The following is a 111004-nucleotide window of genomic DNA, read 5'->3' on the forward strand; positions in this document are numbered from 1 at the left end:
TTATCCTATGTTAGCAGAAGCGTAATATGTAAACTATCCGGCTAACATCCTGATTTCACCATGGTAAAAACACAAGCTGTGCTCCTCATCGGTGCTATGGTCCTATATGCATATACCCACTTCAAGGCATATCCTACCAGTTTCAGTAAGCCCCCCTCCTACTTCATCTCCTCCAACATCACCCGATACCGTCCAATCTGCTCCGCTGTAGCCTCTTCCCGCAATGATTCCAACAATGCCGTGCACCTTATAAAATACCGATCCATCCCTAGCTTATCCCCTAACCTGATTGCCTGCAAAATGAACTCCACGGCCTCCTGCGCTCTTCCCATCCACCGTTCATACAAAGCCCGCTGATAACAGTAATGGTACATATCATCGTTGTTTGAAGAATTAATTTCTTTGCTATCGCCCAGCATATGATCCTCAAACACATGTAAAACCCGATCAATCTGCCACCTATGCCGCACTGCTGCTTCCGTAATCACTTTCAGACCTGCCAACCATTCCTCCGGATGCTCAAGCAGAAAGTTCACAAACTCCTCCAGCAGTTCCACCTGCCCGGTTTCAATCTCAAGAGCATACCGAATCACCTGTGCCTTATGCCTGAACTCCTGCACCACCTGAATACCTACCTCATCCAGATCCTCCATCCATCCCAGATCTGCATATTGATCGATATATGCCCGCGCCTGAGCGGCTTCCCCCATCTTCTGATGAGCTATCCCCCGCATCAAATGACTGACCCCGTAATAGTAAACCAATGGGCGCTCGGTATGTATATACGGAGCAGGTATTCCCTTTGACTGAAACTCCTGCCGCTCTTCATGGATAGACTGCACACATTGATATAACATATCCGCCCTCTCCATCACCTTGTTCCAACTTTCAAAAGCCACAGCCATCTCCAACATTTCAACAATGATGTCCGGTTTGAGTGATTTTAGGATAGATTTTTGCAAAGAGAAGATCCTCCCTCTATATAGGTTACGTTAGGCTATTAAACCAAGTCATTTATGCCCTGCATAAAGTATCCTATTTATTTTCTTTTAGAAACTACAAAGAAGTAGTACAATAATTCTAATATAGTACTTAATCGCAGTTTTTTCAATATGTTTTACTGCCTTTAAAACCCTGCTAATTACTTCAATACTCTCCTAACCTTTAGGAGAGGTGGTTAATATGACAACATTACGAAATTCGGTAGGAGAACGGATTAGAGCAATTCGTAAGATGAAGGGTTTAACACAGCAGCAACTAGCAGAACTTTCAGGATTGGATGATGCGTATATCGGGTCGGTAGAGCGTGGAGAGAGAAATTTTTCAATTGACACAGTGGAGAAAATTATTATTGCGTTAGAAATTCCGTCTGAAAACTTTTTTATATCTTCAGGAGAAATGACGGAAGAACAACTAGCCAGAATGAAGGCATTAGATGATTATTCTATTTTAATTAGTGATTTAAGCGAAGAAAAGTTAATTAAATTCACAAATGTGGTGAACGAAATCTCAAAACTTCTTGACTAACAATATCAATAACCGTTGCTAACTAACAACGGTTACTGATGAGTTCTAACTCTTATATTCAAATTACCCCATCCATCTCTACAAGAAAATTAATTAAATCTGTTTTACTAATTACTCTTGCACAGACTCCATGAGCATAAGCTTGAAACCAGGCCTGACCTTTATCCGATGTGAATGAGTTAAATATGAATCTACCATAGGAATCACACGGTCTCACACGATATATGCAATCAGTAATAGGTATATATCCACTTTTGACCATGGCTATATTTCCTATACATCTCTTTCCAACTCTTGAGACCAATATATCTCCTGGTTCTGCTAACGTTATGTTTTCAGGGAAATCCTCTTTTGTTGTTACATAATCAACGAAAGAATTATTAGAAGTAAAACTTGTAGTATGGAAATAATCCAGCTCTAATTGATCAAGATATTTTTTGGTTCTATTCCCCCTACAAATAGAGTCTGTAATCTCTCCCAATCTAACATTATTTTTATTTTGAGATTCAAGCCCTAGTGCCCAAAAATGGAAGTCAAAATCCATTCTGTGAACTAAGTCTTCTTTATTCACATACAAACTTTGGATAATATCCCCATCATTATTAGCTTTTGATAGTTCAACTTTAGTATTTGTTTTAATATTTTTTTGTATTATCAGTATATGAGTGCGAGCTTCAGTTTTATTAAAGATATTGTCTGGTAATTGAATTATACATTTGATGTTGTGATTAAATAAGAGATCTTTCCTTAAATCATTATAATAATGATTCGTCATTACACTATCCGGTAAAATTATACCCAACTCTCGTCCATCTCTTAGAAACATTAAGTTACGAGCTAAAAAAACAATATCAGTGGTTATTTGTTTATTATTAAAACAGCTTTCTAATTTGACTTTTTTAAATAATGCTTTATCCTCCTCACTCATTGTATGTTTTAAATATGGTGGATTACAAATTGCTATGTCTATTGAGGAACTTTTAATATTTAGTTGTACATTTATATTATCTTCAAGCCCATTAAAGTTAATGACATCAACAAAAGGTAGATTTTTTTTTATATTTATAATTGAAGTGTCATCTATATCTACACCGTAATATCGGGCTTCATTCCACCTTTCAAAAGCCGCTAGACTTAATGACCCATCACCTATAGCCAACTCTAAAATTTTTTTAGGCCTTTTAATATCAAGTTTATTAATTAGTAGCCTTGATATTTTTTCTTGGGTATAATATCTAGCCAGAGTATCCATTTATACAAAATTCCTCCCATAATATTCTTGCATACTTTTTGTGAATTCTTTATATACCACTTTTTCATTATTATCACATGAAGAATCAACAAATAAACTATAGTATTTTTTGAATGTCTTTTTATCCCTACGAAAATCAAAATACCATTGCTCGGTTCTTGATTTATAAGTTCTTTCTAGTACTTCACAGAACAAATAGTTATTTACCTCTTTAACTAAATTTTCACATACAAGTACCATTTCATTAAGATGCTCAAAGTTTATTTGTAATGGTTTTTCAAGAAACTTCCCATGCTCTGCTAAGCCTAACTCAATAGCATTATTTGATCCTAACAAACCAAAGCGATGAACTACACAGTGTCTAAGTTGACAAATTTTAGAGTACTCTTTAAAAACTGTATTTATAGTTGATATATTGTCGAGCTTTATTCCTGTAAGTTTTTTTATTGTTTCTTTTATGTTATAACCATTGGTAAATGAATATTCCTCAAGCAATGCTTCAGGCAACAAAAATTTATCGTGCGTAATAACCGCCCCGTATTTAAGATGTTGATTCTCACAAATTTTTCTCGATGATTCATCAACTATTATTATTGTTCTTATAATTTTTCTAACATAGCTTTCAACAGCCGATATACAACCAAGCAAAATCATATTCATGAGTTCTCTTGGTACAAGATCAATATTTTCTTCGTATGGTCTAAGCAAAGCAAATAAAGCACTTCTCTTTTCAATGAAATCGTCAATAGCAGACTTACGAGAATGGACAAAAGTATCATCAAATATTCCATTTGTTGTAAAATTACTTGCTGAAGTATTTGAACTTAATAAATAGTTAAATTTAGCCATGACTATGCAAGGAACTCCTCTATAAGTTTATTAACTATATTTATAATTTTCTCTGCCTTTTTACGTCCGAACCCATGAGGTTTTCGTAGTTCATCACCTATATCAGAAATAGATAAAAAATCCTTTACAGTTTTAAGCTGTGTTTCTTCTTTAATTTTACTCTTTTGCCAATCTGTTAGAGGGATATCATCAATAGTTAGTTGCATACATTTTTCAAAAGAAGACTTAGAAATCAATTCAGATCCACATGCATGGCAAAATTTCTGGTTTTCGCTGAGACGATTCGCACCACATTTTGTACAAGGTGGTAAATCTAACTTTAAATTTCTTAGAGCTTCATTATCAAGAATATTATATATATTGTCTTTACGAATCGGGTGTTTACTGTTTTTTCTTTTCAAAAACTGTATAATTTCTGATGAATTGAATCCTTTACTTCTCGAAAAAGCTCTCCTTTGAAATAAGAACATAATATGCGGAATGAATCTTTTGAATTCTCTATTCTCACCATGCTTAACGGGTGATAGCTCATATAGCAGACCAGCTTCTATTAGGAATTTGATCATTCGATCTAGAGATTTGTCGTTGTAACTGCTTAGGCCAACAATAAGTTGTTTTTCATTTAAATTACTATCAACTAATTTTTTATTGATTTGTGTGACCTCATGGACTAATCTATCAAAAAAGTCCCAGCCCGTATCTATAATTGTACTGTATTGGTTTAGTTTTTGTTTAATAGAAATATATTCATCATTAAGGAGTTTACATCTAGCATCTATTATAGTGTTGAATTTTTTCTGTTGGTTTCTCGAATCAGATTGCTCTAAATCTCTTAGAAGAGTTATAAATGCGCGAGGGTTCCCAAATGAGGCAAACCTAAGTAATTCTTTATAATTGCCATCTATTTTTACTTCATTGAATCTTTTTTCACATAATTGATTAATAAACTCCTCATACTCTGCTCCTTCAGGTTCAAACCACACATTAAAAGGATCTCCATCTTGTTTCAAATGAAATCTCGGCCCGTATTCAGTAGTCCCCGGGTATACTGAAGCCTTGGGTGAGATCTGTGTTGTTTTTAAACTTCTGAATACATCAAAAAACTCAACCATATATTCTTTAGTAAGTGTTAGAGCAGCATCATCTAGTAACAGTATAGTTCTTTTTCTGCCACAGCTTGAAGCTGAATCTATAATAAAATTAATTACAAATTGTATTGTTACATTATTTATAACAGTAGTATGCCAGTCTTCTTGAATATTTTTCTCAGATTGTGCTATGAACTTTTTGATTTCTTCTACTGACAATTGACCAATATAATCTATTTTATCTTCTTTTTTCAAACGTTCTAGTGAGTTTATACATCCTAATATAATCTTACATAGTACCCATGTATGAAATACAGTAATAGCTGCAGGGTTTTTAGATAATAGCGGCTCAAGATAGTAATACTTACTAAAAGAAACATATACAGGAAATGGTTTGGTCTTATCCTGTAGACTGCTGTTATAGGCTAACTTCATTTGATGTGTTTTTCCCGTCCCCCTTGGCCCAACTAATACCTTAGCCCCTTTTTCAAGCAACTTCCTTTGAATCGACTCGAAATAAGGTATATCCACATTCCACTTTAAAATATCATCATCTAATATATAATCTGCTCGTTCCTCAAAACCGTTATCTTCATACTCTATTTTATTCCTCAAAATAATCCCCCTATGTAAAAATTTTGTTAAATCGATATCGAAATCTCAATAAAGCTTCTGTATAAATTATACATAATATAAAACAATACAGTATATAGATTTTTTTATGGCGTAAGATATTCGAACAAAGCCCATTTGGAGTTTTTAGGTTAGACCAATCAGGTGCACCCTCATATTACAGAATTCTACCTTCCATTATTGATTTTTGATTAAATACTAGACGAACTGATTCCGCTCAAACTCCGCAAACTCCACTCTGTTCCGTCCATTCTGCTTCGCCTGATACAAAGCCTTATCCACCGCAGCGAATAACTGAGTCAAATACCCCTCCGGATTGTCCGGTACATGCACAACTTCAAAATCCTCAAAGGAAAGAATCCCAATACTAATCGTAATCGACACCTGCATAATCTCGTGATCCACCATAATGTGGTTGGACTCCACAGCTGTTCTTACTCGCTCCGCGATTTGATTCGCCAAATCATGCTCCGTATGCGGAAGGTAGATCATGAACTCTTCCCCGCCATAACGCGTCAGGATATCGGTACTGCGAATCGATTGTTTGACGGCCTCCGCCGTGCGGACGAGCACTTCGTCCCCGATGACATGCCCATAGCGATCATTGATCGCTTTGAAGTAGTCGATATCGAGCAGCAGAAGTGAGAATGGTGTTTTGTATTGAATATTGGTAATGACCTCGTGATTCAGATGTTGGGTCAGATAACGACGGTTGTAACAGTTGGTTAAACTGTCCGTCAGCGCGAGTTCCTCCAGTTTGCGATTGGCCTCGGATAACTCCTGACGTATCAAGTCTAGCGCCTGGTTTCGCTCCTGTAGCGTTACGTTCTGGCGATTCATCTCCTTTACATAGAAGCGCTCCTGCGAGACATCCTGGAACGTAAGGATATGACCGATCGGCACAAGAGCTGAATCCACAATCGGAGACGATTGCAGGATAAAGTGCCGGATATTGTTATCCCGCTCCACGATCACTTCAATGTGAGAGAGGGTATTTTCTTTTTTCTTATAATGATTCACGAACTCCCGACAGCTGCCCACAACATGAACAGACTCCAGAAAGGCTTCCATATCAAAAGAATCCCCCACATGCAGATCCATAAAGGATCGTGAGGCTTTGTTCGCTTCAACAATGACTTCATTCTCATCCAGTACCAGGATGCCATATGGAATGGTATTGATCACATCCTCATGCGCGATAGAGACCAGATCGAACACATTGTATCTTTTGATCACATAGACGAAGAACAGGTCCGACAGAAAGATCCCCAGCGAAGTCATGCCAGGAATAATCGGCAACCAGCGGGCTAGAACGACATTCAGAATCGCATCGATTGTTGCAAAAACAGCCAACACCAAGATGCCCCACAGGGTGATTCTTACCTGTTTTTTGATCATGGCAGACGTCTGCGAAGAATACACCGCCCGGAATAGAACCACGAGAGACGTCACGAAATAGCTCACCAGAATAATCATCACAACCCAGAACCAAGGGCCGTAAGCCCGCTCGATATACCCGCCCTCCAGCGGGATGACGAACTCATTCCATGGATTGGCGACCACACCTATAGCCCCGATCACCGCAGGGACAAATAGCAAGAAGGTTCCTTTTGCACTCAGACGCTCTGAATAGCCGGTAATAAAGATCGTCAGTAGAAGCCATCCGCTCCCAAGCAGGGAGACCGCGACGAATGATAACGTAACGTAGAACAACTGCAGACCGGAATCATTCGTGAGCGTACTCGCAAATTGGCAGAAAGGCCAGAGCATCATCAACCCGTGAAATAAAAAGTACACCTTATGTAAGTTCGTAATTCTAACCGTAGCAAACACATATACACCTACACCGAACAATAGGACAAATAAAAAGAGATCATACCATACTAATGGGTTCACGAATCTTCTCCTTCTTAGATGCGACAATGACAACATGATCATTCATATTTCTGAGTGACACTTATGTAAAACTTCAATAAACACTTATATTCAATACTGCTATACCAATTTTATTGGTTAATTTAACCATATCTTATCACACCACCAAAAGGGTGAGTAGCCCATACACTGGAAGTCCGACCAACCTCTGATCGAAATGCTGATCTATTTCTGATTATTTATGAATGCTTTTGAAGGTTTGGAGTACAAACAGGAGAGGAAAATCATCTGCTCGGGAGTTATTCAGCTATCATCAGGTGGTCGTATTAAGCCATCCGTTTACCGGACGGCTCTTTGTATCATTCGTTTACTACATCCAGAGGGAGATTGTCCGTGAATAGATTGGGGTTATCCTTCAACATCTCCGTGATTACTTCCGCCGTCTTAGCCACATCACACACTCTTACGACCGCATCACCGAGCTTGCCTTTACGCATCGCACCTTCACGAACCAATACCTCATCTACTTTCCAGAAATGCTCCGACCATGGCAATCCACAATGTCTGCGAGACGGTACCGAAATTTGGCTTCCATCTGGTAAAACCGTATACAGCATCTCATGCTCGTCCGTCATTCTGCCCGGGATGTCCACCCACTCTTCGACCCCATGGATAAAAGTATTCCGCTTCAAGTCAACGCCTACTAACAAGATCGTTGCATTCCGATCGAGCAGTTTCCCCCATGCTGAACCTCTCGCACACGGTGTATCGAAGAGATGATCGTCCTTCGTAAATGCCGCTGCGTCCCTTCCTAGTGCCGCTACCGAGTGCGTAGGGTGCCACGAACGAACCACGCTCGGACGTTTACGAAATAGTTCAGGAAGAATACCCACGCAGCATACAGAATTTTCCACGTGGAACACTGGGTTATCCGCATTAATGGTAGACCATGTATGCGTGGGAAGCACTAACAATCCCTCTTTCATATATTCGCTGAAGGCATCCAACACCGTGTCTGCTCCACCTTCAACCTCGCCTATACTTTTCATCGAAGAGTGCATGAGTACCGTACCTTGCCCATCCAAACCAAGTTGCTCTAGTTGCTGCATTAAGCTTTCTTTTGTGTACATATCTATCCTCCTCCATTTCTTATCCCATCTCTATGAAAAAAAGTAAATTTTTGCTCAGCTTCACATCATGCTTCTCAGCATAACAAACAAAGGGCCGAGGGTTAACCCCCGGCCACAGAGAAAGAATGTGTATGAGTTCAGGCAGTAGCTGCCAATCCACTTTTACTTAATAATAACGTACTCCAGATTCACCAGCTTCGCATACGTCACGATCTGATCTGTCGTCAGGTTCAAGGATACAACCGTATGGTGACCACCACCATTTTCGATCCATGCTTTCACTCCATCTTGGAAGTTCGGCTTCACGCTCCATAGAACACGCGCTACCGGCAGATTAGGTGCTGGAACGGTTGGCTCAAATGCAGATACTTCGTTGATCAGCAGTTTGTAATGGGTACCGAAGTCTGCCATGGATACCACAACACCTTCGCCTGCCTTACCGTCGAATACGAGACGTGCAGGATCTTCACGATCGCCAATACCCAGTGGGGACACGATGATTCTCGGTTTTGTGCTGGCAAGTGTCGGATCTACTTCAAGCATATGAGATTGCAGGATCGCTTCCTGTCCAGCGGCCATCTCGTATGTGTAATCTTCCATGAAGCCTGTGTTCTCGTTATGGGCCATGATTTTCAGCAAACGATCCAGCGCAGCTGTTTTCCAGTCACCCTCACCAGCAAATCCGTACCCTTGAGCCATCAGCCGTTGTACTGCCAGACCCGGAAGCTGTTTCATGCCATGCAGATCTTCGAAGTTCGTAGTGAAGGCACTGTAACCACCTTCGTCCAGGAAACGTTTAATCGCAATCTCATAACTCGCTTGCACACGTACACTGGCTTCCCAAGCTTCCTTGCTGTTTGTACCATAATCGAACTCGTAGAGGTCTCCGTACTGAGCGATCAGATCATCAATTTCCTGCTCTGTTACGGCGTTCACGTATTGCACGAGGTCGCCAATACCGAAGTAATCAACGGTCCAGCCGAATTGGATCTGTGCTTCCACTTTATCCCCTTCAGTTACGCCCACGTTGCGCATGTTATCACCGAAACGAGCGACTTTGATGTTAAAGCTTTCATTATAAGCTACCGCTACGTCCATCCAGTCAGCGACCTGCTGTTGCACTTCTGGGCGCTCCCAGTAACCAACAACGATTTTATTTTGTTTTCTCAGACGGGCATTGATGAAGCCATATTCACGGTCACCGTGTGCCGCTTGGTTCAGGTTCATGAAGTCCATATCGATGGTTGCCCATGGAATGCTTTCGTTAAATTGAGTTGCCAAGTGAAGCAAAGGTTTTTGCAGCAATTTCGTACCACGAATCCACATTTTAGCCGGGGAGAACGTATGCATCCATGTGATCACACCTGCTACTTCATCGCGATAGTTCACTTCTTTCATCGTGCTTGTGATTTTATCTGCGCTTACCGCCAGATCCTGCAATACGAGTGGGTACGGCAGTACGCCGCTTGCGTTAAGGGCATCCGTGATTTTCTGTGCGTTGGCTTTTACTTCGCCCAGTGCTTCTTCTCCGTACAAATGCTGTGAACCGACGACAAACCAGAATTCTTTTGCTGCTGACATATAATCATCCTCATTTCATTATTTTATAGTTGAACAAATGGGTTTACACTTACCACTCCGATTGCAGTACCATCTTCCGATCGCTGGTTATCCCCGGATTTTTTGATTCCCTTTTTGCAAAGGGAAAATCCTGTGATAAACGCGAGCGCTTCGCTTCTTCAGATTGGTTCTGCACTCTCCGTTATCGTGTAAAAAGTATAGTTGAACAAATCAATCCCACACTAAACCACTTGTAAGCCAGAACATGCTTCCAGTCACTGTTATAACCTAATTACTTCTGTCCGTAATACGCGTCTTTGCCGTGTTTTCGCAGATAGTGTTTATCCAGAATGCCTTGTGGCAGTTCTTTTGCAAAGTTATTCAACTGCCGCGCGTACAGGTTCATTTTGCATACTTCCTCCAGCACGACACTGTTCACCACCGCAGACTTGGCATCTTTCCCCCACGTAAACGGTGCGTGACCATGGAGCAGTACTGCTGGTACAGCCATAACATCAATTCCACGCTGTTCAAACGTTTCAATAATGACGCGTCCCGTCTCCGCTTCGTATCCGCGATCAACCTCGTCTTGGTTCAGGAAACGTGCACATGGCACTGCTCCATAGAATGTGTCCGCATGTGTGGTTCCCATTACAGGTACGTCCAGTCCGGCTTGCGCCCAGATGGTCGCCCATGTGGAATGTGTGTGCACAATACCGCCAATCTCCGAGTAATGCTTATATAGTACGGCATGTGTTGCGGTATCCGAGGAAGGTTTCATCTCACCCTCCACCACGTTACCGTCCAGATCGACCACAACCATGTCGCTTGCTTTCATCACATCGTAGCTAACGCCACTTGGTTTAATCACGAACAGACCGCTTTCCCGATCAATTGCACTGACGTTACCCCATGTGAATTTTACAAGTCCGTGCTTTGGCAGTTCCAGATTCGCCTGGAATACCTCTTCCTTCAGTTGTTCTAACATGTTATTCCCTCCCGTTCTCTAATAGTGTGTGTTCAAAAAGTCGGTTTTCAGTACCGAGAAGATGGGATGAAGCTAGAAATGGAGTAGCGGAGCGTAGATAGAGCTACGTGAGCAACGGACATTTCGGCTGAATTCCATATTCGATGTTGATGATGCCACTAGGCATCCTTCGTAATCAAAAGCGGTCTTTTTGAACATCCTCTACCAGATGATCTACGGCTGATTGCTCAATTGTGAGTCCACTCCGATAGCGTTCGATAAATGATTCAAATCCTTTTACATCCGATGCATCCGGTGCCACTTCCACTCCCTCAACATCGCTAAAGACCTTCTGCTCCAGGAACACATCCAGGCTCTCCTCTTGATCCTTGTTGATCATGTACGAAGCCAGAAGCGCCATGCCCCATGCGCCGCCTTCACCAGCGGTAGACATTACGGATACCGGTACATTCATCGCAGCGGCTACAATCCGTTGTCCAACTACAGGAGTTTTAAATAGGCCACCATGAGCCAAAATACTGTCAATGGCTACATTCTCTTCCTCCGTCAAAATGTCCATGCCCAGCTTGAGTGCGCCGAAGGCACTGAACAGATGTGTCCGCATGAAGTTTGCCAGATTAAAGTTACTTTCCGGGGAGCGGACGAACAATGGACGGCCTTTCTCAAGTCCCGTAATGTTCTCACCTGAGTAGTATCCATAGCTGAGCAAGCCACCACCATCAGGGTCTGCCTCCAAAGCTTTGTTAAACAACACGCTAAACAACTTGCCGTTATCCACTTCATATCCCATCGCTTGAGAGAATTCGCGGAACAATCCAACCCATGCGTTGATATCACTGGAACAGTTGTTGGCATGCACCATCCCTACTGGGCTACCATCTGGCGTGGTGACCATATCAATCTCGGGATACACTTTGGATAATTCCTTCTCCAGTACAATCATCGCAAATACGGATGTGCCCACAGAGATGTTCCCCGTACGTTTTCGCACGCTATTCGTTGCCACCATACCTGTTCCGGCATCGCCTTCTGGCGGACAGAGCGGAATGCCTGCTTGCAGATCTTGCGAAGGGTCGAGCAACTTGGCTCCCGCTTCCGTCAATGCACCTGCATTCTCACCCGCGAGATATACCTTGGGCAGAAGGTCCTCGACTTTCCACGGATAACCTTTGCCTGCGACCTGTTCGTCGAACTGTTGGATCATGGATGGGTGATAGTTATGTGTAGACTCGTCAATTGGGAAAATGCCTGATGCATCGCCGATCCCAATCGCCTTATTGCCCGTCAGCAACCAGTGGATGTATCCAGCCAAAGTTGTCAGGTGATCGATCTGTGGCACATGTGCCTCTTCGTTCAAAATGGCTTGGTACAAGTGGGCGATGCTCCAGCGTTCCGGAATATTGAATTGCAGAAGTTCCGTTAGCTCCCTTGCAGCTGCTCCCGTCGTAGCATTACGCCAGGTTCGGAAAGGTACCAGCATTTCACCTGCGCTATCCAATGCGATATATCCGTGCATCATGGCCGAGAATCCGATAGAACCGACCGTTCGCAGCGTAATTCCGTATTTCTGTTCCACATCTTGCTTCATCTCACGATAAGCCGTTTGCAGACCTGTGATGATATCCTCCTGGTTGTACGTCCAATATCCATCTTTCAGGAGGTTCTCCCATTCATAACTGCCTGACGCGATGGTTTCAAAACGCTCGTCAATCAACACCGCCTTAATCCGCGTTGATCCAAATTCAATTCCGAGCGAAGTAGCACCCTTGGTAATGGCTTCTTTCAAGTCCAATTGACTCATAATCACGTGTATCCCCTCTCCGGTCGCGATTTGACATCCCATAGGATGCATATATAAGGTGAAACTTCTACTTATGGCAGTGACTAATCACGATTTTGGTATAAAAGGTGGTTCAAAAAATCTGTCTTCTTAAAAGAATGCGCTTTCCTTTTCTGACAGCCTTAGTATATTTTTTGTACGTACATTTGTCAATAATATATAATAGTTATACTTACAAAGGACACATATTGTACTCTAATTGACCATTCAAAGGTCTCAAACAGCTATAAATTGGCTATGCTGTAAGGTACACTTCTATCTAAAAAGGCCGGATATGTACGGTTCATTTCAAAAAATATGCTGTTTTATATGCATTCCAACTGAATCATGCTAAAATATGTACGTACAACTATTTGAACAATAACATTGATATAGATGAGTAACGATGAAAGAAGTGGACTACGTGAAGCCAAAATACCAGGTCATCATTGATGATATAAAGAGTCATATCCTTTCGGGGACATATAGCATAGGCGAACAGATCCCTACGGAGTCGGCATTACAGGATAGCTACAACGTGAGTCGCCAGACGGTGCGGAAGGCTATTTTGGAGTTATCGAACGAAGGGTTTTTACGAAGCGAAAAGGGTTCAGGAACTTACGTTAGCAATCAGTATCGATCACGATCAGGCGGCCATACGTCGAAGAAAACGATCGGTGTGATCACAACATACATCTCGGATTACATCTTTCCGTCCATTATCCGCGGCATTGAGAGTCGTCTGAATGAGGACAACTACTCGTTATTGCTGGCCAGCACCAATAATGATGTAACACAGGAGAAAAAAGCACTTGAAATGATGCTCTCCTACGGCGTGGATGGCCTGATTGTCGAACCGACCAAAAGTAATCTGTACAATCCCAACATCGCATACTACCTTTCGTTCAAAGAGCAGGATGTACCGTTTACGATGATTAATGCGTTTTATGAGGAGCTGGAGGTTCCGTTCTTCTGTCTGGATGACGTGCAGTCCAGTTATCTTGCCACACTTGAATTGATCGCCAAAGGCCATACCCAGATTGGCATTATTGCGAAAATGGATGACCTACAAGGAAAGTATCGGATGAAGGGATACATCAAGGCACTGGGTGAAGCGAAGTTAAGGTTCCATCCTGAGCAAGTGCTTTCCTTTGATACCGCATCGAAACCGGATTTATCTTCTAATGTAGCCACGTATCTGGACGAAAACAGGGATTCGCTCACCGCGATCGTCTGTTATAACGACGAGGTGGGACTAGAGGTCGTGCACGCCTGTAGGCAACTCGGCATCTCGATCCCGGATGAGTTATCCATCATTGGACAGGACAATTCGTACATCGCCAAGAACGCCAACATAAGGCTAACAACACTAACCCATCCCCAAGAGCAAATGGGCCGCGATGCTGCCGACTGGGTGATCAAGAACCTGCAAGGCAAAAAGGATCTGCCAACGAACACCTACTATCAGCCCGTGCTGGTTGAGGGAGAGACCGTGAAGGAGATCGAAGTGGAATAATATTGATGCGGAACTGGGCGATAAGGTGTTACCGAGCGTTCTTTTTCCAACGTATATTAAAGAAGGCCGTCAGAATGATCTGCGGCCTTCTTTGTTATTGTTTAATATTATAATGAGGAATTAAAATTTTTCTTACATACTACATCTTCTCTAATAGAAACTACTTCGTCTGATCCGCTTCATCACTCACCAGACTTACAAGGACGCCTTTCTTCTCCATTTTTCAGTTAAGAACGGATATTAGAATACCTCCCTAACAAATGTAGCCCTAATATGATATGACCCTTTACAATTTTTTCATTGACACTGCCTTTAATAAAAAGATATATTTATTGATGTTGATAATCATTATCATATGTATAAAACGTTTTATATATCTACTTTTTTACATCCCAACGGATGTAATTGTTCAACCAGGATGTTCAGCACTACCAAATACATTTTACGATTCAGGAAGGGGAAACACATGAATACAAAGAGAAAGTTTCCATTAACGGCGTTACTGATATCACTGGTCTTTATCCTGGCATTAGTTGGTTGTGGAAGTAAGACTGCAGAGCCAGCGGCAACTCCTGCTGCAGGTGACACAGCAGCTACCGAAACACCAGCCGCTACAGATGAGAATGCCGGATATCCAATTACAATTAAACATGCTTTGGGCGAAACGGTTATTGAGAAAAAGCCTGAACGTGTAGCTACAGTACAATGGGCGAACCAAGATGTCGTTCTCGCGCTTGGACAAGTTCCTGTAGGTTTCTCGGCAGCTAACTTTGGTGTTCAGGATGACAGCGGACTGCTGCCTTGGACTGCGAAGAAACTCGATGAACTCGGTGTAACCGACCCGAACGTTTTCCAAGATACAGACGGACTTGATTTTGAAGCCATTTCCGATTCCAACCCAGATGTTATTCTTGCAGCATACTCCGGTATCACTCAGGAAGACTACGATCTTCTTAGTGAAATTGCTCCGGTTGTAGCTTACCCAACGGCTCCATGGGCAACGACATGGCGCGAGCAGGTTTCTTTCAATGCGAAGGGTATGGGTATGGAAGCAGAAGGCGAGCAGCTGATCAAAGATACGGAGGCTATGGTTAACGAAAAATTAGCTGCATATCCTCAGATCAAAGACAAAAAAGTAGTTTGGGTTAACTTCTCCGCTGAAGACATGTCCAAACTTCATATCTATACACCTGTAGATTCTCGTGTATCATTCCTGGGTGAGCTAGGATTGGTTATTCCAGAAAGTATCACAAGCCAAATTACAGACCCTAACAGCTACTCGCTGAGCTTAAGTGCAGAGAATGCTGAAGCCCTTAATGATGCTGATATCCTCGTTGGATATGGAAATGCCGAGTTGCTGAAAGCCATTCAGGCTGATCCGTTGCTGGGTAAAATCCCTGCGGTAAAACGTGGTTCTGTAGCGTTCATTGAAGCAGACACACCTTTGGTTGCTGCTGGAACGCCAAACCCACTGTCCATTTCCTACACGATCGATGATTATTTGAAATTAATTAGTGGAGCAATCGACAAAATCAATGAATAGTACATCGGTTCCGAATGAAAACCGAATACGTGCACATGTCCCCAAGAACTTCATCTTGGTGTTAGTGATTTGTTTTATCCTGCTCGGTGCAACTATGATTGCCTCACTGGTCTTTGGCTCTAGACCCGTGAGGTTTCATGAGTTAATCGACGGACTATTTCACCCGGAAGTAGACTCTTATGGGGCAAACATCGTGCGCAAACGGATCTCCCGAACAGTCTTCAGCTTGTTATGCGGGGTAGCACTCGGCGTATCAGGAGCACTTATGCAAGCCGTTACCCGGAATCCACTTGCCGACCCAAGTATATTGGGTGTCAATACAGGGGCATCTCTGTTTGTGGTTATGGGTATTGCATTCCTGAACATCAGCAGCGCCAATCAATATATCTGGCTGGCACTGGCCGGAGCTGCAATAACGGCTGTGTTCGTATTCGGAATCGGCTCAATGGGGCGTGGCGGAGCCACGCCCATTAAGCTTGTTTTGGCCGGAGCGGCCATCAGCGCCGCGCTCTCCTCACTCGTCACCGCCATTATGATCCCTCGTTCTTATGTCATGGACCAGTTCAGGTTCTGGCAAGTGGGCAGCGTAGGATCGGCAACCTGGAGTGGAATCAGTACATTCATCCCGTTCCTGCTCATCGGTATACTCATTGCATTTCTTACAGCACCGGCACTGAACGCCTTAGCTTTGGGTGACGATGTTGCAACAGGACTCGGTGTGCGAACTGGAACACTTCGATTCATCTCGGCTCTTGCAGGGGTTCTATTATGCGGAGCAGCTACTGCACTGGCTGGACCTATTGGTTTCATCGGATTGCTGTCTACCCACGTCATACGCCTTATACTGGGCCCCGACTTACGTTTTGTCATACCCATGTCAGCCATAGCCGGAGCGATCATTCTAACGATATCCGATGTCGGTGGCAGACTCATCAGCAACCCTGGAGAGCTTGAAGTCGGCGTCGTTACCGCATTTATAGGTGCTCCAATATTAATCATCCTCGCGATGCGATCGAAAGTGCGTTCATTATGAGAGATCAATCGATTGAATTTATTATGGCGGGCAGACGTCATCGACGTCGCCGCTGGATACTTGTCACCAGTCTACTTGCTATACTTGCATGTGCTCTTTGCTGCGCCATGCTTTTGCTCGGCAACACAATCTATCCACTTAAAGATGTCATCAGCTCTCTTTCGGGAGAGAAGATCAAAGGTGTCTCTTTTGCCGTAAATACCATACGTTTACCGAGAATGCTCACAGGTCTCTTTGCTGGATTTGCCTTCGGTATTGCAGGTTATACCTTCCAGACTATGTTGCGGAACCCGCTGGCGAATCCTAATGTTATCGGGATCACATCAGGTTCAAGCGCTGCGGCTGTGTTTTGTATCGTCGTGCTTCATGCAAGCGGAGCCATTGTTTCCCTGGCTTCAGTGATTGCAGGTCTGGCTACGGTGTTGTTCATCTATGTACTCTCCAGAGGAAAAATATTCTCCATCGGAAGGTTAATACTGATCGGGATCGGTATTCAAGCCATGCTTGATGCGGTCATCTCCTATCTCCTACTGGTTAGTTCTGAAAAGGATATCCCTGCCGCAATCCGATGGCTCACAGGTAGTCTGAACGGCTCTCAGATGAGTGCACTACCACCTCTCGTGATTACCGTGCTAATCTGCTCACCCATCATCATGATGCTCGGCAAACACCTTAGTATATTGGAACTCGGAGAACAATCGGCGTTTTCACTAGGCGTAGACACGGATAAGACCAGAATTGCGCTTATTGTGAGTGCGGTCTGCATGGTTGCCATTGCTACCGCCACTACAGGCCCGATTGCCTTTGTCTCCTTCCTTGCGGGACCTATTGCGAAGAGACTCGTAGGTGTTGGCTCTTCGAACATTCTCCCGGCAGGTCTGGTTGGCGTCAATCTGGTTCTTGCCTCAGATCTCATCGGACAGTTTGCTTTTGAGTACAGATTCCCCGTAGGCGTCATTACCGGATTACTCGGAGCACCGTATCTGATCTTCCTGTTAATCCGAATGAATCGTAAGGGGGAGTTATAATGAAACCGACACATGTATTTGAAGCGAAACAACTCGTTGCCGGATATGAAAATAAAACCATTATCCACGGTGTGGATATCGTTATACCGAGTAATCAAATAAGCGTGATTATTGGCTCTAATGGTTGCGGTAAGTCTACCCTTTTGAAAACGATGGCCAGGCTCATTAAGCCTACCTCCGGCAGCATTACGCTGGACGGCAAAGCCATCAGCAAGATCCCGCCCAAGCAATTGGCTCGCGTGATCGGACTACTCCCGCAGTCTCCTATTGTTCCGGAAGGTATTTCGGTAGCGGATCTGGTTGGCCGTGGAAGATTTCCACACCAGTCCTTGTTCAGTGGCTGGACCAAGAAAGATTATGAGGCAGTAGCCGAAGCCATGACCATTATGAACATTACCGAGTTTGCCAATCACAATATTGATGAGCTTTCAGGCGGACAACGTCAGCGTGTGTGGATTGCCATGGCGCTGGCGCAACAGACAGATATCCTCTTTCTCGATGAGCCGACGACCTTCTTGGACATCACGTATCAAGTCGAGATTCTGGACCTGCTTACCGAGCTGAACCGCAAGCATGGAACGACTATTGTGATGGTACTGCACGATATCAACTTATCGGCACGGTATGCAGATCATATCTTTGCGCTTCACACCGGAAAACTTGTGGCTGAAGGCACGCCCTCAGAGGTGATAACCGCCCCACAGGTCAAAGACATTTTCGGATTGGAATGTACGGTTATTGAAGACCCCGTTTCGGGATCACCAATGGTGGTGCCTAAAGGGCGATATCATGCAAAATAGACAAATAGCGGCAGTTGCGACAAAGATCCCTTTGTCCTAACTGTCGCTATTTCATTTTGGTCTAATCGGTTTTAGCTAGAAAGCGAATAGTTACCGAGGTCCCCTGACCTTTGGCGCTGTGGTATTCAATCGTTCCCTCATATTTTTCCACGATGTTATAACAGATCATCAATCCCAGCCCTGTCCCATTCGTTTTCAATGAATAAAATGGAGTCCCCAGTGATTTCACCTCTTCCTCTGTCATACCACTTCCCTGATCCGTTATTCGCATCTCCACCCACTGCTTCACTCGCTTCGCTGTTACCTTGACGGTTGTACCCGCCTCCGAAGCTTCCAGTGCATTTTTGATGAGGTTAATCAGTAACTGCTTGAACTCAATCGTATTAATAAGAATTATGCAATCCTCATCCACCTGCACATCCATATGTTTGTCCGACAACATCGCATAGGAGCTGAGCAGACCGGTCACACCCTCAAGAACCTCCTTAACATCCACCTTCTCTGGTCTGAGTTCTCTATTGGGTTTAGCAAGGGTCAGAAATTGAGAGGTCACCTGTTCAACGGTATTTAGCTCATCAATCATCAAAGCAAACTTATTTCTGACCGGTTGTTCAAAAGAGGTATCTTCTCGATACAGCTGCAAAAAACCTCGCACAACCGTCACTGGGTTACGAATCTCATGTGCAACAGCAGCCGTTAAATGGGCAATCATTTTCAACCGCTCCGATTGCTGCAATTGTTCAAAATACAGTTGTTGCTTCCTCATCCGAGAAAAGGTCAGGTGGAAAATAAGAAATAAAATAATTTGGCTCGCCATAATATTGATAAAATTACCGATCACATCCGTATGTATGTATGCATACTCGTTCCCTTGGTTATACAGAAGATTGTAACCAAACGTAATGAGAATTAAAATCCCATTTAGAATCAACGAGCAATAGAATAATTTCAGGTCATAGAACAGGATTGCAAGGGCCGGAAGAAGACAAATAAGGATATAGGTTGTCCACGACTGAGGATACAAAAAAGCAAGCGTATAGAAGTATGCAAACCCGATCAGAATGATGCTTAATCTAAAGGAAAACGTCTCCACCTTTGGATACAGCAATAGACATACGGCCAGAACGGTTACGCATAGGCAATGGATCACATACCCCACCGTAACCCCGTTCAATTCGGTCGTGGACAGGATTAATCCCGATAACATCAGAGCAATAATCGTAAGCATTGAGATGTAATACGTTTTCCGATTGATCTGACTATGCATTTCTTTCATGAATTCACCACTTTTAAATGGATTTAGATGTAGGCCGCTTTCGGCTTTCTACAATACAATATCATTGTATCTTATTTAACGACCTGCATATATGGGCTCTGATTAAACATCCCCTCAGAAAAGAGGATTACACTAAAAAGCCATACGGATAATAGTCCGTACGGCTGAATTAACGGTTTGTTTTAATTATACATAACACATGCGTGAATGATAAATGACGATACGAAGGTTACTTCCAGAGCTCTTCAGCAATTTCCTTAATAAAGGCTAGCTTGCGCCATTGCTGTTCCTCGGTCAGATGGTTGCCTTCTTCCGTGGAAGCGAAGCCGCATTGCGGGCTCAGGCAGATTCGATCCAGATCAACATATTGCTTGGCTTCCTCGATCCGTTTCAGAATATCTTCCTTGTTCTCCAGCTCTCCAAATTTGGAAGAGAAGAGGCCTAGCACCACCTGCTGATTGTCCTTCAGGAAACGAAGTGGCTTGAAGTCACCAGCCCGTTCCGTATCAAACTCCAGGTAGAAACCAGAGTAGTTATCGATGCTCAGAAGTGTTTGTGCAATCGGCTCGTAGCCCCCACCGACTCCTGCAAATGTTGAAACATAATTACCGCGGCAGACATGGGTGGTTACCACGAGGTCTTCTGGCAGGCCAGATACCACTTCTTCGTTCAGTTTTGCAAGTTCGTTTGCATACTCTTCCACATTAACACCAATCTGCTCCATCACTGCGATGAACTGTTGGTCACACAGTGCCCCCCACGTGCAATCATCAATCTGAATGCTGCGGCAGCCGGCTTCATAGAAAGCCAGGATGGATGCTTTGTACGCCCCAGCAATGTCCGAGAGAAGCTCTTGGCGGTTCGGATAGATGGCCTGTGTGCTTTCCTCGTTATCTGCCCGGTCCAATTCAAATAGGAACTGTGCAGCTGCTGGAATAGATTGACGGGCAACGACGTCTTCCCCAGCCGCTTCTTTCAAGAAGGCATAATGCGCTACAAATGGATGACTGCTATAGCTGATTTTACCGGTCAGGCGAGCTGTTTCCGGTCTGGACGTCGCACCGTTGAATCGGTAGCCTTCCTCGATGATCGTCCGCTCTACACCATCCAGTCCCCAGAAGAAGTCCAGATGCCACCAAGAGCGGCGGAATTCGCCGTCGGTTACAGCTTGAAGGCCAACTTCTTTTTGTTTTTGTACGAGTTTCACAATCTCGGCGTTCTCGACTTCATTCAACTGTTCCGCGGTGATTTCGCCGCTCCGGTATTTTAATCTGGCATCTTTCAACGCACTCGGGCGCAGGAAACTACCAACAATATCATATCGAAATGGAGTGACGGTTCGCTGTTTAGGTTCGGTTTGTATGCTCATAGTTTAATCTCCCCGTATATCATTATTTGATTAAATATAACATATCCGATCGGAATAACCGTTCTACGAAAGAGTAATAGCCCGTTATAGTTATTAGCTATAGCTGAAGAGAACAATGGTGTATCCAAATATAAGCTATTTTATTTTATGATACGATGCCCCCATGTTCATTAAGCTACTTGCTGTCTTCATAATAATCCGGGGTCGTTCTTTTCATGAAGAAACTTACCCCTGCGTATGATAGGGTTCCCCCCGCTACCTATAACCGCAAGGTCATGTGCCCGGGCAACCGCACTAACACGATTATGTACCTCAAGTTTCGAGAATATATGTCTTACATGAACCTTGACGGTGCTCAAGCTGATCTGTAGCTGTTCGGCTATTTCTTCGTTAGTTGATCCAGCTGCAATGCCCTGTAACACTTCTCTCTCTCGCGATGTCAGTGGTGCGACCAGCGCCGGTGCTTCCACCACATATGACGTATTAGATATAGTTTCGTCTTCATTGTCTGCATGGTTATCAGTCCATTTCTCAGTTAAGTCATCCGACGAAATACTGTGTTTATTCATTGCTCTTGTGATCGTCTGGGCCAGCCGAATTCTAGAAATTGGCTTGACCATATAGTCTAATGGATAAACGTCATAGGCATTCAGCGCAAATTCTGCGTGGGAGGTAGTAAACACAATATCAAGTTCAGCACGAATCGAGCGCAAGCTGCGAGCCAACTCTAATCCATCGTCCCCAGCGATCATGATGTCCAAAATAGCTAGATCCACGTTGCTGCCCCGGACAAAGTCCAGTGCCTCTGCTGCATCTCGGAAGCTTCCGACAAGCTCAACGCCTTCCATATTCGACAGCATTTGCTTCAAAGCGAGCAGCATCGCGGACTCATCGTCCACGATAAGAACTTTCATCTCCTGTTCCGCCTCTCATGGTGAAGTGAAACACACTTCCTTCGCCTAATTTGCTTTCCGTCCACAAGACTCCGCCGCTTCGCTGGGCGAACTGTCGGCTCACGATCAGCCCAAGTCCCGTACCTTTCTCACCCAAGGTGCCCGGCAATGAACCCAGCTGCATTTCTCCGAATAATTGTCGCACGTACTCCTCTTCCATACCGATCCCATTATCGCGGACGGAAACAGTTACCTTTTCTCCCGATAGATGAGCGGATACATGGATGGAGCCGCCAACCCCAGTAAATTTAATAGCATTGGATAACAGATTGCGAATAATTAATCCAAGTGCTTCTCGATCTACATACACACGAGTGCCTGGAGCAATACTGTAATTCACCCTAATCTGTTTAACCTCACTTTGAATATGCAGCATATGAAAGCATTCCTCCACAACTTCAGTTAACTCCAATAGCTGTGGACGAAGCACCATGTCTTCACTCTGACTGCGGAACCATTCTAACAAATTATTAGTCATTCCCAGTGTAGTCCGAGTCTGGTTCCCCAACTGCTCAATGATTTCCCGATGATCTGGACTGAAGTTTTCTCTGTCTTCTTCCAACAACTCAACGAGTTGAAACTGCACCGCCAAGGGAGTACGAATATCGTGTGATACGATTGTAACCAGTTGATCCTTCAATTGGCTGAGTTGAGCAATTTGATCCAAATGCTGCTGTTTCTCCGTAATATCGAATATCAGAGAGATAACCCCTTGTCTCTGCTTACGCTGCGTATGCAGCGGATATACGTTAATACTGTACATTTTTCTTTCGCCATCCAACCAAACTTCAATCTCGACATTGCCCGGTTGCATAGACTCGCACAACGTGTACCAATTGGGCCATCTTGCAAGCAGTTCCGTAATATTCTGACCAGAAATGGAGGGATGACCCAGCTTCGAGAACCAGTCGGAGGCTTGTTTGTTGTTGTCGATGATCTTGCCCGAAGCATTCGCAATTAGAATGCTCTCCTGTAGTGTATCAAGCACCATATTCCTTGCAAATGGAACGATAGAGAAAAACTTGAATCGCAACACGATCACGAGCATGATCATACCTATAAAACTGCAGTATACCGTAAACGAAAGGAGCCACGGCGACCACGCAGGGTGCACGAATCTAACAATCTCAAAAACAACGGAAAAAGAGGCGAAAAACAGAACCCACATGATCGGTTTACGCAAATCACCGCGAATATTCCGGATATATTGAAATAACAAATAAAAAGATATAACTACAATACTATAACAAATCATCGAGAACATCATGGAATATCCCGTTTTTACTATGGCCAAATGACCATCATGAAGTTCTATTGATCGATAGATCATATGTAACTCTGAATTGAACCACATGAGCAGTGACCAGAGTGCGAATAATATGAAGAGCGCAATCTTCCAGCGGGGTCTAAGAAACCTGTCTCGGCCGATTAATTCGAGGGTGAACAATAAGAAGAAAGGCACCATTAAGTTAAGAGCCGTTTGATGTACATTGCGAAAAATCAGCTTGTCTCCTAATTCATAGCTGCTTTTCTCCAGAACGACACCGATGGAGTAAATAATTCGGCATACAATGACACCGAGAAGATACTTCACACCACGCTCTTTTCTGAAACCGTATACCGAGATAAGAATGATGCAGGTCATCATTACCGAAGCAATCATAACAACAAGCTCTATTGTGGAATTCATGAGGTAGGTCCTTTATGGATGAATTAGAAGAGTAATATATAAAAAAACCTATATAACAGGAGTTTCTCTCCACATTATATAGGTCTCTCTAATACAAGACAACAAGTTGCAGTACGTTCTATTTCTGCTTGAGATTAGTACAGTGACTTCCAGAGTCTCAGCATTACGATAGCCGCTTCCGCTCTGGTTGTCATTCCATCCGGTACGAATTGGTTGTCTCCCCGACCTTGCAGGAGCCCATTCTCGTGTGCAGCTTTCACATAAGATTGTGCCCAAGCTGGAATGCTTGCCTGGTCAGAGAAGGTTAGATCCGGCTCGATATCTATCTCCCACTTTAGTGCTTTTGCAAGCATTACCGCCACTTCTGCACGATCTATCTCCTGCTGGGGGCGAAATGTTCCATCCGGGTAACCGTTGAGAATTCCCTCGACTGCTCCCGTGTGAATGGCCAATTGCGCCCATACGGGTGTACTGTCCTTATCACTGAAAGGATTGGAAGCTGATTGTTGTACGCTTGGAATCTGGAGTGTCCGCAGTAACATGACGGCAAACTCCGCCCGTGTTACCGTTCTATCAGGAGCAAAGCTACTTGTATTCACACCTTCAACGATCTGCAATCTTGCTGCTTCACAAATATCCGTCTTTGCCCAGTGAGCCTGAATGTCTGTAAAAGCACATTCGGGACTCGAAGATGCGTTTTCGTTATCGTCAAGACGTGTAACCGTAATGGTGTAGACCTTACGGGTTCCATTTTCCGCTTGGACGGTAATCTTAATCGTCTGAGTTCCCACGACTAAAGGAATGCTTGTCGTATCAATTACAGGCTCACTCAGCAGCTTAACGACTGCCTTCGAATCAGCGGCAACCCAGTGAAGCACCAGTTGTTCACCAGATGTCTCCATGGTATACTCCGTAATCTCTGGAGCAAATTGAGGCGTTAGTTCTTCTGTGGAACCTCCAACACGAAGAGTTAATTGAGCCAGATTTGCGTTAGGCGATTGCTCTACGCTGGATGATCCCGATCCTCCTGCTCCTGCTCCTGATCCTCCACCGGAGCTTACGACATCTACTGTCCGAAGCACGGACGCGGCTGCATTTCCAGAGCTATCCTGCACTTTGTAAGTAAGTACATAGCTTCCCGCTCGATTCACATTTACCGTTCCGGTCACCTTGATCTGCGAGGTCAACTCGCCATCAACCGCATCTTGCGCTTTTGCGCCAGGATCTGTGTAGGCACTGCCTACCTGCATTTGCATGGACGGACTTCCAATCAACGTAATGATCGGCGGCGTCACATCCACTGTGAACGTATTTATCGCTGAATCCGGGCCCACATTGCCCGCTACGTCGCTTGCCCTCGTCTTCACCATATGCGTGCCTTCTGGCAATGGCGATTCTACCGTCCACGCCCAGCTTCCGTTACTCCCTGCCGTTGCCGTTCCCGCAACAGTTCCGTCCAGTACAACCGTGACCGTAGCTCCCGCTTCCGACGTGCCGCTAACCGTTGGCGTCGCATTGTTCGTCATGTGTCCGTTGCTCGGAATCGTAATAATCGGTGCCGCTGGAGGTGTCTTATCCTCTACCTCAAACGTAAAGGATTGCAACTGTTCGTGCGCTGGAACAGAATCGCTTGCTGTTATGTTAATCGTATAGGTTCCAAGTGTGTAGCTGCTCTCTTCTAGCGTAACCGGAAAGTTAAAGGTCTGATTGCTACTTGTAGCGTTAATTGCATATACATCTTGAGTTACAGTACCATTAGAAGCATCCTTTATCGTATAGCTAACTTCCAAAGGCTCGCCGATGCTACCATCCCGGACATAACCCGAGATCATGAACTGATTATCCCCTGGTTCAGTGGAATACGTCGCTGATGAGAGCGGATCCACCCTCAACACGGGAGAGAAAGATTTCAAGTAGGGGTGGCTCACGTCCTCTTGAATGCCCCAAATCGCGGAATCCCACCCTATATAAGTGGCCCACTCTTTCATCGCGTCCTGACTCACTGCTCCGTCTGTTCCCGATTGGTTGCCAGTCGTTTTGAGCCCGGGATTATCGCTCAAGTTCCAATAGGAGTTGGCGATGGAGATACCGCTGTCGATGATGATAGGGTTGTTATCTCCGACCAAACCACCAGTTAAGCCGCTGTCACCCGTGACAGTCCCCGTTGCATAACTATTCTCAACAGTTCCAGAGTTCCCCGCACCTATTAACCCGCCGATAGCCGCATTACTAACGCCCGTCACATGACCCGTTGCATAACTGTTGAGAACATTGCTACTACCACCAGAATAACCAACCAACCCGCCAGCATTTCTGCTGCTTGACACATCACCTGTTGCGTAACTCTGTTTGATGATACTATTACTGTTAACCCCCACTAATCCTCCTACAGAAGTATTGCCGTTCGAATATGTGCGGACGTGAGCATCGCTATTCACCAGAGCAATTAATGAAGTTTGTCCGACTAGGCCGCCAGTTGAAAAACCATTACTATGTATCTCACCGGTTACTGAAATACGGTCTAACATAAGGTAAGTACTCGAAGCAGAGGCTATACCAACAAGTCCACCGACTTGGCCGTTTGCATTAGAAGATGTAATATTCACATTCTCCAATCGCACATTGTAAATCGTTGCAGGCTCGCGCACATAACCGAACAGACCGATATTATCAGCAGAAGAGGCGATTGTCATTCCACTAATCGTGTAACCAGCTCCATCCAATTGACCTTTAAACGCATTAGCGGATGAGGTGCCGATCGGCTGCCAGTTGCTGTAGGAGGTTAAATCAATGTCAGATTGAAGCTTATAACTTGCCGTCAAGTCATCTCGAACATGATCCAAATCCTCTGCTGTTCGAATGATATACGGATCGGTTGGACTGCCAATTCCCCCTCCGCTGAAAATATGTGCCGCCTGAACAGGCAACGGCCACAATCCCATCCAGGGCCCAATCGCCAGCAAAACAACGATGACAACCATCCATTTTCTTTTCATTATGTATTCCCCACTCCTTTTCTCGCTTTCACAATCCGTCTCTCACCTCAACGCTTTTGTAAGCATCATCGGTCATTCACATTAAAGTCCTACTATACATTTTATTGCCCATCCTATCTATTGACCGAAAGGAGTAGAAGAGGGGAAAAGGAAATGCGACATGGTAATTTGTGTGAATTGCTTGCTCATACCACGAGATGAAAGGGACGAATTACTTCTAACATGGCAAGGCCTTCATTAGCAAACAGTTAAGAGAAATAAACAAGCCAATTCCGGTGACTGGAATTAGCTTGTTTATCTCTCAACCACCAGAGTAGCTACTTAGTTTAAAAAGAGGCAGATGCTAGCTAAGCGCAGCATTTGCCTCTTCCCATCCCATCCAGCATTATGAATGACTTGACCAGAACAGAATCTATAACCTTAAGTCAACGTAAGAACGATCTGATCCCCGGAGCGGGTGATCTTGTATATACCCTCTTGCATGTCGATGCTATAATGCTTTTTCAGCAACCACTTGGCGTTGAGATCCGTCTCGACAACCACCAGATAATCGTAGCCGCTCAGCAGGTTGTCCATATTGTCCTCATAGAACAACACGATCCCGTCCACATGTGGAGCATACAAGAAATACTTCCCTACATATTGCATGTAATAGTTTGTGACCTGCTGGTCCCTGTCTGAGGCGTAGAAGAGATATCTGTTATTATCCTCCTGCCCACCTGAGTACCACCGATCACCGGTAACCGCATGAATCTTGTAAGGGAGCGTTGTATCATAACTTTGGGCGATAGACACGATACCGTTGTATTCGGACAAAAGGATGGTGGCGGCAACCGCCATACAGCCGATAATGCCTTTTTGATAATGACCTTTCGTCTCGACCGTCTTAAAGGATTGATAATCAGGCACTTCACCGATCCGATAATGGAATGAACGCTCCAAGTCGATCGCAGCGCACAACACCAGCCCACCAGCGAACAGCACCACGATACTCGATGCATAACGCTCAAAGCCTGCCAGGACAATTGCTTCATCCAGTGGCATGGAGAAGAGGTACAACGCCAGAATGCCTGCATAGTACAGTAACAGAACAACGTCCAGCGCAATTAGTGCTTTCCATAAGTTCCACTTCTTCTTAAGCACCACGATGGCAAATACTGAAGCTGCGATCGCAATAAGCTGAAAAATAACAATCCCGATCACTGGCCGTGTTGTCAGATCTGTACTGGCCTTCAGGAAAGTCCACAGAATCTCCTGCATCTGCTCCGGCGTTTTGCCGGCCTGAATCCCCGAAGTAGCGACATCGAACTTGTTATCGATGCCTTGGAACACCGTTGCCATTCTCCAGCTCCAGCCGAAGTAGGGAATTAGTGCACCACAGATCGTACCCACTACAGCGAGTGCTGTTTTCCAACTGAACTTTTGCTTATGTTTTAGCCATGTATATACCAGAAAGATCAGGCCGATGGCGGCGAAAATAACACCCGTACTTTTGATGATGGTTAGTAATCCCGCAAGCGGAAGAACGACAATACATGCCTTTTTGATCTCATTCCGATATTGGTAGATCACCGCCAGAATAGCGAGCGCGTAAATTGGAAGCAAGAAGTCTACAAGCAGATTGGTGATCCGAATCGTAAGATTGAAAAATGAAAGTGTAGATAACCCAAGTCCGAGAAAAGCGTACAAAAGAAAACGTTTCTTCTCCGAAACGATGCCGAACATGGCATAAAAACAGGAGAAGATAAGCAGACCTTGTGCCAAGAGCATCACGGACTGGGAGTGCCCCATGAAGCGACAGACATAATAAATAAATGACGAAGTCCCCAGCGGATAGTTTTTAAAATCAATCAGGCTGGAGTCTGGCGTCGGAAAGGCATCTGTACTCAGCATCTGCTTCAATACGATAGCCCAGTGGGAGAAATTATCGTAGTGCGTTAATTGGTTCTGAAAGAGTACCAGCAAGAAAACGAAAGTCCCTGCCAGGAATGAAAATTGGAATATGGAAAAGGACATACGCAATGACGCCCCTTGGCGCAGTCTGAGAAACAACCTCCGCCCATACAAAAGCAAACCTGCAATCAGAATGACAAGGCTGCCCGTAAAGAGCTGCCCTGCCAAACCACTCAGAAAAACAAGGCAGGCAATCGAGGAAAACACGAATACAGGGATAAACTCCCAACGTAGTGAAAGTGTCTTCCGTACAAACTGCATATAACCAAGAAAGGAGAATATCAATAAAACTCCCATCACAAAATGAAGCACAATGAGCATCTTTATCTCTCCTAACCCTCTCTGGTGGCACGATCGGAATGTGGCTGTATCAAATCAGTCAGCAATTGGTCAATCAGGCCCTTCTCCACAATATCATCGATATTCTCCACCGAGAGAAGCACCTCGCGCTCACGGGCTGTCGTTTTTCCCGTATGTTTCAAAATGACTTCAATATCACTCTTCGTATAAAAAGTAACGACCGCTCCTGCCGCAATGTCACCATGGAAACCCGTCGCGGAAAAGAAACGATAATTAAAGCTGCGCAGCGTACAGCCAGCATCATTGGTGAAATGAACTGGAAGCTGAAGAGAAAGCCGCGGCATTTTCCGCTGATCCGATCGGGGTTGAACAATACGTTTTTTCACATTGCGAAGCATATCGTCATAAGCCGTATCCCACAGGTTCATCTGCTCTGGCAACGAGTGTTTACGGTCATAGATGATTTGCATATATTGGCGGTTATCATTCTCATCAATCGGCTGAACCGTTGCGGAGTAACGCCAGCCCTCTCCATCCTGTTTCACATAAACGATGACTGCATCGAGGTTGGCCTCATACCGATCGGTTTTGACGATCAGAGAGATAATCTTTTGTTCAGCCAAGTAAATAGGATAAGGGACATAGAAGGCAATACCTTGTTCGGATACATCAACCGTTTTGGCCTGATATCGCAGATTGTTAGCTTGGTCGTAGATCGTGACATCCTCTTGTGCCCGAATCCGTTCTGTCTCCCGATACGCACGGCGGCCGACCATGAAGAACAGGGCGTAACATAGCGCAATCATGTTATGAATCAGCCAGAAAATAATGATACTGCTGAAGAACAGTGCGATGCCATACTTTCCATTGACATACCGAATCACGGCTGCAATGGAAAGCAACAGCAGGAAGATATGCGGAAGTGCATATAACAGCGCAGACATCCACTGCCGACCATTGGCTCTGCTTTTGTTGGTAACCTTGAATTTTTTCTCACGAATGCCCAGTGTCTCCAGGAGAACCGGCCAGATCAGATAAGGCATAAATATGGTATCGATAACCTGACTCCATCGCTGATTCCGAATATTACTGGACAGATATCGCATGGATACACTGTAGAAGAAATAGGATGGAAGCCAGAAGATTAAGATTTGCCAGAAGGTTGTGTTCACAATCTGGAAGTCGAATAACGCAAATAAAATAGGCGCCAAAATGAAAATCAAACGGTTAAAGAAAGACCACCAGTATAAGAAACTACTCAAGTAGGTCACTCTCGTCCAGAAAGGAAGCTTCCCAGATATGGGTGCACGCGTATTCTGCAGGCTCTGAATAATACCCCTTGCCCAGCGAATCCGCTGCTTAATCATGCTCTTCACTGTTGTTGTCGTCTGACCGGCAGCTTGAACCTCTTGAGTCGCATAGGTAATATAACCTTCCTGCTGCAAGCGGATGCTGGTCTCAAAGTCCTCGGTGATGGTATTCAGCGGAAAACCTCCGATGTCTTCCATGCCTTGCCGGGAAATGATTGTATTACTTCCTGTATAGGCTACCGCATTGGAGGCATTACGCAGGATGTTCACTTCTCTGGAGAAGAAATCCTGTTCATTCGGAATGCCTTGCTCTGCATACAGGTTAAACTGGAAGAGATCTGGATTGTAGAAGCTCTGCGGGGTCTGTACCAGCCCTAGCTTGAAATTAGGGTCCATTTCATCCTGCCTACGAGGACGCCATTCCTCATTCTCCTTAATAAACGTGGAGAGCATGAAATAGGGGACCGTTTTCATCAGAAAGGTATGCTGTGGAATCATATCTGCATCAAACGTTGCAATAAGCGGAGAAGAGCTTTTGCTCAGTGCATTGTTCAGGTTACCAGACTTGGCATCCTTATTTCCCGGGAACCCCAGATATCCCACACCAAACTGTCTGGCAAGCTCCTCCACCTCAGGTCTTGCTCCATCGTCACAGAGATAAATATGAACCTTCTGCTTGTCCGGATAATCCATGAACGTACAGGAATTAACGGTTTTATACAAGAGATCGACAGGCTCATTATGGGTAGCAATAAATACATCCACATCCGGATAATACTCCGGCGGAACGATTGGAAAGTCGAGCTGTGTACGTTCTTTTTGCATCTTTTGAAAGAATAATTCAAAGGTTGTCAGTACGGTGACCGTTTCAGCTACAATCAGAAGCATACCGAAAATGACGTTTAGAACGCCTTCACCCCATGGCAACGTAAAGAACGTACGCCATACCAAATAAATCGACATCAGAATCATCGTGATGATAAAAAAGATATTCTGTCTTTTTTCGTTTTGCACTACAGCTGCTTCCTCCTTGCTGCAAATACCCATCTTCGCTGCAATTGGAAACTGAGCAGGAACAGCAAGGCATCACAGACGAATTTCGCCAATTTCTCATCTACGAAGAGAACGGTATGGAATATATATACGCCGGTACTGGAAAGCAAGATCACCACTCCGCATAACGTCAGATAGCGCCATAGACTTCCCTGGCTATCCTCCTTGCGGAATACAAAGTGTCTGTTCAGTACATAGTTGACTACAATGGAGATAATTCTCGCAATCACGGTTGCCAGCAGAATTCTTAAATAGTGCTGTTCACCCAACACGGGCCGTAACGCGTCAATCAAAAACCATGCGATACCCAAATCGACAACCGAACTAGCCACCGACGATGAAATGAACCGCAGAAAGTTGGAGAACAACACACCCATGACCCGAGCGCTATCCTGGATCGCTTTAAAATGAGTTCCCGCATTACCATTTTCATAAATGACTTGGATTGGCATGGTATGGATCGGTATCCCGGATTGAATACAGGAAATGAGCATCTGCAACTCATATTCAAATCGAGTTCCGCGAACATCCCGCATAAACGCAAGTAGCCCGGGACCGAAAGCACGAAGCCCGGTCTGGGTATCCGATAGTTTCTTTCCATATAACATGGCAAAAATAAAAGAGGTCATCCGATTGCCTAACAGGGACTTTGGCGGTATGTTTCCCTCGCTGAAATTCCTTACGCCGAGCACCAAAGAGTCTGGATGAAGCCTTGCTTCCTGGGCAATCCGATATACATCTTCCGCTGCGTGCTGACCATCTGAATCAGCGGTTATGACAAAGGAAGATACATCAAATTCCTGCGCAATATACTGAAATCCCGTCTTGAGTGCTGCACCCTTCCCCTGATTTTCCTTATGCGTCAGCAGAGCACATCCATTCTCACGAAGCTCCTCAAAAATCGACTGGTAGGCCTCACCAGATCCGTCGTCCACAATAACAATATTCGTCAAGCCATACTCTCGCAATTGCCGTACATAGGCTGGAAGTCTCTCATCCGGTTCAAGCGATGGAATGAGGATGATCGTTTCGCCGTTTTGTTTACCCTTAATCATCCTAATGAGCCTCAATTCGACATATTTTCACAAATTCTTTTGGAATATTGTGAGTATAACATCGAAAGGGGGGGCAGTAAACGAGCAAATTTGTAACCTACTGGTAAAAAAGTTGTATCATTATATGTACTCCTATATAGGTGAAAAATACTAGTCAAACGTTAGTCTAGGACTACTCAAATAACTTCACATTCGGCTCTCGTTTCAGTACATGTACTAGCATGGCATGCAGTTGGCCACAGTGATAATAGAAGTGCGCCTGTGTGTCGAGAAGCCACTCGACGCGTGAATGAACGCCTCTCCAGTATGCAGTCGTTTCTCGTCATAGTTCATCATCCGTCTCCATCGACTGATTGGACATGCTTCGACTTACAAATCTAGACGAATGATCGCTTATGTGGATCACGATTTTGAATTAGAATTACTGTAGACGATTGAAAAAGGCTGTGATTCCAATGTTATTCGAAAGAGACAAATGGTTGCAGTATGGCATTCTGCGCGATGAGCCCTCTCTCGTAGCACGGTTGCCAGAAACACAGTTGCTTGAGAAGGATACGTTAATGAAGATGCTTCTTCAATATCCCAGCGTTGTACTGAAACCTCGCAATGGCAGTTACGGAAGGGATATTCTGTTCATCAAACGAAGCAGTGCAAATGCTTATCGTATTCAAAATGAAAATAACACAATTACCATGAGAGACACCGAGCAGTTACTCGAATGGTTCGAAGAAACAATTAAAAGTGATGAATATATTATCCAAAAGCGTCTGCATCTTGCTCAAATTAAACACAGGCCGTTCGACATTCGGATCATGGTTCAGCGCAAAAAGGGCTCCTCGTCCACTTGGAACGTCACAGGTTCCTATGCTAAAGTCGCAGCACAAGGATACCAAGTCACCAATGTGAATAACCGCCCCATTCCAGTGCTTAAAGCACTGAGACTAGCTCGAATTGGAGATCGGCGCTTACTTGTCAGAGCGGAACAGGTTGCACGATTAGCTGCCAAACGTTTGGGAGAGCATTACCCCATGCTTAGACAAGTCGGGTTCGATATAGCCGTCGACAAGAAACGGCGAATCTGGATTATCGAAGGAAATTATCAACCGGATTTGCGCCCTTTCCGGCTCATGAAAGACTCCTCGATGCACCGCAGAATATTATGGTACAAGGAACATTAAAGTAAAAAAAGACGACCTGCCTTCTATCCCTGGCAAGTCGTCTCTTCATGTTTGATAGCTAATCTCCATATTGATCCACTTGGGTTATTTCCGACATTTTCTAGTCGCGCTTGTAACACGCGTCACTCGGAACTGATTTACCCCTACCTGTATAATGGCGAACTGGCTGTACGACGTACCTGAAGAGGTATACGGCTCGGCTTCAATATTTCCACTCGGTGTTCTAACCGTCGCGGTGATTCTAGTTACCAGGCACACACCACGATCGGAAGATCTCCAAGTCTCGTCACGCTGAACACTATATCTATCGTTGCTACAAAAGATGGATGCATACTCCACTACTCCACTCGCATTAAACGAAGTAGAGTTAAAAATCTGAACGGGGTCGTAACCACCTCTAGGTGCTCCAGGTCTTCTATTTCCCATTCTCAAAACCTCCTTTTTTATTGATAGTCTATTAAATGCAATTAAATAGTTTTGGTGAGGTATAAATGTGGACAAGAAGAAAAAAGTACGTTTGTCCGGTGGTCGAGGGAATAGGGAAGCTTAAGTTGGTCATACCGCAAACACGAAAAAAACCACCCTTTAATGTAAAAGGTGGCTCGGGAATGAATCTAATTTTTCTACCATCATCTGTGTATCTACAAGACTTGTCGAGATTAAGTTGTATGTACGCCTTGCGAGCATCGCAGTAACGCTCCTGATGCCCCTATTCTGCCGACTCCGCCAACCATGCTTGCATAGCCGGAGTTTCCGCCCGATTCAAACGTAAGGCAATTTCAGTATTGTTCTCATCTGGTGGCATGATTTCAACAAGCACACATACGGATTCTCGCATTTGGTTTAAGGCAAATATGCCTTCATCATCGAGCATTTTCATCGCCAGCTCCATAGCTTTCAACCTCACATCTAACTCGCGATTCCAATCATCAATCTCCAAATCCGCAATGAAAGGACGCTCGTTAAACTGTTGTTTGACACCGTCAAAGTTATCATCCCCAAAACAACAATAGGGCGAATCCGCATACGACCATTTGATGAGTTCCGCAATCGTTGATACCGGCGTGTCACTTTCCTCTGCTTGCCTAGTCGACTCCAACGCTAAAGCTTCCCACGACCAAGCAGAGATGCTTGGCGCATGTCCCTCGCCAGTAGTGTATAGCGTACAATAATAGTAACGTTCACCATTTTCAAAAAGAGTGCAAAAAGACATTCTGGCAGCAGCGGCGATCTCTATGGCTAGTGTCTCTATTTCTTGCATTGGCTTCATGATTAGATTTCTCCTTTCCATTTGTCGATCATCGGCCACTTCGATATGAGTTGGCTATCTGGATTAAATACCAGACACTGGCACCCACCAGGGCAGCGAACACCAAATTAATGCAGCCAAACACGATGAGTGACTTCGCTTGGCTTGGACCGATCCGGAAGGCGGTAACGAACTGGAAGACAGCAGGTAGCAGAAATGCCAGCCATGAGATGCTTATAAGCTTTTCTGTTCTGAAGCTCCACCATACTGCGGAACATGAAGCAGCGAATAGTACCCAGGTACAGATAATCTTTAGGGCGAACATCATTTGGTACCCTCCTATTTACCACGAACCACAAGTCCATATTTACTGAATATCCATGATTGGCCCAAGTCGTGCATTGCATCATGGCTTATACGCACAGAGGGCTTCTGTTCCTTCATCGCATCTGTATCATGGGCCGAGAATCGAAGCGGTTTTGTCATTTTTTTGATAGAGTCTCTTATCTCATCGAAAAACGCATAGGTCAGCGGCTTATGGTCCCGGATATCCTCATACATATAGTACTTTCCTTTTTCATCTTCCAAATTAACTTGAAAGCCTTTCGGAAATGAAAGCAGGATACAAGGTAGTTCATCCTCTGCCCATTGTCCGTGATATGGAAAAGAAACAGCTTCATTTCTCACAAAAAATCCTGAACTTTCTTGATCTGACGAAACTATTATCGAGTAAACAAAGAAGGGGTGAACGTCATTTCTCTTTTCTGCAGCCACAAAATACTGATAAAACGTCTGATATGCCTCGTACACTTGATTATAATCATATTCTGTCCGGGCAGCATTGGTACGAAAGAATTGCACTTGCCTCTGCTCCAAAAGCTGTAGAAGGCTTTTAAACTCTTCAGGAGTTATGAAGAATTTTAGTTTATAGAATCCGCTGTTCTTTAATTTGTCCATTTCTTTTCGCTCACCTCACCTCATAGATTTCTGAGACTCATCATGATCTTAGAGATTCTTCGTGCAATAATATCCGTTCTATATATGTATCTTATTTCCATTATAGTGTTTACTTTCGCTGAGTCTACCTACTTTACACCTGAATTTCGATAATGAAAAAAACACATCCTAATTGGGATATGGCATTCTCCTAGATTAAGAAGCACGCTCACTCACCCAATAGGATGTGTTTTACTGTTTAATATAAGGTTTGAATAATTCCTATATTATGAAGCTTTTGCTGCAACAGCTTTCTCAATTAATGCTTTGGCATCGTTATTAGAAAGACCTTGTTTAGGTTGGAGCGATTTTTTATCTGTTCCACCAAGAATACCTTTATCAATCAGTTTTGCCATAGGCTTAATCGCATACTTAGACACCGTTTTGCCATCCTCAAAACCAGCAATGATCGTAGCAGCATCTTTATCAGAAGCTTGATCGTTTACCAATTTAGCAAGAATGGTAGCAGCTTCTTCAAGCGTGATATCCCGTTCAGGATAGAAGTTTCCACCGTAACCTTGAATGAATCCAGCATGCGTAGCTTCAGCAATCGCATCTGCATATGCAGCATTAGCGGCAACATCCTTGAATGCAGGTGCTGTAGCGACTTCGTTTAGTTTCAACATGTCGACCAGCGCACTTACAAATTCAGCACGAGAAATGACTTCTGTCGTTACAGGTGTTTCCGTTTGCTCAGTAGATGCAGCCACATTTGTGATACGTCCTTCATTTGTAGCTTCGATGCTACCGCCTTTATATGTTTTGACAATGTACTCATAGAATACATCCAGATCGATAGGACCTGCCAAGGATGATTTGGCATCCAGCAGAACTTTGTAGCTGTCTCCACCTGCGGCCATGAAGTTGTTAACTACAGCCGTATATGTTTTTGCAGAATCCAATGGTGTTCCATCTTCCAGACTAAGACCGGTAATGCGCTCTGCAACTGGCTTGTTGAAATCTGCAGCATATTTCAAACCAGCAATTTGCAGAGTTTTGGTGTTTGGCGTACCGTCAGCATTAGTTCCCCATTGCTGTTGCAACAAGGTTTTAACCTGTTCACCGGTCAGCTCCAGTTTCACTAATGTATTACCGAACGGTTGAATTTTCGCAAGATCAGCAAAGGTCACATCGCCTTGTGGCAGATCAGCACGAATACCACCTGGATTCATAAATGCAAAGTCAGCAGCACTTGCTTTATCACCAAAGTCTGCTTGGCGCATTGCATCTGCAATCAGGTTACCTAGAGGGGCTTCGTTATTATAAGCATCTGTACGAGTAACGGATCCATCCGTTGTACCTACTGGCTTCGTCAGCTCAGGATGCTTGTCCAATGATTTTTTAATAATAGCCAACGTCTCAGGGTCTTCTTTTACACCTTCTTGGAAAGTCGTTGTAATCGTAGCTGATTTTTCAGTTACATCCCCGGTAGCAGGGTCAATCATCAGCTTGATATCTTCAAATGCAGTACCATAGGAATAAGCTTGCACGATCAACTTTCCATTCACTTCACCGTTAGCCAAAGCATGATTGTCACCTGCAACGATAACGTCGACAGGGGAATCTGCGGGTAGAGCTTTTGCCAAGTCAGCCGCTTCTCCAGTAGTTACGCCTTCTTTGGTAGTTGCCGGATCATGCGCCAACACAATGATCGTTTCTACACCTTTATCTTGCAACTCTTTTGCATATTTATTAACAGCTTCAACTTCTTCTTCTACGCTTAAGAAACGCACACCAGCGGTACCCGATGGGGATACTTTAGCAGGGGTAGACTTCGTCACTAGCCCGATAAATCCGATTTTGACTCCACCCACTTCTTTGATCACATAAGGCTGAATCAATGTTTTTCCAGTGGCAGTTTCAATGACGTTTGCATTGACGTAATCAAATTTTGCACCTGCATGTGTTACCTTACCTTCTTTTGGATCAAGGCCACCAAAGATCTGTGCCTTCAAAGCAGCGACACCTTGGTCGAATTCATGATTACCCAAGGAGCCTACATCAAATCCCATCATATTCATCCATTCCATGGTAGGCTCGTCACGATCAAGTGATGAGACTGGAGCAGATGCACCAACAGAGTCTCCATTATGGAAGAGTAGGGAGTGTTCATATTTGGCTTGAGCTTCTTTTAGATAGGTTGCTAGAATTGGAGCCGTTCCTGCCTTCTTATCACCCACGATTGATGTGGTATCCAACTGACCGTGAAAATCATTGATTCCAATCAAGTGTACTTCTACATCGTTACCTGCGGCAGAGACAGAACCTGCTGCGCCAAATAGTTGCGTGAGTAATAGTGCAGTAGTAGCGATACGTATCGTGCTTTTGCCCAGAACTTTTTTCCAAGACATGAAATACAAAACCCCTCTCCAATTTTAGATCCTGAGATATTTTACCATAGTTCAATTCATAAAAATCATAAAATATATAAAATAGATGTAAAAAATTTGGGAGATTGATAGAGAAGATATAGACGAGGTGTCATATAGCATTGGAGGTATGTGATAGATTCGGAATTTAATAGAAAAATATGGCTTTTATATTTTCTAGTTGCTATAATGGAAAATAAAGTATTTACCCTCACCTGATGATGCAGATCCTCTACTAAAATAAGAACAGATACGTAGCTTCTCTCTCCTAACAAGCACACAGCCCATTACATAATAGGTATCAAAATTTTTCACAATTTCTATTAAAGGAGGTGACCGTTGGGAGCATTGTAGATCTAAGTTCCCGTCTTTCACCAATCGGGACTAGCGTTAACCATTATAAAGAACATAGGAGCGTGTCCAATGATCAAACAACTTTTCCCTAGATCTTTTCGAATTCTTATGGCTTGCTTGTTGATTCTTGCATTTGCCGTACCAGCGACGGCTTCTGCCGGCTATATCGGAGATAAGCTCACGATCGGCCAAAGCATGGCGAAGGGTGACTATCTCACCTCCCAAGATGGTAGATTTTCAGCCATTTGGCAGAACGACGGGAATTTTGTCATCTATCAGAATGGTTCTTCTCTTTGGAGTAGCGGTACCAGTAACAGTGGGGCTCTTTCGTTCAACTTTGAATCACAGTACGGGAAACCTGTCATCTATAAATATGGCATGAAATATCAAGACGTTTACCAATATGGTTATCGTTATGGTTTCAACCCGGCTACAGGTAAATTCGAATATTACACCGGTTGGGGATGGGATAAAGTTTTGATGATTGATACTTCTGTACAGGTAGCTGCTTGGTCTCCCAATACCACCTCATGGATTCCAGGTCATCACGGGAGCAGCTTACCGGCTAACACAACAGGTGATACACTGGTCATGCAAAGTGATGGGAATTTGGTTCTCTATAACACAACCCTGACCAATAGCAATTATCCGAATAGTTGGATTCCTGTCTGGGCTTCGAATACGGGCGGGCGTTAAAAGGGAAACGAACTCGAATGTACAGAAAGACAAAAAAGAGGCGCATGATTTGCGGCTCATTTTTGTGTCTAACGTTTTTGGGTCCACTCACCAATATGTATGTACATAACCAGATCGCAAAAAAATCTGAGGAATCTAATGAGATCCCTCAGATTAGTTTAAGATAGCGTGCACTTACTTATTACTAAGTTTGAGTGTATTCACGATGCAAAATTACCACAGATCTTCCGGGATATACTTGATCATCGTTTCCGAGCCATCTTCATTGATTTTATAGGTATGGGTTCTTGTGGCTTCCTCGACATGTCCATATGACCATTTGTCCAAACGGTTGTCCGGATATGAAGGTTCTGCTCCAGTCAGAGGACCTCTATACAGCATCCCATTAATCATCTTAACGGCTTCCTCTCGGGTAATCTGACTTCCAGGTTGGAAAGAAGCATCCTTATACCCTAATACGATACCGAAACGGAAAACTTCATCGATAGACTGTTCCGCCCAGTTCCCCTCAATATCTGTAAACGAGCTGATTCTCAAGATATGGTCCATCTTGAGCTCTTTGGCAACGCCGAGATAACGCGCAATGGCTGTCGCCAGCTCTGCTCTTGTAATGGGCTGATCCGGTCTGAATGTATGATCCGCATAGCCTTTGAATATCCCTTTATTTGCAACTGCTTCGATATAATCGGCACCCCAGTATTCCGTAGCGACATCGCTGTACAGGTTGACGTGTCGAACCTCATCTTGCAAATGAAGTGTTCGGGCGAAAATAGCTGCAATCTCTGCACGCGTGATGAGCTTTTCAGGTTTCACATGACCGTCTGGGTACCCCATAATATATCGATCATGTTTGTGCTCATAACGGTTAGAGTACACCATCACTTTAATCAAAGACGTATCGTCCTGCGTATTCACAAGCGTAAGCTTATGATCTGAGCCGATCACAGCCGTAACAGAAGCATAGTTCTCGCCCTCGGTCATTTCGTTAACCTTTAGTTTAAATGTCAGTTGGCCACGTGTGTCTCCTGCCAGCTTACCAACATTCCATTTTATTTCTTGGCCTGTAACGACGCCGCCGTTTGCATCAACTAAACTCATTCCAGCCGGGATAGTAGCTTCAACATACAAGCCATCAACCTCAGTCAGTGTTTTATTGGCGTAAATCACCGTGAAGGTTAGAATATCGTCTTCTCTACCCTTCATTTTGTCCACAAGGATAGCTGTGGCAAAGTCAATGGGCTTTGTCGTTATGGTCTTCGGTGGTGCAGGCTCAGTCGTTGTGACTGGTGGCGTTACAGGATCAGTCGTTACAACTGGAGATCCCCCTCCGTTGGATGACGACAGTGGCGTCATGCTAAAGTCGTACAGTACGATCTCCGTACCTACATGAATTAGCGGCTGGTTCGTATCGACAACTCTGCTGTCGAAATTCTTATATCCTGCCTTGGTCGCGGTTAAGTAATAGTCCGTATGCGGAAATACCATGAACGCATACTGCCCAGTCGCATCACTCGTCTGCGGGTTCGCGTTATCCGCTGGCGGGAAGCTGCTCACAGGTGGCAAGTTGACCACCGTTCCGTTGCTGTAATGAAGCGTAACGATTGCACCGGATACTGGATGACCCGTCACGGAATCGGTAATTGTACCGTAGGGGTCAATGAGCACCTCATTAATGCTGATTTGTCCGTCTGAACTAATTTGAATATCAGCATGACCAACAACAACAGGTTGTGTTCCACCGCCCGGGAGCGGAATGTTATAGATGACATCGGCAGTGTAGATGCCCTTAAGTACACTGTCGATATTAAATATTCCATTAGAATCAATTTGGCCTGTATGAGCCCCATTGCCGTCATTGATCAACACCGTGTAACCGCCGCCTACAGTTCCGTTGAGCGCCAGGGAGCCGCCCTGCGATGTTTCTACCAAGACAACACCAGAGACTGTTTTATTTCCCTCAAAGGATCGACCATCCACACTAGCATTGACTGGAACACTCTGATTAAACGTGACGGATTTTTTCTGTCCACCAATCTCTACTTGCTTTGTAATGGATACATCGTATGTCACATTACCCTGCGGTATAGCTAGGGTGTATGCTCCATCGCCCGCTGTAACTGCAACAGCATGAAAATCAGTAATACCATCACCATCAAAATCTTTGCTCACTTTAATCAAAGCGCCTGCTACGGGGTGACCCGCTTGGTCTGTGACGATACCCGTAATAACACCAGGGGTGATCGTAATATGAATCGTATCACTCACGTAGAGATCTCTTGGACTATCAGCAACCGTTGCCGTTAATGGTATAGAGGCAGATTCCGTACCGCCAAGTATAGCCGCCGTGAAGGTTGTAGTTGCGATTCCGTGTGCGTCCGTTAAGACGCTTATCGTATTCAAGTTCCCAGCAAAATGACCGTATGTTGTATCCGGCACTTTAAATACAACTTGGACCCCTGCCTGGGGATGACCCTCTTTATCAGTCACCACCGCCTTAAAGACGGATGTTGACGTGCCGTTACCAAGTATGGACGATGGGTTGGCCGTCAACGTCATTTCAAATTCGACAAGCTCAAAGTCTTGGATGACCACTCCATTCGTATTAACGTTGACCTTGGATACTGAGATTTCTCGATGAGCCAAGCTGTACTTATCGCTACTCACTTCTAGAATATATTTATTGATCACGACATTTTCAAAATTGTATTTACCATTTGAACCTGTCGTGAACCGCTCCTTCTCTTTACCTGCAAGGTCACGTAAAATGACTGTCGCCCCGGATACTGGTTCTCCGGTTTTCTTATCCGTCACCGTTCCAGCAATGCTCGGGTTGGTAATTGTAATCGTCACCGTAGCTAAGTTGGACTGACCTGTTCCGTCAGAAGCTTGATACGTGAACGTCACACTTCCTGATGCTTCCTCTTTTGCCTCAAACGTGAATGAGCCATCCGAGTTGGCGGTCAGCGTACCCTTGCTTGCGTCGCTAACTGAACTAATATTCACTGCTGTGAGCGTATCATTCCCTGCGCTAGTGTCGTTGAGTAAAATTCCTTTTTCCGCCGGGACGGTAAGTTTACCCCCTCTTGCAACCTGATAGCTGTCATTCTCGGCAACTGGCGCCGCTCTGAATTTTGCATAATAGTCTCCGGCTGCCTGAACAGTAAATGTGTATGACGCATCCGTGCTTACTGGAATACCTGTGCCTTCTTCGTTCTCATACCATCCCACGAATGAATAGCCCAGACTTGGGTTAGCCGCAATTGTTGCCGATTCGCCAAGCCCATAAACATCGTCACCATTAGTCGTGCCCCCGACATTTCCAATGACATGTGTATTGATTGGCAACGTAATTGTGATCGTCACCGTAGCTACACTCGAATAAACGGTTCCGTCAAAGGCTTGATAGGTAAACGTAACATTACCGGATGCATTCTCCTCCGCAATGAACGTGAACGATCCGTCAGGGCTCACATTCAACGTGCCCATGCTTGGATCACTGATTGAGCTGACATTCATCGCCGTAAGCGGATGATTCTCATCATCGGTATCGTTCGTGAGTATACCTGCCTCAACTGGAACAGTGAGTGTATCTCCACTCTTAATGCGATAGGTGTCATTCTCCGCAATAGGCTCATGCGTAGAAACTGGTAGAGTAATCGCAATCGTCACCGTAGCTACGTTTGACTGGGCGATGCCATTGTCTGCTTGGTAGGTAAATGTCACGTTACCAGATGCTTCCTCATCTGCCACGAATGTAAATGATCCGTCAGGACTTACATTCAGAGTGCCCTTGCTCGGGTCGCTGACAGAGCTGATAGCCCCCGCCGTAAGTGGACGTCCCTCCGCATCCGTATCGTTCATCAAGATGCCCTCTAGTGCCGAAACGGTGAGCGTATCTCCTCTTAGGACACTATACGTGTCATTCTCCGCGACTGGCAGCATAACATATTTAGCATAATAGTCTACATCCGTCTGAACGGTAAAGGTATATGCTGCACTTGTACTTACTGGAGTACCAGTCCCTGCTTGGTTGTCATACCATCCCACAAATGCATATCCTTGATCTGCGCTTGCCTTAATTGTTGCAGAATCACCAATATTGTAGGTGTTATCCCCTTCAGTCGTACCTCCAATGGCTTCGATGACATGCGTGGTGACTACAGCTGTTGTCACATCCGTTACATTGGTAGTTACTGTATTAGAGCCAAGATTAATCCCCGAAATTACAGCATTGTCGCTGATCACAGTTTGCGGTGTACCTGGTGCCGTTTTCGTGAAGCTCAGCACCTTACTGCTATTCGGGGGTACATCAATTCCCGTTTGTGTTTGGCCCTCACTGGTGACACTAAGACCTGTTTTTGTCGTATCCGTATAGTTATAGATTGTAACTGTGTAGTTTATTGATCCGTTGGTCTGAATCGTTGCGGGACCTGTCTTGTCAATCCCCATCTTCAGATCAAGCTTACCGTTGTTTCCAAGTCTCATCGTCGCTCTTCCATTATTCAGTGACTCCTCGGTTACATAGGTTGCACCAATTCCATCTGTTTTGGAGATCGTCTGCTTACTCGTTAAAGCAAGATAGTAAGGGCTGTCCGTAGGCGGGAAGAAATAAGCCGCTGTCTTGGCCCCATCCATGGAATTACCTGAATTCAGGTAGCGAGATATGTTTCCTACATTATTAGGAGATACCTGAAAAGTGGGTTTTACTTTATAGTTGAGTGCAAATGAACCATCTGTTGGTGCACTATATTCTCCCGACTTTGGGCTTGTCCGGTTCTTGAAGCGATAAATATGCCGTTGCATATCTACTGCGTCGATATACCAATTGAGACTGGTAACGCCTGCGACTGTCTTAATGACGGCTTTACTTCCGTATCCAGCAAATTGATACGCTGTACCACCGTTTATCGTCGTAGTTGCATCCACCGTTGCAACAGCGTCACCGATTTTCAACGTGGACAGATCAACATTAAAGTCCTCGCTAATTTCGTCTGCAACAACAATTGCACTTGCTATATCGGCTGTCTCTGAGCCAAGATCGGTAGTCTCCGGTATATTGAGAAGCGGAAGTATGGTCGTAGTAGCTTCTACATCATTGGCCAACCCCGCAAAAGCTGAACTGACAATGTCATAGGTTGGAGCGAATGTGTAATAATTACTGTAAACAAAAGAATCTGCGTAGTTAAAACCATTTGGTGCCTGAGCAGCATACGTTTTCAGCTTGTCATAGGTATTCTTTGCCGTACCATAGTTATAACTACTGTCTTCCTTATGATCGTTGACTCTTTTCGGGTCAAGACCTGCCCATGCGTAGACTGGCTGGCTACCACTATATGGTCCATTAATTGCCGTTGTGGAACCCAGTCCCACTGTATACACTTTGGCTTTAGTGGATTCTCCTCCATTGTATGCAGTGTACTGATTATCTAAAAGACCCTTCATATATGCGCCCGTCAGTATAGTCAGCGCAGCAATTTCCGGATCACCTGTATTGGCCAGACTGGTACCGGCAGTAGCTGGTACGTATTTGGTACCATCAGTGCCACTTTGATTGTAGTTCACAATCGTTGTAGCTTCGGTTACCGCATTCTGAAAATCAGTTTCAAACGATTTGCCTTTGGGCGAAGTATACCATGCCTTCTTGGCATGAATTGCCGCCCCATCTGAAAGGAGGAACAAGTAAGGCTGGCGCTTAGGTCCCGTACCCTTACTTCCCACACTGCTCATCGTCTTGGAGACGCCATACATGATACCGTCCTGCGTTGGCGTACCTGCCCCTAGCGAGACTGGCGACTTCGTTCCAACGGCCGTACCATCCTTGACTAGATTGCTGTTCAATGTGATGTTTTGGTTCGATGTTGCATATTTCAAATAATCTTCCGTTCCATGTCCTGAACTAAATACGTAGTGTCCTAGTTCCATAAACGTGCCGAGGTGGTTGGAGCTAGCCGATCCTCCAAACCAATAAACCGCAACGCGGTTATTGGGATTGGCGTCCATGACTGTGCGGATTGCATCGTTGGCTGCCTTGGCCATCGCTTCGACACGATAGTACACACCAGGTCCACCTGCTGTTTCTGCTATTTCTCTCCCATTTAGATTTCCCATAGACGAACTCATGTCCAAAATAAAGGTTACGTCCGCCGCAGGACCGTCAGCATTGCCGCTCCCTCCGACACCTGGATTGGTCGAATTTGCCGTCATATATTCTTGTGCTAACGCTGACAATTTGACATTAAAACTGCCGTCACCCTCTGCCGTGACGCTCTTGTCAGTCCAAATACGTCCGTCTGATGCAGCTGTGCCAAAACCGCTAGGTGGCGCATCCGTCACCGGGTCGGCAGTTAACTTGACTTGGTACTGGTCGTAGTTCGTCTCCGCCATAGTCGGAGCGATTGCCGCATTGGCCACTGATCCGTCTAATGGAGCAAGACCACTAACCCCAAATATTAGACAGACCGTAAGCGCAATTGAAATAAATTTTCTAAAGCCATTGTTGTTCATACTTAGTGCCTCCGTACAAAATTGAAATGTAATGATTCTAATACAGCAACGTTCTTGTATATCTTCGTCCACAACCTACCCTGTTCAAAAAAGAACTATCGCAACATTTATTACCTTCTTCCCATCTCCAGATATATTGCGAGTTTTAGTATAATCATTAACTCTAAACAAAAACTGAACAAACTCGTATGACATCATTTCGTTCTGTTTCTCGCAGTTCATTTCTAAAGCTGCTTCTAGGGTAATGTTCATGTGACACTATTGGCACTTGTATGGGATTAAGAATTCAATGATTATTTTAGATTAGTGGAAATAGAGGTCGGATCTGTGGTGGGGACAGTTTTTAGAGTGGTGTTCTTACTGTTTTTTATATTAGACTAATAGTTAACATATAGAGGATGTGATTCTTTGACAGGAATTATAGGTGTTTTAGTCTTAATCATAGGATTAATTATGGCTATTTGGCCTTACTTTGCTTGGTATGTACGACTGGGATGGAAGTTTAAAGATGCGGAGCCAAGTGATTTAGCACTAAGTACCGGACGGATCTCAGGTATTGTGTTTATGATTGTCGGTTTTATACTGATTGTTTCAAGTTGCTCCACAGGAAGCGGAGCGGACAGCAAATGGGCAGAACAATTTAAAGAGAAACTTGATGCAGGGCAAGTACAAGAAATCAGTATCGGCATGAGTAATCCCTCCATATTAAGCGAGGAAGAAAAAAATACGGTTATCCAAATGATACAAGATGCAGAACTTAGACCTTTTGATGCAGGTAATGTGATTGGATCGAACAATGCTGGAAAAATTACATTTACAGACGAAACGAGCCTAGAAATCGTTATTTTCGGACCTTCTGGAGGAATCGAATTGCATCCGATGGCTACTGAAAAGGAATTTGAGATAATGAGTGAAGAGTTAAAAACTTGGATTCATACAAATTATAGTGATTAGTAGTGTCAGTATTATTTTCAAGAACCTCACTCCAGTGCGGTTCTTTTTTGTTTGTCATATGCAGATAATTCGAAGCTAATAGGCGAGGAACCGTGAATCGCAATTTGATACTGTGAAATATGTAGGGCAGCAAAGTAACTACAGAAAATTTTCGTTAACGGTTCTCGTTCAGTCTATCGTGCCTAGCGGAGTTGTTTTATTTATAAATTATGATTTTTAATCACAATAATCAAAATTTACATAATATTCCATGTTATGTTTAGACAATATTTCCTACACAAGATACTATAAATTTATTAATAAAACACTAGTTTTGGAGGTATATCAATGTTTAAAGAAATAAAGGTTACTTTAGGTTTTATAGCTTTACTTATTTTAGTTTCGTCATTTTTCGGTTCAAGTGTATCGGCTGCAACAGTTGGTCAGCAATTATCGGTTGCTGAGCCGGGATGGCAAAGAATAGACGATGCCGACAAAAAAATTTCGTATAACGGCGGTCAGTGGAAGGAAGAAACTGGTCCTAATTTTTTTGGTAATACGTTGCACTTCATCCCAAGTAACCCTACGAATTCTTCTCAAACTGTAACATTCACATTTTATGGCACGCAATTAAGAATAATTGGTACAATGTTTCAGGACTACACAACAAAATTGATTGTTACAATTGATGGAGTCGATTATTCTCCAGCTAATTCTTCTGGAACAGCCACACCAGTTAATAAGGCTCTCGTGTTCGGTGTGGAAAATTTGAAATCCGGTAAACATACTGTTCAAATAAAATCTACTGATACAAAGCGTTGGGTTCTAGATGCTATTGATATTGATCAAACCGGTTATTTGATTAATCAAGGTATCGCTTCACCAACTCTAAATGTACAAGCTGAAGATGCTAAGGTTGATCTTAGCTGGGCTTCGGTAACTAATGCAGTTACATATAAAGTCAAACGTTCACTCACTTCTGGTGGCCCATTTGAAACGATAGCAACTGTAACTTCAACTAGCTATGCAGATGTCAATGTTACCAATGGAACTACGTATTATTACGAGATTACTGCCGTTAATGAAAATGGAGAAGGTGCACCTTCAAACCAAGCTTCTGCTACGCCACAAGCCCCAATAGCGATAGAAAGAGCGATCTTTAAAATCACCTTTAATACAGGTCTAGAAAAAGAGTATGATCTCTCTATGACGGATGTAAATGCCTTTATTAAATGGTATGAAGAAAAGGCAGCTGGTACCGGACCTATCATGTTTGCAATCAATAAACTCCAAAATAACATTGGACAATTCAATAGTAGAAAAGACTATATCATCTTTGATAAAATCATTACATTTGAAGTGAATGAATACACTCCAGTCACAAAATAAATAAATATTAAAAAGCAGTGTGACTAATTATAGTCTCCTGCTTTTTTTCTTATGCGAGAGCATATTGGGCTACCGAAACCTACATAATAATTGCGACAGACGAAAACTTTGTTACGGATTGAACTTTTCATATTGAGGCTTTGAATTCTTATTTTCACATCAAGCCCTAATGAATATATCAGGGGTAACTAATTGTTATTTCGTTTGTTAACTTCAATCGCAATGAACTCCGGCAAATAATTAGGAGTACAGCCCTTTGATACCATTTCATCTTTATAAAGACCTGTATTCTCACCAAGTCTAATACAACGAGCACGATACTCTTGATCATAAATGCCTACCCAGCCTGCAATGAAATTCATAGCCCACTGAACTTCCGGCTCTTCCTGCGTGATATTAGCTTCAATTGTAGATAGTAAGTTCTCGGTGTTATCAGGAGGCGTTTGTCCAGTCCATCTCAATCGCGCTTGATAATACCAGAAAGCTCGCCTTTGAAGAGCAGAAGGGCTATCTTCCCATGACTCCATCAATGCAATGGTCTTCTTGTCTTTGGTGAGCTGATTAGCCATTAACCAATCCATTAAATTATTTCGCTCATCAAAAGTGTGAGTCTGCATATCCTTATCAAGCTTATTAAGCACTTCTTGTGAGAGAAGTTTTTTATCCATAATTAAGATAGCTAATAGTCTGGGCAAAAACGCTTCTGTTGACCAAAGTTCCATAGCTAATTCGTGATCTTTTTTTATGTCCTTCGCGATTTTTCGTAAGTCGCCTAGCTTAGTTTTACTATTGATCTGTTGTAGAATGTTCTCTGCTTTTGAAGAGCATTTCATTTCTGAACTTTTATTATTATTCATTTGATACAACTCCTTTATTAAAGCGCTACTTCATCATAATTAACAAATAAATGTGTTAGTCTACTAAAAGGAGAATTGCCTTGCTATACTAAGAATGCTACACAACTGGATGCAGGCAGCCATTACGATAAACATAGTTAGAAAGGAAACCCCATGAATAGTTCCTTGAAACAACTAATGAAATCACCCACGTTTCCCGGTGGAATTATAACTATTCTTATATTTTATCTGGAATACTTTCAATTCGAACTTGTTGAGAAATTTCTACTGTTTGCGGCTTTCGTCATTGTACCTCTTGTGATTCTACTTTTGAACCATGACGCAAAGAATAAACATCAACGACTGATTTATGCCGCTATGAAATGGCTTCAATTTCCCGCCGCGCTTCTTACCCTGGCCTCGGTAATGAGTAGTAAGATGTGGGGGTTAGAAAGTACGGAAATTCCAGGGATTCTTTCTCTTGGATGGCTACTGTTCACACTGTTGCTCGGCATCTATGGCTTGACCACGATTGTGATTTCTAAAGGAAAAGCAGCGGAAATAGCGATTGGCGCTGGGCTCGTTTACTTTTTTATCGGGGGCATTTGGTTTACCTTATATCAATATCAATTGAACCTTTTCCAAGCTAATCCTGCAACGCACGCATTAAGCTCGGTTCACTTTCATTTTTCATCTGCGATCGTGCCGATTTTTATTGGTGCACTGGGACGCATCATGACGAAGAAAAGCTGGTATCCCTGGGTTGTTGCCATTGATATCATCGGACCAATCTTGATTGCTATTGGTATGATTTTCTCCAAGCCAATTGAATATATTGGTGTCACTCTGTTCGCCTGCAATATTGTGGTTTACACCGCTTATCTCCTGGCTTATTTGAGGAAAAACGCTTTGGATATTAAGGCAGCCTTCTTCTTGGGCCTTTCTTGCCTAGCCTTTTACACGGTTGTTGTCATTTCCATCTTCTATCCGTTACTGAAAAATATGTACTCCTTAACCATACTCAATTTTATTCCCATATATGGATCTTTGCATGCATTTGGTTTTGTCTTATGTGGACTGATTGGTTGGGTGTTTATGGTGGACTTCATTAAGGAAAAGGCTAGCCAATCGGCTTCATAGGAGTAGTTTAGTCAGGTTCGTGCTATAATAGTGATCACATAAATAACATTCATCATTCTGCCGAGATGGCGATGATTAAGGAGATTGAATTTTGACGAACAACCATGATACTGGAGCAGTGAACGAACTACCGGAAAACTTTGAAGAGCTCAAACGAGCGGCTAATCGGACCTCAAGCTGGAGAGACAGACTAAGTGCGGTGAATGAATTGGGGAACTGGGATACAGAACCAACCGTTAAGTTACTGCAGCAAGTTTTGAAAAATGATCAAGTGTTCCAAGTGCGCGAAGCCGCATATCTCAAGCTGAAACAGTTGGATGAAGATGTACAAATGCCTGCCAAAAACAAAGGCGAGCTGTTTAAAGGGACTAACAAAATTTTGCTTCGAATCAAAAAAAGCCTTCCTGAAGGTCACACATTTGAGGAATTTAAGGAAAAACTGCAAAAGACACGTCTGGATCTCTATGATACTTACGAGGGCGACAAAGATGCTGATTTTGACTCCTGGCTCCATGGAATTTGGGAGACACTAGGCAGAAGATAGCCGCCGTTCATCGTATAATAGTTGAATACAAAGCCACTCCAAAAAAAATGGAGTGGCTTCTTTATTTCTTCAGGGCCTACCTTCAATTTCACATGTACATTCCTCGTACGATGTCAAAGTTGTGTGCTATAAGATTTATTCGGGTATATAAGGAAGATCCAATGTCTTCGGAACGTTGATGACATGTTTTTCTGTATACGTGCGGATACCTTCCGCGCCATATTCACGGCCAATACCAGATTGCTTGAAGCCACCGAAAGGAAAGCGAACATCGAGGCCCTGCACAGCAGCTGTATTGATCATGGTCGTTCCAGCTTCGAGTTGACGTGCGACGGAGATGGCATCCTCTTCTTTGCCCCACACAGAACTCGTCAATCCATATATGCTTTCATTGTGTAGATGAATAACCTGCTCTTCATCATCAAATGGCAGAATCGGAACCGTAGGACCAAACTGTTCCTCCACCACAATTGGATCATGAACATCGCAACCCAAAACAAGCGTAGGTTGTAAGTAGTAACCCTGGTCAAACAGCTTCTGATCCAAAATTTGCCCAAGAGGGATGACCTTAGCCCCGCGCTTTTGCGCATCTTCAACCAAACCAAGCACGTAATTCTTCTGCTTTAGGTTATTAACCGGGCCTACCGTCGTATTTGAATCAAAGGGATCACCAATTCGAATCCAGCGATTTGCCGCCTCTATATATTTTTCCACAAACGCATCATAGATAGAACGGTGTACATACACACGTTTGGCGATCATACAGATCTGTCCTGCAGTCAAGAAATTAGAAATGACAATCCGGCGCATTGCTCGCTCATCATGAACATCAAAACTTTCCAAGAAGATAGCCGCATCATTACCACCAAGCTCAAGCGTCATATCCTTAATCGTTTCCGAAGCTGCTTTGATAATATGCTTAGCGGTCGCGGTGCCACCTGTGAAGGTGATCTTTGTGACATGAGGATTCGTAGTCAGTTCAACGCCCACATCCGCATCACCATGGACGACATTGATTACACCAGCCGGGAACTCACTCGCAATAATCTCTGCCACCTTGGCTGCCGCCAGTGGCGCGTATGGGCTTGGTTTGAGCACAATCGTGTTGCCCGCAAGTAAGGCAGGAGCAATCTTAATGGTAGATAAAGCAATGGGATAGTTCCATGGACTAATCGCTGCCACCACACCAATGGGATCATAGGAAAGAATCGTTTTACCATTCTCATGCTCTTTAATCTCTTCCTGTAGAGCCGATGTAACTTCATTACAAGCAAACTCCATCCACATTAACGAAACATAAATTTCACCGTGTGCATCATACAGGGGCTTGCCATGCTCTCTAGACAGCAAATGTACAATTTCATTCTCAGCTGCTCTAATCTTCTCGATCGCCTTACGCATCATCATAATGCGTTCATCAATGGAGGTCTGTTTCCATGTTTTAAAAGCTCCTGCCGCCGCTTCAATGGCTTCAACAGCTTGTTCTTTCGTAGTGACAGGGAAATAGCCTACGATCTCAGTTGGGTTTGTCGGATTCTCTTTTGCTACCTGCGAAAGGGATTTTACATTCTGACCATTAATGAACGCTTCAACTGTAATTGTCTCTTGGTCTGCTTGGATCGTCATTTTGAATCCCCTCCGTTATTTAGATAGATTAATTCCAAACTTCTTCTGCAATTTCCTTCACATAACGAAGTTTACGCCATTGTTGTTCTTCCGTTAAAATATTGCCTTCTTCTGTAGACGAAAAGCCACATTGTGGGCTCAGACAAAGTTGCTCAAGTGGAACATAGGTTGCCGCCTCTGCAATCCGAGCTTTAATCTGTTCTTTATCCTCTAACTCGCCTGTTTTGGATGTAAGTAAACCCAGCACGATTTTCAAATCTTTTCGATTCACATATTGTAATGGCTCGAAACCACCTGAGCGCTCATCATCAAATTCCAGGAATAATCCATCTACGTTTAAACCTCCAAAAATCACTTCAGAAGCGTACTCGTAACCACCTGTTGAGAAATAGTTCGATTTATAGTTACCGCGACATATATGCATCGTCACAACTAAATCTACTGGTTTATGAGACAAGGATTCATTAATCATGCGCTGCATCGTTTTTAACTCTTCTGCCGGTTCCAGACCTTTGGCACGCAGCTTATCGTGACCAGCGTCTGAGAATAGGTCTGCCCAAGCGGTATCATCTAATTGCAGGTATCGACATCCCGCATCATAAAAAGCTTGAATGGCTTTTTGATACGCCGCAATCGTATCCTGAAGGAATTGCTCTCGGTCCGTATAGATATTGGCGCCATTTTCCAATCGATATAAAAGCATGTTGGGACTTGGAATGGTCTGTTTCGCGACTGCATCACCTGCATGCTTTTTCAAAAACTCAAAATCCTGAACAAAGGGATGACTCGAGAAATCGACTTTACCAATAACGCGAATTCCGCCCTTGCGCGTTTGCATATTGTGGAATTTCGGTCCGTCTATTTGCTCATATAGCTCTACGCCATCCAAGCCACCCAGAAAATCAAAATGCCACCAGCTTCTGCGGAATTCACCATCCGTAACTGCCAATACGCCATTTTCCTTTTGCTTTTCAATAATTCGAATGATCTCTTTATCTTCCACAGCTCTTAATTCCTTATATGTGATGTTGCCTGATTTATATTGTTCACGTGCCTGACTTAAATCTGCAGGACGTAGAAAGCTACCTACATGATCATTACGAAATGGTATCATAGTTATTTCTCCCTCTAACATTTTTAGTTCATTGAGTATAGCATGATTGGAAAGATAGCATGATATATCAAAAATGCATGACTAGTCATAGCTTTTAACAATAGCTAACAGACTTTAAGAAGCAAAAATCCACAACCTTATATGGTAGTGGATTTAGGGTGGAGCGAAGTTTAGCGGTCATAATGATAACTTCATTATGTTGATGCTCATCCTCGGATCTCTCAAAGTATTTTATATCATAAATATTACTACTATTTATGGTACGGTTCATTCCGATTTATCTTCACTGCGCGATAAATCTGTTCTACCAACACCAGCCGCATAAGCTGATGCGGCAGGGTCATGCGCCCGAAGCTCAAGCGTTGCTTCGCGCGGCGCAACACCTCATCGGAGAGCCCGTGGCTCCCTCCGATGACAAACACGACATGGCTCGTCCCATATGTGCCGAGCTTGTCGATCTCCATGGCCAGCTCTTCCGAACTCCAGAGCTGGCCATCCAATGCGAGCGCGACCACGTGCGCCTCGCTCTTCACATGCGCAAGGATGCGTTCGCCCTCGCGCTCTTTCACCGCCCGAACCTCAGCTTCGCTCAGGGTATCGGGCGCCTTTTCGTCTGCGACCTCGATCATCTGAAATTTGATGTACGGGGCGAGCCGCTTGGCATATTCCTGAATGCCCAGCGTGAGATATTTTTCCTTCAATTTGCCTACGCCAATAATCTGAATAAACATGAAAATCCATTCCTCCTAAATTGTCTTGCGAGATATTCTATAAGTAAGATGCTTCAGCGCATCGTTCGTTCCAACCGTAGTACACCTACACTACACATTTCTCCAAATTCTAACGAATTCCACACACCTTATTCAGCCTCATTTCGGCTCCTTTAAAATCTAACGAATCTGAAACACGCTATCCCACTAAAACCGAGTCTTCCCCACCTCTTTCGAGACCATTTCAGCAATATAACGTGTCTACGATTCGTTAGATTTCAACCAGGCGGTATTTGCCACGAATAAGGTCTGTCAGGTTCTTTAGAGTTACTCCACCCAACCCAGCCACGCCACCGTCCCTACCGACAACGCCGTTACCCGAATTCTACTTTCCCCCAAGCCCGAGCTTCCATTTCTATTACCTACACACCTTGCACGTCTGCTACAACCTGGCTCATCCCAACTCAGAACTCGGCTCGGCGCCTACCTAGCTTAATCTTCTCCTACTGTCCTACTCCACCGTCCGCCCCTAAAACCCCCGCCCAGCTCCACGCTGCCTAACAACCACTACCAATTCCCTGCACAAACACAAAAAGAGCGCTCATCACGCTCTCCTTGGCTTCTTGCTGTGATGTTCATACCGGATGGAAAGTCAGCCTGAAGCGCCACTTATAGTCACGCCTCCGGCCATCTAAGTCCTACAGTACGCTAAACGACGAGGAATTCCGCGTGCTGTTCGCACTCAGCGCACTTCGCAGGCGGGTCCCAATCGGCAAATTCCGTCTCCTTCAGATCAACGATATCTGGAGCGTCCTCATACTCATCGACAAACATGTCGATGGCAATGTCCACGTGTTCTTTGCATACAACGTACATCCGTTATGCATCCTTTCTGTAACCAGCTATGTTCCCGATTCACAACCGCGTATCCCATTACAGGATAGCCACTTCTCAGTTCTATCACACCTGCCACTGAAAAGAAACCCCTAGCCCTAATTTATCGTACCCAACATCCACCAAACCTCTGCATACGCCGTAAAAGAACACAAAAAGCATCCTTCCCGATACCTTTACGGTACTACGAAAAGAATGCTCCTGTAACATAAACAATCACTTCACATAGCGAATGAATCTTGCTCCGGCGCCTGAATTACGAAAACAGAGTTACTTATTCCCCTGTTCCATTCCATGAATTGTCTGTAATCCAAACTCTTTACTTCAATCCCGACTGCGCCTTCGTCAACAGCTTCCCGCCTTGAAAAGCAATAACCGCATTGGCACCATTGCCGGCTGTGCCTTTATAGTTGTAAACCACCATATTCTCCGCTTCACTCAGCGCTTCACCTTCGCCGCCAAGGATCTCGATGACATCTCCGACCGACATGCCAACCTCAAGCTTCTCATACTGGGCAAACGTAATCAGGACCCCATCGCCTTTCCCGGCCGATCCGTTGTTTCCCGATGCTACAGGCGTTTGACCACCTGTCTCACCTACCGCAATCACATTTGTACTCAGCTCACTCAACTTAGCCTCAAGCTCTGCGATCTTTTGTTCCTGCTCACTGCTCTTGGCTCCCTGCTCCACCAGTTTCTTCTCAAGTCCAGCAATCTTCTCTTGCAGAGCACTTGTATCCACAGCAGCTCCTGTTGTAGCTACCTCAGATCCACAGGCAGACAGCATAAACAGGGACAGCGCCAAGCTCGTTCCCCCCAGCATCTTTTTCCTCAATCGTTTCATTATTAATACCCCTTCCATTCTGAAATAAAATCAGATCGACAAACAGATGTTATTTGCATCAGCGACCGTCTCCAACATATTGACAACAGTTTACCACAGCCCGAGTCTGATGTATCTGCTCCTTTGGCTCCGGGTCTAACTGATCATAGGAACATAAAAATGGTTAATCCACTCATTTAATGTCGAACGAACTAGTCCACCCCTAGCATAATACTGAACCAACAACTAAAAAAGAGTGGTCAGTTGATCTGATCACTCTTCTAGCATTGCCCTATTACAATCCAAACAACAGCATAAGCTCCGTTCGAAACTTCCCTTACTCTGGTTTATCCGTCAACTTCACCGAGACCTTCTCAGCTTTGCCATCCCGGTAGAAGGTCACTTCAATGGTATCCCCAATCTTCTTCTGATCGTACAGATACTTCCGCAGATCCAGCGTGGAGGTAATTTTTTGCCCGTCAAACTCCGTAATAACATCATTCAGTTTCATTCCTGCTTCAGATGCCGGCCCCGATGCTTCCAGCACAACCACGCCACTATCCACGTGAGATGGCAGCTTCAGATCTTTGCGCTGCTCGTCATCCAATGGTGCATAAGGGTTGCTCAGATCCACCGTGTACACGCCCAGGTATGGACGAGATACTTTGCCGTTCAGTAGCAGAGAATCGACTGTTCTCATCACTTCATTCATCGGAATCGCGAAGCCGAGACCTTCAACGCCCGTATCCGAGATCTTCATCGTGTTAATGCCGACCACTTTGCCGTTCAAGTCGACCAAAGCACCGCCGCTATTACCTTCATTAATCGCCGCATCCGTCTGGATCACATTTTGCTCCCAGTCGTACACCCCGTCCTGATTAATCGATACAGGCAGAATACGATCCGTGTAACTGACAATACCGGATGTCAGCGTACCGCCCAGACCGAGCGGATTCCCGATCGCCAGCACCGTTTGACCGCGCTGAAGTTTGCTGGAATCGCCGATCTCCGCCACTGCACCCAGCCCTTTATCTTCTGCGGACAATACAGCAATGTCACTCACACGGTCTTTTCCAACCAGCTTCGCTTTATGTGTCTCCCCATCTACGGTCACAATCTCCAGATCACTCGCACCCTCCACGACGTGGTGGTTGGTCATGATGTAGGCCTTGCCATCTTCCTTCTTGAAAATGACCCCTGAGCCCAGCGCGGAATCTTCCATCGACAGACTGCTACCCGTTTTATGGTTCACAATGCTCACCACCGAAGGACGAACATGGGCCGCCGCCTGAATAATCCGGTCGTATGGATCAGCTGCCTGTGCTGTCGGTGCGCCGCCTCCACCACCGTTGCCTGTAGCATTCGCCAGTGGTAACGATGCAGGCTGTGTAATGAAGCTAAACAGCGTGACGGTCACGATGGAACTGATCACCGAGCTGATCACAGCTACTTTCACTGTGGAACTGATTCCCGTACGCGATCTGCGTGGATTGCTCCAGCGGTCACGTCCACGTGCCCGGCCTCCAGGGCGGATGATCTGAAGTTTGCCTTTCTGTTCAGGTTCGGCGCGTCTTGATACTTTGGTTGAATAAAAATCGTCTCCAAACAATCCCATCGTGATCCTCTCCCCTTCGTTGTCACGCATCAAGACCCTGACTGCCGCCTAAGTTGTCGCATGGTTCAACGATGGAGTTCTCACTTACACCACTCCGCCAACAGACGAACCTTCCGATCGCTGTTACTCACAAATTTTTTTGATCCCCTCTTCCAAGGTGAAAATTTGTTCCTAAAGGCGAACACTTTGTTTCTTCAGGTTTCTTCTGTCGTCTTCGTTACGTGAAGACTCCAACGGTTTCCCATGCTTTTTTGCATTTTTATAAAATGGTCTTGCATATCGCCGTATCCCGGCATCAAATCAAGATACAGCGTCTATGTACAACAGAACGGACACGCCATTCTGTCAGTGACTCTATCAATCATGCTCTCGCATTCTATGACATGCCATTTCACACGCAAAACAGCCAAAATCACAATGCTCCTCATATACTAAACACGCCAAATCCCAAAAAGTTGCATAATTACGAAAATTAACGCACATTTCTGCTATAACGCGCTTAACAATAAAGGTCCATAGTATCTATCACCACAAAATCCGGTTCGCTAAGCGCCGTTTTGGCCATTTTGAAGAACTTTTTTACCCCCGCATGGTCACAGGTTCAGCATACATGCCTTATCAGAGAAATGTTAGCGGCAAAAAGAGGAATGTTTTCCACCCAGCCTGACTACAATAATAGTAAAAGACAATTCAAAGCTTCATAGAGGAGGATATAACATGGATCGCACGCATACACTCACAGCCATGGATGAAGTTCATATGGCGGCCAAGCTGGCCGATCTCAAGGATGAACATTATCGAAATACCCTTGCACTTAGTACCATCATTGAACTGCTTATCGATAAAGGCATCCTGACCCGTGAGGAAGTCGAGCGCAAAGCCGCCGAACTGGACAGCTTTATGGCTCACCCACCCTATCCCATGGTGTAGGACGGTCGTAATACGTATCACAGAGTTTGAACTCATGATCCCGATAAAAACATCCACGGCTCTCCATCGCGTCGCGCACGGTCATTTTCGCCAAGTCCATCATATTATGATCCCGGCTAAGATGTGCCAGATACGTGCGCTTGATGCGTCCGTTCATCAGTTCACTAAGTGCTGCCCCTGCCGCTTCGTTCGACAAATGCCCAATGTCGCTCAAAATCCGGCGCTTGGTGTTCCACGGATAACGTCCCATACGCAGCAATTCGACATCATGATTCGCCTCCAGCACCAGCACATCAGAATCGGAAATCGCATCGCGAACCTTGTCGCTCATGTACCCGAGATCCGTTGCAACGGACAGCTTCTCCGTACCATCATCGAATGTGTACCCTACCGGCTCAGCCGCATCATGCGAGATCCCGAAGGATTCCACGCGCAGTGACCCAAAATCATGCTGTTCACCCGTCTCAAATACCCTCCGGTTTTCCTCTGGAATTGCCCCAACCGACTTCTCCAGTGCTGCCCACGTATTCAAATTCGCATAGATTGGTAAATTATATTTCCGAGACATCGCGCCTAGTCCTTTAATGTGATCAGAATGTTCATGTGTAACCAGAATCCCGTCCAGTTCTGCCCCAGAAATCTCCCTTTCCTGAAACAGTGCGTCCAATCGCTTCGCACTAAGACCCGCATCAATCATGAGAGAGGTGCCCCCATGTTGTATGACCGTCGCATTCCCTGTCGAACCGCTGGATAACACGGTAAAATATATCCCCATAACGCATTACTCCCCTGGTTTGTCTGTCTTGGGACTGAATACATCCCCACTGATGCCCTGCACGTACAACACTTCGCCACTTTCCAGCACGAACCGCCATGCCGGCATCGCTACCTGTATATCTGAATTGAACAACTGGCCGTAATAGCCCAGCTGAATATCTTTGACAATTGCATCATTTGGCAAAAAGTTCTCGATCAGCGTTCCCAGCGCCTTCGACGCCGGAAGCACCTGCTGATCGCTCTCCTCTGCGGTCGTAATCCGCACCGGAGTCTGACGGTAACCCGTTATTTTCTGGTCGCTGTAGAATAGCTCCAGACTCACATTAAAGAGCGGCCATTTGCCATCCACCAGTGGGTGAAGCACAAAAGCCCCATCCTCGGCCATCAGCTGATCCAGTCGATATGTCCCGATCTGTGGAATCTCACGCTGTAATGCATCCTCCAGCTCACTCTGCGAGAAGATCAACTTGCTATCTACAGGCTGTTCCAGTTCCATATCCACGCCAGCCTTGTCCTCTTCAATGAACTCATAGGACAACTTCGGCAACTTCGGCGTTTCATTCGGAATCGGAGCCAGCACCTGAATGCCCTTCTCTTCCATCGCCTGCTGTGTATTATCTGCCAGTGAGGTGAAGTCCAGATTGGCTCCGGCCGTCTCCCGCGCATCCATCCAGATCTGGTATCCCAGCACCAAATTGAGCAGCAGAAAGGCATAGATCAACACATTTTTCGCCCGTCCCCAATCCAAAACTTTCACCTCCCTCAGTTAACTGGCTGAAATACTTTCAATAACTATTAGAAAATTGATCTCTATCCATGTTAGCCTGCTCGCTAACGAACTCCACAAGCCTTATTTGCTCCATTTTCCGCAAGTTTATAATCTAACGAATCTGAGAGAAGTTATTTCTAGCATTTGTAGGCATTCCATCGATTTTCACTCGTTTTCTGCAGGAATAACGTCGCTGAGGTTCGTTAGATTTTGCATTTAAGGCTAATTCGGCATTTAAGGCGTGTCAGATTCGTTAGCCGTTAGCCCTCTGCCAAAGTTAAACTATCAACACTTTTTGGGCAGTTCACATCTATCAATCGAAAGGTTATTCTGCACTCGTAGTGATAAAGTACAGCTACTCTTCAGTTTAATGACTACAACCTATCAAGATACGGTGGTTTCCTCCCCGTTTCCGAATCGGATTACCCATACCGGGATCAGCTTCAGTCCGTCCTCAATCGAAGAAGGACGATAAGCCGGGTAGACGTCCACAACCTGGCGATTCTCACCTGCCACCTTTTTAATCAGAGCCTTCAGCTTGTCTCCGCCAGGTAGTTTGACCGATTTCTTCGCCTCTGCGCCTTCGTTCAGGTATTCCAGCGATCGTTCATAGCTGGATACCGTCTCCTGCTGCATCTCCATACTGATCGTGCCAAAGCGGAACTGCATGGAATCCATAATCGGATAGCTGCCGTAATACTGCTGGAATTCAAGCTGCGTCTTGTTGTCCGTGGTCCCCAGCATCATGCGCGACCGGCCTTTCCAGCCGCCATGCTGGTTCACAAAATCAACCGCAGACAGCGCATCCTTCGCGGGGTCAATCTGCCCCGCAGGCGGTGCCGCCGGATCGGTGTAGCTGATCCAGCGTTGTTCCTGTTTTACCTGTAAGCTACGTTTACTGTCCGTGTAGATCTCCGACCCGTCTTTTTCCCGAATATTCCGGGTCATGCTTGGATCAAAGAACAGGCTGCGTTGCATCTGCTCAACAGTGAACTGCCCTGTCGGCACATCGGCCTCAATCGTCTCCAGAGCTTCCGCCGGGATATAATACCCGCCATCCATCAACGTATATGGCGTCCAGTTTGTACCGAAGTCGACATGCTGCTGCACGTCCTGTACCGTTAAGTCCGCCTGGGTTGCTTCGTATACCACGTCTCCCTTGGCGCTGAAGAACAGCGCATGGGCCTTCGTCTCATTTTTGGCTGTATAGATCGAGATTCGGTTAATCGTCTCCCCTTGGAATAAGGAATCCGTCCCGAGCCTCATCACCCGCTGTAGCAACGCTACCGGAATACCTTCCTTGAAGGATAGCTCAAATCCAGGGTTCTCCTTGCGAATCTGATCCCAGTTCACCGATTGCACACTGCGGCGCTGAAAATCATCGAACGCCCGCCCCTGTAACCGTGAATAGATCAACTGATAGAACGTATTGCCGGGGTAAAACACCGTATGTTTATCCTCGCCCAGATGAATAATCATCTGATCGGGGAAGATTAATTCTTCAATATTACGTTCCTGACCCATATTTTCCGTCTTCACATAATTCGTCTCTGACGTCACAATAGAATCCCCGCCTCCGGGCAAACGGTAGATCAGGAAATAACTCTGCACTAGACTAGCTACGACAAGGGTAGCGAGCACCAGGGATTTAATCCGTTCCTTCACGGTGCTCACCCCCTTCCTCGCGCATCGGCAGTGTGAATGTTACTGTCGTGCCCACGTCCACCTCAGACTCCAGCGAGATGCTCCCATCATGCGCCTTCACAATTTCCCGGGCAATGGAGAGTCCCAGCCCTGTGCCTCCCATACTGCGGGAACGAGCCTTGTCCACCCGATAAAACCGCTCAAAAATACGATCCAGATCGCGCTGTGGAATACCCATTCCGGTATCCGATACCGAGATGGCAAGTGCATGCTCATCACTGCGTCTAGCGGCAATTGTAATCGTGCCACCTTCCAATGTATATTTCAGCGCATTGGATACGACATTATCCAGCACCTGATCAATCTGGTCACGATCCAGCGGAACAGCCGGAATATCATTCTCCACAGACAGCACAGGTTGAATATCCTTCTGATGCATCTGGAACGAGAATCGATCCGTCACTTCCTCCAGCATTTCCAGAATGTCGGTTGGCTGCTTGCGCAGTAAAGCTTCCTTGGAATCCAGCCGAGATAGATGCAGCAGATCGGTAACCAGCCTAATCATTCGCTCCGTCTCGTTCTGAATAACACCAACGAAACGACCAGCAAGCTGTGGATCTTCCAATGCACCGTCATCCAGCGCTTCCGCGTAACTCTTGATCGTGGTCAGAGGTGTCCGCAGCTCATGGGATACATTGGCCACGAATTCACGACGGGATGCCTCAAGCTCTTCCTGCTCGGTAACATCCTGAAGAACGGCAATGGTTCCCGTGATACCCAGCTCACGACGATGAACCGGTGTAAACGTCATGCGAATGACCACAGGCTCTTCTTGTCCCGCAGGTGCAATCTGCAACAGCGTTGAACCTGTAAAACCACTAGCGAGAGCTTCTGCATCCTCCGGATCAATGCCGAGTAATATGGCAAAATGCCTTCCTTCAATATCCGCAGGACGCATGCCCAGAATGCTGCTGGCGCGGCGGTTCACCAGAATGACTTTACCGTACTCGTCCGTGGCTACCACACCATCACTCATATTGGTCAGAATGGAGGTCAACTTCTCCTTCTCCTCTTCATTCTGCGAGAGTGCATCTCGAAGCCTGCTGGTCATATAGTTAAAAGCCCGACTGAGCTGACCAATCTCATCCGTGCCGAATACAGGTGTCTGCTGATCAAAGTTACCTTCGGCGACCGCTGTCGCTCTCCGCGTCACTTCCTTAATCGGCTGCGTGATCGTATGAGACAGGATCACGCCAAGCACCGCCGTTAACACCAAGGCAATCAAAATGCCGGAGATAAAGATTTTGTTGATTCCCTCCATCGTGGAATACAACTCGTTCATGGATGCCGCGATGTAGACCGCGCCAATGATCTTGCCGCCGGACAGCACCGGCTTGGCGACGACCTTTTTGCGAACATTATCCTCGTCCACGATATATTCCTCATTGTCCCGAATGCCTTGTAGCGCACGGCTGACAACGGTCTGGGTGTTTTTGCGCCCGACATAATCCGAATGTGAACTTAGCGAGGTCGTGAGTACCTTGCCGCTGGCATCCAACACCTGAATCTCGGCACCGTTAATGTTGAACAGATTGTTCACCAGCACACGCAGATTTTCCGTTTTGTCCTCGCCAGCCTCTGCTTCTCCACCCGCCATCGTCTCCCCCACGAGAACCGATAGCATCTCCGCACGGGCCTGCAGATCTTCCGTAAAATTGCTCGTCAGTGAGTTCTTCATCGCGCTCACAAAATAAACCCCGATCAATTGCATCGCAATCAGAATCAGCAGTACATAGATAATAATCAATTTCGCCTGAATCGTTCGGAAGAACGAGAATCGCGCGAATCGGCCCATTATATCCCCACGCTTTTGGCACTGCGCACGAGATAACCGAGCCCGCGGCGAGTCAGAATCGTTTCCGGTTTGCTCGGATTCTCCTCAATCTTCTCACGCAGACGACGGATCGTGACATCCACGGTACGTACATCGCCGAAATATTCATATCCCCATACTGCTTGCAGCAGATGTTCCCGTGTCATCACCTTGCCGGAATGCTTCGCCATATAATAGAGAAGTTCATATTCACGGTGGGTCAGATCGAGTGGTTCTCCGCCTTTGTAAGCCGTATACATATCCATATCAAAAGCAAGATCAAACAGCCGCATGACCTGCTTCTCTTCGTCTTCGTGCGCTTCTGCCGTAATGGCAAGCTTTTGCCGTCTGCGCATCTGTGCCTTCACCCGTGCAAGCAGCTCACGCGTACTGAATGGCTTCGTCACGTAATCATCCGCACCCAATTCGAGCCCGAGCACCTTGTCGATCTCGCCATCCTTGGCGGTAAGCATGATGATCGGCATCTCCAGATGAGCGCGCACCTCACGACATACATCCATACCGTCCTTGCCCGGGAGCATCAGATCCAGCAGCATCAGATCCGGTTTCTCGGATAGTGCCAGTTCAACCGCACGAATGCCATCGAATGCACAGATGACCTCGTACCCCTCTTTTTCCAAATTAAACTTCAGAATGTCCGCGATGGGCTGTTCATCGTCCACCACCAAAATCTTCCCCTGCATCGGCTAAGTTCACCCCTATATCCTGCTTAATCCGCGTTAGCGTCTATATCTCTCTTCTATGTTTAGCTTGTACGAAGCCTGCTTGAGTTGTTTCTCTAATATAAGTTGAACTAAAGAATATTTACACTCACACTACGATGACAGAACAACCTTCCAATCGCTGTTACCCCCAGATTTTTTCGATTCCCTTTTCTCAAGGGAAAATCCGGGGATAAAGGCGAACGCTTCGCTTTTTCAGGTTTTTTCTGTCCTCTCCGTTATCGTGAAAATAATTAGTTCAACTTATATAGCTCGTTGTTTATATTCTCTAGTTTAACATACCTGAAGCACCGTCACATCCCGATCCGAGGGTTGGAAGGTCTTTCATCTGAAAATATTTTACAGCAGCAAAAAACAAGGCCAGCATTATAGCCAACCTTGCTCTCAATTTAGCTTATATTAGTTCAAATACGTCATCGGATTCTCCGCTGTGCCGTTCTTCAGGATCTCGAAGTGTAGATGGGTTCCAGTCGAGCGTCCGGTGTTACCCATAACGCCGATGCTCTCCCCTTTTTCAACCACTTGTCCAACCTTCACACCGATGCTGTTCAGATGACCATACAATGTTTCATATCCATTACGATGGTTAATAATGATGACATTACCATAGCCACTCTTCTGTCCTGCAAAAGTAACCACGCCTTCGTCGGATGATTTCACATCCCGGTTACCTACCAGATCGACCCCTTTATGTTGACGACCCCAACGCTGTCCAAAGCTGCTGCTCATCGTTGCATTCGATACCGGCCAAGCAAATTCACCTGAGCCCTCACCAACGACTTTTGTTCCGCTAAGAACCACTTCGGTTACGGCGACTTTAATCACTTCCTGGCCAAGCCACTCTTCCTGAACCACTTCGCCATTTTCTTTCGTTATACGATACTGCATATTTTTCAGACCACTTTGACCTGGACGCACGACTTTGGTTGTGCCTGCTTTCAACTCAGCACTTTTGCGTACTTCCACTTGCGGTTTAATCTCAATCTGCTCAACCACCTGCTCGACCGATTTAACGGTTACTGCTGGTTTAGGCACGGTCAAGGTCAGTTCGTCTCCAATTTGAAGCGATGTTTCCTTGATGCCCGGATTATGCTGGCGAATCTCACTTTGTGTAATTTCATACTTGGAAGCGATCGAAGAGATCGTATCTCCTTCACGAACCACATAAGTTACAGGCGCGTCTTTACCAACGGTTAATGCTTTAACCGCCTCGGACACATCCCATATTTTGTTTGGATCAGCCTTCACCACATCCGTCGCTACATCTTCCTTGATACCTACCGACTTCAATGTTGTACTCGGTCCCTCTTCTTTCTTCGAGGAATTAGCCGATACCGACTTCGTCTTAAGTGAACTGCGCACTGCCGATGCCGATATGTACTTGTTCTGCACTTGTTCCAGGATCGCATCAGCTGTCGCCTGATCCTTCACAATGCCAATGACTTCACCGTCTACCTTGAGCTCCACACCTTTGGCGTAAGCTGTCAGCATGTCACCCAGTTTATCCAGCGTTTCGTCACTGTTCACTTCAGGTTTGTACGCTTTTACCGTTTCGGTTGTGATGCCATCCGTGTTCAGCACCATCTCTGCATCCGGATATTTATTTTGATATTCCTCAGTTTTGTCTGTAAACAGTTGTTGTAGTTGTGCTTCATCCGCAATGGTACCAATCTCGCTACCTTTAACCATGACTTTATAGTACGGGACGGTATTTGCAGTAACATATTGTTTGCCTGCGAATCCGATCGATGCCGCGATGAATACACCGCATGCTGCTGTAATGATCCATTTGCGCGAGGCCAGAACGCGCTTCCTATTCACACTGAAGGTGGACATGCTCATGTTGTTTTTGTCTTCGGCCGTCCGGTGTTCCCCGGATTGTTCGTGTACCCGGTCTTTGCCCGGTTGGCGTATGCCTCTGAAACCTTTCATGATTCTCTCCTTTTCAGCACTTCTCAGTTCGCATTTCTGTCAAGACATCACCCATCGTGTCTGTCCCATGCTAGTTGAATAATATATTTGGGTGTCCGCAAAATCAGGACTTTAGCTGCGCTCGTAAAAGTGTCAAAATTTTAACCTTTTATCACACCCGTATACTTTAACACAGGTTTTACACTCATTTCAACTCTACACATCACACCACAAAGCCGCGCCCCGCTTGGTTTTCCTGAATTATCCATAAGATAGCAAGGCTGGTCCATCCCCCATTATGCCTCAACATCCGCTGTACTATGTACTTTTACTCTTAATTTAAGACTAGGTTCTAAGACCCAGTGAAATATGCTTTCTTTTTCATAAAAATACAAATAAAATCCCCCATCAGATCAGCTCTGATAAGGGATTACGTAAACTATCTATTCATGATTTCTCTTAAACTCGATTTCATCTCATGACTCAATATAAATGAACTTTCACATTTCTATTCTTTAACTGCAAGAATGACAAAGCGCTTCTGCTGAATCAGGCGATACTCGTCTAGGAGCACGCCTGCTTTTCCTGCCTATCTTATTCTGTCTGCAAAACTTCCATTAGGTTGTCGTACTCTTCACTGGTCAGGTACTTCGAGATCACCTGTTCAATCTCGCGCAGTTCCTGTTCTGTTAGGCCGCCTTCCATGGCGCCTGAGATCTGCTGCATTTCTTTCTGCGGTAGCTTGTTCATGAGCAGGCTGAAGATTCTTTCTTTCTCCTCTACAGGCAGCCTATCCTTCGCTCCTGTGATATCATCCGGCGATACGACAATGGCATCATTGTCTGAAGGAGCACTACCGCTGGTCGCTCCGGTTCCGTTCCCCGAAGCTGAGCCACTCCCCTGTGCTGTTCCAGATTCATTACCCGTGCCGCTATCCGTCCCATTGCCTGCATTCACGCCTGAGTTCGAACCTGCGGTCGAATCTGTACCTGAGCCTTCTCCTGCTCCCTCGCCTGAGCTGGCCCCCTGGGACCCACTGTTGCCTTTATCTACGCCAGATTCACCGCCTTCCGACCCGTTTCCCATAACTGAAACAGCATCTTCCGGAACCTGCTCTTCGTCCGCTCCTGTCGGCTGATCTGTTGTGCCATTTCCTGATTTGTTCCCCTCACTGGTTTTACCACCCAATGCACCCTGGAACATGGCGGTTAACCCCATGGGCTGACCTTCCCACTGAATATTGAAACTCGCGAGTAGCGATTTCGCATATGACTGTACAATTAATCCGGTCGTGAGCAGTGTCAGTGAACTGACCAGCAACACCGTTAGCACGATTTTGACAAACCACACAAGCAACTTCATTCCGTTCTCTCCCTCCGATTATCCCACCCGTCTAGCATGCGCATGCTGGGGTCTGTGACTCTACTGTTAACCAGTATTGACGGAAATCTCGGGATTATATCCAAAAAACATACAAAAAAACCTCCAGTCATCGCTATAAAAGCAACAACTGGAGGCTTTACTGCCTGAGTCGGCAGAGTATCCTATTTTATAATTCAAGAAACAATCTATCTATTTCTTTGATTATTCGTAGATTGGCAGAACTTGATTCGTTTGCTCACGGTTACGACCAACGGAGAAGATGGCAATTGGAATGCCTGTCAGTTCGGAAACACGTTTTACATAATTCTGTGTGTTCACTGGCAGGTCTTCAAGTTTCTTAGCTCCAGTGATATCTTCGCTCCAGCCTGGCATCTCTTCGTATACCGCTTCACATTCTGCCAGCATTTTGAGGCTTGCCGGATAGTGTGTGATGACCTCGCCGCGGAATTTGTATCCGGTACAGATTTTCACCGTTTCCAGACCTGTCATTACGTCCAGAGAGTTAAGGGACAGACCTGTGATTCCGCTGACACGACGCGCGTGGCGAACAACAACACTATCGAACCAACCCACACGACGTGGACGTCCAGTTACCGTACCGTACTCATGTCCAGTCTCACGGATTTGGTCGCCGATTGCATCGTGCAATTCCGTAGGGAATGGGCCATCTCCTACACGAGTTGTGTAGGCTTTTGCTACCCCAATGACTTGCTGGATACGAGCCGGGCCTACGCCAGAACCGATACATACGCCGCCTGCGGACGGATTGGATGATGTAACAAATGGATAAGTTCCTTGATCAAGATCCAACATAACGCCTTGTGCGCCTTCAAACAGTACTTTTTTGTCCTCATCAATATATTCGTTTAGAACAACGGATGTATCACGTACGTAAGGACGCAGAATTTCAGCATATCCGAGGTAATCTTGCAGAATCTCTTCCACATCAACAGGCTGGCCGCCGTAGACTTGCTCGATGACGCGGTTCTTTTCTTTGACCAGATGACGCAGTTTCAGTTCAAAATCTTCAGCATCCAGCAGGTCAACCATCCGAATACCAATACGAGCTGATTTGTCCATGTAACATGGGCCAATTCCTTTGCCAGTCGTACCGATTTTGTTCGGGCCTTTGCTCTCTTCTTCGAGTGCATCCAATACCATGTGATATGGCAGGATGATATGTGCGCGCTCACTGATGGACAGGTTCTTCGTTGTGAAATCATTGTCATGAATATAGTTAATTTCTTCGATGAGTGCCTTCGGGTTGATAACCATACCGTTACCAATAACACACGCTTTATCCGTGTAGAAAATCCCTGAAGGAATCATCGTCAGTTTATATTTTTTGTTATCAATTAGAATTGTATGACCCGCATTGTTACCACCTTGATAACGAGCCACCACATCAGCGCTCTCCGCCAAATAATCCGTGATCTTACCTTTACCTTCGTCTCCCCATTGCGTTCCCACTACAACTACCGTTGACATAGTTAACATTCCTCCGTGGGTGCCTTGCGCACCTTTGTATTGGTCTGTCCGTCCTCTATCCCGGCAGGCATGTTACGCAATAAACCGACTGAGAAGCGTGCTAACGGACAGTAAAAATCTCCTTCCGTTACATTCAAGGGAAGGTTTGCGCTGCTTTAACGCAGCAGTATTAGTGTACCAGTACCCTTTTTCAAAGTCAAATCAAATGGCGAACAATTAGATATAGTACAACCGTAATGTTCGGGATTTACCCACTATTTCGACACAAAAAACCGGAGACTACAGTCCAAGCTTGCTTGACTGCTATCACCGGTTCAAGGATTCCCATTTCCATGCGAATCTATATCTGGTATTTATATCACATGTTTAAGTCCAGTTACGCTAATGGTTGATCTTCGGGACAGATGATTTTGCTTCCTGATCGAAGCCGTCAGCATCTGTCCGCTACATCGCGAAGGCGTCATTGTGCGCCCTCTCGTAATTGACGAATTTATTAAAGTTTTTCAGGAAGACCAGTTCCACCGTACCTACCGGACCATTACGCTGTTTCGCGATAATAATCTCGATAATGTTTTTCTTCTCGGTCTCCTGGTTGTAGTAGTCATCCCGGTACAGAAACGCTACGATGTCGGCATCTTGCTCGATCGAACCCGATTCCCGCAAGTCACTCATCATCGGACGTTTATCCTGACGTTGCTCTACACCCCGGCTCAGCTGGGACAACGCAATAACCGGAACTTCCAGTTCCCGGCCAATCTGTTTCAGTGTACGTGAAATCTCGGATACCTCTTGTTGACGGTTCTCCCCTGCTTTACCACGTCCACTAATCAGTTGAAGATAGTCGATGAGGATCATGCCAAGGCCTTTCTCTTTCTTCAGACGACGGCATTTGGCACGAATATCCGCTACCGTAATCCCTGGCGTATCATCTATGAAGATGTTGGCTTCCGACAAAGCTGCAATGCCCATCGTCAGCTTCTGCCAGTCTTCATCACCTTTGAAATCACCCATACGCATTACGCTGGCATCCAGGTTGGCTTCCGCACAGATCATACGTTGCACCAGCTGGGCGGCTGACATCTCCAGACTGAAGATGGCTACCGTCTCCTGAGCCCGAATGGCCACGTTCTGAGCGATATTCAGGGCGAACGCCGTCTTACCTACCGAAGGACGGGCCGCTACAATGATCAAGTCACTGCGCTGGAATCCGGCAGTCATCTTGTCCAGATCAATAAATCCGGACGGAATGCCCGTCGTTGTTCCCTTGTTCTGATGTAGGGTCTCCACACGATCGAATACTTCCATCAGTACGTCCTGAATGGCTATAAAACCACTACTGGAGCGACGGTTGGAGATCTCCAGAATGCGACGCTCCGCTTCTCCGAGCATGGCTGCAACATCTTCGCCGCCTGTATATCCTTCGCTCACGATCTGTGTTGCCGTACGAATCAGGCGACGCAGCATCGATTTCTCTTCGATAATCTGAGCGTAATAGTCTACGTTCGCCGCTGTAGGTACACCATGAGCCAGCTTCGCCAAATAACTAACGCCGCCAATGTCCTCCAGTTCACCTTTATCCTTCAGAAGCGAAGTCAGTGTCACGAGGTCAATCGGTTGATTTCCCTCACCAAGCTGGATCATCGCTTCAAAGATTAATTGATGGGGCTTATCATAGAAATCCTCGGTTTGCACCCGTTCCATCGCTGTAATCAGGGCTTCGCCCTGCAACAGGATTGCACCCAGCACGGCCTGTTCGGCTTCCAGGTTCTGCGGGGGAATCCGGTCGAATAACATTTCGCCGCCCATCTTACTCTTCCGTTACCTGTACCTTCAAGGTTGCCTTCACTTCAGGGTGAACCTTGACAGTTACTTGTGTTACGCCGAGTGTACGAATAGGCTCGTCCAGCTCAATTTTGCGTTTGTCTACTTTCAAACCCTTTTTAGACAAAGCTTCTGCGATCTGTTTGCTGGTAATGGCACCGAACAGACGACCACCTTCACCGGACTTGGCTTTCAGTTCAGTCACTTCTGCTTCCAGCTTCTTCGCGAGTGCTTCCGCTTCTGCTTTCTCTTCTTGTTTGATTCTTTCTTCAGCAGCCTTCTGGTTGTCCAAAGTCTTCATGTTGCCATCTGTTGCTGGACGTGCGATTCCCCGTGGCAGTAGGAAGTTCTGTGCGTAGCCCTCAGATACTTCTTTCACTTGCCCTTTCTTGCCTTGACCCTTCATATCTTTTATAAAAATGACTTTCATTCGAACAGCCCCTCTTCCTTTTCGATTTCAGCCAGTACGTTCGTCAGCCGTTTTTCTGCCTCTCCAAGCGTTCCTTCAAGCTGCACGGCAGCATTGGTTAAATGTCCGCCACCGCCCAGTCGTTCCATGACAACCTGAACATTCATGCGCCCCAGCGATCTCGCGCTGATGCCAATCAGTCCATCCGGACGCTCACTAATCACAAATGAAGCGACCACGTCAGTCATATTCAGCAATGTGTCCGCCACCTGGGCGATCATCATCTGTGGAATCTTGCTGCCAGGGTCCGTGACCGCCAGCGCAATGTTCCCGTATACCATTTTAGCATGCTTTATGATTTCTGCCTTAGCAATATATTCTGACAGATCCTCTTTCATCAACCGTTGGATCATAATGGTGTCTGCACCACTGCGACGCAGGAAGCCTGCCGCTTCAAACGTTCTGGACCCGGTGTGGAGTGCAAAATGCTTCGTATCCACGGTAATCCCGGCAAGTAGAGCCGTAGCTTCCAGCGGAGTGAATTGTACCTTGTCATGAATGTATTGCAAAAGTTCAGTTACCAGTTCCGCAGCAGAGGACGCATAAGGCTCCAGATAGATCAACACCGCGTCATTGATGAACTCTTCACCTCGGCGATGATGGTCCACAACCACGACACGGGTTGCAGACTGTACCAATTTCGGCTCCATGGTCATGGAGGCCTTATGCGTATCCACCACAACCAACAACGTGTGCTCGGTCATCATCTGAGTTGCCTGTTCTGGTGATACGAATGCTTTGGACAACTTCTCGTCCTTGTTCACCTGCTCCATCATGCGTTCAATCGATGGATTAATTCCATCCAAAACAATCCGGGCTTCCACATTGTACAGACTGGCCGCTTTCCACACTCCGATGGATGCGCCGATCGCATCCATATCCGGAATTTTGTGGCCCATGATAAGTACCCGATCACTCTCCTGCATCAAATCACGCAGCGCATGAGCAATAACGCGGGCTCTGACCCGTGTGCGTTTCTCCACTGCATTGGACTTGCCGCCATAGAAAGACAGGCGTTGCCCGGACTTCACAGCAGCCTGATCGCCACCACGTCCGAGTGCCATGTCCAGACTGGACTGTGCCAGTTCTCCCATCTCACTGATGCTATCCGATCCAAATGCCAGTCCTACACTGAGTGTCATTGGCACTTTGAGGTCAGCAGTCATCTCCCGAACTTCATCTAAAATGACAAATCGGCTCTGCTCCAGTTCCTGCAAAGACTTATGGTTCAGCATCAACAGATACCGATCAGAAGATAGACGACGCAGGTACACTTCGTACCGCTTGGCCCATGACGTAATCTCACTGGTCACTCGGGCAATTAGCGCTGTACGCTGCTGGTCGTCCATGCCCTGGGCAGCCTCGTCCAGATTATCCAGAACAAGAATACCCAATGCAAGGCGCTCATTTTCATATTTATCACGAAGAATGGCTAGCTCCGTAATCTCGTATACATATACATACCGCTCCTGCGGGTTATGAATAACTCCATAATGCCGATCATCCAACTGGAATTCGTCATGAAACTCCTTGGATGAATGTTCCTTGGTCCCATCCTTCTTCTCTTTAGGCTGAGGAAGTTTGGGAAACAAATTAAGTAGCGGATTACCCACCATTGTCTTCTCCTGGAACATCTCCGCGACAAAGCGGTTATGCCACTCTACCGTACGATCTTCGCTGTACAGCACAATTCCGAATGGAAGCATGCTGACCGCTTCCCCTTCCATCCGTTTGATCCGAATAGATAGGCCATTAATGTAGTCGTTAAGCTCACGGCGGAACGCGAGCTCCGCCTTAATCATGACGATTCCCAGCGCCGAAGCCAGTATCAGACTAATCAAACCAAGCGTCCAGTTATAGATGGTAACGAACATCACGAGCAACAGCAGCAGTATGAACGCCCATACGGTATAGTAGCCGTGCCAGCGTTTCTTCAGAAATTTAGGCATGACTCATCACCCTATCGTTTTGATTTCGATATTGCCTCACGAAGCGGGAACGCCAGATCGATAATTCCGATAATCCGAAGCGGACCAATGAAGAAGACCGCAACTGCAAGAAAATACGGTATAACCGGATTCCATTTCTTTGTATGTGAGAGAAAGAAGAAGAAGCCGATCGCTTGAATCATGAAGCCCAGATTGATCAATGGCGACAGATTCATGGCAATCATAGTCCAGTACGTTCCATCACTTTGTCTAGAGATGACTTCGATCAACAAGGCGAGGAAATAATACCAGATCAGCGCACGCGGCATACGCCACTCTCTCGCTGGTGGAAGCTTCGATACCATCACACCCATTACGTTCAGGATCGGACGAGCAATAACGTGTGTGATGAAGGCCATTACCATCGATGTAACAACGAGGGCAAAAGGAATCATAAGCTGCGTTTGTTTGGCAACATCCTCGGTCATCTCAGGCGTCCATGCAAACCCGTTAATCATCTGATTGGATGTATTCGTTAACGGTTCAATGGTCAGTCTGACCACATCTTCAATATAGCTGGACAGGTCGAATTGGAAAATGACACTGCCGACCAAGAGCAACAATAAGTATTCTGCTAGCATCGTGACACTTCCCGCCATAAGCGTGAACAGGGCCGATTTACGTGTTTTATACGCGTGACCCATAACGAGCGCAGGCAGGGTAAAGATAAGCAATAGCAGCAGATAGATCGGATGGAATATCACCAAAATAACGGCCACTGGCACGAGATGCCATATAAATGATTTTAAAGATAATGAAGCATACAAAATAACTCCCGGAATCATCATAAAAAATATGGCAAGTACCGATAAAGGAGTTAACAGCGAAAGTAGTAGGAGCAGATAGACTGCACTCCAAACAGCTGATTTAAAGCTAAATTTCAACAAATTCACCTCTTACGCATATGATCTTCTAGCGCGGAAATATCCTGGTACCAGTCTTCAAGCTGGTGACCTTCCTGTTTATGCTTTTTCAACTTCTCAACAAGCAGTGCATCCAGATCCTTGAAAGGAATACCGAGCCTGCGGCCCAATATGTAACTACTCATAATCAAACTGGCAAGACTGTCTCCGATTCGAGTTGTACTGCCTTCCCATAACGCCTTGAATAATCGGGATACTTGATCAAGTACTTCGGTTTTAAGCCATTCAATCACTTTAGCGCGTTTGGCTACATCCAGTTCTTTAGGCATTTGGCGAAAGTCACTCTCCCCCGAAAAAGCTTTATTCTCGATTATAGCATAAAAAGAGGGCCCGCAAAATTACCCCAAAAAGCGGAGAAGTTCTCCGAAACTGATGTCAGGTACTTATGCGGAGTCCTCCGTACATCCAATCGACATATATACTTGTAAACAAACTTCGAATGCGTCCTTGGTTCAGGACTTCTTAAGTTTAACATGATACCGGACGGCTGTGATTATCCCTGCTGTCACAATAATGTTTATATTCGTTACGGCTTACTTGGCCTTAATCGATTCTTTGGCTACAATGCCTTCGCAGTACTCAATAATTTGACTCCGTCTGACAATACCAATGAACCGCTCCATATCATCCACCACAGGAACAAAGTTCTGAACTTTTGCCAGATTAATCAGGTCTTCCATATTGGCGTCAATAGACACGGGCTTAATATCCAGGCGAAGCGGAACGTCTTTGAGCAAGAACTTTGAAGCGTTTTCAAATGAAATCTTTCCCTCGGCATTCTTCATATACCACAATAAGTCGCCTTCGGTAACCGTACCAATATATTTGCCTTCCTTATTCAAAATGGGCACCGCCGTAAACCGATGATACTCCATCCGTTCCAACGTTTGCCGCAGCGTAGAATCCGACGTCACGCATGTAACCTCTTGTTTGGGCAGCAAAAAAAATGCGATGTTCATACCCTTACGTATCCTCCTTGTGAATTTCTTCGTTCAACTTATCTCGCTCAACTTATATTATACGGATCAGAACGCAGGATGTTCCAAAAGGATCATGGATCTCACTACAAAGAAAAAAAACAGCAGCCCGCGAATAAACGTACTGCTGATTGTGGTCTACAACAAACCATCGGTATGGAATTGATTATTCAATCATTTGCCGGTCAGGGATCATTACTTCACCGGCTGGGGTCGATTGATCCATCCAGTTGTTAATCAGCTCTTTGGCATATTGGACATCTTTCTCGTCAGCACGGCCATAATAGATACCGTCTTTACGCATCCCCTCACCCAGAATCGTAAAGCTTGAGATCTGTGGTTTCTCCTGAGTAAGCACCTGTTTAGCCAGATCAATAATGAAAGAAGCTCGCATATCCGTCTGGAAGCTATCTCCCATGATCTGAATCAATTCCGGAATTTTGGCGATTTGATTCAAATTCAACATCTCATTCGCCATCGCGTTCAAGAAAATCTGCTGCCGCTTGGTACGATTAAAATCGCTATCCTCACGGTATCTTACATAATACAGTGCTTCCTGCCCGTCATAGATCGGCTTGCCACCTTCAATTGTGAATTGCACATGATTCGGGTCCTTGTTCACAATGTCCTCATCAATCGGCAGTTTTACACCACCAAGCGCATCAACGACTTTTTTGATCCCGTCGAAGTTGATCGTTGCATAGTAACCTACATCGGCATTAAGGAATTTCTCCACCGTATTGATGGACATATTCTCCCCACCGAACGCATAGGCATGCGCCAGCTTATCATAATCATCTTCGCCGTCCTTGTTCGCATCCCGTCCCACAATCTGCACATACGTGTCACGTGGAATGGACACCAATAGTACACGGGACTCTTTTGGACGAACTACAGCGTAGATCACTGTATCTGAACGTCCACGCGTCTTCTCATAGGCGCGTTTGTCCGAACCCAACAGTAACACCGAGAATGGTTCCTTGCGATATACCGTTGGATCAGGCGTATTGTTACCTTCCTGCGGTACATAAGATCGGGATAGCTGATCTTCTACCGAACCGGCGAGAAACAGATCAAATGCAGCTACAGCCAGCTGTTGACGGAACAGATAACCTCCGATTAACAAAACAACAAGCGAAACGAGCGTTATATATAGGCCTTTTCTTCTTTTCTTCTTCTTATCTTTAGTTCTGCTTTTCATCCATTGATTCCTTCTTCACTATCAAAATGATAATCCATAATACCAATTAAACGTCTGGCATGCCTTGTGACTCGGTGTTCTCTGAAGTTTTCTCTATCTGGAATCAAGACACCGCTTACGCTCGTTCTATTGTAATCATTGCGAGGAGATGAAAAGTTACAATCCGGTTAAATTGAAAAGAACAGCGACTCCTTTTTTAGTTACAAAAGGTACACTGTTCTCTTCATTTCGACACACTATTGAATCAGTTTGTGGATATACTTTCCACATGCTGACTCTTCTCTTTTTGACGCAAACGTCCCGTTATCAGCGCAGCTACCAGCGTAAGCACACTGAATACGACCGCAGACCAGAAGAGGCCATTGTAACCCTGACCTGTCGTTTGATGCACTGCCTGAAGCAAGACATCACGGATACCTTCATCAGGAATTTGGGACAGGCCCGCTGTCAGACTGGACACATCACTCCCGGATGATCCACCCGAGGCATATTGCTCAAGCATCTCAGGCGGCACCTGAATTCCTTTATCAGCAAACCCTGCCTGAATGTTGGACCCCAAATTAATGAAAGAACGTGCCAGGAATCCGGCAAAAATCGTAGGCGCAATAGCCATAGCCATCTGGCGGAATAACGAACTGGTTGCTACCGCGATACCTTTGTTGCTCTCTCCCGCCTGTTCCGTGACAAGTACGTTAACTGGCGCACCAAGCATCATGCCGAAGCCGATACCTACGAGCGTACTCGCGATGACAAATTGCCAGATATGCTCTACCCATAGCGGGAAAAGTAGGAATCCAATAGCGGATAACACACCCGCAACCGATAACGTCCAGATTGGCCCTTTGCGGTCAACGAGGTATCCACCTCCGCCTGCCCCAATGCCGGATGCCAGCGCGAGCGGAGTAAACCAGTACCCGGAGGCTGTATTGGATACGCCAAGATATTGCTCAACAAATCCGGGAATAAAGATCACTGAGGCCAGAATGGCTCCTGAGAAAAAGGCAATCAGCAGCGTCCAGCGAAAGGACGCGATGCCCAGAAGCTGTGTCGATACAACAGGTTCACGTTCAGATCCTTCGAGTCTTTTTTCCATGAAGTAAAAGAGCACCAGAATGATCACACCTGCCAAGAAGAAACCGTAGAACATCGGTGACCCCAGACTTTGAAGCATGTTCACACCGTCCAGATTACTGAAGCTATACATTAAACTGAGTACACCTAGTGTTAGGACAGCGATACCGCTCCAGTCCACTGCTGCACGGTTCAGTTCCTGCTCTTCATGAATAAATCGAATACCCGCAATGAATAGCAAAATGGCGATAGGCACGTTGATCAGGAACAACCAATGCCAGTTGCCCGTAATGTCCAGTATGAAAGCACCAACATTGGGCCCCAAAATGGCGGCAACACCATTCATACCTCCAAGCAGACCCAAAGCAGTACCTTGACGCTCCACTGGGAACTTGCTTAATACGTATGAGCTGGCAATGATAAAGATCCCCCCGCCGCCCAAAGCTTGAATGACACGAGCGATCAGGAAGAAGGTAAACGATGTGCTTAGCGCGACGAGCAAGGACCCGATCCCAAACAACGCCACTTCAATCAAAAATAGTTTCTTGCGACCATAACGGTCCGACAGCTTGCCCGCAATAGGAACACTCACTGCAAGTCCAAGCGTGTAGAGCGTAATTGTCCACGCCCCCCATGTTGGCGACACACCAAACGATGCATTTAAGGTGGTCAGTGAAGAGGTGATGATCCCATTATCCAGCGCAGCCATAAATACCCCTATGGCAAACAGGATTAGCGGCCATTTCATTTGTTTTTGCATCACATGTTACCTCCCGATCAGATCTTAAATTCAGTATCGTACAGTTGGTTTGGCACATATATATTAAACCGAATTGAATAATAATGACTCACTGGTCATTTTAAAGCAAAAGAAATCCATATGTCAATTTAATAATATGGTTATATGGTTCATTTTACCTCTGCTCCGATAAAATAAAGCTGCCCACAGGTTCGGTCGAACCTGTGGGACAGTCCTCAATGTCTAACGTACTATGGCTGCATCAGATGACGATTCAGGAATTTCTCAATCGCACGGTACAGATCAAGCTGATTCTCTACGTTCGCGAAGCCATGACCTTCGTTTGTCTTTAACATATACGGTACATCAACTCCACGCTTACGTAATGCTTCAACGATCTGGTCCGACTCGGCTTGTTTGACACGTGGATCATTAGCGCCCTGAACCACGAATAATGGAGCCTTCATCTGATCGATGTGGAAGAGTGGTGAAATAGCTGTCAACAGTTCCTTGTCCTTCTCTGGATCTCCCACACGTTCATAGAACATACTGCGCTCTGATTCCCAGTAAGGTGGCAGTGAATCCAGAAGGGTAAAGATGTTGGAAGGTCCAACATAGCTAATTCCTGCAGCGTAAACATCTGGTGTGAATGCCAGTCCTGCAAGAGCCGCATAACCTCCGTAGGATCCACCATAGATCGCTACGCGCTTCGCATCAACCGTTCCCTCTGCAACTAGCCAATTCACGCCGTCTGTGAGGTCGTTCTGCATGGCTTTACCCCACTCTTTATTACCAGCATCCAGGAATTCCTTACCGTACCCCGTGGAGCCACGGAAGTTCACCTGTAGAACGGCATAGCCACGACTTGCCAGAAATTGAATCTCAGGATTGAAGCCCCATGAATCACGAGCCCAAGGACCACCATGTGGAACAACCACCAGTGGCAAGTTAGAAGCCTCTGCTCCTTGAGGCAGTGTAAGATAACCATGAAGGGTTAGACCGTCACGTGACTTATACGTAATGGGCTTCATGTCCGACATTTGGCTCTCATCAATCCAAGGTGCGGCATCAGCCAATTTATCGAGTTTGGCTGTTTTGGAATCGTAGAAATAATATGTGCCCATTGTTTTGTCGTTATAGGCTACAAAAAGTACCTGGCCTTCCTCACTTATGCTGGTTAGACTAACTTCCTTGCCTGGCACTTTCGCTTTGATATCCTGCATTAACGTTTTGAACTCTTGATCAAAGAATTCATAGTTCACTTTATCTGTTTCATACACAGCAGCAAGAATAGTTCCTTTTTCTTTGGAAGGGATGAAGCTGCTTACATCCACATCTTTATTTTCATAGATGGTTTTGGTTACCTTCTTGCTGCTTGGACTGTACTCTACAATTGCCGTTTTGTCTCGCTCCAAGTTAGATACGGCATAGATATTTTTATTGTCGTACGTGAACATGACTGGAGCAAAAGTCTCTCCCAGCTTCGTTGTCAGTAGCGGCTCAAATTCTTTATCCTCTGATTCACGATACAGTAACGAAGACACATTACCATCACTGGATACGGCAACACGAATTTTGCCTTCGTGATCCGTTAACCAGCCTGTAATATTGCCCGGATTCTCTGCCGCAAGCACAGCCTCTCCTGTCTTGATGTTAATACGGTATACATCGAAGATGCGTGGATCACGTTTGTTCAGACCTACCAGAATCTCATCCGGAATATTCTCAAGCGGATCTACCAGGATGGCTCTTGTATTAGGATACGGCGTCAGATCCTTGCTGTTTTTACCATCGATATCCGTAATATATAAATGATAATTCTCGTCGCCTGCCTTATCTTGCACGTAGAGCAGCTTGTCATTGGTTGCCCATGCAAATCCTGCGATATTACGTTCTGTTTCACTCGTAATGCGTACAGGCTTATCCTGGCCGTTTGCGGTAACTACGATATTCATGCGGTTGTTCCATGGCTCCAGGTAAGCGAGATGTTTACCGTCAGGCGACATCTGGAACCCTGCCTGAGCAGGCTGTTTGAAGAAGTCCTCCAGAGGTGTGAGACCCTCTGACTTCACATCAAGTCCAAGCGCGAGATACAGGGCATCTGCGAATTCGCCATGAGTCACCGATTGTTTGGCATTAAATGCGCTACCTTCGATAATAAAATGCTGCTTAACCCGTGCAGCGTCATTCGCATGTACAGCTGGAATCTGATCGGCATCGCTGTATACTACCTGGATTCCATTATCCTTCAGTTCGAATGCACGCGTAAACAACGATGCCATTTGTGCACGTGTAAGTGGCGCATCCGGGGCATAGCCTTTTGCCTTCCCTTGAATGAGCCCACCTTGCTTCAGAGCGTAGATGGCAGGCGCAGCTTCATTCTCCGGCGTAACATCTGCAAAACCTGTAAGTGATGCAGGCGCATCCAGTTTAAGTACACGTTGCAGAATGATTGCCGCTTCGGCACGAGTGATCGGAGTTGTTACCTCTGTGATTTCATCTATGTATCCCAGTTGCTGTAGTGTTCGTGTCGCCTTGGAAGCAATGGCCTCCGAGACTGCCGCTGTAGGTTTTACGGCTTCTGCCGCTTGTACAGCTGGTTGAATCAGTGCAACGGACATGGCCATGGTAAGCGTGAGAGCGTATACCTTTTTGCTGATCGCGTTCAAACGATTTCCCCCTTTAAAGTGAATTACAGAATAATATGGTATTATACGTAAGTCATTTTACCATGATTAACCACGAGATAACAGCGAGAAGAGCTCCTATACAATGTCCTTGTTCACAAGTTATTTCGATCCCGAAAATCCATAGTTGAACAACTTCCGTGTCTCCACAAAACGCCCTTCACGAGTATCTGTTCCAAATACAACGGAAATCAGTCTTTTGCCATCACGTTCAGCTGTCCCAACAAAATGATATCCGGAATCTTCATCATACCCGGTCTTCAATCCGTCATTCCCATCGTAAGCATACGGCCCACCAATGGAGGACAACATCCAGTTCGTGTTACTCATATACATTCCTTTTTGATGCATCGATACTTGCATTTGACTGGAGACTCTTAAGATCTCGGGATGGTTATTCAGCAGATATCGCGCAAGCTTACACGCATCTATAGCCGTCATTAAGGTCTGCCCTTGTATTTCCATCGGACGATTAGGACCAAGCAGCTTTTCACTCAGGCCTGTTGAATTCGTGAATTGTGTATCCTCAGACAGCCCAATCTGAGTTGCTTTTTGGTTCATCTGCTGCACAAACTTATGCTCTGTACCACTGATATGTTCAGCCAAAGCAACCGCTGCATCATTCGCTGAATAGACAGCTACAATCTGGAATAAATCCTTTACTGTTAATTGCTCACCCTGTTTCAAGGTCAGTTGACTGCCCCCCACCGAACTGGCATACAGACTCACATTCACAAGATCGTCCCAGCTTATATCACCATTGATCACGGCCTCCATCACAAGCAGTTCTGTCATCAACTTACTCACGCCTGCCGGAGCAATCTCCTCAGAGCCGTTAAAGTCCATTAAGACCTGTTCAGAATTCATATCCATTAAGACAGCAGATTCAGCTTTAATTCCCGGTTTGCCTACCAGCATGTCCGGTTTCACACCCAAATATATAATGAGCAGCAGAGACAGTAGCATACCTGCCCGTTTCCACCATTTTTTCATAAGATAATCACCTCTTACCTATATAGACGAAGTGAAAGGGTATTTTGTCTGCACTTTTTTGAAAAAAAGTTAAATTTTTTTTATTTTTTGGTTACAAAAAAAACATGAACCCCATACACCCATGCCAGAGTGTACAGAATCCATGTTTTTAAAGACACTTTTGTTCATTCTCCCGGGAGAATTTTTTCATTAAAATTTAGCAACCGAGTTCTGAAAGGACCCCAATCCTTACAGCTGCTAATTACTGAATTGTATTACTCAGCTACAACTGCTTTGTCTGCGTTAACTTGCAGGTCACTCAGATAAACGCCTGTTCCATCACCAATCGCATAGTTCATTACACGTTTGTTAACCGGTGCTACAACTGCACGATACAGTGTAGGGAATACAGGAACTTCGTCTACCATGTATTGCTGCCATTGATTGTAGATCTCTTTACGCTTGTCTACATCAAATGCTTCAGCAGAGATACCCTGTGCCAGCAATTTGTCATTCTCTTCGCTAGAGAATCTGGAGAAGTTATACAGTGCATCACGGCCATACAGACCGGATGGATCTACGTCAATACCAACGCCCCATGCCGCTTGATATACATCAATGTTCGGATCATCTTTACCTGTGTTACCTACACGGTCATAGAAGCTGTTGAACTCAACCATTTCCAGGTTAACTTTCAGACCAATAGCTGCCCAAGATTGAACGTAGTAACGTGCCAATGGTTCAGCAGTGTCGCCACCAGTCATGGACACAAAGTTGATTTCGAGTGGTGTTCCATCCGGATTGGTACGGAATTCACCATCCAGTTTGTAACCAGCTTCTTCAAGTAATGCTTTCGCTGCTTCTGGATCATATGCTACACCCGGATTACTGGAATCATGGAATTCTGGGTGAGATGGTGGAATCAGAGTTGTTGCATTCCAGCGCAGGCCGTTGTAGAAACGTTTACCTACTTGGTCATTATCTACAGCCATCCACATTGCTTTACGCAGATTTTTGTCACCCATTTTTGCTTCGGCATTACTTACAACTTTTCCGTTCTCTTCATCCCACGTACCCAGTTTGAAACCGATGTACGTATAAGCACGATCGATTGCGCCCAGGAATTCTACGTTAGACAGGTTTGCATTGTCTTTGTATTGATCTGTCGGGAATGCATCCACAAGGTCTACCCCGCCAGATTTCAGTTCTTGAACAACCGTTGTCGGGTTGATAACTTTCAGAGTCACACTATCCAATTTTGGAGCCCCACGCCAGTAGTCGTCGTTTTTAACAAAAGTTACGGACTCACCTGGAGTGATTACATCCACTTTAAATGGACCAAAACCAATTGGTTTTTCACGTACTTCTTTGGAAGAAGACATTTTCGCTACATCCATATCTCCGAAGATATGTTTAGCCAATGGATATGTCCATACGCCACCTGTCAGCAAGGACGGTGTGGATTCTTTATACGTAATGCTGATTTGTTTGTCGCTCAGCACTTTAATACCAGAGATTGTTTTTGCTGTTCCAGCATGATATTCATCCATACCTACTACACTAGTAAAGTTGGAGTCATAACGAGGGCCGTCATAACCCTTACTACCAATCACTTCATAAGCAAACTGCAGATCTTCAGCCGTTACCGGTTTGCCATCATGCCAGTTTACATTGTCACGAATGGTCAGTGTGAAAGTTTTGCCATCTTCGGAAGTCTCATATGTTGCAGCACCATCATTGGTGTACACATAGTCTTTGTCCCATGTAAGTAATGGCTCATCGAACCATTGTAATACCTGTGCATCCGGGTTACCGGAATAGAAGTTAAAGTTCAGTGTACCTTCAAAAGCAGTATCCGATACAAGTCCGAATGTAATGGATCCACCCTCGATCGCAGTACCTTCATTCGTTTTAACATTGTTGAAGTCTTCAATGGAGTAAACGCCCTCTTCATTAGCAGGTTTTTCCTCTGTTTTTCCTTCTTCTGTGTTGGTAGCAGGAGCTGGAGTAGCTGCTTCTTTCTCAGAGCACGCTGCGAGCACCAATACAAAGACCAGCATCATCGTGAAAAATAGTCCCCGTGAAAATAATCCCTTTTTCATGAACCTTTCCTCCCTTTTTTTAACCTCTTCTTTGTCTTGCATCAGTCGCACGCTTTAGGGCTTGACCGACATTATTTATACTCAACATCAATACCAGGATCAGCACCGATGCGGGTAGCCATATCCACCATCTGGATTCCAGGGTTTGCGGATTACGTGCGTAACTTACGAGTGTTCCAAGACTAGGCGTACTTTCGGGAAAACCAAACCCGAGAAAAGACAGCCCGGATTCGAGGCCAATGTTGGCAGCGAGATTCAATGTCATCGTTACGATGATAATGGAGCTCAGATTCGGAAGAACCTGTGAGAAAATGATCTTAAGATGGGATGATCCCAATGTTTTTGAAGCTTTTACATATTCAAGTTCTCTCTCCTGCAGTGCCTTAGACCGAATTAATCTAGCAATTCCCATCCACAGGAAGGCAGTCATGATTAGCGAGAACGAAACAATATTATATTTGGGTACTGCTGTAACAAACGCGATAACAATCATCATGAACGGAAGAATCATGAAAAAATCCACGATGCGCATGAATACATTGTCAATCAGTCCTCCGAAATAACCAGACAATATACCAATTACGATCCCCAGGAAACCTGTCATTACCGTAACTAGAATGGCAATGGATAACGAGTTCCGAGTTCCGATGATTAGTTGTCCAAATACATCACGACCTCCGTAATCTGTTCCTAACCAGTATTGTGCAGAAGGCGGCTCATATAAAGCGAATAGATCCACTTTAACAATTTCATCCTGATCCAGGATCAGAGCAGTTCCATAGACTATTAATAAAACCAGTCCCAAAAATATGAGCGAGATTAGTGCCACCTTATCTCGGACAAGCTCTCTCCATAAGATACTCAAGCTGGAGGGGCTTTTATCAATCTTCTGTGAAGTTACAACGACATCATTGGCCTTGCTCATCTTATTCACCCCGAAATCTTCAAGTTCTTACTTGATCCGTATACGCGGATCTACTAATCCCAGAATAATGTCAGATAACAGCGACCCCAGGATTGTAGCTATACCAAATAGCAGGACAAGTGCGGTTACAACACTGAAATCACGAAGAGAGATTGAGTTAAGGAACAGCTGTCCCATGCCTGGGTAACTGAATATACTCTCAATGAAAATAGTACCTCCGATAAGTCCTGTAATCTCATAACCGAAGAAAGCGGCAATCGGCAATAGAGAGTTCCTTAAAATATGCCTGTTGTAAACTCGTGATTCCGAAGCACCCTTGGCTCGCGCAGTAAGAACGAATTCTTTATGCTTGATATCGATAATTTCGCTACGTAAGTATTGAACGGTTGATACCGTAGTAATCAGTGCCATGGATAATGCCGGTAATAACAGATGATAGAATTTGCTTGCAATGTAACTGAATGTTCCTGGTGTAAGTCCAGGTGCCACGCTACCCCCCGTCGGGAATAAGCCAAAGTGGAATCCAAAGATCCATAACATAACCAGTGCAAAAATGAACAACGGTGCTGCGAAACCTAGATAGGTGTAACCCGTAATTAAACGGTCAGACCATGTATCATTGTAACGACCACTGATAATACCAAGTGGAATCGCGATTAAATATGTGAATACAAGTGTCGCAAATGCCAGCCAAAATGTATTTGCAATTCTTTGACCTATCAGATCAGAAACTGGCATCTTGAATCGGAAAGATTGTCCAAAGTCGCCTTGCGCGGCATTTCTAATCCAGTCCCAATACTGTACATACCATGGATTGTTAAGTCCAAGTCGCTCCCTCTGTTCATCTAAAGCTTTAGGATCAATGCTTGGATCGAGCAAGCCGGTTAGAGCATCTCCTGGCATCGCTTTGGCCATCAAAAATACCAAAAGACTTAATAAAAAGATTTGAGGGATCATAATCATGATTCTTCGTACTATTATTTTCCACATATGGCCTTCAACCTTTCTGAGGTAGAGCTACTCGGTGAGTATCGGAAATGGATTGGAGCGAGTATGCAAGCCCTTCCTCATCAAAGAAATTTCGGTATGAATGTTCATACTCGGATTTGACCTGTTGACGGAAGGCTACCATTTCCTCTCGTTTGGTTGGGTCCATATCCGGAATGGCTGCAATAAGACGTTTGGTATAGATGTGCTGCGGATTCTCAAAAATATCATCCGTTGTGCCCTGTTCTACATATCGACCTTTATACATAATTCCAATCTCATCACACATATGGCGGATAATGCCTAGATCGTGACTAATGAACAGGTAAGTCAGATTCAACTCTTTTTGAATTTCCTGCATGAAGTTGAGTACCTGAGCCTGTACCGATACATCCAACGCAGATACAGGTTCATCCGCGATAATCAGCTTCGGCTTCAATGCAATGGCCCGTGCAATACCGATCCGTTGACGCTGTCCTCCTGAGAATTCATGTGGATACTTGTAGATTGATTCCGGACTCAGACCAACCTTTTCAAGTAATTCTCTTACTTGTCTTTTCTCCTCGGTAGCTGTCAGACGCTCATAGTTACGAAACGGCTCAGCGATAATATCGATAACCCGCTTCTTGGGATTCAATGATGAATATGGATCTTGAAAGATCATTTGTACATCACGCTGAAGCTGCCTGTCTTTACGCCGTTCTGTAGCCAGGTTTTTCCCGTTAAATAGAATCTTTCCGTCAGTAACATGGTTTAGCCCAATAATGGCTCTGCCTGTTGTTGTTTTACCTGAACCGGATTCGCCAACCAAACCGTAGGTCTGTCCTTGTTCAATGGAGAAGCTAACATCATCAACAGCCTTTACACTGCCAATTTCCCGTTTGAGCAATCCGCCGCGAATCGGAAAGTGTATCTTGAGTCCTTCTACTTCGAGTAATGCCATTATGTTATTCCTCCTCAGCTTGGTCAGGGAAATGAAAGTGCTGGTAACAGGTACACCGTACAAAGTGACCTGGTGCAATTTCATGCATCTGTGGGTTCTCTTCATGAGCCGAATCACTAATCCATGGAATTCGGGCTTTGAATCTGCACCCTTTGCGAGGAAGATTTTTAAGCGAAGGCACAATGCCTTGGATGACATGCAATTTGGATCCTTCTTCAGATAGGGTGGGAATAGAGTTCAACAGTGAACGTGTATACGGATGCTTCGCATCATTCATCAGTGTGAAGATATCTGCGATTTCAACAATTTCTCCTGCATACATAACTGCAACACGATCAGCCATCTCGGCTACGACACCCAGGTCATGTGTAATCAAAATAATGCCTGCGTTAATCTCGTTTTTCAGATCACGGATCAGCTCTAAAATCTGGAGTTGAATCGTAACGTCAAGCGCCGTCGTTGGTTCATCGGCTATGAGTAGTTCTGGCTTGTTGGCAATCGCGATGGCGATGACAATTCTCTGTCTCATACCACCAGATAATTCGTGGGGATACTGCTTGTATATTTGTTCGGGACGTGGAATCCCTACCTGATTCAATAAGTGAATAACCTTTTCTCTCTTCTCTTTGGAAGACAGCTTGGATTGATGAAGTGTGAGAATCTCTTCAATCTGTTCACCAATAATCATTAGAGGATTTAATGCGGACAATGGATCCTGAAAAATCATGCCCATTTCTTTGCCGCGTAGCTTGTTCAACTTACTTGGGGAGATGTTGGCAATATCTTGTCCTTTATAGAGAATCTGGCCTTCGATTTTTGCTTTGTTATGCAAACCCATAAGAGAGAATGCAAAAGCACTTTTGCCTGATCCGGATTCACCTACAATCGCCAACACTTCATTTTTCTTCACCTTAAGGTTAACGTGATCCACTGCTGCGTAATAGTCATCTTCAATTCTGAATGATGTTGTTAGATTTCTGACTTCCAATAGCTCTGTATTCAAATCAATCACCCTAACCCCATAATTTCCGTAGATTGTATCCATGTGTAGAAGAATGCATCTAATGTATATTTCCAAGTTCTTGAAGATAACGAACAATAGCTTATACAAAATACCAAATCTTTAGGAGAAACAAGTTTAAGAGACTTTTATTTAGACCATTGGTCAATTAATGTTGATAAATCCTAGCGGAATTATAACACAAAATAATTAATGTAATCATACGTGTAATTTTAGCTAACGTCAATGCTTATTTTGAGATTTTTGGTATAAATGTTTTTTATACCACAGATTTGGATATTAGTAATATTATAAAGGTATATGGCAAGGGATTTGAGAGGTCATACCATGCTTTTGGCTATGAGGTGTAAATAATTAAAAGGTGATCTCAATATATACATTACATAATAGTTACATGATATGTATATGTATATGTTGTAATGAGTAGATATTCTTGATTTTATGTGAGGTAAATGTTATGTGTGTAAGTGTTAACTAATCTCGAACGATAGCTTAAACCTATTCAATCGGTGTCGTTAACCTTGCATTTGAAATAGTATGAACGTGCGAAGTATAAAATCTAGTTATTATAGTATAGTTTCATTTATTTGCTGATGTAAAGACCAAATTGTCATCTTTTATCATTTATTTTACAAAAGAAAGAAAAAAGCCCTGCAAAATGCAGAGCTTTTCTAATATTTATTCATATATGTGTATATTAAATACCTTTTTTATTCAGAATCTGGAGGTCTTTTACCTCGTTTTAACTCATTGATACTCAAACCAAAATCCATCTGTAAGTGAGGATAGTCCGGAAAGTTAGCCCAGTCGCCACCCCAAGTGAAACCCAACTCTTTCGCGAGATCCACGACTTCCATCCAGTCTGCTTTGCCATTGCCGTTATCATCCCGTTCCATATCCCACACCACATCACCCTCAGGCGTCCTCAATGCAAAATCAATAGCTAATCCATAGTTATGATATGATTCACCACCACGCGCATTAGTAACGATACTGCCTGCACTTGAGCGTCCTTGGTTAAATAGTGCATCTTGCTCCTCGGAACTTCGATAGCCGTGGGTTATAACGATCTCTATTCCACGTCTGGCTGCCTTACGTACCAATAACTCTTCATTCTCTGCCACTACAGGATGTAGACCTGTTATTGGTGTTGCATCTTGGATCGGTGTCCCGGGCCACATGTTATCTATATCACTTTTTTGCTGTAACCACACATATATGATGGAAAGTAAAAGAGTAGCTACAATCCAGGTTTTAAGACTTTTCCTTTTTCTCTGCTTCCCTCTACGCTTTGATGTATTCATATCCACTCCTGGTGTTTATTCTGAAATAAACTGCTACTCATGCTGCTTGAACGTTTTCAGTAGATTAGACTCTATTATAATTCATTTGAGCCTTGAATGCTTCTATCACCACAGTATTGAATTCTTCCATTTGTTAGAGTGGATCTGTTATTTCTGATACTTCTATCGATATATACAAAAAAGCAGCCGGCTATAAGCCGACTGCTTCGTATGCAAGCTGAGTAAAAACTACTCAGTTGTGTATGGCAATAATGCGATTTGACGGGAGCGTTTGATTGCAATCGTCAGCATGCGTTGATATTTAGCGCTAGTACCTGTTACACGGCGTGGCAAAATTTTTCCACGTTCGCTGATAAATTTACGAAGCAAGTCCGTATCTTTATAATCGATGTGAGTAATTTTGTTAGCTGTGAAGAAGCACACTTTACGACGTTTATTACGGCCGCCACGACGTGCCGGTCTTTTATCGTTGTCTCCGCCTTCTCTTTGCTTGAAGCCCATGCTTTTCAGTCCTTTCCTATCATGTAACTCATATCTCCTAAGAGTATCAGCTCATGTTAAAATGGCAAATCATCATCCGATATATCAATCGGTTTTCCGTCATCGGAAAAAGGATCCTGATTGTTGCTACGCGAATTATTGTTATTGTTCGCGCGTCCGCCGCCTCCATAAGAAGGCTCTTCACGCATTGGTTGCCCACCGCCGCCACCGCTATTATCACGGTTAGCTGACTCCAAGAAACGGACATTATCGGCAATAACTTCGGTCACGTATACACGTTTTCCTTCATTATTCTCATAGTTCCGTACTTGAATGCGTCCTTCGACTGCAGCCAGGCGTCCTTTGCGCAAATAGTTTGCACAGGTCTCGGCAAGCTGTCTCCAGGTTACGACCGGAATGAAATCGGCTTCCTTTTCTCCCCCTTGGCTTGTAAACGGTCTGTCCACTGCCAAAGTAAATTGCGTAACTGCTACTCCTGCTGGAGTGTAACGCAACTCAGGATCCCGGGTTAACCGTCCGATCAGAATGACACGGTTCAACAATGTAATCCCCTCCTTCCGAGCGTATTGGTGCGTTAATCACGAGTTGTCTTAAGCAGACTTAACGTCGTTGGTAATGAGATAACGAATTACTTCGTCAGAAATCTTCATGAGACGCTCAAGTTCAGTTACAACTGCTGGTTCAGCAGTGAAATGTACCAGAACATAAAAACCATCACGGAATTTCTTGATCTCATACGCAAGACGGCGTTTACCCATAACGTCGTGAGCTGTAACTTCACCACCGCCGTTGGAGATGATGCCTTGGAATTTATCGACTGTAGCTTGAACAACTTCTTGCTCAATGTCAGGACGAATAATGTACATCACTTCATATTTGCGCATAATTTTCACCTCCTTATGGACTCTGGCCCTCAATCCAGGTTGAGAGCAAGGAACGAGCACAAACTCGAACTATATTAATATAACAAATACCGAGTCAAAGTGCAAGCAAACGTTCCCTGTACATATTGGCACATGATCAGTCCGGCTATGGAGCACACTACAGAAGCAACAGAGTAACATAATCTGCAGAGGAGGTTTTATCATGGGTGAAAAAACCGAGTTTGAACCAGGAGACAAAGCACCAAACGATGGAGAGTACACGGAAGTCGGGGAAAAAAGCTTTGTTACGGAAATTCAGAATCCGAAGCGGGTAACGCTGCAAAAAGGCGAAGCTTTTCCCGAGACAAGCAATCATAATCGCAAGTGGAAGAAGCTGACCAAAGCCCGCGTCCACTAATCGCAATACCTTTTTTTATGATCCATGTATATAAAACGTAATAAAGCACATAATACAATCAGGCGGTGCACGAGAGAGGTGTGGTTCCGTTGGACAACGAAGCCGATCATTCGCTGTTGGAGATTCATCACGTAATTTAAGAGGCAAGTGGTTCTGTGTTGTAAGGCCCTTCGTCTGAAGCACGCATATTGCTACGTGCAGTATACCAAGTTTCTGATTGTTACGACCGATTGTTTCCTAACAAACAAATGCACCGCCGGATAAAGAGCCCTTCGGGGCTCTTTATTTTTCGTTTATCGTTTAGTCATATATAATCCATTATTAATACATGGGCAAAATAACGTTAAACAAAAAAAGAGACTTCCCTTGATGGGAAGCCTTCTTCATTGATCTTTTTATTGAACTCAATGTGCATTGAGTGAATTGTAAATGAAGTGGCGGAAAGGGTGGGATTCGAACCCACGCACGCTGTGACACGCCTAACTGATTTCGAGTCAGCCCCCTTGGGCCTCTTGGGTACCTTTCCGCAGCAATATTGATTATAGCATGATCATTTACAGAACGCAACACTCATACCCAGCCTGCATGTAAACGTTATTTTGAGTACCAAATGTCGATTGCTTTTAAGATCAGGATTCAGTGGAATCTTCCGCTGAGCGCAGTACCTTCTTCATGTTTTTCTCAAATTTTGCTCTTGGAATCAATACACTATGTTTACATCCGACGCACTTAATCCGAATATCCATACCCATTCGAATGATCTCCATTTCATTACTGCCACAGGGATGCTGCTTCTTCATCTGCACAATATCCCCAAGCTGGAAACTTTTACGCTCCACCTGTGCCATCCCCCTCATCTTTCTCCAAAGCTACGGCCTGCTCCAATGCTGCTTGATTATTCATCTCATGGTACTCCAACGTTTTTTTCACATCGCCCTGAATCTGACGTTCCACCGAAGCACGAGAGTTAGGCATACATTCGGCCACAATTCGCACCACATACTCCGACGTAGACATCGACTGTATACCGAGTACATCCGGCACCTTCACAATATTTAGATCACGCTCTTCAATCCCAACCAAAGACTTCTTCACCAGGTGTACAGACTCATCGAGACTCAAGTCCGCCTTCATCGGAATATCCACTACAGCTAGCGAATTTGACATGGAGTAGTTCGTTACACTTGCAATCGCCCCGTTCGGGATAATGTGCACCTCACCTTGCCAGCTGACCAGTTTGGTAGTTCTAAGTCCGATCACCTCAACCGTTCCCTTGTAGGTTCCCGTCTGAATAACATCCCCCACAGCGAATTGATCCTCCAATATAATGAAGAAACCCGTAATAACATCCTTGACCAAACCCTGTGCACCGAAACCAATGGCAAGCCCGAGAACACCAGCACTCGCGAGTAACGGCCCAACTTGGATATTGATCTCAGATAACAGTAGCAGAATCATAATAAAATTACATGTTATGGAGGTCGCATTTTTCAGCAGTTCCCCTACCGTTACGAATCTGCGCGGATTCACGCGAATTTTGCCTTCCTGCTTGCGTTCCATGGAACGATCTATAATTCGATATACCACCTTAATGACAATACGGGTGATGATGAAAATAATGATGATCCGAATTGAGCTGAACATAATGTTAAGCCACATATCGGGATCTGCAATTTTGTTCCAGACTTTATCCGTCCAACGCAGGGCTTCATCCACGGCGGCTACCGGACCGCTAGCTGTAGTCCCTTGAGCAAATTGAAATGGCAACATCCATCATGCCTCCTCTACATCGGTATGTTATCATAGCTGTCTTCTGTTTTGAAATAGAGGCCTCGGATCTCTACGAACTCGTTACGAATGATCTTTTGTACTCGCTCCAAATCCTCTTTTGGAAACTGGATACATAACGCACAACCTGCTGTAATTTCTTTTGGCGTAGGGAATAAATCGATCTCTATCTCGGCAAACTCCAGCAGCATTTCAGCACGCAGTGCCTGCTGGGTTGAATCAAATGCAATCAGCATCCAATCGTTAATCCATTCGTCCATGTCCGGCTCCTTTCGCCATACGTCCAACCCTAGAGAAAAAGCTTGTCCTCGTGAAGTATAAAACGCTCTACCTTTCCATATACTGTTACTACTATTCCAAGGGAAAGGATAGATCCTATGAATCCTACTTCGCGTTCCTTTTCATCACAAGATATGACCAGTTTGAAAATCCCCCATACCGATCCAGGCATTCACTCAGCCATTACCCATCGTTTAATGTTCCATCTCTATAAAGCCCATTCTCTGCAAAATGTAGTGATCGTCTGCATCGGCACAGATCGCTCAACAGGCGACTGTCTTGGTCCTCTGGTCGGATCAGCCCTTTCCAAGTGGGACAGCCCTTTATTCCATTTGTATGGTACCTTGGATGAACCTGTCCATGCCATGAACCTTCAGGATACGCTCCACAACATACAGAAAACACACCATAACCCTTATGTGATTGGCATCGACGCCTGTCTTGGGCAGTCATCCAGTGTAGGATGCATTCAAGTCGTGAATGGTCCACTCAAACCAGGTGCGGGGGTAAATAAAGAATTACCGCCGGTCGGCGATATCCATCTGACAGGTATCGTTAACGTCGGCGGCTTTATGGAATACTTTGTTCTACAGAACACGCGGCTCAGTCTCGTTATGCGCATGTCCGAGATTATATCCAGCAGTCTATACTCGGCCATCCGGGAATGGCATACACGTTCTACTCTGCTTGCTGTGCCAGAGTAATAGCTTCCTTTTCCTCTGGGGACAGAGTGTACGCGGACTCTCCCCCTTTAAGAGGTTTTGCATATACATAAGAACCGTCGCGGTTATATATCCCCGTAAGAATCATGCCATCCTGGCTATCGTTAATCATGGCCATCGAGAAGCTCAGATCACTGCCAAGCTCTCCATAAGCATTGTATCTTTTCACGCCAACTTTACCTTGAATGCGGGTAAGCTTTTGCATGACAACTTGCAGCTGATTCGTTTGCAGTTTGTGTTCATCCTCAATGCTGTCCATCTGAATTTTCAGATTAATGAGTAATGATTCCAGATCCTCTACTCCACTGCCAGCCATCATGGCTTCATATTTACGTTTAAACTTTCGTAACTTTGCCCCCTGAGCAATACTCACAATCAGCAAGATCACCGTAAGTAATGCCATTCCGCCAATAATCCATAACAGCTGTTCCAGAATCAGCTCGTTTAATTCAGCCATGTAATTGCAACTACCCCTCTATATTTTTGATCAGATTAACGTCTGTCTGTAATATTATCATTCATTATAAATCAACCCGATATGCATAAGATTAATCATGCAGCTCTGTGCTAAATGAGTTCATAATTCCGACTCTAATCTAGTCTTAGTCTGCCCGTGTCAACTCCAACACTGCCTTAACGAGCGTATCCACATGTTCTCTAGTTGAATTGTATCCCACACTTGCTCTTACCGCTCCTGTAGCGGTTGTACCCGCAGATTCATGTGCAAGCGGTGTGCAATGAAAACCGGAGCGAACCGCAATTCCATAATTCCGATCTAATCGGAATGCGAGTTGTGCCGAATCATACCCTTCCACAGTAAAGGATACTAATCCGGTACGTGGCTGTCCAATCTCTGGACCGAGCATTCGAATGCCCTTAACGGACGACAGCCCTTCCATCATAAGTTGAGTCAATTCCCACTCATGCTGGTAGATGACCGCTGGTGTCATCTCAAGTACATGCTTCACACCTGCATTCAGCCCTGCGATTCCGACTGTATTCGGCGTCCCCGCTTCATACCGATCAGGACGCACCTTTGGCTGCTCCAAAGCTTCTGACTGACTTCCTGTTCCTCCATGAAGTAAAGGCTCTATATCGAGCTCAGGAGCAATGTACAAGCCCCCTGTACCCTGAGGTCCAAGCAGCCCCTTATGCCCTGGAAAAGCCAACATATCAATGCCCAATTGTTGTACATTCACAGGCATAACCCCAGCACTCTGAGCCGCATCTACCAACAAGATCGCACGATGTTTACGACACAGGAGCGAAATTTCTCCAATAAGAAGAATACTGCCAAGCAGATTGGAACTATGTGTACATACCACTAATCTGGTATTGGAACGAAACATACGTTCCATTTGCATCAGATCAATAGCTCCCGCAGCATTAACAGGTACATAATCAATCTCTACATTTCGGAGTCTGCGCATGTACTCCAGTGGTCGTCTGACTGAGTTATGTTCAGCCATGGTGGCAATCACATGGTCGCCCTCTCTAAGCGAGCCTTGAATAGCTAGATTCAGCGCTTCTGTCGTATTTGATCCGAATGCAATATCATTCGCATTTTTGATTCCAAAGATATCGGATATAGATCTTCTGGCCTCGAACAATACACGACTTGCCTGAACAGCCATACGGTGACTTCCTCTGCCAGGATTAGCTCCGGCAATCTCCAGTGCACTCAGCATCGCATCACCGACAGCAGGTGGTTTGGGCCAAGATGTTGCTGCATGATCTAGATAGATAACTCCCTCCACCTTACAACCACCTCTGTCCCATTAATTAATTATTCGCCTGCATATATTGCACGTATAACCCTGCAAACAAAGAATGACATATCGTTTCTCCATGGTACAGAGGCGATATGTCATGACATGAGTAAGCCCCGCATGTTGTTAATGAATCATCGATCCGACTATTATTGCAACAATTCCAATAGCCGTTCCAGATCCTGTTGACTGTAGTAGTTGAGCTCAATTTTACCTTTATCTTTGTTATGCTTGATTTTCACTGTTGTCTTGAAACGTTCACGCAGCGATTCCTCTAACGTATCAATGAATGGATCTTTCTTCTTCAACTTCGATTTGGCTTTGGCCTCACCCGTCTTGGAACGATCCAGTTGTTGAACAGCTTCCTCCAACTCACGCACACTCCATTGCTGATCAATGGTTTGTTTGGCAAGTTGCTTCACCATAACTTCGTCTTTAACACCCACGATCGCACGTGCATGTCCCATTGATAATGTTCCACGTGAAACATGATCCTTTACTTCTTCTGGTAATGATAACAGACGCAAGAAGTTAGCAATGTGAGAGCGTGATTTACCGACTTTTACAGACAACTCTTCCTGAGTCAACGCGAATTGGTCCATTAACCCCTGATAAGCAACTGCAACTTCCATGGCATTCAGATTCTCCCGTTGCAGGTTCTCAATCAACGCAATCTCCATTACCTGCTGATCACTAAAATTGCGGACTACAGCGGGTACGGTGGCATTACCACAATATTGCGAAGCTCTAAACCGACGTTCTCCGGCAATAATCTCATACCCTCGTAATACAGGACGAACAATAATAGGTTGTATGACACCATGCTGACGGATAGACTCAGCCAGTTCATGTATTGCGCCCTCATCAAAGACCTTACGTGGTTGATAGGGGTTAGCCCGCAGTTGACTAATCGGGATTTCTACGACTTTATCATCGTCATTAATTGAAAGCGAAGGAATGAGGGCATCAAGACCTTTTCCAAGCCGCTTACTCATAAGAAATCACTTCCTTTGCGAGCTCTAAATATACTTCCGCCCCTCTTGAGCGAGGGTCATACGTGATAATCGATTGACCATGAGATGGTGCTTCGCTAAGTCGTACGTTGCGCGGAATAATCGTTTGATATACTTTTTGTTGAAAATACTTTTTCACTTCTTCAATAACCTGTATCCCTAGATTGGTCCGTGCATCAAACATCGTCAGCAATACCCCTTCAATCTGTAGGGATGTATTCAGATGTTTTTGTACCAAACGAACCGTATTAAGCAGCTGGCTTAATCCTTCAAGTGCGTAATACTCACACTGAATCGGAATGATCACCGAATCGGAAGCGGTCAACGAATTGATCGTCAACATACCGAGGGATGGTGGGCAATCGATCAGTATGTAATCATAGTTTTTTTTCACCATGGCGAGTGATTTTTTCAGGCGAACTTCCCGTGATATCGTGGACACCAATTCGATCTCGGCTCCGGCAAGTTGAATCGTTGCAGGTATGATATGAAGGCCTTCAATCTGAGTCTCCACAATTGCTTCTTGAGGAGGAACCTCATTAATAATGACATCATATATGCAATTAGCCACATCTGCTTTATTGATTCCGACTCCGCTGGTTGTATTCCCCTGAGGGTCAATATCGACAAGCAATACTCTTTTCCCGAGTGAAGCCAGTCCTGCACCCAAGTTAACAGATGTCGTCGTTTTCCCCACACCGCCCTTTTGATTTGCTACGGCCATAATCTTAGACAATTACTTCACCTCAAATAAAATAGGAGTCTTTTCTTGTAGGTTGTGAGATATTGTTAACAAAAAGCAGGCGGCTATCGTCCACACAAACAACAACTACCGTTTCCTCAATATACCGTTCTTTGAAAATTTCAAGCCAGACTTGCTTTATAGACATAAAAAGCGGCTCATTGCCGCCATAAGCTTCAATTATTTGCGTTTGGGAATATGAATAACGATCTCGTAATGATCCTCATGGTCGGCTTCTTTTGTTTTGATGTCCAGACCAGAGCCAGTTACCATATCAATGGATTGGCGAATTGTATTAAGTGCAAGTCTTACGTCCTTGGTAAAGGAAACACGTTTGGATTTTTTAATCTTGGAAGATTCCTTGTAGAAAGCAACACGCGCCTCTGTCTGTTTCACATTCAATTCTTTTTCAATAATCTCACCGAGCAACTTCATCTGTAGTTCTTCCGTATCGAGAGAAAGTAAAGCTCTTGCATGCCGTTCAGAAATTTTACGTTCCATCAATGCGGCCTTAATGCCTTCCGGGAGTTGTAACAACCGAATTTTGTTGGCGATGGTTGACTGGCTTTTGCCGAGTCGTTGTGCAAGACTTTCCTGTGTCAGTTGATGTAAGTCAATCAGTTTCTGATAGGCCACGGCTTCTTCTATCGAAGTCAATCCTTCACGTTGCAAGTTCTCAATCAGTGCAATGGATGCGGCCTGAGAATCGTTGAATTCACGCACAATGGCTGGAATCGTATCCAGACCCAGTTTTCGAACTGCACGCCAGCGACGTTCCCCGGCAATAATCTCATATGATCCATTTCGCACGCGAACGACAATAGGCTGAATTACGCCATGTGTTTTAATCGTCTGCAACAACTCATCAATTTTATCATCATCAAAAATAGTACGGGGTTGATATGGGCTGCTCACAATTTCATTAACCGGAATCTGTTTGATCTCATCTCCGTTATTGCGCTCCGCCAAACCAAACAACTTCGAAAATTGTTCTTTCATTCCGCAGATTACCACCTAGTTTCGTAATAGCTCCCACAGTCTTTGCAGGTGCTTCTTATTCAATAAGCGACCCTTCACATGCATCGTTCTTGGAATAAGTTTTGCCTTTCATAACGCTTTCTGTCATACAACATTGAACGCATATCCATCTATCTATACATATACTCTATGATCACTGTAACCCAGGATCGGATACTTCTATTCTATCATCTTTTCTATCATAATCCTATGCTTACCTATTCTTTAAACTCTGCTTATTTTCCTGCTTTTTCTTTGTGAATATTGGGAATATGACGACTTGTACACATATAATTCTTGAAAATGTTTATGAGTTACTACGCGTCGGAATCGATCATTACGCATAATTAAAGAGATATGTAATAGGAAGTATCTGTAATGTTGATCCAGTACTCCATTTCCAGAAAACAAAAAAAGAGAATGTTTCACGTGAAACATCCTCTTTATCTATATCTAAAATTATATTTTGTTTTGACTCACTTCAAAACCATCACACAGCTATATCAGCGGAGTCTTCATTGGAGTACCTGGTTTGCGTGGATACTTATATGGTGTCTTATCAAATTTCTGAATCAAGATGATATGACGCTCTGATTCTTCAACCGGCAGCTGGAATGGATGAACGGCTTTTACCCGTCCTTTCAGCTGATTGAAGCTGAACTCCGCTTCCTTCATTTCTTCACGCGGGTCTCCGCCCTTCATGGCAGCGAATATTCCACTTTTACGAACAAAAGGAAGACAGAATTCATTTAGCACAGCCAGCTTGGCTACTGCACGCGCCGTAACGAGATCGTAGCTGTCACGATACCCTTCTTTGCGTCCAATCTCTTCAGCACGTCCATGGACCAATTCCACATCAGTCAGGCCAAGGATATCTACCACATGCTGTAGGAAGCCAATCCGTTTATTTAATGAGTCAATAATCGTCAGCTTAATGTGCGGGAAACAGATTTTCAGGGGTAACCCAGGAAAACCCGCTCCAGATCCAATGTCAGCAAGCTTATTCACTTTGGTCATGTCTGTATAAAAGGCCAGCGATACCGAATCATAGAAATGCTTGGTATACACTTGCTCCCGATCCGTGATACCGGTCAGATTCATCTTTTCATTCCAGGATACGAGCTCCTGATAATACAGTTCGAATTGCTCCAATTGGAGTTCTCCCAGCTCTAATCCATGTTTCTTTAAGCGCCGCTGCAGTTGCTGTTGAATATCGTCCATTATTGTCCCCTTGCTGCGGTTACACGGTTATAATGCTCCAGGTAGACCAGCAGAATGGAGATGTCGGCAGGAGTAACTCCAGCAATACGAGAAGCCTGACCAATCGAGATTGGACGAATCGTAGCGAGCTTCTGCTTGGCTTCCATAGCCAGACCATGAATCTCATCATATACGATAGTGTCCGGAATTTTCTTTTTCTCCATCTTTTGCAAACGTTCCACGTGGATCAATTGTTTCTCAATATAACCCGCATATTTAATTTGTATTTCGACTTGTTCTTTCATATCTGCTGTCAGTTCTACCTCAGATGGTGAGAGCTGTTCAATCAGTTCATACCCCAGCTCCGGGCGACGAAGCAAGGTAAGCAACGTACTTCCATCCTGAATAGGTGTAGATCCGTACTCTTCCAGTTTCGCGTTCACTTCAACCGGGCGAGCTTTAGCCACTTTCAGACGCGCGACTTCCTGCTCGACTTTCGCCTTTTTATCCAGGAATTTCGCATAACGGTCTTCAGGAATCAGTCCAATGTCATGTCCGATTTCCGTCAAACGCATATCTGCATTATCATGGCGAAGCAACAGACGATACTCGGCACGTGAAGTCAACAGACGATAAGGCTCATTCGTACCCTTCGTTACCAGATCATCAATCAGCACGCCAATATAACCTTGGGAACGATCAAGCACGATCGGCTCTTTGTCTTGTACTTTGCGCGCTGCATTAATGCCGGCCATAACGCCTTGTCCAGCCGCTTCTTCATAACCGGAAGTACCGTTAATCTGACCGGCTGTGAACAGACCTGGCAGACGTTTGGTTTCAAGGGATGGCCACAATTGTGTAGGCACCATCGCATCGTATTCAATCGCATAACCGTTACGCATCATTTCTACTTTTTCCATACCTGGAATCGAGCGCAGAACCGCAAGCTGAACGTCTTCTGGCAGACTCGTAGATAGCCCCTGCACATAATACTCCGATGTATTTTTGCCTTCTGGCTCCAGGAAAATCTGATGTTTCGGTTTGTCGCTAAACCGAACAATTTTATCCTCGATGGATGGACAGTAACGCGGTCCAGTCCCTTCAATCACACCGGAAAACATCGGTGCACGATGCAGATTATCATTAATAATCTGATGTGTTTCCACAGATGTATACGTCAACCAGCAAGGCAGTTGCTCATTATCAGAAGATTCTGTTTCATAGGAAAAGAACTTCGGCTCATCATCGCCAGGCTGAATTTCGGTTTTACTAAAATCAATCGTATCCTTGTGTACACGTGGAGGTGTACCTGTTTTGAAACGAACCAGATCGAAGCCCAGTTCACGCAAATGCTCTGACAATTTAAGAGATGGTTGTTGATTGTTCGGTCCACTCTCGTACATCAACTCACCCATAATTACTTTACCGCGCAAGTAAGTGCCTGTCGTCAGAACGACTGCTTTGGCCCGATACTCAGTTCCGGTCTGAGTCACGACTCCTACACACTTTCCGTCTTCAACGATCAGTCGATCAACCATACCCTGACGCATGGTCAGATTACGTTCATTCTCCATCGTTTCCTTCATCTTATGCTGGTAGGAGAATTTATCCGCCTGAGCACGAAGCGCGTGAACAGCAGGCCCTTTACCCGTGTTAAGCATCCGCATCTGAATAAAGGTCTTATCGATATTCCGTCCCATTTCTCCACCAAGTGCATCGATCTCACGCACAACATGTCCTTTGGCCGGTCCCCCAATGGATGGGTTACAAGGCATAAAGGCTACCATATCGAGATTGATCGTAATCATCAGTGTTTTGGACCCCATACGGGCTGCGGCCAGCGCGGATTCCACCCCAGCATGTCCTGCACCAACGACGATAACATCATAACTGCCGCCATCAAAAGCCATTCCTGTTTACCTCCTTATAATGAAAACGAAATACTTCTAACCGTTCATCGGAACTTGCATTCCTATCTATATGAAACCAACACGTAATGGCTACAATATCATTCCATCCTTTGACAACAGGCAGAAATTGTACCTCTCCATCATACACTACGATTTAAGTCAATCGGCAGTATATTATTTTTACTTTCCTAGGCAGAACTGGGAGAAAATCTGATCAATTAATGCATCATGTGCTGTATCTCCAACAATCTCACCCAAATGCTCCCACGCCAAACGAACATCAATCTGAATCATATCGATTGGAATGAACTGATCTGCCGCTTCATAGGCATCCACCAGGGACTGCTTCGCTTTTTTGAGCAAAGCAATATGACGCACATTACTGACATAAGTCAGGTCTGCGGACTCCAGTTTACCACTGAAGAATAGCGTAGAGATGGCCTCTTCCAGTCGATCCACACCCAGATCATCTTTCACCGACATCGGTACAAGCCGCTCTTCCGGAATGTAACGAAGCAGCACGTCACGTTCTACCTGTGGCGTTAAGTCCATTTTATTCATAATGATTATCGATTGTCTACCGCGGATTTGTTCCAATAATTCAATCTCATCGGGATGAAGTGGCTCCGCAGCATTTACAACCATTAAGATCAGATCGGCTTCACTTACCGCAGAACGAGAGCGTTCTACCCCGATTTTCTCTACGACGTCCATCGTTTCCCGGATTCCTGCCGTATCCAGCAACTTAAGCGGAATATTATTAATCGTAATGAATTCCTCGATCACGTCACGAGTTGTTCCTGGAATGTCCGTGACGATGGCCCGATTGTCTTGGGCAAGTGTATTCATCAATGAGGATTTGCCTACGTTAGGTCGTCCAACAATAGCCGTCGTGATACCTTCTCGCAGGATCTTTCCTTGCTCTGCTGTAGTCAGCAATTTATCAATTTCAGTCATAACCTGACTGGACTTTTCTTTAATAAAATCAGACGTTAACGACTCCACATCATGCTCCGGGTAATCGATATTTACTTCAATATGAGCCAGTGTTTCCACCAGTGTATATCGTAGATCACGCAATTTGGAGGATAGTTTGCCTTCAACCTGTTTCAGTGCAACCGAGAAAGCCCGGTCCGATTTGGAACGAATAAGATCCATGACACCTTCAGCCTGAGACAGGTCAATCCGCCCATTAAGGAAGGCACGCTTCGTGAACTCACCAGGTTCAGCCAGACGAATATCAAGCTGTAACAGCAGGTCCATAACCCGTTTTACAGACACTACACCGCCATGCGCACTGATCTCCACCACATCTTCTGTTGTGAACGACCGAGGTGCTCGCATAACTGTAACCAGCACTTCCTCGATCTTCTCGCCGCTCGCCGGATCTATGATATGACCATAATGAACCGTATGAGATGCTGCTTGAGTTAAAGGCGTTTTGCTGCGAAAAATCTTTTCCGTCTCCGACACTGCTTCCGGGCCGCTGACCCGGATCACGGCGATACCCGCCTCTCCGACAGCCGTTGATATCGCTGTGATCGTATCACTGATCATGGTTATCTCTCCTTGCTCTATTTTAAAATTGCCGCCCCTCAGGGGACGCCATATTCATTTTCAAATCTATTAATGATATATCATATGACATGCCACTTACCTTATTAAGTTCACTGTTTACCTGTGTTACGTACCTGATCAAATTGCTTCTGTACGAAAAAAGCAATGGCTTCTGCACCGGGCAGGAAGCCATTGCGTCTTCAATTTCGTGTTATTTCGTGGTGATAACCACACGCCGATTAGGCTCTTCGCCCTTACTTAACGTCTTAATCTGCGGGTGATTCTGCAGTTTTGCATGGATGACTTTTCGTTCTAGCGGAGGCATTGGCTCCAATACAACTTCCTTGCCGGTACGGATAGCTTGTCCAGCCAACCGTTCAGCCAGATCCTCCAGCGTCTTCCGCCGACGTTGACGGAAATTCTCCGCGTCGAGCACAATTCGAACGAAGCTTTCCGAGTATCGGTTCGCTACAATGTTCGTTAGATACTGAAGCGCATCCAGCGTCTGTCCACGTCTGCCAATAATCATGCCCAGGTCTTCACCGGCAATATTGAAGATATGTCCGTCACGTTGTTTTTTGATATGCACTTCCACATCCAGTCCCATACCTGCTGCGACCTCTTTCAAGAAAGCAGCCGCTTCTTCATAGGGATTTTTAGCTGCAACACCCTCAAGTAATGCATCTACCTCAGGTACGTGTGCGGCTGGCTTGATCGGCTGTTGAACAACTTCGGGTACAGGCAATAGTTTTACTTCAACTTTGGCCGCCTTCACCCCGATCAAACCCAGGAATCCTTTTGACGGCTGCTCTAACACTTGTATCTCGACCTTGTCCCGACTTACGCCAAGCTCGGTCAATCCTTGGTTTACAGCATCTTCAACGGTTTTTCCTGACGTAATGACTTTGGTCATTTCGATTTTTTGGCCCCTTTCGACCCTTTTCCAGAGACGGTCGCTTTGCCACCGTTTTTGCGTTTAGCTCCATTTTTGGAAGAGCTGTTCTGCTTCACGTTGACTTCAGCCACGATTTTATCATTATTCCGGTAAAGGAAATAGTTTTGCACGATCGTGTAGATGTTACTGTAGAACCAGTACAGCGGAAGTGCTGACGGGAACTGATAAGACATCACGAAGATCAAAATCGGGTATACCCATAGCATAAACTGCATCGGACCCACTTGCTGTGCAGGGTTCATACGCATCATCATCCATGTTTGAATGAATGTTGTGATCGCAGCCAGCACCGGCAAAATAAACAGGTGATCCGGTTCCCCGAGCTGGAGCCACAAGAAATCATGTGTTCTCAGACTGGAGTTTCCGTAAATTGAGTTATAAAGTGCGATGTAAATCGGCATCTGAATCAGAAGTGGTAGACAACCCGCCATCGGATTAACTTTGTTCTCCTGAAACAACTTCATTGTTTCTTGCTGAACTTTCTCAGGTGTATCTTTAAACTTGGCTTGAATCTCCTTCAGCTGCGGCTGAATGGCCTGCATAGCTTTGGAGCTACGGACCTGTTTCATTGTTAGTGGTAAAATTAATGTCCGTACAATAAGCACCATCACGAGGACGGCCAGTCCATATTCACCTTTGAACCAGTTAGCGAATGTATCCAGCGCCAGTGAGAACCAGTACACAACATTGGCTTGCCAAAAAGAATCACTATTCTTCAGATCTTCCGTAGTAACCCCGGCTCCTTGTGGAGTACATCCGGCGAGTACAGTGACCATTGCAATGACTGCAATGAGGAGAATCCACTTCCCCTTTGATGTCTTCAATCGCGACACTTCATAACCCCTCTCTTAACCATTCCATTCCACCGTAAATCATACCATAATTAGGAGGACAAATAAACCGAAGCTTACCGCTTGCTCGACTTCAAAAGTGAGCCCTTGCGCATCGCATGGAGCAGGCTTTTTTCCATCTCCTTATAGGGCATGTCCAGTGCACCTTTTCTGACGATAAAAATCAGATCCATCTGCGTGACAATCTCATGCTCATGATGACGAACAATTTCCTTAATCATGCGTCTCATCCGGTTGCGTACGACAGCGTTTCCGATTTTCTTGCTGCATGATACGCCGACCCGGAATTGTTCCGTATCTTTACGGCGGCAGCCATACACCACGAATTGATGATTGGCAAACGATTTCCCATACCGGTATACGCGGCTAAAGTCCGCCCGGTTTCGTAGACGCAGTCTTTTATACACGGCGCTTCTCCTTGCTGTTCTCCACCATTGTTATTGACGGAGGCCTCATTACTGATTTAGTATAGGCTTTCTTGAATAACGGTAAACCGTCTTAACGAGAACTTCATTTGGGATGATTGTTGATCGGTAATTAAAACCGAGCACACAATCATCCGTGATGATTGCAGATTGGCTACTTTAACCGAACCAACATTCATCCTTATATAAGGTAAGTTTTCGAAAATGGAAAACTCACTCGACATACATAGATGTGTATTCAGCACTTTTCCGCAGACCATTCAGACCTGATCTGTACCAGCATCCAGTCTGAAATGATCCAAATTAAGAAAAAAAAGACCACCTCGGTGGTCTTCAATGCATTAAGCACTCAGGTTTTTACGGCCTTTAAGGCGACGTGCGGCCAAAATTTTACGGCCGTTGCTCGTGCTCATTCTTTTCCGGAAACCATGAACTTTTTTACGTTTGCTAACGTTCGGTTTGAATGTAGGTCTCAATGTATTGCACCTCCTCACAAGGAAATACTTATGTGATGAATCACTTTCATCTTCACAGAAAACACCTTTATATATTTAACCATGATCACCTGGAAAAGTCAACTGCAAGGCTCAAGGCTTCTCCCTCTTTTATATACGCTCTCTATCCCGCCAAAAATGATAACCACAGTCCGTTCACTTGATTATCCTTAACTAGCCCTGCAGAGAGTCATAAAAAGTTATCCCCAGACCCTGATCAGACCACGATATTGCATTATTTACAGTTATCCACACCCTCCAATACCTTCTATCTCCTTTATTATATTCTGTTTAAAGTTATTCACATGTGGATAATGATTATAGGTCACCAATATCGTTAATTCTAATCAGGTTGTATCCGCTTCAATTAAGGTTTACAAGCTTTTGAGAAAGGTGTAGGATAAAAATCACATCTTGTATACAAGTAGTCCTTTGAAAAAAACATTAGCCGTTATCTTGCAGACTACAGACTATGGATTGAGCTGAAATATCCAGTCCGCAGAGTAGGTATGCTATGATCAGTAATGAACTGATTACTTATTAATAGGAGCGTTAGCCATATGCTATTTCCTTCTTCCTGGCTTCAAGGGGCTTCCCGTGGTGAAGCTATTGCCTGCGAATTAAGGCTGCGGATCATTAGCGGTACCCTTCGTCCTGGAGAGATTTTGTCGGAAAATCGAATTGCGGCTGATTTTGACAGCAGTCGGTCACCTGTCCGTGAAGCGTTAAGAACATTGTCTAATGAAGGTCTTATTCGGCTTGAACGTATGGGTGTCGTTGTTCTGGGATTACGGATTAAGGATGTCGAAGAATTGTATGATGTCCGTTTCCTGATTGAAAGTTTTGTTCAGCAGCGGCTCGCTGGTGATGTTCCAGAGTCATTAATCACCCAGCTACGCAACGTGATCGACAAAATGCAACTCGCTGGAAGGCATCAGGACGCTGTCGAATTCGCCTACCAGGATCTCGTTTTCCACGAGACCATTATTGAAGCAGCCCAGCATTCCCGTATTTCACATCTATGGAAGAGTATTCGATATGTTGTGATGACCGTTATGCTGCTCACGACGCGAAGAGTATTTGTTCAAGGTGAGCAGAAAGTAAGCGCTGTAATCGAGAAGCACCGTTTACTGGTTGAAGCACTCGAATCCGGTGACAAAATACTCATTCAGGCTGGAGTCCGCACATATTTCCAAGATTCCGGTAAAACCCTGCACGAAAGCTTTGATTCCTAAAAGGAGCAAAGCGTTTGCAATCATATCTTCTGTGAGTGATTGCGGCTTAACTTGTCGACAAGTATACAAAATGCGATTTTGTTTTCAATTTGGGCATGATAAAACTACATTTCTAGCCAACACCTCTTCTATTTAGTAGCACACGAAAAATTGTTGACGATGACTTCACTTGTAAGCGTTCTATATCAGAATTAAAGGAGCACACCACATCATGAGCACTCTTTTTGGACTATCCCATAATGCAACATTATTGGTCTGGACGTTAATTGCGATCGTTTTTCTGATCGTTTTAATCTCCAAATATAAATGGAATCCCTTTATCACCCTTTTGTTATCTGCATTAATGCTCGGTTTGCTTACAGGCATGAAGCCTGCCGATGTGATTTCTTCCATTACCGGGGGACTCGGTGGCACACTCGGAACCATTGCAATTGTTATTGCTCTTGGTACGATGCTCGGTAAGATGATGGCCGAATCCGGCGGTGCCGAGCGCATTGCAACTACTTTGGTAGATCGATTCGGTGTGAAACGTGTGCATTGGGCCATGATGATCGTTGGATTCATCGTCGGTATCCCTGTTTTCTTCGAAGTCGGCGTTATTCTGATGATCCCCATCATTTTCACCGTCGCGCGTAAAACCAATATGTCATTATTGCAGATCGGTATTCCCATTTTGGCAGGTCTGTCGACTGTACACGGTTTGGTTCCACCACACCCAGCACCAATGATTGCAATTGAAGCCTTCAGCGCGGATCTGGGTAAAACTATTTTGTACTCCCTTATTGTTGGTATTCCTACAGCGATTATTGCAGGTCCCTTGTTTGGTAAATTTATTGGTAAAAGAATACACACCGAACCGCCAGCTGAACTAGCTGAACAATTCGCAACCAAAACAAACAGCAACATGCCAGGGTTTGGTATTACCCTGTTTACCATATTGCTGCCGGTTATTCTGATGCTGATTGGTTCCATAGCCAGCATCATTGACCCAAATGCCACAAGCGGCTTCACCGTTTTCAGTGAATTTATCGGTCATGAGATCATTGCTCTGCTGATTTCAGTTGTATTTGCCCTCTTTTCACTCGGCTTTGCACGTGGATTCACCAAACACGATATTTCTCGCTTCACCAGTGAATGTCTGGCGCCTACGGCGACCATCATTCTCATTATTGGCGGAGGCGGTGCCTTCAAACAGGTATTGATCAATAGTGGTGTGGGCAACGCCATTGCTGAAGTCGCTACCCATGCCAACATCAACGTGATCCTGTTTGCCTGGCTTGTCGCTGCGCTCATTCGTGTAGCTACCGGTTCAGCCACCGTAGCCATGACAACAGCTGCCGGTATCGTCGCTCCAGTCCTCGCACTCACACCAGGTGCCAATATTGAGCTGGTTGTACTCGCCACAGGCGCGGGGTCACTCATCTTGTCCCATGTGAACGACGCAGGATTCTGGATGATCAAAGAATTCTTTAATATGAGCGTCGCCCAAACATTGAAAACGTGGACCGTTATGGAAACACTATTATCCGTAGTCGGACTGATCTTTATTTTACTGCTAAGTACAGTCGTTTAAATGGAGTATCTATAGTAGAAAGAAAATTAAAATCTTATCGCTTTCTGGAGAAAGAAGGATTAAATACATGAACAACTACATGATTGGGATCGATATCGGTACCACCAGTACCAAATCCGTGCTATTTACCGAGCAGGGCTCCGTCGTCAGTACCTCAACGCAGGAATATCCTTTGTATACCCCGGCACCCGATGTTGCCGAGCAGGACCCCGAGGAGATTGTACAGGCGGCCCTCCGCTCTGTACGAGGAGTCATGGATCAGAGTGGTGTTGCTGCCGAGCAGATCCTGTTCGTATCCTGTAGCTCGGCCATGCACAGTGTCATTGCCATGGATCAGGACGACAAACCCTTAACTCGGTGCATCACCTGGGCGGATAATCGAAGTGCAGCATGGTCTGCCCAACTGCAAGAGAATGGATTGGGCCATCGCATCTACCTGCGCACAGGTACACCGATCCATCCCATGTCACCGCTGACCAAATTAATGTGGCTGCGCCACGATGAACCTGAACTTTTCAAGCGCACAGCCAAATTTATTTCTATTAAAGAGTATCTGTTCTTCCGTCTATTCGGACAATATGTCGTCGACCATTCCATCGCTTCCTGCACAGGCTTGCTCAACCTGGAACAACTGGACTGGGACGCAGAAGCCCTTGAGATTGCAGGCATTACACCCGACCATCTGTCGAAGCTCGTACCCACAACACATATATTAGAAGGAATGAATCACGAATCGGCTGAAAAAATGGCTCTCTCCCCCTCCACGTCCTTCGTTATTGGCGCAAGTGACGGGGTTTTGTCCAATCTCGGCGTGAACGCCATTGAACCTGGTGTTGTCGCAGCAACCATCGGAACCAGCGGGGCCATTCGCACTGTCGTGGACCGTCCAGTTACCGACCCCAAAGGCCGGACCTTCTGTTACGCCCTCACAGAGAATCTTTGGGTCATTGGTGGACCTGTGAATAATGGTGGCATGTTATTTCGCTGGGTGCGGGATGAATTCGCAGCGTCTGAAGTGGAGACAGCGAAACGACTCGGCATCAACTCCTATGATGTGCTGACCAAAATTGCCGAACGTGTCCGGCCTGGCTCGGAAGGACTTCTGTTTCATCCGTACCTTTCGGGCGAACGTGCCCCTTTGTGGAATCCGGATGCCCGTGGCTCCTTTTTCGGCTTAACACTCCATCATCAAAAAGAGCATATGATCCGCGCTGTTTTGGAAGGGGTCATTTTCAACCTATATACGGTACTGCTCGCCATGGAAGAACAGATTGGGCAACCTACCTCCATTCAAGCCACCGGTGGGTTTGCACGCTCTCCTCTCTGGCGCCAAATGATGTCCGATATCTTCAATCAGGAGGTCGTTGTGCCCGAGAGCTATGAAAGCTCCTGTCTGGGTGCCGTCGTGCTTGGGTTGTACGCTACCGGAAGAATTGACTCGCTTCATGCCGTTTCTTCCATGGTGGGTACAACACATCGTCATACACCTGTCAAAGAGAATGCTGCACTCTATCAGGAGCTGCTGCCCATCTTTATTCGGATCTCTCGCAAACTGGAAGAGGAATACGCAGATATTGCTGAATTTCAACGCAAGATGTCCATTGACCGTCCTTAAATTATCAATCCATGCGTAGTCTCCACAAAAAAAAGGGTGTCCCTGAAACCAAAAATCGGTTTCAGGGACACCCTTTTTTGATATAAATTCATAAAATGTCGTTTGGACTCATATCATATCTTCATGCACTTCTACCTCAATATTTGAGTTTCGGCTTACCTCTACATTCCGGATAATTCATATTTCACTTGTCTTAAAATGAATTCCTCTATGTTCATTATCCATCTTACATCGATGTTCACAGATCGCCATCTCCTCAGAAACCAGATCGCATTTCTTGTTAAACGATACGCCAATTTGGCTCTTTTCCGCCTTCCAGCCTTACCCTGAATTCATGGATTTCAACATCGCCTAATTGGCAAAAAAACACGAGGGTACGAGGTCACTCTTATTTCGATCTCGATCATGCTCCATTTTCACTTTGCGGTTATCCACAGACAGGTTATTCACAAACGAAGAATACTTTTACACACAATTTGGCATCATTTGACGGATAACCTGTGTATAAAACATTTTTGGTTTTTAGGCCATCTTGTCGAAAATTAAACAGTTTATAAACAATATATTGTGTTGTGACTAAAAATTATACACAAGTTATTGAATTTGTGGATAAAATCACGCGATACGTTGAAATGCGGGGTTTCTTTTGCTATGATTGTATTACTTTTGGATGTGAATATGTGATCTGACCCATAATATTATCAACAGCCTGTGGATAAAGTTGTGAACAATTTTCCGTTGTTCATACTTTTTTTGTTTTCGACCTGCGGGGGTTTGGGGATAAATTCAACAATATATCTCGTATTTCGACACTGCATCATGGCTTAAGCCACACTTGGAACATGTAAAAGGAGTGACAGTCT

The 111004-nt window shown here is 45.0% G+C and carries 90 protein-coding genes and 1 tRNA gene; 18 read left to right on the forward strand and 73 right to left on the reverse strand.

All coding sequences use genetic code 11. The features are described 5' to 3' along the window. Positions 1-158: 158 nt before the first annotated feature. On the reverse strand, positions 159-962 hold the full coding sequence (locus tag MKX75_RS28875; protein WP_339167818.1) for a DNA-binding protein: 804 nt from the start codon (positions 960-962) through the stop codon (positions 159-161). 220 nt (positions 963-1182) lie between these two features. On the opposite strand from MKX75_RS28875, the gene MKX75_RS28880 reads away from it, so the two are divergent. Continuing rightward, positions 1183-1527, forward strand: a complete 345-nt coding sequence (locus tag MKX75_RS28880) for a helix-turn-helix transcriptional regulator (RefSeq protein ID WP_339167819.1) — start codon at positions 1183-1185, stop codon at positions 1525-1527. Positions 1528-1585: 58 nt separating this feature from the next. Here the strand turns inward: MKX75_RS28880 and MKX75_RS28885 are convergent, their stop codons facing one another. The 8 genes from MKX75_RS28885 to MKX75_RS28920 form a co-directional block, all read right to left on the reverse strand. After that, on the reverse strand, positions 1586-2779 hold the full coding sequence (locus MKX75_RS28885) for an N-6 DNA methylase (protein WP_339167820.1): 1194 nt from the start codon (positions 2777-2779) through the stop codon (positions 1586-1588). Further along, on the reverse strand, positions 2780-3628 hold the full coding sequence (locus tag MKX75_RS28890) for a hypothetical protein (RefSeq protein WP_339167821.1): 849 nt from the start codon (positions 3626-3628) through the stop codon (positions 2780-2782). A 2-nt stretch (positions 3629-3630) separates the two neighbouring features. After that, positions 3631-5331: a zinc ribbon domain-containing protein gene (locus MKX75_RS28895; RefSeq protein ID WP_339167822.1), complete on the reverse strand. Its 1701-nt coding sequence runs from the start codon at positions 5329-5331 to the stop codon at positions 3631-3633. 216 nt (positions 5332-5547) lie between these two features. Then, positions 5548-7245 (reverse strand): diguanylate cyclase, encoded by a 1698-nt coding sequence (locus MKX75_RS28900; RefSeq protein WP_339167823.1) that lies wholly within the window; start codon positions 7243-7245, stop codon positions 5548-5550. 338 nt (positions 7246-7583) lie between these two features. Then, positions 7584-8354 carry an AAC(3) family N-acetyltransferase gene (locus MKX75_RS28905; RefSeq protein WP_076332179.1) on the reverse strand — a complete coding sequence of 257 codons (771 nt, stop codon included), beginning with the start codon at positions 8352-8354 and terminating at the stop codon, positions 7584-7586. Positions 8355-8516: 162 nt separating this feature from the next. Further along, a complete protein-coding gene (gene araA / locus MKX75_RS28910; protein WP_017691494.1) occupies positions 8517-9935 on the reverse strand; it encodes an L-arabinose isomerase in 1419 nt (472 codons plus the stop codon). Positions 9936-10206: 271 nt separating this feature from the next. Continuing rightward, positions 10207-10902 (reverse strand): L-ribulose-5-phosphate 4-epimerase, encoded by a 696-nt coding sequence (locus MKX75_RS28915; protein WP_339167825.1) that lies wholly within the window; start codon positions 10900-10902, stop codon positions 10207-10209. Positions 10903-11077: 175 nt separating this feature from the next. Then, positions 11078-12703 carry an FGGY-family carbohydrate kinase gene (locus tag MKX75_RS28920; protein WP_339167827.1) on the reverse strand — a complete coding sequence of 542 codons (1626 nt, stop codon included), beginning with the start codon at positions 12701-12703 and terminating at the stop codon, positions 11078-11080. A 442-nt stretch (positions 12704-13145) separates the two neighbouring features. Between MKX75_RS28920 and MKX75_RS28925 the strand changes: the two genes are divergently transcribed. The 5 genes from MKX75_RS28925 (at position 13146) to MKX75_RS28945 (ending at position 18641) form a co-directional block, all read left to right on the forward strand. Next, a complete protein-coding gene (locus MKX75_RS28925) occupies positions 13146-14237 on the forward strand; it encodes a GntR family transcriptional regulator (RefSeq protein ID WP_339170631.1) in 1092 nt (363 codons plus the stop codon). 466 nt (positions 14238-14703) lie between these two features. Then, on the forward strand, positions 14704-15780 hold the full coding sequence (locus MKX75_RS28930; protein WP_264931303.1) for an iron-siderophore ABC transporter substrate-binding protein: 1077 nt from the start codon (positions 14704-14706) through the stop codon (positions 15778-15780). Further along, positions 15773-16813: an iron chelate uptake ABC transporter family permease subunit gene (locus MKX75_RS28935; protein ID WP_339167829.1), complete on the forward strand. Its 1041-nt coding sequence runs from the start codon at positions 15773-15775 to the stop codon at positions 16811-16813. The genes MKX75_RS28930 and MKX75_RS28935 overlap by 8 nt, the downstream gene beginning before the upstream one ends. Further along, positions 16810-17841, forward strand: a complete 1032-nt coding sequence (locus MKX75_RS28940) for an iron chelate uptake ABC transporter family permease subunit (RefSeq protein WP_339167830.1) — start codon at positions 16810-16812, stop codon at positions 17839-17841. Before MKX75_RS28935 ends, MKX75_RS28940 begins: the two co-directional genes overlap by 4 nt. Next, positions 17841-18641, forward strand: a complete 801-nt coding sequence (locus tag MKX75_RS28945; protein WP_076332184.1) for an ABC transporter ATP-binding protein — start codon at positions 17841-17843, stop codon at positions 18639-18641. Before MKX75_RS28940 ends, MKX75_RS28945 begins: the two co-directional genes overlap by 1 nt. Before the next feature lie 61 nt (positions 18642-18702). On the opposite strand, the gene MKX75_RS28950 is transcribed toward MKX75_RS28945, so the two are convergent. From MKX75_RS28950 to MKX75_RS28985, 8 genes are all read right to left on the reverse strand, one after another. Continuing rightward, positions 18703-19917 carry a HAMP domain-containing sensor histidine kinase gene (locus MKX75_RS28950; RefSeq protein WP_339167831.1) on the reverse strand — a complete coding sequence of 405 codons (1215 nt, stop codon included), beginning with the start codon at positions 19915-19917 and terminating at the stop codon, positions 18703-18705. Positions 19918-20146: 229 nt separating this feature from the next. After that, positions 20147-21286, reverse strand: a complete 1140-nt coding sequence (locus MKX75_RS28955) for a 5-methyltetrahydropteroyltriglutamate--homocysteine S-methyltransferase (RefSeq protein WP_339167833.1) — start codon at positions 21284-21286, stop codon at positions 20147-20149. A 188-nt stretch (positions 21287-21474) separates the two neighbouring features. Further along, positions 21475-22185: a response regulator transcription factor gene (locus MKX75_RS28960; RefSeq protein ID WP_339167836.1), complete on the reverse strand. Its 711-nt coding sequence runs from the start codon at positions 22183-22185 to the stop codon at positions 21475-21477. Continuing rightward, complete coding sequence (locus MKX75_RS28965) at positions 22175-23929, reverse strand: ATP-binding protein (protein WP_076332188.1); 1755 nt, start codon at positions 23927-23929, stop codon at positions 22175-22177. Before MKX75_RS28965 ends, MKX75_RS28960 begins: the two co-directional genes overlap by 11 nt. 134 nt (positions 23930-24063) lie before the next feature. Beyond that, positions 24064-26925: an S-layer homology domain-containing protein gene (locus MKX75_RS28970; protein ID WP_076332189.1), complete on the reverse strand. Its 2862-nt coding sequence runs from the start codon at positions 26923-26925 to the stop codon at positions 24064-24066. Between the two features lie 420 nt (positions 26926-27345). Beyond that, positions 27346-29199 (reverse strand): hypothetical protein, encoded by a 1854-nt coding sequence (locus tag MKX75_RS28975; RefSeq protein WP_339167839.1) that lies wholly within the window; start codon positions 29197-29199, stop codon positions 27346-27348. A gap of 11 nt (positions 29200-29210) precedes the next feature. Continuing rightward, entirely contained in the window at positions 29211-31502 is a 2292-nt protein-coding gene (locus MKX75_RS28980; protein WP_339167841.1) for a glycosyltransferase family 2 protein, read from the reverse strand. Continuing rightward, positions 31502-32596: a bifunctional glycosyltransferase family 2/GtrA family protein gene (locus MKX75_RS28985; protein ID WP_339167843.1), complete on the reverse strand. Its 1095-nt coding sequence runs from the start codon at positions 32594-32596 to the stop codon at positions 31502-31504. The genes MKX75_RS28980 and MKX75_RS28985 overlap by 1 nt, the downstream gene beginning before the upstream one ends. A 455-nt stretch (positions 32597-33051) precedes the next feature. Between MKX75_RS28985 and MKX75_RS28990 the strand changes: the two genes are divergently transcribed. Next, positions 33052-33774, forward strand: coding sequence for a YheC/YheD family protein (locus MKX75_RS28990; RefSeq protein ID WP_339167844.1), 723 nt, complete (start codon positions 33052-33054; stop codon positions 33772-33774). 84 nt (positions 33775-33858) lie between these two features. Here the strand turns inward: MKX75_RS28990 and MKX75_RS28995 are convergent, their stop codons facing one another. The 5 genes from MKX75_RS28995 to MKX75_RS29015 form a co-directional block, all read right to left on the reverse strand. Then, positions 33859-34200: a hypothetical protein gene (locus MKX75_RS28995; RefSeq protein WP_339167845.1), complete on the reverse strand. Its 342-nt coding sequence runs from the start codon at positions 34198-34200 to the stop codon at positions 33859-33861. A gap of 283 nt (positions 34201-34483) precedes the next feature. Then, positions 34484-35044 carry a DUF4303 domain-containing protein gene (locus MKX75_RS29000; protein ID WP_339167848.1) on the reverse strand — a complete coding sequence of 187 codons (561 nt, stop codon included), beginning with the start codon at positions 35042-35044 and terminating at the stop codon, positions 34484-34486. Between the two features lie 28 nt (positions 35045-35072). Next, the gene (locus MKX75_RS29005) at positions 35073-35351 is read right to left on the reverse strand and encodes a hypothetical protein (protein WP_339167849.1); all 279 of its coding nucleotides are present in this window, start codon (positions 35349-35351) and stop codon (positions 35073-35075) included. An 11-nt stretch (positions 35352-35362) separates the two neighbouring features. After that, positions 35363-35980 carry a hypothetical protein gene (locus MKX75_RS29010; RefSeq protein ID WP_339167851.1) on the reverse strand — a complete coding sequence of 206 codons (618 nt, stop codon included), beginning with the start codon at positions 35978-35980 and terminating at the stop codon, positions 35363-35365. Between the two features lie 266 nt (positions 35981-36246). After that, entirely contained in the window at positions 36247-38370 is a 2124-nt protein-coding gene (locus MKX75_RS29015) for a 5'-nucleotidase C-terminal domain-containing protein (RefSeq protein ID WP_339167852.1), read from the reverse strand. Between the two features lie 441 nt (positions 38371-38811). Here MKX75_RS29015 and MKX75_RS29020 point away from each other — a divergent pair, with 441 nt between their 5' ends. Next, positions 38812-39438 (forward strand): hypothetical protein, encoded by a 627-nt coding sequence (locus MKX75_RS29020; RefSeq protein WP_076332197.1) that lies wholly within the window; start codon positions 38812-38814, stop codon positions 39436-39438. 213 nt (positions 39439-39651) lie between these two features. On the opposite strand, the gene MKX75_RS29025 is transcribed toward MKX75_RS29020, so the two are convergent. Beyond that, positions 39652-45942: an Ig-like domain-containing protein gene (locus MKX75_RS29025; protein ID WP_339167854.1), complete on the reverse strand. Its 6291-nt coding sequence runs from the start codon at positions 45940-45942 to the stop codon at positions 39652-39654. Positions 45943-46350: 408 nt separating this feature from the next. Between MKX75_RS29025 and MKX75_RS29030 the strand changes: the two genes are divergently transcribed. Both MKX75_RS29030 and MKX75_RS29035 read left to right on the forward strand, forming a co-directional pair. Next, positions 46351-46896 carry a DUF6199 family natural product biosynthesis protein gene (locus MKX75_RS29030; protein WP_339167855.1) on the forward strand — a complete coding sequence of 182 codons (546 nt, stop codon included), beginning with the start codon at positions 46351-46353 and terminating at the stop codon, positions 46894-46896. A gap of 327 nt (positions 46897-47223) precedes the next feature. After that, complete coding sequence (locus tag MKX75_RS29035; RefSeq protein ID WP_339167856.1) at positions 47224-48264, forward strand: fibronectin type III domain-containing protein; 1041 nt, start codon at positions 47224-47226, stop codon at positions 48262-48264. A gap of 188 nt (positions 48265-48452) precedes the next feature. On the opposite strand, the gene MKX75_RS29040 is transcribed toward MKX75_RS29035, so the two are convergent. Continuing rightward, on the reverse strand, positions 48453-49121 hold the full coding sequence (locus tag MKX75_RS29040) for a DNA alkylation repair protein (protein WP_339167858.1): 669 nt from the start codon (positions 49119-49121) through the stop codon (positions 48453-48455). A 153-nt stretch (positions 49122-49274) separates the two neighbouring features. Between MKX75_RS29040 and MKX75_RS29045 the strand changes: the two genes are divergently transcribed. Next, on the forward strand, positions 49275-50240 hold the full coding sequence (locus tag MKX75_RS29045; RefSeq protein WP_339167860.1) for a YndJ family transporter: 966 nt from the start codon (positions 49275-49277) through the stop codon (positions 50238-50240). Between the two features lie 91 nt (positions 50241-50331). Then, positions 50332-50784, forward strand: coding sequence for a HEAT repeat domain-containing protein (locus tag MKX75_RS29050; protein WP_339167861.1), 453 nt, complete (start codon positions 50332-50334; stop codon positions 50782-50784). Positions 50785-50919: 135 nt separating this feature from the next. On the opposite strand, the gene MKX75_RS29055 is transcribed toward MKX75_RS29050, so the two are convergent. From MKX75_RS29055 to MKX75_RS29080, 6 genes are all read right to left on the reverse strand, one after another. Continuing rightward, positions 50920-52410 carry an aldehyde dehydrogenase family protein gene (locus tag MKX75_RS29055; RefSeq protein ID WP_339167863.1) on the reverse strand — a complete coding sequence of 497 codons (1491 nt, stop codon included), beginning with the start codon at positions 52408-52410 and terminating at the stop codon, positions 50920-50922. Between the two features lie 28 nt (positions 52411-52438). Continuing rightward, a complete protein-coding gene (locus MKX75_RS29060; protein ID WP_339167865.1) occupies positions 52439-53524 on the reverse strand; it encodes a 5-methyltetrahydropteroyltriglutamate--homocysteine S-methyltransferase in 1086 nt (361 codons plus the stop codon). 251 nt (positions 53525-53775) lie between these two features. Further along, the gene (rlmH, locus tag MKX75_RS29065) at positions 53776-54255 is read right to left on the reverse strand and encodes a 23S rRNA (pseudouridine(1915)-N(3))-methyltransferase RlmH (protein ID WP_105406444.1); all 480 of its coding nucleotides are present in this window, start codon (positions 54253-54255) and stop codon (positions 53776-53778) included. Positions 54256-54942: 687 nt separating this feature from the next. Further along, positions 54943-55110, reverse strand: coding sequence for a CxxH/CxxC protein (locus MKX75_RS29070; RefSeq protein ID WP_017691462.1), 168 nt, complete (start codon positions 55108-55110; stop codon positions 54943-54945). Between the two features lie 337 nt (positions 55111-55447). Then, positions 55448-55972 carry a hypothetical protein gene (locus MKX75_RS29075; protein WP_339167870.1) on the reverse strand — a complete coding sequence of 175 codons (525 nt, stop codon included), beginning with the start codon at positions 55970-55972 and terminating at the stop codon, positions 55448-55450. Between the two features lie 316 nt (positions 55973-56288). Continuing rightward, the gene (locus tag MKX75_RS29080) at positions 56289-57566 is read right to left on the reverse strand and encodes a trypsin-like peptidase domain-containing protein (RefSeq protein ID WP_145150809.1); all 1278 of its coding nucleotides are present in this window, start codon (positions 57564-57566) and stop codon (positions 56289-56291) included. Between the two features lie 717 nt (positions 57567-58283). On the opposite strand from MKX75_RS29080, the gene MKX75_RS29085 reads away from it, so the two are divergent. Beyond that, complete coding sequence (locus MKX75_RS29085; RefSeq protein WP_339167872.1) at positions 58284-58496, forward strand: hypothetical protein; 213 nt, start codon at positions 58284-58286, stop codon at positions 58494-58496. On the opposite strand, the gene MKX75_RS29090 is transcribed toward MKX75_RS29085, so the two are convergent. From MKX75_RS29090 to rpsF, 27 genes are all read right to left on the reverse strand, one after another. After that, complete coding sequence (locus MKX75_RS29090) at positions 58465-59271, reverse strand: MBL fold metallo-hydrolase (RefSeq protein WP_062836545.1); 807 nt, start codon at positions 59269-59271, stop codon at positions 58465-58467. The genes MKX75_RS29085 and MKX75_RS29090 overlap by 32 nt on opposite strands. Before the next feature lie 6 nt (positions 59272-59277). After that, the gene (gene yycI / locus MKX75_RS29095) at positions 59278-60021 is read right to left on the reverse strand and encodes a two-component system regulatory protein YycI (protein WP_017691456.1); all 744 of its coding nucleotides are present in this window, start codon (positions 60019-60021) and stop codon (positions 59278-59280) included. 405 nt (positions 60022-60426) lie between these two features. Next, a complete protein-coding gene (gene yycH, locus MKX75_RS29100; RefSeq protein ID WP_076332207.1) occupies positions 60427-61707 on the reverse strand; it encodes a two-component system activity regulator YycH in 1281 nt (426 codons plus the stop codon). Beyond that, on the reverse strand, positions 61691-63541 hold the full coding sequence (gene walK / locus MKX75_RS29105) for a cell wall metabolism sensor histidine kinase WalK (RefSeq protein WP_062836543.1): 1851 nt from the start codon (positions 63539-63541) through the stop codon (positions 61691-61693). Before walK ends, yycH begins: the two co-directional genes overlap by 17 nt. Next, positions 63541-64263, reverse strand: a complete 723-nt coding sequence (gene yycF / locus MKX75_RS29110) for a response regulator YycF (protein WP_017691453.1) — start codon at positions 64261-64263, stop codon at positions 63541-63543. The genes walK and yycF overlap by 1 nt, the downstream gene beginning before the upstream one ends. 438 nt (positions 64264-64701) lie before the next feature. Further along, positions 64702-66234, reverse strand: coding sequence for a peptidoglycan DD-metalloendopeptidase family protein (locus MKX75_RS29115; RefSeq protein ID WP_339167875.1), 1533 nt, complete (start codon positions 66232-66234; stop codon positions 64702-64704). A 573-nt stretch (positions 66235-66807) separates the two neighbouring features. Further along, positions 66808-67575 (reverse strand): hypothetical protein, encoded by a 768-nt coding sequence (locus MKX75_RS29120; protein ID WP_339167878.1) that lies wholly within the window; start codon positions 67573-67575, stop codon positions 66808-66810. 222 nt (positions 67576-67797) lie between these two features. Next, positions 67798-69084: an adenylosuccinate synthase gene (locus MKX75_RS29125; protein ID WP_036671866.1), complete on the reverse strand. Its 1287-nt coding sequence runs from the start codon at positions 69082-69084 to the stop codon at positions 67798-67800. 444 nt (positions 69085-69528) lie between these two features. Then, on the reverse strand, positions 69529-70890 hold the full coding sequence (gene dnaB / locus MKX75_RS29130) for a replicative DNA helicase (RefSeq protein ID WP_036611922.1): 1362 nt from the start codon (positions 70888-70890) through the stop codon (positions 69529-69531). A 1-nt stretch (position 70891) separates the two neighbouring features. Then, a complete protein-coding gene (rplI, locus tag MKX75_RS29135) occupies positions 70892-71335 on the reverse strand; it encodes a 50S ribosomal protein L9 (protein ID WP_062836541.1) in 444 nt (147 codons plus the stop codon). After that, a complete protein-coding gene (locus MKX75_RS29140) occupies positions 71332-73323 on the reverse strand; it encodes a DHH family phosphoesterase (protein WP_074092888.1) in 1992 nt (663 codons plus the stop codon). Before MKX75_RS29140 ends, rplI begins: the two co-directional genes overlap by 4 nt. 11 nt (positions 73324-73334) lie before the next feature. Beyond that, positions 73335-74246, reverse strand: a complete 912-nt coding sequence (locus MKX75_RS29145) for a DUF2232 domain-containing protein (protein ID WP_339167881.1) — start codon at positions 74244-74246, stop codon at positions 73335-73337. 5 nt (positions 74247-74251) lie between these two features. Further along, positions 74252-74554, reverse strand: a complete 303-nt coding sequence (locus tag MKX75_RS29150; protein WP_017691445.1) for a MazG-like family protein — start codon at positions 74552-74554, stop codon at positions 74252-74254. Positions 74555-74818: 264 nt separating this feature from the next. Continuing rightward, a complete protein-coding gene (locus tag MKX75_RS29155; RefSeq protein WP_062836539.1) occupies positions 74819-75244 on the reverse strand; it encodes a CBS domain-containing protein in 426 nt (141 codons plus the stop codon). Positions 75245-75428: 184 nt separating this feature from the next. Then, a complete protein-coding gene (locus MKX75_RS29160; RefSeq protein WP_076332209.1) occupies positions 75429-76463 on the reverse strand; it encodes an LCP family protein in 1035 nt (344 codons plus the stop codon). Between the two features lie 244 nt (positions 76464-76707). After that, positions 76708-78294 (reverse strand): MFS transporter, encoded by a 1587-nt coding sequence (locus MKX75_RS29165; protein WP_339167885.1) that lies wholly within the window; start codon positions 78292-78294, stop codon positions 76708-76710. A 230-nt stretch (positions 78295-78524) separates the two neighbouring features. Continuing rightward, complete coding sequence (locus tag MKX75_RS29170) at positions 78525-80942, reverse strand: alpha/beta fold hydrolase (RefSeq protein ID WP_339167887.1); 2418 nt, start codon at positions 80940-80942, stop codon at positions 78525-78527. A gap of 120 nt (positions 80943-81062) precedes the next feature. Next, a complete protein-coding gene (locus tag MKX75_RS29175; protein ID WP_339167888.1) occupies positions 81063-81953 on the reverse strand; it encodes a D-alanyl-D-alanine carboxypeptidase family protein in 891 nt (296 codons plus the stop codon). 254 nt (positions 81954-82207) lie between these two features. Then, positions 82208-84034: an oligopeptide ABC transporter substrate-binding protein gene (locus MKX75_RS29180; RefSeq protein ID WP_339167890.1), complete on the reverse strand. Its 1827-nt coding sequence runs from the start codon at positions 84032-84034 to the stop codon at positions 82208-82210. Positions 84035-84053: 19 nt separating this feature from the next. After that, positions 84054-84959, reverse strand: a complete 906-nt coding sequence (locus MKX75_RS29185; RefSeq protein WP_062836533.1) for an ABC transporter permease — start codon at positions 84957-84959, stop codon at positions 84054-84056. 27 nt (positions 84960-84986) lie between these two features. After that, on the reverse strand, positions 84987-85949 hold the full coding sequence (gene opp4B / locus MKX75_RS29190) for an oligopeptide ABC transporter permease (RefSeq protein ID WP_062836532.1): 963 nt from the start codon (positions 85947-85949) through the stop codon (positions 84987-84989). Positions 85950-85956: 7 nt separating this feature from the next. Beyond that, positions 85957-86889 carry an ATP-binding cassette domain-containing protein gene (locus MKX75_RS29195; RefSeq protein WP_062836531.1) on the reverse strand — a complete coding sequence of 311 codons (933 nt, stop codon included), beginning with the start codon at positions 86887-86889 and terminating at the stop codon, positions 85957-85959. Between the two features lie 4 nt (positions 86890-86893). Beyond that, positions 86894-87892 (reverse strand): ABC transporter ATP-binding protein, encoded by a 999-nt coding sequence (locus MKX75_RS29200; RefSeq protein WP_062837069.1) that lies wholly within the window; start codon positions 87890-87892, stop codon positions 86894-86896. A gap of 728 nt (positions 87893-88620) precedes the next feature. Continuing rightward, positions 88621-89214, reverse strand: coding sequence for a M15 family metallopeptidase (locus MKX75_RS29205; RefSeq protein ID WP_062836530.1), 594 nt, complete (start codon positions 89212-89214; stop codon positions 88621-88623). 228 nt (positions 89215-89442) lie between these two features. Beyond that, positions 89443-89715, reverse strand: a complete 273-nt coding sequence (rpsR, locus tag MKX75_RS29210; protein ID WP_017691433.1) for a 30S ribosomal protein S18 — start codon at positions 89713-89715, stop codon at positions 89443-89445. Between the two features lie 56 nt (positions 89716-89771). Next, positions 89772-90257 (reverse strand): single-stranded DNA-binding protein, encoded by a 486-nt coding sequence (gene ssb, locus MKX75_RS29215; RefSeq protein WP_017691432.1) that lies wholly within the window; start codon positions 90255-90257, stop codon positions 89772-89774. 48 nt (positions 90258-90305) lie between these two features. Then, a complete protein-coding gene (rpsF, locus tag MKX75_RS29220; protein ID WP_036611944.1) occupies positions 90306-90599 on the reverse strand; it encodes a 30S ribosomal protein S6 in 294 nt (97 codons plus the stop codon). A 202-nt stretch (positions 90600-90801) separates the two neighbouring features. Between rpsF and MKX75_RS29225 the strand changes: the two genes are divergently transcribed. Further along, positions 90802-90996 carry a YjzC family protein gene (locus MKX75_RS29225; RefSeq protein ID WP_036671877.1) on the forward strand — a complete coding sequence of 65 codons (195 nt, stop codon included), beginning with the start codon at positions 90802-90804 and terminating at the stop codon, positions 90994-90996. A 435-nt stretch (positions 90997-91431) separates the two neighbouring features. Here MKX75_RS29225 and MKX75_RS29230 read toward each other — a convergent pair. From MKX75_RS29230 to MKX75_RS29245, 4 genes are all read right to left on the reverse strand, one after another. After that, a tRNA-Ser gene (locus MKX75_RS29230) sits at positions 91432-91522 on the reverse strand. Between the two features lie 103 nt (positions 91523-91625). Beyond that, positions 91626-91835 carry a DUF951 domain-containing protein gene (locus MKX75_RS29235; protein ID WP_036611950.1) on the reverse strand — a complete coding sequence of 70 codons (210 nt, stop codon included), beginning with the start codon at positions 91833-91835 and terminating at the stop codon, positions 91626-91628. Further along, a complete protein-coding gene (locus tag MKX75_RS29240) occupies positions 91825-92766 on the reverse strand; it encodes a mechanosensitive ion channel family protein (RefSeq protein ID WP_339167891.1) in 942 nt (313 codons plus the stop codon). The genes MKX75_RS29235 and MKX75_RS29240 overlap by 11 nt, the downstream gene beginning before the upstream one ends. A 14-nt stretch (positions 92767-92780) precedes the next feature. Then, on the reverse strand, positions 92781-93044 hold the full coding sequence (locus tag MKX75_RS29245) for a DUF3343 domain-containing protein (protein WP_017691427.1): 264 nt from the start codon (positions 93042-93044) through the stop codon (positions 92781-92783). A gap of 117 nt (positions 93045-93161) precedes the next feature. On the opposite strand from MKX75_RS29245, the gene yyaC reads away from it, so the two are divergent. Next, the gene (yyaC, locus tag MKX75_RS29250; protein WP_036611957.1) at positions 93162-93767 is read left to right on the forward strand and encodes a spore protease YyaC; all 606 of its coding nucleotides are present in this window, start codon (positions 93162-93164) and stop codon (positions 93765-93767) included. On the opposite strand, the gene MKX75_RS29255 is transcribed toward yyaC, so the two are convergent. From MKX75_RS29255 to rpmH, 12 genes are all read right to left on the reverse strand, one after another. Beyond that, positions 93742-94242: a DUF4446 family protein gene (locus tag MKX75_RS29255; protein ID WP_339167892.1), complete on the reverse strand. Its 501-nt coding sequence runs from the start codon at positions 94240-94242 to the stop codon at positions 93742-93744. The two genes, yyaC and MKX75_RS29255, sit on opposite strands and share 26 nt — an antisense overlap. 145 nt (positions 94243-94387) lie before the next feature. After that, positions 94388-95542, reverse strand: coding sequence for an aminotransferase class V-fold PLP-dependent enzyme (locus tag MKX75_RS29260; RefSeq protein ID WP_076332216.1), 1155 nt, complete (start codon positions 95540-95542; stop codon positions 94388-94390). Between the two features lie 161 nt (positions 95543-95703). Next, positions 95704-96549: a ParB/RepB/Spo0J family partition protein gene (locus MKX75_RS29265; RefSeq protein WP_062836525.1), complete on the reverse strand. Its 846-nt coding sequence runs from the start codon at positions 96547-96549 to the stop codon at positions 95704-95706. Beyond that, the gene (locus tag MKX75_RS29270) at positions 96542-97303 is read right to left on the reverse strand and encodes an AAA family ATPase (protein ID WP_024629525.1); all 762 of its coding nucleotides are present in this window, start codon (positions 97301-97303) and stop codon (positions 96542-96544) included. The genes MKX75_RS29265 and MKX75_RS29270 overlap by 8 nt, the downstream gene beginning before the upstream one ends. A 186-nt stretch (positions 97304-97489) precedes the next feature. After that, complete coding sequence (gene noc / locus MKX75_RS29275) at positions 97490-98308, reverse strand: nucleoid occlusion protein (RefSeq protein WP_062836524.1); 819 nt, start codon at positions 98306-98308, stop codon at positions 97490-97492. Between the two features lie 516 nt (positions 98309-98824). Next, the gene (gene rsmG, locus MKX75_RS29280) at positions 98825-99547 is read right to left on the reverse strand and encodes a 16S rRNA (guanine(527)-N(7))-methyltransferase RsmG (protein ID WP_036611970.1); all 723 of its coding nucleotides are present in this window, start codon (positions 99545-99547) and stop codon (positions 98825-98827) included. Further along, positions 99547-101436, reverse strand: coding sequence for a tRNA uridine-5-carboxymethylaminomethyl(34) synthesis enzyme MnmG (mnmG, locus tag MKX75_RS29285; RefSeq protein WP_076332217.1), 1890 nt, complete (start codon positions 101434-101436; stop codon positions 99547-99549). Before mnmG ends, rsmG begins: the two co-directional genes overlap by 1 nt. A 180-nt stretch (positions 101437-101616) precedes the next feature. Further along, positions 101617-102993: a tRNA uridine-5-carboxymethylaminomethyl(34) synthesis GTPase MnmE gene (gene mnmE, locus MKX75_RS29290; protein WP_339167896.1), complete on the reverse strand. Its 1377-nt coding sequence runs from the start codon at positions 102991-102993 to the stop codon at positions 101617-101619. Between the two features lie 211 nt (positions 102994-103204). Beyond that, complete coding sequence (gene jag, locus MKX75_RS29295) at positions 103205-103906, reverse strand: RNA-binding cell elongation regulator Jag/EloR (protein WP_076332219.1); 702 nt, start codon at positions 103904-103906, stop codon at positions 103205-103207. After that, positions 103903-104781, reverse strand: coding sequence for a YidC/Oxa1 family membrane protein insertase (locus tag MKX75_RS29300; RefSeq protein ID WP_062836519.1), 879 nt, complete (start codon positions 104779-104781; stop codon positions 103903-103905). The genes jag and MKX75_RS29300 overlap by 4 nt, the downstream gene beginning before the upstream one ends. A 74-nt stretch (positions 104782-104855) precedes the next feature. Continuing rightward, positions 104856-105206 carry a ribonuclease P protein component gene (gene rnpA / locus MKX75_RS29305; RefSeq protein WP_036611981.1) on the reverse strand — a complete coding sequence of 117 codons (351 nt, stop codon included), beginning with the start codon at positions 105204-105206 and terminating at the stop codon, positions 104856-104858. A 359-nt stretch (positions 105207-105565) separates the two neighbouring features. Further along, positions 105566-105700, reverse strand: coding sequence for a 50S ribosomal protein L34 (gene rpmH / locus MKX75_RS29310; protein WP_017691413.1), 135 nt, complete (start codon positions 105698-105700; stop codon positions 105566-105568). A 578-nt stretch (positions 105701-106278) separates the two neighbouring features. Here rpmH and MKX75_RS29315 point away from each other — a divergent pair. The 3 genes from MKX75_RS29315 (at position 106279) to gntK (ending at position 110141) form a co-directional block, all read left to right on the forward strand. Then, entirely contained in the window at positions 106279-106953 is a 675-nt protein-coding gene (locus tag MKX75_RS29315; RefSeq protein ID WP_062836518.1) for a GntR family transcriptional regulator, read from the forward strand. A 211-nt stretch (positions 106954-107164) separates the two neighbouring features. Continuing rightward, positions 107165-108526, forward strand: coding sequence for a gluconate:H+ symporter (locus MKX75_RS29320; RefSeq protein WP_076332220.1), 1362 nt, complete (start codon positions 107165-107167; stop codon positions 108524-108526). Positions 108527-108593: 67 nt separating this feature from the next. Continuing rightward, positions 108594-110141 (forward strand): gluconokinase, encoded by a 1548-nt coding sequence (gene gntK / locus MKX75_RS29325; protein WP_339167903.1) that lies wholly within the window; start codon positions 108594-108596, stop codon positions 110139-110141. Positions 110142-111004: the final 863 nt, after the last annotated feature.

This window comes from Paenibacillus sp. FSL R5-0341 (genome assembly GCF_037975235.1).
Classification (GTDB): Bacteria; Bacillota; Bacilli; order Paenibacillales; family Paenibacillaceae; genus Paenibacillus; species Paenibacillus amylolyticus_A.

Coding starts and splice junctions, on each gene's coding strand:
- MKX75_RS29265 (WP_062836525.1), bottom strand. CDS start 96,549: ATGAGTAAGCGGCTTGGAAAAGGTCTTGATGCCCTCATTCCTTCGCTT.
- MKX75_RS29020 (WP_076332197.1), top strand. CDS start 38,812: ATGATCAAACAACTTTTCCCTAGATCTTTTCGAATTCTTATGGCTTGC.
- MKX75_RS29155 (WP_062836539.1), bottom strand. CDS start 75,244: ATGAACATCGCATTTTTTTTGCTGCCCAAACAAGAGGTTACATGCGTG.
- MKX75_RS28905 (WP_076332179.1), bottom strand. CDS start 8,354: ATGTACACAAAAGAAAGCTTAATGCAGCAACTAGAGCAACTTGGTTTG.
- MKX75_RS29000 (WP_339167848.1), bottom strand. CDS start 35,044: ATGAAGCCAATGCAAGAAATAGAGACACTAGCCATAGAGATCGCCGCT.
- MKX75_RS29075 (WP_339167870.1), bottom strand. CDS start 55,972: ATGAAACGATTGAGGAAAAAGATGCTGGGGGGAACGAGCTTGGCGCTG.
- MKX75_RS29040 (WP_339167858.1), bottom strand. CDS start 49,121: ATGAATAATAATAAAAGTTCAGAAATGAAATGCTCTTCAAAAGCAGAG.
- MKX75_RS28965 (WP_076332188.1), bottom strand. CDS start 23,929: ATGAATTCCACAATAGAGCTTGTTGTTATGATTGCTTCGGTAATGATG.
- MKX75_RS29025 (WP_339167854.1), bottom strand. CDS start 45,942: ATGAACAACAATGGCTTTAGAAAATTTATTTCAATTGCGCTTACGGTC.
- MKX75_RS29060 (WP_339167865.1), bottom strand. CDS start 53,524: ATGATACCATTTCGTAATGATCATGTAGGTAGCTTTCTACGTCCTGCA.
- noc (WP_062836524.1), bottom strand. CDS start 98,308: ATGAAAGAACAATTTTCGAAGTTGTTTGGTTTGGCGGAGCGCAATAAC.
- MKX75_RS29015 (WP_339167852.1), bottom strand. CDS start 38,370: ATGTCTTGGAAAAAAGTTCTGGGCAAAAGCACGATACGTATCGCTACT.
- MKX75_RS28880 (WP_339167819.1), top strand. CDS start 1,183: ATGACAACATTACGAAATTCGGTAGGAGAACGGATTAGAGCAATTCGT.
- MKX75_RS28975 (WP_339167839.1), bottom strand. CDS start 29,199: ATGCTCATTGTGCTTCATTTTGTGATGGGAGTTTTATTGATATTCTCC.
- MKX75_RS28940 (WP_339167830.1), top strand. CDS start 16,810: ATGAGAGATCAATCGATTGAATTTATTATGGCGGGCAGACGTCATCGA.
- MKX75_RS29070 (WP_017691462.1), bottom strand. CDS start 55,110: ATGTACGTTGTATGCAAAGAACACGTGGACATTGCCATCGACATGTTT.
- MKX75_RS28885 (WP_339167820.1), bottom strand. CDS start 2,779: ATGGATACTCTGGCTAGATATTATACCCAAGAAAAAATATCAAGGCTA.
- MKX75_RS29195 (WP_062836531.1), bottom strand. CDS start 86,889: ATGGCATTACTCGAAGTAGAAGGACTCAAGATACACTTTCCGATTCGC.
- rplI (WP_062836541.1), bottom strand. CDS start 71,335: ATGAAAGTCATTTTTATAAAAGATATGAAGGGTCAAGGCAAGAAAGGG.
- MKX75_RS29080 (WP_145150809.1), bottom strand. CDS start 57,566: ATGGGATTGTTTGGAGACGATTTTTATTCAACCAAAGTATCAAGACGC.
- MKX75_RS29320 (WP_076332220.1), top strand. CDS start 107,165: ATGAGCACTCTTTTTGGACTATCCCATAATGCAACATTATTGGTCTGG.
- MKX75_RS28995 (WP_339167845.1), bottom strand. CDS start 34,200: ATGGGAAATAGAAGACCTGGAGCACCTAGAGGTGGTTACGACCCCGTT.
- MKX75_RS28945 (WP_076332184.1), top strand. CDS start 17,841: ATGAAACCGACACATGTATTTGAAGCGAAACAACTCGTTGCCGGATAT.
- MKX75_RS29005 (WP_339167849.1), bottom strand. CDS start 35,351: ATGATGTTCGCCCTAAAGATTATCTGTACCTGGGTACTATTCGCTGCT.
- rsmG (WP_036611970.1), bottom strand. CDS start 99,547: ATGGACGATATTCAACAGCAACTGCAGCGGCGCTTAAAGAAACATGGA.
- MKX75_RS29315 (WP_062836518.1), top strand. CDS start 106,279: ATGCTATTTCCTTCTTCCTGGCTTCAAGGGGCTTCCCGTGGTGAAGCT.
- MKX75_RS29090 (WP_062836545.1), bottom strand. CDS start 59,271: ATGGGGATATATTTTACCGTGTTATCCAGCGGTTCGACAGGGAATGCG.
- MKX75_RS29165 (WP_339167885.1), bottom strand. CDS start 78,294: ATGCAAAAACAAATGAAATGGCCGCTAATCCTGTTTGCCATAGGGGTA.
- MKX75_RS29225 (WP_036671877.1), top strand. CDS start 90,802: ATGGGTGAAAAAACCGAGTTTGAACCAGGAGACAAAGCACCAAACGAT.
- MKX75_RS29125 (WP_036671866.1), bottom strand. CDS start 69,084: ATGTCAACGGTAGTTGTAGTGGGAACGCAATGGGGAGACGAAGGTAAA.
- MKX75_RS29140 (WP_074092888.1), bottom strand. CDS start 73,323: ATGCCTAAATTTCTGAAGAAACGCTGGCACGGCTACTATACCGTATGG.
- MKX75_RS29185 (WP_062836533.1), bottom strand. CDS start 84,959: ATGAGCAAGGCCAATGATGTCGTTGTAACTTCACAGAAGATTGATAAA.
- MKX75_RS29180 (WP_339167890.1), bottom strand. CDS start 84,034: ATGAAAAAGGGATTATTTTCACGGGGACTATTTTTCACGATGATGCTG.
- rpsR (WP_017691433.1), bottom strand. CDS start 89,715: ATGGGCTTCAAGCAAAGAGAAGGCGGAGACAACGATAAAAGACCGGCA.
- MKX75_RS29245 (WP_017691427.1), bottom strand. CDS start 93,044: ATGGACGAATGGATTAACGATTGGATGCTGATTGCATTTGATTCAACC.
- gntK (WP_339167903.1), top strand. CDS start 108,594: ATGAACAACTACATGATTGGGATCGATATCGGTACCACCAGTACCAAA.
- MKX75_RS28970 (WP_076332189.1), bottom strand. CDS start 26,925: ATGAAAAGAAAATGGATGGTTGTCATCGTTGTTTTGCTGGCGATTGGG.
- MKX75_RS29160 (WP_076332209.1), bottom strand. CDS start 76,463: ATGAAAAGCAGAACTAAAGATAAGAAGAAGAAAAGAAGAAAAGGCCTA.
- MKX75_RS28935 (WP_339167829.1), top strand. CDS start 15,773: ATGAATAGTACATCGGTTCCGAATGAAAACCGAATACGTGCACATGTC.
- MKX75_RS28985 (WP_339167843.1), bottom strand. CDS start 32,596: ATGATTAAGGGTAAACAAAACGGCGAAACGATCATCCTCATTCCATCG.
- MKX75_RS28920 (WP_339167827.1), bottom strand. CDS start 12,703: ATGAGTCAATTGGACTTGAAAGAAGCCATTACCAAGGGTGCTACTTCG.
- MKX75_RS29255 (WP_339167892.1), bottom strand. CDS start 94,242: ATGGCTGAATTAAACGAGCTGATTCTGGAACAGCTGTTATGGATTATT.
- MKX75_RS29115 (WP_339167875.1), bottom strand. CDS start 66,234: ATGAAAGGTTTCAGAGGCATACGCCAACCGGGCAAAGACCGGGTACAC.
- walK (WP_062836543.1), bottom strand. CDS start 63,541: ATGGGCCGATTCGCGCGATTCTCGTTCTTCCGAACGATTCAGGCGAAA.
- MKX75_RS28990 (WP_339167844.1), top strand. CDS start 33,052: ATGTTATTCGAAAGAGACAAATGGTTGCAGTATGGCATTCTGCGCGAT.
- mnmG (WP_076332217.1), bottom strand. CDS start 101,436: ATGGCTTTTGATGGCGGCAGTTATGATGTTATCGTCGTTGGTGCAGGA.
- jag (WP_076332219.1), bottom strand. CDS start 103,906: ATGACCAAAGTCATTACGTCAGGAAAAACCGTTGAAGATGCTGTAAAC.
- dnaB (WP_036611922.1), bottom strand. CDS start 70,890: ATGGGCGGCGAAATGTTATTCGACCGGATTCCCCCGCAGAACCTGGAA.
- MKX75_RS29010 (WP_339167851.1), bottom strand. CDS start 35,980: ATGGACAAATTAAAGAACAGCGGATTCTATAAACTAAAATTCTTCATA.
- MKX75_RS29055 (WP_339167863.1), bottom strand. CDS start 52,410: ATGACGATCCAAGCAGACCAAGAGACAATTACAGTTGAAGCGTTCATT.
- rlmH (WP_105406444.1), bottom strand. CDS start 54,255: ATGTTTATTCAGATTATTGGCGTAGGCAAATTGAAGGAAAAATATCTC.
- MKX75_RS28930 (WP_264931303.1), top strand. CDS start 14,704: ATGAATACAAAGAGAAAGTTTCCATTAACGGCGTTACTGATATCACTG.
- MKX75_RS29240 (WP_339167891.1), bottom strand. CDS start 92,766: ATGTTGCCATTTCAATTTGCTCAAGGGACTACAGCTAGCGGTCCGGTA.
- rpsF (WP_036611944.1), bottom strand. CDS start 90,599: ATGCGCAAATATGAAGTGATGTACATTATTCGTCCTGACATTGAGCAA.
- MKX75_RS29175 (WP_339167888.1), bottom strand. CDS start 81,953: ATGAAAAAATGGTGGAAACGGGCAGGTATGCTACTGTCTCTGCTGCTC.
- MKX75_RS28955 (WP_339167833.1), bottom strand. CDS start 21,286: ATGAGCATACAAACCGAACCTAAACAGCGAACCGTCACTCCATTTCGA.
- MKX75_RS28950 (WP_339167831.1), bottom strand. CDS start 19,917: ATGAAAGAAATGCATAGTCAGATCAATCGGAAAACGTATTACATCTCA.
- yycF (WP_017691453.1), bottom strand. CDS start 64,263: ATGCAGGGGAAGATTTTGGTGGTGGACGATGAACAGCCCATCGCGGAC.
- MKX75_RS28890 (WP_339167821.1), bottom strand. CDS start 3,628: ATGGCTAAATTTAACTATTTATTAAGTTCAAATACTTCAGCAAGTAAT.
- araA (WP_017691494.1), bottom strand. CDS start 9,935: ATGTCAGCAGCAAAAGAATTCTGGTTTGTCGTCGGTTCACAGCATTTG.
- MKX75_RS29205 (WP_062836530.1), bottom strand. CDS start 89,214: ATGAATACATCAAAGCGTAGAGGGAAGCAGAGAAAAAGGAAAAGTCTT.
- MKX75_RS29120 (WP_339167878.1), bottom strand. CDS start 67,575: ATGAAGTTGCTTGTGTGGTTTGTCAAAATCGTGCTAACGGTGTTGCTG.
- opp4B (WP_062836532.1), bottom strand. CDS start 85,949: ATGTGGAAAATAATAGTACGAAGAATCATGATTATGATCCCTCAAATC.
- MKX75_RS28915 (WP_339167825.1), bottom strand. CDS start 10,902: ATGTTAGAACAACTGAAGGAAGAGGTATTCCAGGCGAATCTGGAACTG.
- MKX75_RS29150 (WP_017691445.1), bottom strand. CDS start 74,554: ATGCCTAAAGAACTGGATGTAGCCAAACGCGCTAAAGTGATTGAATGG.
- MKX75_RS29035 (WP_339167856.1), top strand. CDS start 47,224: ATGTTTAAAGAAATAAAGGTTACTTTAGGTTTTATAGCTTTACTTATT.
- yyaC (WP_036611957.1), top strand. CDS start 93,162: ATGAATCCTACTTCGCGTTCCTTTTCATCACAAGATATGACCAGTTTG.
- MKX75_RS29085 (WP_339167872.1), top strand. CDS start 58,284: ATGGATCGCACGCATACACTCACAGCCATGGATGAAGTTCATATGGCG.
- MKX75_RS29045 (WP_339167860.1), top strand. CDS start 49,275: ATGAATAGTTCCTTGAAACAACTAATGAAATCACCCACGTTTCCCGGT.
- mnmE (WP_339167896.1), bottom strand. CDS start 102,993: ATGATCAGTGATACGATCACAGCGATATCAACGGCTGTCGGAGAGGCG.